The organism is Prosthecobacter fusiformis (assembly GCF_004364345.1).
Taxonomy (GTDB): Bacteria; Verrucomicrobiota; Verrucomicrobiia; order Verrucomicrobiales; family Verrucomicrobiaceae; genus Prosthecobacter; species Prosthecobacter fusiformis.
Genome location: NZ_SOCA01000005.1, coordinates 57,672 through 173,014 on the forward strand (window position 1 = coordinate 57,672; position 115,343 = coordinate 173,014).

Consider the following 115,343-nt stretch of genomic DNA (forward strand, 5'->3'; position numbering starts at 1 on the left):
ATCTGCGGGATCAGGACCCGGTGACGGAGCATAAGTTCCTGATCTTTCTGCCCTACAGCAAGCTCCACTTCAGGGACGGTCATGAGATCAAGATCATGGCTCCGAAAAGCCAGCTAACCAATCAACTGCATCTGGGCCGCAATATTCAATCCACATTAAAAGCGGGGGCCACGGATACACCGGACCGTCAGACCGATTATGACATCGCAGGCGGTGAATACATCAAGGAAGGGCAGCTTCTGGCCAGTGGCATTGTCAACAATGGAGACCATGTGCTGGTGGATAAATTTTCCTATCACTTCCGCACTCCTACGCGGGGGGAGGTTTTTGTATTCACGACCAAACACATCAATTCCATCGCCGTGCCTGCTGAACAAGGCTCACAGCATTACATCAAGCGCCTGGCCGGGGTGCCTGGAGATTACCTCGAAACCCGGCTGCCAGCGGGAGAAGAACTCTGGGAAGAACGCCCAGAATTTTGGAAACGGGAGAAATACCAATATCCGCAAAGGCTGTACGGTGAGCTCTGGCACAACGGAGTGAAGGCTCAGGAGCCTGGGTTTCAGAAGGTCATGTCGGGCAAGGATGGCTACAACGGATACACCCTGATCAATGGCCGGACGATGAAAGTGAAGTTGGAAGACCGAAACGGTGAGGGCACCTATTACGCGATGGGCGATAACAGCGCCAACAGCTCAGATTCCCGCTATTGGGGGCCAGTGCCAGAGCGCAATCTTGTGGGACCTGCACTCTTTTGTTATTGGCCGCTGACGAAGCATTGGGGACGGATTAAGTAAGAGAGTCAGCCTCTATCACTCCTCCAGTTTCACGTCGCCCTTTGTTGGCTCCACAAGTTGGGTGCGAATGAGGTCGTAGGAACCGCCTTGCGTGTATGCATGCATGTATAGGCGCTGTTTTCTGCGTTCCAAATTTTCGCGGACGATGACAAGCTGTTTGAAATCCACACGATCCTGGAAGTCGGAGAACCAGTAAAGGCCATCGGCGTTGCGGACTTTGTCGTTCAGCAGGGCCAGCCAGGTATAACCAAGGCCGGTGTTGTGGATGAAGTAGGTCTGAGGCCGTTTCGAGAGCAGCCGGAAGATGGATTCGCTCTGGATACTTTGGCTGGGATCAATACGATACTTGCGCGTTTCCGATAGGGTGGCCCCGCCAAGACGCCAGAATTTTTCAAACTCCACGCTGGAGGTTGAATAGACCTCATCTCCATCCAGGCCACCGGGCGGAGGGGACTCAATGCCACAGCCGAAGTAGAGGATGACGATGCTGCCTTTAGACATGCGGTCCACCTCCGCGATGACGCGTGGCAGATGAGGGGCCATGGAGGTGGAAACATCCAGGATGAGAGCCAGGCGCTTGGCCTTGATCTCCATGCCAAACATGGAAAAGGGCTGAAAAACCATGCCGCTCTGGCTGCCGAGTCCCATGCTTTTTCCAAAGCCACCTCCTGCTCCCCCCAATCCCATGCCCGCAGTGAGCTTGCCTCCAGAGAGGTCACGAGACTGTGGTAAATCCATGAGGTCCGGCACTTCATCCGGTAGAACGATGTCCGAGATGGAACCCACCGCGGCGAGCTTTCGGGCTGGCATTGCCTTCTTGAGCCAGGGGCTTTTTTTCTGCTGGATCTTGTGCTCCAGCGCTTGTGAAGCGGCGGCACCTTGTTGGCTACCCCCTGGAATGAAATCCACCTGCGGCTCCCGAATTTGATTAACGACAAAGGTCGCACCTCCAATCAAGAGCAAAGCGTGGATGCCAACGCTAAGACTGAGGGCCTGCCCTCCCCAGCGCTGCCATTTTTCCATCCAGGGGCCAGGAGGCACGGAGGGAGGCGATGCCTCTTTCGCTGCTGAGGATGTAGTATCTGTGGGAGGGGTTTCCTTCTTTGAGGATTCTGGGGTGGGAGAGCTTGTTTCATCTGGGGATGATTTATCAGATGAAGAGGGTGTTGGCTCTGGCTTGGCAGCGGGTTCAGATGCTGCTTCGGCGGGTGGGTTTTCTTGCGCTATTTCCTCTGGTATGTCGGGTGGCGAAGGAGGCACCTCTTCGGGCTGGATTGATTCGCTGCCTTCCTCAGAGGTCGGTGGAGGCGTTTCCTCAGCCTGGGGCGCACGTCTGCCGACGACCGTTCGACGTGGGGCAGGGCGGGGGACTGGCGCGGGGGCTTCGGATTGGGGGGGCCAGTGTTTCCAGTCATTGGCCAAAGATTCTGCGATTTCTGGACTCTGGATCAGTTCATGCCAATCATCTGAAAGTGAAGGAGGCTCATCCGGTTGATGATGATCTTGTTCGTTCGTTCGGTTTTCTGCGGGAGCTTCAGAGGGCTGTTCCGCAGGAGCTGGCTGGGCTGTCGTGCGGGGGCCGATGCGTGTCTGTTGTCGGCGGGGAGGTGGCTGCCGGGAAAAATCATGCGGTGAATGGCCTTCTTCGATGACCCCATCGGCGGTCGGCAGCTGGCTGAAGTCATCGGATGAATCGTGAAGAGACATGGGGCACTATGAAAATTAAATAAACCAGCAGCTCAAGAAATGACGGATCGGCCCCCTGCCCGCAAGCTTTTCATCAATCACTTGGCGCGTTTGAGGATGGAACGGATGACGGTGTAATTTCTTGTCCGGTTTTGGACCTACGTGTGAGATACTCTGGAACCATGAATACGCATGAGACACGAGCCGCGCAGCTTTTCCTCACCCATCACGACTTTGTGAAGGGGGTGGCGCTGAAGTATGCTCCGTGGCCAGGGTTGATGGAGGACATAGCCCAGCAGGTATTTTTAGAATTCATGGCCAAGGAAGAGCGTTGGGATCTGGAAAATGACCTCTGCCCCCTGTTGGCCACCATGACCCGCCATGTGGCGATGCGTTTGTGGCGCGACCGCACCAAGTCGCGTCCAGAAGTTGTGCAGAAGCTGGCAGACCACATCCGCCTCCTGGCCGAGGAAAGTGAATTGCCGCCCAGGTATGAGGAGGAGGTGGCACTGCTGCGAGGCTGCCTGCAAAAGCTTCCGGAAAAAAGCCGGGAACTCATCCAACTCTATTATTACAGCGATATTGGCACACCACAGATCGCCGAACAGATGGAAATGAAAGCAGATACGGTCTGCCGTGCCCTGTCCCGCGTAAGGGATAAACTTCGCGAATGCATCCAGCGTCAGATTCAGCAAGGAGGTGTGGCCCATGTCTGAGTTATCTCATGATCCTGAGGTGCTGATTCAGCACTACCTTGAAGACCGGCTGACGGAGGATGAAGCGGCCCTTCTGCTGGAGCTTTTACAAAAGCCAGCTCTAGGAGAAGCCGATCCGCTGCATGAAAAGCTGCTGCATCAGCTCTCAATGGATGCCATGCTGCGGGAGGTAAAAGCCGCTGCATCCACTTCCACTGGACCGGTGATTTTACCGGCGGCACCGAGTGCAAAAACGAAAGCCCGCTTTAGCTTCACCACACTCACCTCAGTGGCAGCAGTGGCTGCGTGCATCACTCTGGCGTTAACGTGGCTCTTTGTTTTTACCCGCCAGCTTCCTTCCATGGCGGATGCGGAGGATACGACAGCAGCCGTGGCCGTACTATCACGAGGGGTAAATCTGGAGTGGCAAGGGGAGTCGCATACGCCGGGCAGTCCACTAAGTCCAGGCTGGCTCAGGCTCGAGTCAGGCCTGGCACAGATTGAATTTTATCAGGGAGCACGTGTCACCCTGGAGGGCCCGGCGGCATTTCGACTGGTCTCTTCCAGCCAGGCGTATTGTACCGCAGGCAAACTGAGCGTGCATGTGCCACCGCAGGCCAAAGGCTTTCGCATTGATACTCCGAAGGGAACCATCGTCGATCTGGGCACAGACTTTGGTCTGGACCTCAACGTGCCGACTGCCGAACTGCATGTCTTTAAGGGGGAAGTGGAACTGCATGCCACAGGCGCAGCCATGAAACCGCTGTATGAAGGGCAGGGGATGACCTTGGGAGATGAAAACCAAGCCTTCACGGCCAATCAGGCTGCTTTTGCATCCCTCAATACCGTCGATGAACGTACTGCGGAATCCCAACGACTGGCCTTTGAAAGCTGGCTGTCCAGCAGACCTGAGTGGAATAATGAGGCCTCATTGCAAATGCGGTTAGACTTTCAAGATCCCGTCGGCACCCGCTCCCTGCGGAATCACGCAGTAAAGGCGCCGCAGGTGCCTGCTGGAAGCATCGTCGGCTGTGACTGGACAGAGGGGCGCTGGCCTGGCAAACGAGCTCTGGAGTTCCGCAATGTGAGTGACCGGGTGCGGCTCAGCATTCCAGGGGAACACGAGGCCATAACCCTCTGCGCATGGGTGCGGGTGCATGGTCTGGACCGTCCTTTCAATTCACTGTTCATGGCCGAAGGTTATGCGGATGGGGCTATCCACTGGCAGATTACGCGGGATGGGAAGCTGCGGCTAGGCATTGCAGGCAGGGATGGGCATCCTTCGCGTGACCATGATACGCCCGCCCTTTTTAAACCGGAGCGGTTTGGCCAATGGATGCACTTGGCCACAGTCATAGATCCCGTAGCCAAGGAAATCCGTCATTATCTAAACGGCGAAGAGGTCGCACGTGTACCCTGGCTTCATGTCTTTCCAGTACGGCCTGGCTTAGCGGACCTGGGCAACTGGAATGACGGGGGCCGCAGTGACCGTGTGGCCATCCGGAATTTCAGCGGAACGATGGATGAATTCATGCTCTTTTCCCGTGTGTTGACAGAGCAGGAAATTGCAAAGCTGGCCCGGTGATTAGACACAAGCCGGGGCACTGATTTATCAATCCTTTGTTAGGTTAATCTGCCAGCATCTCACGAATGTCTTCGGCTCTCAATCCTTCCTCCCTTAACGTGCGCAGTGATCGGGCATCGTCACGCTTGGCCAGGCGTCTGCCGTTTCCATCCAGGATTAGACGATGATGATGCCAGCGGGGGACAGGCAGATGCAAGAGTTCCTGGAGCAATCGATGCAGGTGAGAGGCGGCAAAAAGATCCTCCCCGCGTGTCACCAGTGTGATGCCTTGCAGCGCATCATCCACAACCACGGCCAGATGATAGCTGGCAGGTGTGTCTTTGCGTGCCAGTACCACATCTCCAAAGATGGACGGAGTCGCCAGTTGCACCCCACAGGCTGCATCCTCCCAAAACAGCTCCTTATGAACGAAGGAGGCTGCTTTTTCAACATTCAGACGCATTGCGTAGGGGATACCTTTCGCGATCATGTCCTGCTGCTGGCTCATTGGGCGGCTACGGCAGGTGCCAGGATAAAGCGCACCATCAGGCCCATGCGGAGCCTGCCCAGCGCGGGCGATTTCCTCCTGAATTTCCTTCCTGGTGCAAAAGCAGGGATACAGCAGCCCGAGCGCTTTCAACTGCTGTAGTGCAGCCTGATAATCTTCGGCATGGTCAGACTGCCGTCGCACAGGTTGCTCCCAGTGCAGGCCAAGCCAGGATAGATCTTCAAATAAGGCCTTTTCGTATTCAGGCCGTGAGCGGGTGGCATCAATGTCCTCCAGGCGGATCAAAAAGCGGCCATCCTGTTGACTGGCCTGCTCGGCAGCAAACAGGGCTGCGTAGGCATGTCCGAGGTGTAGCCATCCGGTGGGGCTGGGGGCAAAACGCGTGACTACAGGCATGGCTGGAGAGGCATCATGCAGGAAAGTATTGCGGCTTCAATCGCTATCCCTTCCAGCCGGTTCGTTTGAACCGTGTGCTACACCGATGCCAGGTCAAGAAACCTCGGCGGGTACCGGTGGCAGCAGTTCCTCACGCTTCATGAGATCGCGCACACGCAGCAGCAGAAGTTCACCTTTAGGCGTGTTGCAAATCTCACCCAGGAAAGGCGTCACACGGTCCATTTCAGCAATGGTGCTGTGCACGAGGCTGGCCAGGATGCGTTCATCGTAACGATGAGGCGGAAAGATGTTGGAGATGCGGAACATGACCTCTCCACTATCCCAATCGAGCTCAAAATTGCCGAGGTTCAGCTCCTTGTTCGTTCGCATCAGCAGCTCGGCCACTTGCAGTCGATGCGAAGGTGGGACCTTCATTGAAGCCGTGGCGACCACGCTGGCGATATGGGCTGTGCCATAGACCTGCACGTGCAGAGGAACCTTGGTATGATGAGCCTCGAAATCAGACTCGATGACCTCCATGCCAGGAACTTCGCGATAATGCCAACCTTGCGATTTGAAGGTGGTGAGTGTGGCTGCGTAAAGGGCGGACATCCGTGTACCTGAAACTTCAAATTCAGAACCATTCACTTGGAATGGTCGGGGCGGCCAGATTCGAACTGACGACTTCTTGCTCCCAAAGCAAGCGCTCTACCAGGCTGAGCTACGCCCCGTGATGCTCGCGGGGCCTTGATGGCTGCGAGCGGGTCGAGATAATGGTCCACGTTCTGATAAGCGCAACTTAAATTCATGTTCTTTTGATGAATTTGCGCGTGAAGCGAATTCGGTGCTTCGTTTGCTCCTTCCCAACTATGAAAAGGCTGTCTCTTGTCTCCTCTCTCCTGCTCAGCATCGCCGCACTTGCGCCTGCTGCGGAACCTGTCGTCATCAAGCTCTGGCCGAAAGGTGCTCCTGAGGCCGAGGGTTTTAAAATCGAACCCGAAGCCGAAATCAAACGCGAGAAAGATGATGGTGTGAAGCGTCTGGGAAATGTCTCAGATCCCACCATCACCATCTACCCAGCGGAAAATCCCAACGGAACAGCCGTTCTTGTTTGTCCCGGCGGTGGTTATGGCATCCTGGCCATTGAGCATGAGGGCACGCAGGTATGTGATTATCTGAAGACGATCGGTGTGACGCCCGTGCTGCTGAAATACCGTGTGCCGCGCCGCGACCCCACAGACCCTAGCCGCGTTCCCCTGCAGGATACCCAGCGTGCCATGGGCATCCTGCGCCATCGGGCGGCTGAGTTTGGCATCCAGCCTGACCGCATTGGCATCCTGGGGTTTTCCGCTGGTGGCCACCTCAGCATCATGACCGCCCTGCATGCCAATGAACGCACCTATGAGCAAGACCCAGCCCTGGACGTCGAGGATGCGACCCCGAATTTTGCGGTTCCTGTCTATCCTGCCTACCTCGTGGAGAAGGAGAATGCCTTTCAACTGGTGCCTGAAATTAAGATCAGTGCCAAAGCCCCGCCGATGTGTCTCATCCACGCTCATGATGATCCCCACAGTGCCGGAGGTAGTGCCCTTATTTACCTCGAATACAAGAAGAACAACATTCCCTGCGAAGTGCACATCTACAGCACCGGTGGCCACGGCTTTGGCATGAAGAAAAACGGGCTTCCCGTCAATGACTGGCTGCTCCGCGTGGCCGAATGGATGCCGACATTGACGAAGGCAAAGTAATTGGATTCAGCCATTATCCTCAAAGGACAATTCACAGGCCTGCTGCACGCCGCAGCAGGCCTGTTGTATTTTAGTGTCCACCTTTCAACAGGACAAAGCCAACGATGACCAGGATAGGCAGTAGAACTGGGATGGAAAACTGCCACATGTAGCGGAGGAAATCCGGTGTATAGACCTTGGATTTTTCGGCAATGGCTTTGACCATGAAATTGGGGCCGTTACCGATATAGCTCCCAGCTCCAAAGAAGACGGCACCCAGGGAGATGGCCATGAGGATGTGAGGATGGCTTCCGGCGAATGCCAGGACATCAGCAGGGGAATCGACGGAAAGATGTTCGCTACCCATGGCGGCAGCCAGAAAGCTAAGATACGTCGGCGCATTATCCAGGAAGGCGGACAGTGCTCCTGTCGCAAAGTAATACCCAATGGGAGTGCTGATTTGGACAGCTTCACCGCTCTGCAAAATCTGCAGGGCAGGGATCATGGTGAGGAAGATACCGATGAACAGGTAACCCACTTCTTTGACCGGGCCGAAATTGAAATCATTGGCTTCATGCACTGGTGCTTTGGTGGTGTAATAGGAAGCGACAGCAGCCAGGATCATGACGATGGCAGGCACGCTCAGCACTCCGCCGAATACGGTGTCCTGGAGGTTTTTTGGCAGGAAGACCGCCACCAGCACCAGCCCCAGGAAAACCAGATTGGGCAGACCACGGATATAAAAGTGCTCTTCGGCGGTTTCTTTTTCCCGCACTTCCTTGGGAGCACGGCGAAAGTTCAGCGTATCCACCACAAAAAAGGTGGCGAGCAGCATCGCAATCGCTAAGAGCCAGCCGTTCCAGCAATGTTCCAGCACCCATCCGAATGGCACCCCACGCAAAAAACCAAGGAACAGGGGAGGATCACCGATAGGAGTCAGGCATCCGCCGACATTACTGACGATGAAGATAAAAAAGACAACGTGGAAACCGGTGATGCGGTACTTGTTCATCTTGATCCATGGTCTGACCATCAGCATGGAGGCACCGGTGGTACCAATGAAATTGGCCAGCACGGCTCCGATTGCCAAAAAGACCGTGTTGCGCAAAGGCGTGGCCTCTCCTTTGACCCGAATGTTAATGCCGCCAGAGATGACGAAAAGAGAACCCACCAGAGCCATGAAACTGACATATTCATGGGCTGCATGCTGAAGCGGATGCCAGTCCCCCTGCACAGCTACATAATACATAGCTGTTATGAGCCCCAGGCCGACGGCTACCTTCGGATAATGATGCTCCCAAAAATGGGCGGCTAATAGGGGCATTAACGCGATGCACAGCAACAGGAGGATGAAGGGGGCTACGGTCCAATAAGGCGGCAGTGAGGCCTGAACATCAGCGGTGGCGGCGAGGAGTGGAAGCATCGATAGTGGATAAAGAGTGGTGAGGCTGGATTCCGCAAGCGTTCTGTGCACAGACTGTGCCTGCAACAAAGAATCAGAATGACAAATGCCCCTGGGGATGCCCCTATTGGCAAGCATGAATGCCCCTGCCAGCGCCGTTCCCCTGGTCGCCACCGATGTCCACCGCACCTATACCCTGGGAGGTCATCAACTGCCTGTGCTCCAGGGAGTAAATCTGGAGGTCGCTGCCGGAGAAAAAGTCTTCCTTTGTGGTCAGTCTGGTGCGGGCAAGACGACTTTGCTTTATGTCCTGGGTGGCTTGGAACGCCCCACGGTCGGCGATGTACTGGTCCATGGCAAATCTCTTTACCATGGTGCGGCCAAGGCTCGCGCCCAGATGCGCAACCAGACCATGGGTTTCGTTTTCCAGCACTACTTCCTGCTACCAGAGCTGACAGCACTGGAAAACGTTTTGCTCCCTGCCATGATCGGTGGTCGCAAGCTGGAGTCGCGCGCACGTGAACTCCTGGACAAAGTCGGACTGACACCACGCATTGACCACCTGCCCACGGAGCTTTCCGGTGGCGAACAGCAGCGTGTGGCCATTGCTCGTGCCTTGATCAATGACCCAGGCATCCTCTACGCCGATGAGCCGACAGGAAACCTGGATGCCAGCACCGGTATGGGCGTCATGGATATGCTCATTCAAGTGGTGGAGGAATCCAAAAAAACACTGGTGGTGGTCACCCACGATCAGCAGATGGCCAAACGCGGAGACCGGCGACTTTTGCTGAAGCAAGGCAAATTGGAGGAGGGCTGAGCCTGATCTGTCAGGTAGAACTTAAGTCCTTTCCATGTTCCAGCTTGTGTCATTTTGAGACACCGCTGTAACATGAGGCATGAGCTTGCACCGCCGCGCCTTTCTCCGCAATCTTAGCCTTAGTGCACTCGGTTTCTACCTTCCTCAGGGTATCGCCGCAAAGGCAGGGCCAGTGCATGAAAGACTGCCACGGGGCACACCTGAAAGCCAGGGTGTCTCTTCCGAAGCCATCTTGGCTTTTCTTGATGCCGTCGAAAAAAACGACTTCGAACTCCACAGTTTCATGATGCTGCGCCATGGCAACGTCATTGCTGAAGGCTGGTGGGATCCCTATGGGCCGGAGTTTGTGCACGCCATGTACTCCATGAGCAAAAGCTTCACCTCCACTGCTGTCGGCTTTGCAGTTGCTGAAGGCAAGATCAGTGTGGAAGACAAAGTGGTCTCCTTTTTCCCAGATGACCTGCCTGAAAGAGTGAGTGAGAACCTGGCCGCGCTACGCATCAAGGACCTTCTGACCATGTCCGTTGGCAATGAAAAGGAGCCCACCCAACCTGTGGTCAAATCTGAAAACTGGGTGCGAACTTTTTTGGCGCAAAACCTTATTCATCAACCAGGGACCGTTTTCATGTATAACAGCGCGGCCACTTACATGTGCTCCGCCATCGTCCAAAAAGTGACGGGCGAGAAGATGATCGATTACCTCACCCCGCGTTTGTTTGCGCCCCTGGGCATTATTGGCATGAAGTGGGAAACTTGCCCGCTGGGGATTAATACGGGAGGCTGGGGACTGAGTATCCAAAGCGAAGGGATGGCAAAATTCGGCCAGCTTTACCTGCAAAAAGGCCAGTGGAATGGCAAACAGATCCTGCCTGCCTCATGGATTGAAGATGCGACTACACTCCATATTCAGCAGAGTGGCGAGGACAAGCCTGACCGTCCTAAAGCTAAGAATGACTGGCTACAAGGATATGGCTACCAATTTTGGCGCTGCCAGCATGGGCACTATCGTGGGGACGGTGCCTTTGGTCAGTTCACCATCGTTTTGCCTGAGTATGAGGCAGTTATCGTGATGACCAGTGAAAACAAAAATATGCAGGGCCAGCTCGATCTCGTCTGGGAACATCTGCTGCCAGCCATGAAGGGTAAAAGCACAGAACAGGATACAGGGCTGGCTGCCCGGCTGAAAGAACTCAAACTGATTCCTGTTGAAGGCAGCGCCGAGTCCCCGCATAGCCTGCGCATCTCAGGAAAGACCATTGCTCTTGAGCCGAACGTAAACGGATTCACCACAGCCGGGTTCACGTTTGGAAAAACGGATTGTACATTGACCCTGAGCGGTGGTGAAGGTGCCCCTATTGTTATCACATCAGGGATGACGAACTGGCATCACAGCACGGTCATCATTCCGGATGGCATTCCCCGACTCATTTCTGGTGGAAGGCCAAAGGAACCCTTGCCCTCAAAGCTGGCTGCTAGCGCTGCCTGGAATGGAGACACACTCAACATGATGTGGCGTTATTACGAAACCCCTCATCACGATCACGTCACCTGTGAGTTTCAAGACAACGTGGTCACCATTCGATTCCTCAGCAGCATTGCCGCGATGAAACCAAACTCCAAAGACTATCGCCTTCAGCTAGTAGGCAGGATGGACTGAGAGTTATCTCACCCTCGCCGGACTGTTGGACCCTATGCTTTATACCGCGAAGGCTACCTTTTAGCCCTGCACCTTGTTAAAAGTCAGCAGACGCGTGAAAGCACCAGCAGCTGATGAAATCTTCTCTGCCGGGTCTCTTTTGCCTTTGCTTTTGGCGATAGATTCAGGGACGGCGGGTCCGATTTTCAACTCCTCAGCGCGGCTAGGTTTGCGCTTGTTGTTAGACTGGGAAACCTTTGCGGGAGCTTCTACCGGGGTGGGGGCCACTTGGACCGTTTTGGACTTGCCACGTGACCAGGGAAGAAAGGAGAACAGGGAATATTTACCCACTTGTTCATCCATGACTGGGATCGGACCACTTGGAACAGGAGCAGCTTTAGCCGCAGCCATCGCAGCTGCCTTTTCAGGCGTTTGTGTCCTTGGATCCACCTGGGCGGAAGCAAGCACCGGAGTTTCCATCGGTAGTGTCACTGGAGTTGGGACTACCTGAGGAACTGTGACAGGAGCTTTTTTGACGGTCTCTGTTTTCTTACCACCAGGCAGATGATCCTTGGTGATGACGACCTTGGCCCCAACACCCAGGTCATTGAAAACATCCACAACATCCTTCATGCCCATGCGGATGCAGCCATAGCTAGCGGGTTGTCCCAGGCGGTTTTCCTCAGTGGTACCATGGATGTAAATGTAGCGACGCATGGCATTGCGGTTGCTACTTTCCAGACCGCGAAGCCAAAGGATGCGCGAAACGATAGGATCACGACCTGGTGCATTTGGCTTGAGCACCTCTCCATTCCAGGACCGGCTTTTCAATACGGCTCCTGGAGGCAATCCCTGACCGATTTTGGCAATGATCTCATGTTTCCCAGTCGGTGTCCGGTAACTGTTCGGCTGGTCGCCCAAACCAAATTTGGAGGTGGAGACAACGTACTGCTTTTTCAGTACACCTTCATGGTACAGGCCCATCCGTTGATCGGCAACACTGACTACCACTTCAGACTTCGGTGAGGAAGTGCAATGGCTCAAAAAGGCTCCTGCCACGAGCGCCAGACCCAGCCTGACGATCCCTGGCCGGGCGCTGTTCATACGCGGGAGAGAGATAAAAGAGAGCATTGTTATAAACCTTAATAGATGTTAAAGAATCTGCAATCGCCATTTAAGGGAACTTCAGTGACGAAAAAATCTTTCAAAATTGGCATATCCACTTGGAGCCAGTGCAATGTGCCTGCCAAGTGGACATGGTTTTTCTAGCAAGTGGGGCATTTGTCTTTTGGATCTTTCTCGCCATGCTCCCCGGAATGACCCGAGAAGCAGCCGCCCAAATCCTCGAACGCATTGCTCTTTTGCTAGAACTCAAAGGAGAAAATCCGTTCAAAATCCGCGCCTATAAAACAGGTGCCGAAGTGGTGGAAAGCTATCCCGGCGATATCATGCAACTGGCGGCAGAACAAAAGCTCTCAGGAATCAAGGGCATCGGCGACGCACTTCGCGACAAGCTCTATGAAATGGCTACCACGGGAAAACTCGAATTCTTCGATAATCTCCGGGCTGAATTTCCTGAAACCCTGTTCGAACTTTTCGAAGTACAGGGTCTGGGGCCGAAGAAAATTGCGGCGTTGTATGCGGAACTGGGCGTTGGCTCAATCGCAGATTTGAAGCGCGCTTGTGAAAGTGGAGAAGCGGCAAAGCTTAGCGGTTTTGGTGGAAAAACCGTGGTCAAAATTCTGGAAAGCCTGGCCTTCCGTGATGAGCATGCTTCGGAGTTTCGCGTGGACCAAGTGTATGGGCTGGCTCTCGCTATTCTGGAGGCTTTGCGTGCGCATCCGGCCGTTTCCCGTGCAGAGGTTTGTGGCAGCTTCCGTCGGGGTAAAGAAACGGTCCATGACCTAGATTTCCTTTGCGCGACGAAAAAGCCGGAAGAGGTCATCGCCGATTTTGTCGGGCTGCCGATGTTCGAAAAGGTCATCGCCCAGGGTGGCACCAAGGCCAGTGTTTATGCCGCCAATGGCGTCCAATGTGACCTGCGGGCGGTAAGCAGCAAAGAGTTCCCGTTTGCTCTCAACTATTTCACCGGTAGCAAAGAGCACAATGTGGTGATGCGCCAGCGCGCCCTGGATCAAGGCTGGTCTCTCAATGAATACGCCTTCACCCCAGTGGAGGGAAAGGCTGGGCCTGTCATTCCTGCGGTGCACGATGAGGCGGATATTTACCGTGCGCTGGGCATGGATTACATCGAGCCTGAACTCCGGGAAAATGCGGGTGAATTTGATGCCGCCGAGCAGGGGCATCTGCCACATCTCATCCTGCTGGAAAATCTGCGCGGAGTCTTCCACAACCACACCACTGCCAGCGATGGCATGGCCAGCCTGCTGGAGATGGCCGATGCAGCCCAGGAACTGGGCATGCAATACCTGGGCATTGCGGACCATAGTAAAAGCAGCTTCCAGGCGAACGGTCTCAGCGAAGAACGCCTGCGTGCCCAGATCGCTGAAATCCGTGAACTGAATGAAAAATTCGAGGGGCATTTTCGCATCTTTGCCGGTACCGAGGTGGACATCCTCAAAGACGGCTCCCTGGACTTCAGTGATGAGCTTCTTTCGGAACTGGACTACTGCGTGGCCAGTGTACACAACGTCTTCAACCTGCCTGAGGCTGAAATGACCCGGCGCATCATCCGGGCGATGGAAAATCCGCACGTCACCATGCTCGGTCACGTTACGGGCCGCCTCCTGTTGCAGCGCCCTGCCTATGCTGTGAACATCCCCGCCATCATTGATGCTGCGGCGGAGACGGGCACCATCATTGAGCTCAATGCCAGTGCATGGCGCTTGGACATGGACTGGCGCTGGTGGCGGCTGGCGAAGGAAAAAGGCGTGAAGTGCAGCATCAACCCAGATGCCCACAGCACTCGCGGCCTGGAGGATGTCCTCTATGGAGTCCGTGCTGCCCGCAAAGGCTGGTTGACGAAAAAAGATGTCATCAATTGCCTGCCTCTGGGCGAGGTGGAGAAGGCACTGATGAAGGGAAAAATCCGGTAGCGTAATGTCTCTTTTGAGACAGCTCCGTCTTTTTACTCTGCAAAGCGAATTACATACTCGCCCTGCTTGTGCATGTTTTCATGATCACGAGCACGGATTTCGAGGTAATTAGGATCGTTTTTGATCCAGTCCACTTGGCGGAGCAGCTTATCCCGTTCCGCCTTCAGACTGTCACGCTGGGCCTGCATGGAGGCCAGTTTGCCGCGCATGGCATTTTGTTCCGCCAGCGGTTTTTTATAAACAGCGATGACGACTGGCACCGCCAGGAGCAGGAGGCAAAATTTACCCAGACGTACCAGCGCCCGCAGCCATCGGTCAAGATGCTGCGGCTTGGCGTGATCAGTGTTAAATTCGCGGTATTCCATGGCGGTGCCGTCGTGCGACGTTGTTGGTTAGACCTTCATACGGCCACCGAAGATCGCGTTTTCACCCAGTTCCTGCTCGATGCGGAGAAGCTGGTTGTACTTGGCGATACGGTCGCTGCGGGAAAGGGAACCGGTCTTGATCTGGCCGCAGTTCGTGGCGACGGCGAGGTCAGCGATGGTGTAGTCTTCGGTCTCACCGGAGCGGTGGCTCATGACGGCAGTGTAACCATGGCGGTGAGCCAGGTCCACAGCATCCAGAGTCTCAGTCAGGGAACCGATCTGGTTCACCTTCACGAGGATGGAGTTGGCGATACCCTGGTCAATGCCCTTCTGGAGGAACTTCGTGTTCGTCACGAAAAGATCGTCACCCACGAGCTGCGTCGTGCCGCCCAGTTCCTTGGAAAGAGTTGCCCATCCGTCCCAGTCGTTTTCAGCACAGCCGTCTTCGATGGAGATGATCGGGAAGTCCTTCTTCAGCTCAGCGTAGTAGGCCACCAGTTCAGCCGCAGTGCGCTCGGACTTGTCGCTCTTCTTGAAGACATACTTGTTCTTGGCCTTGTCGTAGAATTCGGAGGAAGCCACGTCCAGGGCGATGAAGATATCTTCACCCATTTTGTAACCAGCCTTTTCAATCGCCTGGGCGATCACTTCCAGCGCATGGTGGGCGCTCTTCAGCGTTGGAGCGAAGCCACCTTCGTCACCGACGGCAGTATTCAGGCCCAGGTCATGAAGAATCTTCTTCAGGGCGTGGAACACTTCAGCACCGTAGCGGAGAGCTTCGGAGAAAGTTGGAGCGCCTTTCGGCATGATCATGAATTCCTGGAAATCGATCGGTGCATCCGAGTGAGCACCACCGTTGATGATGTTCATCATCGGCACGGGGAGTACCTTGGCGTTAGGGCCGCCGATGTACTTGTAAAGAGGCTGGCCCATGGCGGTTGCAGCGGCCTTGGCCACAGCGAGGGAGGCACCCAGGATCGCGTTGGCACCCAGCTTGGATTTCGTCGGAGTGCCGTCCACTTCCAGCATGGCCTTGTCGATGGAGACCTGGTCAGCAGCGTTGCTGCCGATGATCGCATCGGCGATCTCGTTGTTCACGGCGTCCACGGCCTTCAGTACGCCTTTGCCAAGGTAGCGCTTCTTGTCGCCATCGCGCAGTTCCAGGGCTTCGTGTTCGCCAGTGCTGGCACCGCTTGGCACCGCAGCGCGGCCGATGGCACCACCGTCCAGATGGACATCCACTTCAACGGTTGGGTTGCCACGGGAGTCCAGGACTTCACGTGCGATGACTTCTACAATGGTAAGGTCGTCCATGTTTTGATTTAATTAAGTATGCTTAAGCTTCGGGATTTTTACAAGCGTGCTTCTGAGAATCCACGTTTGAAGCGTTCTGATAGCAGGAAACGCACCCGTCTCAACCGGAGATGTGGGGGCAAATCAAAGCTTTTGCCCGCCAGTCGCGTTGTAAAGCGGGAGGAAATCCAGCCTTTTCTCCTCCGTTAGCCCTCCGCATTCATCCTCCGCATGCAAGGTTTTCATAGCACGGGACCTCACATGAGAGTTGCACGCTGGCAGGGGCCATGCTCCTTAGGCCCGCCATGAGCACAACAAGCAGCCACTGGGACCGTTTTCAAAAATTCTTCGTCCGCTATCCGCAGATGGGGTTCTCCATTGATATCAGCCGCATGTCTTTTGAAGACGGGCTTTTTGAATCACAGGCAGCCTCAGTCGAAAAGGCTTTCTCTGCCATGAAAGAGCTGGAAGCTGGCTCCATCGCTAATCCGGATGAAGGTCGCATGGTCGGTCATTACTGGCTTCGCGATTCTTCCCTGGCTCCCACGGCTGAGCTGAAAACAGAAATCGATGCCACTCTGGCCGCCACCCTGTCTTTCGCCGCCGATGTCCACTCGGGCAAAGTCCTCGCCGCGAATGGCCAGAAGTTCACCCGTGTACTTATCGTCGGCATCGGCGGCTCGGCTCTCGGGCCACAGCTAGTCGCCCAGGCCATCACCCCGGCCAATCCACCGATGGCGATTGATTTCTTCGACAATACGGACCCCGATGGAATGGACCGCATCGTCGCCCAGATCGGAGCGGAATTTGCCACCACCCTGACGCTGGTTATTTCCAAATCCGGCGGCACCAAGGAAACCCGCAACGGCATGCTTGAGGCTCAGGCTGCCTACACCGCCCAGGGCGTGGACTTCACCAAACACGTCGTTGCCATCACGGGTCTGGATAGCGAGCTGGATAAACTCGCAGTCGCCCAGGGTTGGCTGGCCCGTTTCCCGATGTGGGATTGGGTGGGCGGACGCACCAGTGTCATGAGTGCCGTGGGCACCCTGGCAGCCGCACTACAGGGCGTGGATGTCACTCAGTTCCTGGCGGGAGCCGCAGCCATGGATGCAGAAACCCGTCAGCGTCCTGTCCGGGAAAACGCTGCCATGCTGCTGGCCCTCATGTGGTACAGCGCCGGCAAAGGGAAGGGGGCCAAGGATATGGTCGTCCTCCCCTACAAGGACCGTCTTGTGCTTTTCAGCAAATACCTCCAGCAGCTCGTCATGGAGTCCCTCGGCAAGGAGCACGATTTGGATGGCAACATCGTCAACCAGGGCATCGCCGTTTATGGCAACAAAGGCTCCACCGACCAACATGCCTATGTGCAGCAGCTTCGTGACGGGGTGAATAATTTCTTCGCCGTCTTTATCCAGGTAGCGAAGGCCCGCGACACCGCAGGTTTCGAGGTGGAGCCCGGCTACACCAGCGGGGATTACCTTCAGGGCTTCCTGCGTGGCACACGCACCGCTCTGGCGGACAAGGGACGTGAATCCATCACCCTTAGCATCAGCGAAGTCAGCGCCTTCAGCCTGGGCATGCTCGTCGGCCTTTTTGAGCGGGCGGTTGGTTTCTACGCCACCCTGGTCAACATCAATGCCTACCATCAGCCAGGCGTGGAGGCCGGCAAAAAAGCCGCCACCGATTTCCTCAAGCAGATGGGCCAGGTTCTTGCCTCCCTGCCAGCTTCTGGCGGCGGTGCCACTGCGGATGAAATCGCTGCTCAGCTCGGCATTGATGCGGAAGATGCCTGGCACATGGCCAGCCATCTGGCTGCCAATGGGAAAGCCAGACTGGCGGAAGGGGCTTCCCCTGTTTCTGACCGCTTCAGTGCTCTGTAAAGTTTTCCGTTCTTGCCATCCCTTGATGGTCGTTATAACGGATGGGGGTCACACTCCCATCCGTTTTTTATGGACGAACGTTTTCCACTTATTTACCAGATCATCTGCATCGTTCTCACGGCGTTGTTTGTATGGTCATTTGTCGTGGCCCGGGAGCCTCGGCAGTGGCGGCGTTTGTATCAGTCGAAATTTTGCAAAGCTGAAGACTTCTCCGTCAATCGGAACAAGACCATCGATGAGAATCTAAAAAAATATGGCATCATCGTCTCCATGATCTTTCTCGTGGCGGATGTCGGTTTTTTCCTGTGGGGCGCTTCTTATCAAGACCGGCATAAGAGCGATTCCATGTCGGCCGAGGAACGTCTCCGGCTGGATGAACAGGAAAAAATCCGCAGCCAGGCTCAGTTTCTTCTTCGGCGGCCTAACTGATCGAAAAGCGGCTTGTCAGGCGCGCTTCCTGCGTGTGTGATCCGGCCAAATGCCTGTCGCTACCGCACTGTTCGGTCTCTTTCTGTTCATCGCCCTCGCCTGGGTGCTTTCGGAGCAGCGACGTCTCTTTCCCTGGCGCACCGTCATTGCCGGGATTTTACTGCAATTTTTGTTAGGCTGGGTCATCCTGGGCACAAAAGGCGGAGCCTGGTTCTTTTCACAGTTGGACGGCGCGTTTAAAAAGCTGCTTGGGTTCGCCAATGAAGGTGTCAGCCTCGTTTTCGGCCCCTTGGCGGATACAGGTCTGCTGGCCCGCTCGTGGGGGCCGGAAAATTCCTTCATCTTTGTCGTGACGGTGACGGGCACCATCATCCTGGTTTCCGCGCTCTCCTCCTTGCTTTATCATTATGGCATCCTCCAGTTCCTCGTTCGTTGCATGGCCTGGGTCATGCAGCGGCTCATGCTCACCAGCGGCAGCGAGAGCCTGGCCACTGCGGCCAATGTCTTCATGGGCCAGACTGAGGCTCCGCTTGTAGTGAAGCCCTATCTCTCCGGCATGACCCGCAGTGAACTCATGGCCATGATGACTGGAGGCATGGCCACCATCGCGGGCGGAGTCATGGCAGCTTACGTATCCTTTGGCATCTCTGCCGGGCACCTGCTCACCGCATCGTTCATGAGTGCTCCCGCAGCCTTGATGATGGCTAAAATCATACTTCCGGAAACCGGCACCAGTGAAACGGCTCACGGGGCTGACCAGTCACCTCCCAAGGAGTCCGTCAATGGCATTGATGCCATTTGCATCGGTGCCAGTGATGGCATGAAACTGGCCATCAATGTCATGGCCATGCTCATCGCCTTTGTGGCCATCGTCGCCCTGGCAAATTACCTGCTCGCATCCCTTCTTGCCTTGGGCGGGGTTGAAAATGCCCGACCTCTTCAAACCGTGCTCGGCTGGGCCAATGCTCCCTTTGCCTGGCTCATGGGCATCCCGTGGAAAGACTGCCAGCAAGTCGGCGCCATCCTTGGGGAGCGCATCGTCCTCAATGAATTTGTCAGTTACCTCAATCTCAGCCAGATGATGAAAACCGGCGGTGTATTGGAGGCTCGCAGCGCCACCATCACTACTTATGCCCTGTGCGGCTTTGCCAATCTGGCCAGCATCGCCATCCAGATCGGCGGCATCGGTGCTTTGGTGCCTGAGCGCCGGGCAGAACTCGCACGCCTGGGAGGCAAGGCTATGCTTGCCGGATTGCTTGCCTGCTACTCCACCGCCTGCATTGCCGGGATCATTCTACAGCCGCTTTCTGCCCCCTGATCTACTTCATTGGCATCCTTTAGGCAATATTCCACCCGTTGGCGAGGGGAGTTCGTGCACACTGTTATGTGAAAAGACTGTTGCCATACAAAGGGCAACCGCTAGACTCGCGCGCTTCATTCCCGGTCCCAACCAGCCGGTTTCAGACAACTCTCATGAACTCGTTCCTTCTCAACCAAGGCATCCTTGTATCCATCGCCCTCGCTGTGGTGGGTTTGGCTTTTGCCATCCTATTGATCCGTCAAATCCTGGCCTGCTCACCAGGGAATGACAAAATGGCGGTCATCGGAGACGCGATTCAGCAAGGGGCCAAGGCTTATCTCAACCGGCAGATTCGTGCTGTCAGCCTCATCGCCATCGTTGTGTTTTTCATTGTCTGGTACACTCGTGACGGGCTGGCCAGCGCCGGTTTTGTCGTGGGGGCTGTCTGCTCCATGGTAGCCGGGTACATAGGCATGATGATCGCCGTTCGCGCCAACGTCCGTACCGCTTGGGCCGCCAGCACCGGTTCTCATCCTGCTCTGAAGGTGGCCTTCAACGGCGGTGCCGTCACTGGATTGCTGGTTGTCGCTCTCGGTCTCCTTTCTGTCGGCGTCTTCTTCCTCATTGTCGAAAAAATGGCCGGTGCCAGAGCTGCCATTGATGCCCTCATCGGTCTGGCCTTGGGCAGTTCTCTGATTTCCGTTTTCGCCCGTCTCGGTGGCGGTATCTACACTAAGGCAGCCGACGTCGGCGCTGACCTAGTGGGTAAGATTGAGCAGAACCTCAATGAAGATGATCCTCGCAACCCGGCCACCATTGCTGACAACGTCGGTGATAACGTGGGTGACTGCGCAGGCATGGCAGCAGACGTTTTTGAAACCTATGCAGTCAGCCTTATTGGCGGCATCCTCGTCGGCCACCTGACCGGTCCAGAAGGCAACCACGCCGTCCTGGTTTATCCCTTCGTGCTTTGCGGCCTTTCCATCATCTCCTCCCTCCTCGGCATTGCCTGGGTGAATTTCGTGAAGCAGAAGGCCACGGCTTCTCTCGTCAGCGGCGTGGCTGTTGCCGGCATCATTTCCGCAGGTCTGTTCAAATGGGCCACGGATGCCATGTTCCCTGAATCCATCGTCATGGCGGGCAAGACGCTCACTGCGAATGATCTCTTCTACTGTGCACTCATCGGCATCGTACTGACCTTCGTCGTCGTCTGGATCACCAACTACTTCACCAGCACCGCCCACGCCCCCGTTCGTCGGATTGCCAAAGCCTCTGAGACTGGCCACGCCACCAATATCATCGCTGGTATCAGCGTCGGCCACCATGCCACCCTGCTGCCCGTTCTGGCCATCGCCGGTTCCATCTGGGGTTGCTGGGACTTGGGCGGTCTGTATGGCATCGCTATCGCCGTCGTCTCCATGCTTAGCCTGAGTGGCATCATCATCTCCTTGGATGCATTTGGCCCCATCACCGACAATGCCGGTGGTATCGCCGTCATGTCCGGTCTGCCTGAAGAAGTCCGTAAAATCACTGACGACCTTGATGCCGTGGGTAATACGATGAAGGCCGTCACTAAAGGATATGCCATCGCTTCCGCCGGCCTCGCTGCCATGGTGCTTTTCGGCTCTTATGTGGAAGAGCTGAAGGCTTATCTTGATCTCGACACCATTGCCTTTGACTTGATGAATCCGCAGGTCATCATCGGCATGTTCATCGGTGGTCTGCTGCCCTATCTCTTCACCGCTTTCGGCATGGATGCCGTGGGAAATGCGGCCGGTGCTGTGGTGCGTGAAGTGCGCCGCCAGATCCAGCTCAAGCCAGGGATCCTCACCGGTCAGGACATCCCTGAATATGGTCAGTGTGTGGACATCGTTACCAAGGCCGCTCTTCGTCAGATGATTGTCCCCGCCCTGCTGCCTATCGTCTTTGTCGTCGGCGTCGCCTTCCTGGGTAAAGAAGCCCTCGGTGGTCTCCTCATCGGCACCATTGTAACAGGCCTCTTCGTTGGCATCGCCATGACCAGTTCCGGTGGAGCCTGGGACAATGCCAAGAAATACGTCGAAGAAGGCAACCATGGTGGCAAGGGCAGCTTTGCCCACGCCGCTGCCGTCACTGGCGATACCGTTGGTGATCCCTACAAAGACACTTCGGGTCCTGCCGTGAACCCAATGATCAAGGTGGTCAACGTCCTCGCCATTTTGGTGATCCCGCTCTTTTTCAAGAAAGTAACCGGCGCTTAATATTCTAAAACTTTAGGGCTGTCCGAAAGGGCAGCCCTTTTTTGTACATCGTCGGAGTCTAGGTTTTCAGTTTCCCCCAAGCCTTAATAAACAGGCGCGAAGGTCAGCGGGATTGATCTCCGCTTTCAACAGGATCCAATTCTGCCAGGGGGGCTGAGGAGATGTCGCCCCCTCCTTTTTCCTCACTTTACACCCTGCCTATCCGCCGCCATCCGTAGTATCTCGTTATGAACCGCCAAGAAAATCTCGAAATCTTTTTCCGCGACGGCAAAACCGTCATTCTCCCGATTGACCACGGTGTCGCCATCCCGGTCCCTGGCATGGAAAATCCTTTCGCTCTGATTGATGCTGTCAGCCCCTTTGTTGACGGTTACGTGATGAACCTTGGCGTGGCCATGCGCGCTGCCGATTCTATGGCCGGGAAGGGGATTTGCCTCCGCACGGATGTTTATAACACCCGCATGACCGGTGATGGCGCAGGCAGCATTAACGTTTACGGCGTGGAAGAGGCCGAAGCTGTCGGGGCCAATGCCGTGATGAACATGCTCTATCCAAACTCCATCAGCGAGCGGGTGAATTTTCAGGAGTGTGCGGACATCATTCGCAGCAGCATGGACCTGGACATTCCCGTCATCATCGAAGCCCTGCCATACGGTCTCGGCCAGACAGATAAATACACGCTCGAAAACGTCGCCTTCGCCGCCCGGCTCGCTGCTGAGCTGGGTGCAGATGTCGTGAAAGTTCCTTATCCGATTGATTGTAAACCTGGCGATTTCCGCAAGGTCGTGGACCAAGTCTGGGTTCCCGTCATCATCCTGGGTGGTGCCTCCCTCAATGATGACGCGGCCCTTCTGAAAATGACGGAAGATGCCATGGAAGCCGGTGCTTCCGGCATTGCCATCGGTCGCAATGTCTGGCAGCACCAGAACCCTGCCGCCATTGCCCGTAGCCTCTCGGCCATCGTTCACGATGACGTTTCTGCATTGGAAGCTCTCGCCCTTCTGAAAGAACCTGTTCGCTGAGCGAGTTTCGATCAGCCTGCCATGATGAAAACGCCAGCCCTCTTAGCCTCATCGTTGCTCCTGCTTTCCCAAGCCTGCGGTGCCGACCTGAAGACCTTCACCTTCACCGCCGAAGGGTGGCCTGAGGGTGATCCGCCGAAGGAAGTCTTCGTCGTGGATGGCACCATCAAAGTGGCCGCCAAAGACGGCAACAGTGCGATCATGGTCTCCCCCGAAAATCTCGTGGATGCCAGCGCCCAGTTCGCCGTTTCCGCAGCAGGGGAATCCATCATCAAAGCCCGTGTCTTTGCCAGCAAGCAAGGGCGCAGCAATCCACGCTTCGGCATCGCAGTGCATGGCATGAGCGGCTACCGCCTCATTGTCAATGCACCGAAAAAGACCCTGGAACTGGTGAAGGGTGATGAAACACTCGCCACCGTTCCTTTCACCTGGACCAGCGATGCCTGGCTGTGGATGAAGCTGGAAGCGCGCAAAAACGGGGATGACTGGACCATCACCGGAAAGACTTGGGCAGCCGATGTCCAGGAGCCTGCTGAAGCCCAAATCACGCACACCGACAAAGGTCTCAAAGGGCAGGGGAAAGTCAGCGTCTGGGCCACCCCTTATTCGCAGACCCCGATCTGGTTTGATGACATTGAGGTGGCCATTGAAGTGCCTGCCGAAACAAAGTGAAATTATCTTCAAAAGATAATCACTTTTCAGTTGCCAGCACGCTGCCTTCATCTAACGTCGCCATCCACTCACGAAGCATGGAGCGGTAGCTCAATTGGTTAGAGCGCCAGCCTGTCACGTTGGAGGTTGCGGGTTCAAGTCCCGTCCGTTCCGCCAGTGAGTTTGTTAAAAAACCCGTTCAGAAATGAACGGGTTTTTTGTGTCTGTGAAACGCTCTCAGGGGAAGGCCAATCTTATCGATATCAGCTTTTCAAAAACTGCAAAAAAGGCTGCACAACAATGCCATTTTTAGTTGCCAAAACATAGACCTGATTTAACATCACTGCCCACTCACGAGGCTCTGGAGCGGTAGCTCAATTGGTTAGAGCGCCAGCCTGTCACGTTGGAGGTTGCGGGTTCAAGTCCCGTCCGTTCCGCCAGTGAGTTTGTTAAAAGAACCCGTTCAGAAATGAACGGGTTTTTTGTGCCAGGATAGCCGACCTGCAGTCTTCCATAGGGCTGTTTTGTTCAACCAAAAGGACACCCAACTCCGTCACTGGATCATCATTTTTTTCGAATACTTTGTAGGGTCGGGCGGTTCGATCAGTTTGTTCTTCAAGGGCATCTTTTCACATCCTTTCAGAATTTGAATCACGCCTCACTAAAACCCGATTCCTGCCCGTGACCACTTCCACGATCCAGTCCCTCAAGCTCACTCTTGTTTCCGCAGTCGGCCTCTCAAAGGATGCTCTGCATGTTCACATCGGCCTGGCTGTTTTTGTTCTGGTGATGGTCATTTTCAAAAGACCTCTCCGGTCGCTCATTCCTTGGCTGGCTGCCTTCGGCATTGCCTGTTTGGGGGAAGCCGTGGACATGCGTGATGATCTCTCCAGCCTGGGACATTGGCGCTGGCAGGCCAGTTTGCATGACGTCATGAACACTGCTTTCTGGCCCACTGCCTTTTTCCTTCTGGCTAGATTCTCCAGCCTGACGGCTTCCCGCAAGACCTCCTCAGGATCGTGATGTTTCGGTGCGGGCTGCAACAACCGCAGCTAAGTTTCCTTATGAACCTGAGCCTCCAGCGGACTGTATTTTTACTCCTCTACTGCCTGCGCCCGAGGTGCTGAGCGGAAACTGGTCCCAATGATCAGCGATGAAATCCCTGGCTTCCACTGGTAGCCGACGCCGAAAGGCAGATCACCAGACACCGCCGTCTTGAAGGCCATGTCTAGATCCGTCTGAAAGTGCTGTTGAAATAGCTCAATGGGGCCAGGGTAGTTGCCATACAGGCTGATCATCCATTGATCGGCAGAAAAGTACTTCAGCGGGATGCCGCTGTCGTCCTGGATAAGGTTGCGAGTATTGGACAGCAGGAAATTGCGCACACTGCTGAATTCCTCCATGTGCATCAGGTAGGAAGCGGCTTTGACGAAAGCATTGCCCTGGCCTTGTTTCTTGCAGAATTCGACGAACCCTGCATTGCTCTTGATTCCCCAATTGGAAAGATCTGTCGTGAAGTAATAGAGAGTCTGAGTGCGACCGGTATTCCCAATGAAGGTAATCTTCACCCCCGGTGTTTTCGATTTGCCCGCAGTCAGTTCTCCTGAATCACTGACCTTCACCAGTTCGGCATCCACGATTCGGCACCCAGCCCGGGCCAGGAATACATAAAGCACGGGTATTGTTCCGCTTAGCTGTGTCTGGCTCAGGTCATTCTTCATATCGGCAGTGATGAAGAAGCTGAAGCTCAGGATCGCATTCAATGCGGTGCGTAGATTACCCAGCGCACTGTGTAACGCACCCGGGCTTAGCGAAGCCACATCGGGCAGCGTACCCACAGGTTCGCGTCCGCATAGGATATAGGTACTGGCATTGGGAAAGAAGGCATTCGCATACAGAAAGTCCGGACCGCTGAAGGTATAAAAAAGCGGGCTAGGATCTTCATAAATGTAGTTTAGCGTCGTCGGCATCCAGGTCCGGATGCGTGAAAGCTGGCGCTCCTCAAGGTCCAGCCAGGCCCGATGAAATGAAGATGCATGATTCTGCCAGGAGGGCTCTCTGGCGAGAGGCTCAAGCTCAGTGGCATCCACGGAAAGTCCGGCCAGAAAACGCGCCTGATGGTCTGGCGGTGCCGCAGCATGGACGGTGGTCGAAAGGCACAGCAAACACAGGAGAAGATTTTTCATGCGGCAGGTGAGGTGTGGGCGATGCCTATACAGCAGCAGCCCAGCCAGACTTGCGAGAATTACCAAATGTTCAAGTCTCCATCTCAGGCTTTGCCTCGCACTATGGTATAGGCCCGGCTCACAAAATCCCAGTTTACCACCTTCCACCACGCATCAATATACTGCTCCCGGTCATCCTGATACTGCTCATAGTAGCTGTGTTCCCACAGATCCAGGGCCAGGATAGGTCGGCCAGATTCATGCCAGGGAATGTGGCTCTTCATCATCGGATTGTCTTCATTCGACGTAGTGGTCACTACCAGGCAGCCATCCTGTCGATGCACCAGCCATGCCCATCCTGGCTCCGTATGCTGCATCGCCGCCTCTTTAAACACGTGGCGAAATGATTTCACACTGCCAAAATCCTCCTGAATAGCTCGCGCTACCGCAGATTGCGGCCCCGTCGGCCCAGCACCTGCCGGACATAAAAAACGCCAGAAAGCCGTATGATTGATGTGTCCGCCCCCGGCACTGCGGATCATCTGCACTGAACTTTGAGACAACGTCTGCGGTGGCTGAAAAGACCGCCCCTGACTGACGAGTTGCCCTAACGGCATCCGCGAATCAGACCGCTGCGGTTGCACCACCTGGTCCATTCCGGGCATCAGGGAAACAACGTTACCCACGGTCATCCCTTCGGCATCCAGGGTGTTGCGCAGGTCACTCACATACCGGGCATGATGTTCCTCAAAATGCTGGCGCAGCATGCTCGCTTTCATGAATGGCTCCAGGGCCTCAAAAGGGAAGTTCAGTGGCTCCTGGCGCATCGGCACGCCCAGTGGGGCGTCACTGACCTCAGAATCCGCCCAGAGCGGCCCGACAAGCGCTGCCGCCGCCGAACTGAGAAATCCTCGCCTACTAATGCGCAAATATTGCATGGTTGTGACAATACCCGAAAGCTAAAAAACCTGGCAATCAGAAACATCCTTACCATTTGGCAATGTTCAGAATCTGTCCGTGGAATAGTCAGACGGCTTCTTTATTCGCCTTGGGTGACGCCCAATAGATAAGCAGACCCACCAGCATGGTGCCCAGACCCGCTAATGATTCGACCGGCCTTTGCTGCCAGACGAATACCAGCATCCAGAGGCTGATGCCGAGAAAGATCAGCGGGGTGAGCGGATACCCCCAGCAGCGTATAGGACGCGGGAGATTCGGTTGCCGCCAGCGCAGGATCATCATGCCTAGGACAGTGGCAAAGGAGCATAGCTGAATGCTGAACTGAACATAGTTCAGCACGGATTCAAAGCTGGCTGTCAGCAGCAGCGCCAAGACGATGAGCAATTGAAACAGCAGCGCCACGACAGGCACTCCGCGTCCCGACTTCATGGCAAAAGGCTTCAGCAGCACCAGATCCTGCCCCATGGCCATGGTCACTCGTGGACCGACCCAGGTCATCGCACTGATGCTGGAGACCAGCCCCAGGCAGATGAGCCCGGACATCAGATTCCCACCCAGTTTACCAAAGATGAAATCCGCCGCCACATGCCCCACCTCGTTCTTGCCCTCAAGCTCGCTTATCGGGGCGGCGTATAGGAAGACGGCGTTCAATGCCACATAGAGAACAGTCACGAGTCCGGTGCCCAAGGCAATGGCCCGGGGCACATTCCGCGCAGGATCGCGGATCTCCCCAATGATATACGTGGCTGCATTCCAGCCCGCATAGGAATACATGACGTAAACGAGGCTGATGGCAAAGGCTTGGCTGCTGATCAATGCACCGTCTCCCTCGACAGGGGCAAAGGATACCGGCTGACCATCCGCCAGCACTGCTCCGGCGATGATGAATACCAGGATGAGCGCCACCTTACCCCAGGTGGCCAAGTTTTGGAACCGGGCCGCTACCTGTATACCAAACATGTGCACGATGGTTACTGCGACCGATACCCCCAGAGACAGATGCATGGCCGAGACTCCTGGAAAGATACCCGTATAATACTTCCCGAAGGCCATGGCGGCCAAGGCGATCGGCGCGGCGAACCCTACGGTGGCGGAAAGCCAGCCTGCCACAAAGCCTGCAGCTGGATGATAGATGCGGGATAGGAAATGGTATTCCCCGCCGGACCTCGGCAGGGCTGCGGCCAGCTCGCCATAAGCCAGTGCACCGCAGAAGGCACAGAGCCCGCCGACCGCCCATAGCACCACAATGGTAAAGCCTGAGGGTAAACCTCCGACCTGGTAGCCAAGGCTGGTGAATACCCCGGTTCCGATCATGTTCGCCACCACAACGGCGGTCGCGGTCAGCAGGGATACGCCAGTGCGTGAGGAGGGAGCTTCATTCATGGGAGTCTTGGATAGAAGGGATCGCCACAGCCGCAGCTTATACGATGCTAGCTTGATGAGGGTTATGTCATGAGATGCCTATACGCAAGCGGTCCAAACATACGTTCAAGTTACTCACGCAGGAGCCATACCGATCTGACAAAAACCTTGCCCGATGAGCCGGGAGAAGTAGAACGATCTTGAAACCGTAACTCTTTGATTTTCAAAGAGTGGTGCTCGGGAAGGGACTCGAACCCTTAAGCCTTTCGGCACAAGATCCTTAGTCTTGCGCGTATACCAATTCCGCCACCCGAGCAGGGCCGCTGATTTGCAGGGCGTGAAGTATATCCGGGTGAGGATAGATGCAAGGAATGTTTTACTTTTTCAGCAAAAAAAACGCTGCTTTCGAAGTCATTCCTTATTCTTCCCAAGGCAGATGCCAGGCTTTGATCCATTGCACCTTTTGCTTCTTGAAGCCGAGTTTTAACAGCCGCTCCTCCATGTCGGGGAGGTGGGCAGCACCGTAAAAGATGGCCAGTCGCTTTTTACCAGCCTGGATCTCGCTCTGCATGACGCCAAGGGCGTGGCGGTTGCGCTCGCCAATGATGGTGGTGCCGCCGTTGGTCTCCATGCCGGCGATGAGGGATTCCATGCTGTCGAACTCCTGGCCGACGAGACGCTTGAGGTCCATGGAGGGATCCTCCTGGCGCATGATCATGAGAAGCTCCAGCATATTCGGCTGGGGGCGGTCGCGGACCTGGGCGTTCTGCGCCTGGATGGCTTTCATCCAGAGGGTGATGAAGGTTTCCTGTTTGGTTTCTTGGGCTTCGAAAAAACCTTCCACGCTCATATCGGCATGGACAAAATTAGCGGCTTTATAATCGATGCCGCGAAGCTGGCTTTCCAGTTTCAGGGTCTTGCGCATTGTCTCCTGGACTTGGCCCAGCCATTGCAGCTTTTCATTGCCGTCGCCGGGTTTGAGTTCTTCGCGCTGCTCCATGGGACGGCCGACGAGTTCGTAGAGCACGGCGTCATAGGTTTTGAAACGAGCGTTGAGCTCATCAAAATAGGCTTTATCCGCGATGTGGACGGCTCCTACTAGGTCCACGATGACACCTGTGGGGGAGGTATAGGTGACGATGGATGTCTGGAGCGAATCACTCTCGTCATCTTCGACGTATCGCAGGAAATCTGTGGCCTCCGGTGCAGGTGGCACCGGGGGCACAGGAGGTGGGGATGGCTCTGCGCTGAAGGCCAGCGCAGTGGCCGTCACTGCGAACATGAAGGGGAGGGAACGCAGTGGATTCATGAGAGTTTATTCGGTGAAGATGCGGCCAAAGAAGGCTTTCATTTCCTCCCAGGAGGCTTTGTCGGCGGCCTCATTGTAGGCGGCTCCTTTGGAATTGTCATTGCCAGCACCTTTCTGGGTGAAGGCATGCACAGCACCTGGGTATTCGACGAGTTTATAGTCCACGCCGGAGTCCTTCATTTCTTCCTGGAAGGCCGCCATGTCCTTGGGGGCGACAAAGGGATCATCAGCACCATGGAGGACGAGCACCTTGGCCTTTATCTTCTTGCCATCGGCCGGGGTAGGGGAATCCAGGCTACCGTGGAAGCTGACGATGCCTTTGATCGGAGCACCGCTGCGGCCAAGCTCGATGGCGGCCAGTCCGCCGAAGCAATAACCGATGCAGGCGACTTTCGTCGGGTTGGTGCGGCTGTCTTTGTTCAGTACTTTGAGTCCGGCTTTCACGCGTTCACGCAGCAGGGCGCGGTCGGTTTTATACTTGCCAGCCTCTTTACCGGATTCGGGCGGCATGGGGCGGATACCTTTGCCATAAACGTCTGCGACGAATACGTTGTAACCGAGTTCGGCCAGCATCCGTGCGCTATTCTTTTCATGGTCACTGATGCCCGTCCACTGGTGGACGATGAGCACCGAGGGGCGCTTGCCTTCGATCTCGTCATCATACGCATGCCAGCCTTCGCAGAGGACGTCACCCACTTTGTATTCGACAGATTTTTCAACAATGGAGGCTCCAGCGAAACTGGTGACCAGGGAGAAGAGGGCAAACAAAGCGCGTTTCATAAAGGGGGGGCTTAATGGGTATATTAGGCGGAAGGTTGGATGGTGACCAGTACACTCTTTGAGGTGGGCGTCAGGCTGACGTCCGCAAAGCTGCCGATCGGTACTAAAACGTTAGCCTCAGGAAAATAGGCCGCACAATTCCCTGGAGGCTGATCATAAGGCACGGCGAGGAAACGAGGGGCATGGCGGGTTTCGCCTTGGAAGTGGCTGGTGATGTCCACCGGCTCCAGAGGGCCGATGTTGCGATCCTTCATATCCTGGGGGTTCATGAAGATGATGCGACGCTCATTGCCAATGCCTCGATAGCGGTCATCCAGTCCGTAAATGGTGGTATTGAACTGATCGTGGCTGCGGAAGGTCTGGAGGATGAGCTGTCCAGGGCCGGGCACAAGGACCTGCAAAGGGTGGGTATGGATCTCGGCCTTGCCAGTGCTGGTTTTCCAGATGCGCTGACGGGCGGTATTGGGCAGGTAAAAACCACCGGGTTCACGGACGCGACCATTGAAGTCTTCGAAGCCAGGGACGACGCGCTCGATGAGATCTCGAATGCTGTCGTAGTTTTCGACCAAGGCAGCCCAGTCTACTTTCGAGCGTGCGCCCAGCGTGGCTTCAGCGGTGCGGGCGACAATCATGGGCTCGCTCAGCAGGTGTGGGGAGGCGGGTTCCAGGTGACCGTGGGAGGCATGGACGACGCTCATGCTGTTTTCCACCGTGCAGAACTGGGTGAGGTCGCCACGCTGCTCCCATTCACTGCGGCCCAGGCAGGGGAGGATCAAGCCGATGCGACCCGTAACGACGTGGCTGCGGTTGAGCTTGGTGCAAATATGGACCGTGAGATTGCAGCGGCGCAGGGCTTCGCCAGTGTATTCGGTATCCGGGGTGGCCTGGAGGAAATTGCCGCCGAGGGCATAGAATACTTTGCCCCGGCCTTCATGCATGGCGCGGATGGCGGCGACGGTATCCCAGCCATGATGGCGGGGGACTTTGAACTGGAACTCGCGCTCCAGATTGTCCATGAACCATTCAGGCATCTTTTCAAAAATGCCCATGGTGCGATCTCCTTGGACGTTGCTATGGCCGCGCACGGGGCAGAGGCCTGCACTCTCACGGCCAATAGCTCCGAGCATTAGATGAATGTTAGTGATCTCCTGGATGGTGGCCACGGCATTTTTGTGCTGGGTCAGGCCCATGGCCCAGCAGGTGATCAGCTTGCGCTGGCCGCTGGCACATTGACGGGCGACCATCTGCATGACGTCCCGCTGGATGCCGGAGAGCTTTTCCAGCTCGCTCCAATCCTGGGCTTTGAGGTGATCCCGATAAGTGTCAAAACCGACGACGTGCTCTTGGATGAATGTTGTGTCCAGTGTGTCATCTTCGACCAGGGTTTTGGCGATGCCTTTGAGCAGGGCCTGGTCGCCATTCAGATTCACCTGGAGGAAGTGCTTCGCCAGCGGTGTGGACATGCCGAGCACGCCCTTTACCTGCTGAGGGTGCATGAATCCGGTAAGGCCGGCTTCCTTCATGGGATTGACGGCGATGATGGTGGATCCATTTTCGACGGCGCGCTGCAGGCTGCTGAGCATGCGCGGGTGATTGGTCCCAGGATTCTGGCCGATGATGAGGATGGTCTCCGCCGTCTCCAGGTCCTTGAGGGTGACGGTGCCTTTGCCCACGCCGACGCTCTGGTTCAATGCAGCCCCGCTGGATTCGTGGCACATGTTGGAGCAGTCCGGCAGGTTGTTGGTGCCGAAGTGGCGGACAAAAAGCTGGTATAAAAAGGCAGCTTCGTTGGTGGCACGGCCCGAGGTATAAAACACCGCCTCATCCGGGGAGGCGAGGGCGTTCAGCTCTTTGGCGATGAGATCGAAAGCATCGTCCCAGGCGATCTCCTCATAATGAGTGGCTCCTTCTTTTAGCACCATCGGCTGGGTGATGCGCCCGGCCCGGTCCATCTCATAATCGCTCCATTCAGAAAGCTCGGCCACGCTGTTGTCAGCGAAGAATTGCGGCGTGACGCGGCTCTTGGTCGTTTCGGAGGCGATAGCCTTGGCCCCGTTCTCGCAAAATTCAAATGCGCTGCGGTGGTCCTCCGGGTCCGGCCAGGCGCAGCTCGGGCAATCGAATCCGCCATTCTGGTTCAGCTTCAGCATGGCGGAGGTGCCGCGCAGCAGACCGCTGCTGCCATAAACATGCTTCAGGGAATTGGCCACGGCGGGCACGCCTGCGGCGGAATGCTTGGACTTGCCGACTTGAATGCCGGTGAGTTTCTCCGGCGGCTGGGCGGAAATGGTGGAGGCTGACATGGTTGGAAAAAAGTTGATGGGGAACCGCCGCTTCCGGCTATTCAGATACAGGTGGGACGCCCGTGCTCCATGCTAGAGTTTATGACTGATGATCGCGGATTTGTCCATCAAACTGGATCATGGGGAAATGGGGAACGTTTTTCATTTTTTCCCCATTTGGGGATTTTGTTCGCTAAGGTATTGATGGCGAACGCTTTCTGATGGGGATGATGTTCCCCATGCGATCCCCACCATTCCCAATGGCCTCCCCATTGGGGAAAAGGCCTGGCTGGAAGGGGGACGAATGTGGACGCGGACATGGCAAGAACCGGCGGGGAAGAGGTTGGCTGGCCCGGCAGGTTCTTGGTATTATCGCGGAAAGCCCAGAGCGATGCAAGACGGCAGATGGGGAGTTGGTCGAGGCGCTGGCGTTTTGGAGCATTTCGAACTCTTGTGAGCCCCGGGGCAGAACCTAGGTCGGAGAATGCCATGCCCACCTCGCACGTATCCCAATTCAAGAGTTTGCTAGAGCGTGTTATGAACTTTTGAGAAGAAAGAGCTGAGCATCAAGTCGTGAAGGTAAGCTGCGTTCGCCTGCCTGTCCGACTCAGAGATGCGGCACTTCAAAGGGGGCGAGGATCCGGTGCTTGTCGCTTCTTCCTCCTTGGCTTGCCTTCAGGCGAGGGAGATTTCGCAGGGTAGGGTATCCCGAACTCTCCAAAGGGCTGCTGCAGAGGTTCCATCAACTGTTTGAGCTTGGACTTCATGTCGGCTAGCACCGTGGCGTTCTCGGGACTGGAGGCCACGTTCTTCGTGTCCTGCGGCGCATTGCTCTGGGAGATGAGAAACAACTGATCCGCATCGAACTGAAACGGGAAGTCATCAATCGATTTCATGTAGTTGTTTCCCTGCGTATGCCAGCGCCACGAATTACGCGCAAAGTTCCATTGCTCCGGAGTGAGCGTCTTTTTGAACCGCAGAAAGAAGGTTGTCGCCTTCTGGTTGATGCGTGGAAAGTCGCCAGTGCGCTCCACTTCATCAATTTTGGCCTGCACGTCGGGTGGATATCGCAGGGCCACATACTTCCACTGATCCGAGACGACTCCACGCGTATGGCCATTCTCCAAAAGAAGCGCTTCCCGCCACGGTGCAGACGAATCTTTGAGCACCGGAAGCACGCTGCGGCCGTCCAGCAGCATGTCCGTGGGCGGTTGGATGCCGCACGCATCCAGAATCGTGGGAACGAAGTCGGTGTTCGCTACGATGCGATCACACACCAGTCCCGGCTTGATTCCCTGGGGCCACATCATGAGCAAGGGGACCCGGGCGCCACCTTCATACAGCGTTTCTTTGCCGCGCTGGTTGTTGTCCGAGTAGACGATGATCAGGGTGTTATCCAGAATCTTGAGCTCCTCCAGGCGGTTGACGACAGCGCCGATGCCGCTGTCGAGCCAGTGCATGCCAAACTGCTGGGCTGTGGTGGCGCCGGCGGCCTTCGCTTCCGCATGTAGGGCGGCGCGTGAAGGCATGGGAACCTGGGGTGCCTCTGGCAGCAATCCCCCCTCTGTCACGCGGCCCATTTTCGCATAGTCCTCCAGGAGAAGGTTCGGGTTGATCGGAAGATGCAGCAACCTGGGGGCCATGTAGAGGAAGAACGGCTTGTCCTTATGCTCGCCTATGAAGTTCAGGGCACCAAGCACGTCAGCCTCCATGTTGTGATTGGCACCCTCGAAGTCGATGCCGCGAAACTGGGAGCTGCGAAAGTCCGCCGCATTGAAGACGTAGTCAAATTTGAGATTCTGAATGCGGCCTACGAGCCAATCCTGCCGTGTCTTCAGCCAGGCACCGGCCTCATCGCTGAACACGCTGGCTTCCTTGCCTGAATAGCGCGGATATTTTTCGTGCTCCAGGTGAAACTTGCCGACAAATCCCGTGGCATAGCCAGCGCCATGCATGACGTTGGGCAGATTCGGAAGGTTCTTTTCCACTTCAATGTTCCATCCGCCCTCGCCATCCTCCGTCTCGCCGCCGGCTACATTTCGGGACCGGGAGGCATAGCGTCCGGTGAGGCAGGTGTATCGGCTCGGCACGCACAGCGGCGTTGTGGCATAGGCACGCTTGAAAAGGACGCCGCGCTCGGCCATGCGGTCCATATTTGGGGTGAGCCCATTTCCGCCATAGCATTTTCCCATGTATGCGAAATCCACGTTGTCGATCACGATGAAGACGACGTTCGGACTGGGGGCGACACCGAATACCTGCACCGCAATGAACAGAAAAAGGCAAAGGAGCTTACATGTCATAGGTCGGACCCCAAGAACGTGAGGAACTTTCAGATCATGCAGGAGTCTACGACAAAATGATTTGGTGCCTTTACGGCCAGTGATGGTGGACGTTCGGGACAGCCGGCACGTGCTTTGCTATGCGCAAGGGAAGTCGCCGTGGTGCAAGTTATGCGTTCCACCTTCTCTCCGGTGAGATGATCGTGCTTTTACACGAACGAGGATTTGTCGCGGCTGCGCCGCCTGATTTTTTAGATGCGGACAGGAGTGTCCGCGCTCCTCTCGTTGATGTTGATTCGGCGGTGCTGAGAGAAATCGAGGTGCTGGTCGGTCAATAGATGGCCAGCTGTGAGATGGACGTTTGGCGAGGTTCCGGTGTGGTTGAAGTGGGCTGTGGATGTTTGCGAGGTGGCAGATGGATTTTCCGCGGGACGCGCGCGCTCCATGGGGGAGGCGGGCGGGAGTGGCCACCGTACTTTTCGGACCATCTTGCAGGGAGACGTTCCATTTTGGATCCTTCCTTTCTATCAACGCTGTGCCTGATCCACGATCCAAACCTGACCTGATGGCGAAGCTGCGCGACGTGCCCCACACGCAGGGGGTGTATGTGAGGCGCGACCGGCTATACTGGCCATCCCAGGCTCACAGCCCTTCCCAGAGCCTGATGTCGTCTATCTGGCAGGTGCCGAGGTCGAGGCCTTTGAAGTCGATCTGGTGTTGGCTGGTCATGTCAATGGAGGGGCTTTGGAAGAGGTGTTTCTTGCCGTCGATCTTGAGGAGGAGGCTGCCTTTTTTTAGTTCGATAGCGATGTCCACCCATTGGTTAAGGGGCAGGTGAGGGGCGGTGACCTCCTGTTTTTCGACGTCTTTTTTGAGGGTGAGAGTGGTCTTTTTATCGCCGAAGAGGAGGGTGTGGATATGATGGCCGACATCGACCAGGGGATAACGTGGATGGTAGGCATCGCCGTTGTAGCGCAGGCGCAGGGTGCAGATGAGGTTTTCGGGCACTTGCTTGAGCCAAATGACGGGCTTGAACCCGGCGTGGGCTTTGTCGCCTTTGGCGATCATCTGGTCCTGGAATTCCTTGGTGGATGGGCTGCCAGTAAGGATGCCGTCCTTGACCTCCCAGGTGCTGTGTTGGCGTATTTCCCAGAAGTCGGTGTTGAGGGGGCCGTCAAAGCTGTCCTGATAGATGAGTTTGGCGGATTTGAAGAGTTCGGGCTTGTAGTCGGCGAGGGGTTTTTCGGCTGCTGGAAGGCGGGGATTGGACAGCAGGGTGAGCAGGACGAAGGGGAGGATGAGCGGGCGTGAGGCGGGATTTTTCATGGGAGGAATGGGTGGGAACGTGGGGTTTGGACAGGTCTTGCGGAGTACAGTATTCATCACTCTCCGAGTGATGCGGGGGAAAGTCGGACGCGGCGCAGCGCGTCCCTACCAGGAGGGGAAGGCGGATGTGGTGTAGCGCGTGCCTACCTAGCAGGGGGAAAGTCGGACACGGCGCAGCGCGTCCCTACCAGGGAGGGGAAATCAGATGTGGTGTAGCGCGTGCCTACCTAGCGGGGGAAAAGTCGGACGCGCGTCCCTACCAGTCCTTACCAGTGCATGCATCTTGCGGGGGGGAGGGAAACGTTCCATTTTGAAGACGTTTCCACCCAACCTCCCTGTGCCTGATCCACGATCCAAACCTGACCTGATGGCGAAGCTGCGTGATGTGCCGCATACGCCGGGGGTGTATGTGATGAGGGACCGGCTGAACAGTGTAATCTATGTGGGGAAGGCGCGGGATCTGCGGAAGCGGCTATCGAATTATTTTACTCCGGCGAGGTCGAAACTGGTGGACCGGAAGACGCGGGCGCTGATTGCGAGCATTTGGGATTTTGACATCCATGAGGTGCGCAATGAGCCGGAATCGCTGCTGCTGGAGGGGAAGCTGATCAAGGAATTTCGGCCGAAGTACAACATCAGCTTTCGCGATGATAAACGCTTCCTGATGGTGCGGGTGAACCTGCAGGATGAGTTTCCGAAGTTTACGCTGACGCGGATGAAAAGGGAGGATGGGGCGCGGTACTTTGGGCCGTTTGCGCATTCCGGTGCGCTGCGGACGACGCTGAACTGGCTGAACAAGAAATTTGGCCTGCGGGTGTGCAAGCCGATCCGCCCGGATGAGCTGACGTATAAACATTGCTCCAATGACATCATCAAGAATTGCTCGGCACCGTGCATCGGGCGGGTGAGCATCGAGGAATACCGGCAGCGGATGGAGCAGGCGTGCTCATTCCTGGACGGGAAGGGGACGAAGGATCTGGTGGCGCTGCTGGAGGAGGAGATGCAGAAGGCGGCGATGAAGCTGGACTTTGAGAAGGCGGCGGAACTGCGGGACATGGTGGAGGATCTGCGGAAGACGCTGAGCCCGACGCGGAGCTTCCAGCGGGGCAGCCGGATCCGGGTGATGTCCACGCTGGACCCGATGGCGGATGTGAAGGAACTGCAGGAGGCGCTGGGGCTGGGGAAACCGCCGCTGGTGATGGAGTGCTTTGACATTGCGAACATCGGCACGGCGCACTGTGTGGCGAGCATGGTGCGGTTTAAGGACGGGGTGCCGGATAATTCGAACTACCGGCGGTATCGCATCCGGGCGGTGACGGGGCAGAATGATTTCATCAGCATGGCGGAGGTGATCCGGCGGCGGTTTTCTCGCATCCTGCTGGAGGGGCGCGAGGTGATGGGGGCGGAGGAGGCGGACTATTCCCAGGAGAACCCGCTGGAGATGATGCGGCGACTGGAACAGGTGGTGGAGGTGGAGCCGCTGCCGGAAAAGCTGGAGGGAAAGAAGACGAAGTTTATCCGGCTGCCGGATCTGGTCATCGTGGACGGTGGCAAGGGGCAGCTGGGCATGGCGATGAAGGAACTGCAACGGCTGGGGCTATCCGATCTGCCGATCATCGGGCTGGCAAAGGAGCGAGAGGAGATCTACCGGCCGAATGAGCCGGACCCGCTGGTGCTGCCGCATGAGATGGGGGCGCTGAAGCTGCTGCAGCGGATCCGCGATGAGGCGCACCGCTGGGCGAACGGGTATCACCAACTTTTGTTAGGCAAGCGGGTGGAGGAAAGCCTGCTGGATGACTGCCCCGGGGTGAGCCAGGCGCGCAAGGCGACGCTGCTGAAGAAATTTGGGTCGGTCTCGCGCCTGCGGAAGGCGTCGGCTGAGGAGATCGCGAAGGTGCCGGGGATCAGTGTGACGCTGGCGGAGACGATTGTGGACTTTTTGAAGTCGAGGGAGGGGTGAGGGGAGTCAGGGAGGAGGGTGAAAAGATTCCGGGTAAAAATATTTCAGACTGATTTTTTGATGGGCCAGAGAGGGATGGCAAAAAGATGGTCGGTAAAAGATGGGAAACATTTTTTCACCCTGAATCTTTTTACCAGAGTTCTGGCAGGTGGACCTTATGTGGGGACGGTTTCCCGCGCTCCAGGGCTAAGAGCCGTCTTTGGCGATTTTTTCGCAGCTTTGGACGTCGAGTTTGCCGGAGGAGAGGATGGGGATATCGGCGACGCGGATCATCTTTTTGGGGATCCAGAGGGGGGGGAGGCCTTTTTCGAGGAGGCGGTAGCGGAGGTCGAGGATTTCCTGGTGCTCGGGGCCGCCGGGGATGGCGGTGAGGAGGATGAGGGCCTCGCCACGCTCAACATCGGGGACGCCGATGACGGCGATTTTGCGGACGGTTTCGTTTTCCAAGCCCATGGCTTTGACGAGGGCTTCCTCGACGGTTTCGTGGGGGACCATTTCGCCGCCGATTTTGGAGAAGCGGCTGAGGCGGCCTTCGATGTAAAGGAAGCCATCCATGTCCACGCGGCCGATATCGCCGGTGCGGAACCAGCCGTTTTCATCGATGACTTCGGCGGTGCGTTTGGGGTCTTTGAGGTAGCCTTCGAAAACGTTGGTGCCTTTGAACCAGATCATGCCGCTGGTGTGGAGGGACTGGGGCTCGTTGGTCTCTGGATGGGTGATGCGGATGGCGAGGCCGGGAATAAGCTGGCCGACGCTGCCGGGGCGGTGGCTGGGGAGCCAGACGTGGCCGCTGCCTTCATTGCCAAGGGGGACGGGGTCTGGAAGGTTGACGTTAGAGACGGGGGAGGTCTCGGTGAGTCCGTATCCTTCGAACACTTTTTTATCGAAGCGTTGCTCAAAGGCGGAGGAGACGGTGGTGGGCAGTTTTTCTGCACCGGTGACGACCATTTTAAGGGAGGTCAGGGATTCGCGATTCACGCCGCGCAGATACCCACGGAGGAAGGTGGGCGTGGCGATCATGAGGGTGACGCGATGTTTTTCGATGAGTTCACCGAGCTTTTTGGTTTCCAGGGGGCTGGGGTAGGTGACGAGGTTCAGGCCGCTGATGAGGGGATACCAGAGGGTGACGGTGCTGCCGAAACTGTGGAAAAGGGGGAGGCTGCCGAGGATGCTGTCGGTGGAGTTCATGGCCAGGCGGCTGCTGAACTGCATGACATTGGCCATGACATTGCGGTGGGTGAGGGCGACGCCTTTGGGATTGCCGGCGCTGCCGCTGGTAAAAAGGAGGACGGCTTCTTCCTGCCCGCCTTTTTTAGGCACGCCAAGAACGCTGGCGAGGATGGATGCAGGGAGGATCTTGCTAAGGCCGAGCCAGAGGGCGATCTTGCTTTTGAGGCGAGGGAGAATGCGCTCGATGAGGATGAGCTGCTTCATGGCGGGCCAGGGGAAGGCCTGCATCTTGCGCACGAAGATATCTGCCGTGATGAAGCGGTCCAGTTCGGCCGTTTTCATGGCAAATTCGATGGCGGTGCGACCTGCGGTGAAGTTCAGGTTCACCGGAATTTTGCCCGCTAAGAGGACGGCGACGTTAGCGATGAGGCCACCCAGACCCGGAGGCAGGATGATGCCGACGCGCTTTTTAGTGGTTTCCTCTTTGATGATCTTGGAGAGAGCGATGGCGACGGCGAGGACCTTGTCGTAACCGAGGACTTTGTCGTCTTTTCCATCCACGACCTGGTGCTTGCTGCCGTGACGCTTGAGGCCCTGGAGCACGGCATAGGCCAAATGCATGCTGAGTGCGGGATGCTGGGAGAAGGCTTTTTCCGCCAGGACGAAGAGGGATTCCTGATAGGCGGGCAGGGTGGCATCATCCCCGTGAATGAGGGGGCCCAAGGCCATGACGACGGCGGAATCGCTATAGCGGCCTTCGATGGCCAGGGCGATGTCTCCACTGCGCTGGACGTAGAGGGGGATGAGGGGGCAGGCGGCCTTGAGGATGAACTCCAACTTGGAACCGGGGACGGTGGTGAGCGGTGAAGAGGCTGCGGCGGCGAGGGCGGGAAGGTAGATGATGACCGCGTTTTTTTCGATCTCTGCGATGAGCGTTTTGCGGAATTCAACAGCATCGCCGAGGTCGGTGGTGATGATGTGTTTAGGGACGGGGGGCGGTGGCGGTGGGCCGTCTTTTTGGGTAGGCTCCGGGACGGGGGGCTCCTGCTCAAGGTAGGCTTTGATCTGCGGAGGCAGAGCCGCGCCTTTCTCCATGAGGTAAACGATGGACTGGCCAGAAAGCAAAGTTTCCAACCGGGCCAGATCCAGGAAGCTGAGCTGGCTGGGAAGGATGAGGTAACCGCCTTTGGAAGGCAGGTTTTCCTGGCCCAAGAGAGTCAGGTTTTTGAGGGAGACTGGCTTATCCGTGGGCATGGCGGGAGTGAGGGAAGAAATGTAAGGAGAGAGTAAGCAATGATCCAAGCGCTTTTCCAGCGGGAAAAGGATCATCCTTGATGCCAAATGGAACGATGATCCGTCTGAAAGCAGATTTTCGCATGCAAGGGAGACTGCGAAACGCCCTCTGAGCAAACCTTTAATCCATCCTTGCCATGCCAGCAAATCCTACTCCATCTTTATCCATGACTACGCATACCTTTCCCTCCCACGATGGGGCCGAGTTGTTTTACCGGGCGTGGTTACCCTATTATCAGGCGAAGCAGGCAATCGTGATCATGCATCGCGGGCATGAACATTCCGGGCGGATGCTGGAGCTGGCAAAGGCGCTGGAGATGCCTGAGACGGCCATGTTTGCCTGGGACCAGCGGGGGCATGGGGAATCACCAGGGCCGCGTGGTGGGGCCGAAAACCTGGGGGTGGTGATCCGGGATGTGGAGGAATTTTTTCAACACATCGAGAAGACGTATGCCATCGCCAGGGAAAACATCGTGTTGGTGGCTCACAGTGTGGGCGCGGTGGTGGCTGCGGCCTGGGTGCATGATTATGCGCCACGGCTACGCGGACTGGTATTGGCCACGCCTGCTTTTCGTGTAAAACTGTATGTGCCCATGGCGGTGCCGATGCTGAGAGCCAAGGAGAAGCTGATGCCGGGAGGCGTGGTGAAAAGTTACGTGAAATCGCGGGTGCTGACTCATGATCCTGCCCAGCAGCGGGCCTATGATGAGGATAAGGCGATCTTCAAGGAGATCTCCGTGAACATCCTGCTGGATCTCTTCGATACGGCGGAGCGCGTGGTGAAAGATGCGGCGGCGATCCGGGTACCGACGCTGGTTTTTAGTGCCAGCCAGGACTGGGTGGTACATAGCGGACCGCAGCGTGAGTTTTTTGAGCGGCTGGGGGCGTCGGATAAAGAATTCCATACCTTGTATGGCTTTTACCATGCCATTTTTCACGAGGCGCAGAGGGAGGTGGTCTTTAACCGGGTGCGGGCTTTTGCCCAGCGGCTTTTTACAACACCTCCGGTCAAACCTGGACTGCTGCTGGATGCTGACCAGCGGGGGCATACACGCACCGAGCGGGATGAACTGGCGGCCTCGCGGGATTGCATGTCATCGCGTGTGACGCGGCTTGTGTTTGGAACGCTTGGACGGCTGAGCAAGGGCATCGCACTGGGCTGGGATGCGGGTTTTGATTCAGGCCGTACACTGGACTATGTGTATAAAAACAAACCTTCCGGGAAGCTCGGGGTGGGTTGGCTGATGGATAAATCTTACCTGGACAGTCCGGGATGGACGGGTATCCGCTGGCGGGGACAAATGCTGCAACGGGTGCTGGCGGATGTGCTGGCGCAGGCCGGGGAAAAGCCGCATCTGGTGGACATCGCCTGTGGCGGCGGACGCTATATTTTACAGACGCTGCATGATCATCCAGAACTGGAGGTGACGGCAACGCTTCGCGACTATCAGCAGCCGAATCTGGATACGGCGAAGACCACGGCGGAGCAGCTCGGCCTAACGGATAGTGTAAATTTTATGCAGGCGGATGCATTTGACCGCTCCTCCCTGGCGACGCTGAACCCGCCACCGACGGTGGCGGTGGTCTCCGGGCTATATGAACTCTTTAATGCGAATGCTCCCGTGCTGGAATCGCTGAAGGGACTGGCGGATGCGATGGCACCGGGGACACGGCTGGTCTATACCAACCAGCCTTGGCATCCTCAATTAAAGTTTATTGCGCATGTGCTGACGAACCGGGAAGGGCAGCCCTGGATCATGCGCCGACGTACGCAAGAGGAAATGGACGACCTGGTCAGAGCAGCCGGTTTTGTCAAGGAGCGGCAGGAGACGGATCCCGCTGGTATCTTTACCATCAGTGTGGCCCGGAAACTGTAACCCTGAACTCCACAAACGGGTACCGTAGCCTTCCATGCCACTGAAGACAACCAACCGGGCAGTTTCCCAGCGACCTTCCTTTTTCCAGGCCGCACTGGTCAGTGCCTGGACGAGTTTGGTTTTCCTGGTGATTTACAATGGCAGCAATTGGATCACCGGTCTGCGCCCGGATGTGCAGACGGCTGCGTTTGCCTGGGAGCGGATGTTTCCTGTGGTGGAATGGATGATCATTCCCTACTGGTCACTGGATGCGTTCTTCGTCGTCGCTCCATTTTTATGCTCGGATAAAAATGAACTCACGGTCCTACGGAAGAGGCTGGTATGGACAAATTTGATCGCGGCTGCGTGCTTTCTCATTATCCCGCTGGAGTTGGCTTGGGCGCGGCCCAAGATCACGGAGGGAATGTTTGCTTCCTGGTTTGGGGCGATCCAGGCGATGGATGCGCCGCACAATCTCTTCCCCAGCCTTCACATTGTGCTGCGGACAATCATGGCGGTGCATTACGCGCGGCATTCGAGCGGTGTATGGAGGACAGTCTTGCACCTCTGGTTCAGCTTGATTGGGGTGTCCACATTGCTAACTTGGCAGCATCATCTGGTGGATGTATTGGGTGGATTTTTGTTAGCCGCTGTGATTTTCCATGTCATCCCGGATGTGCAGGGTGGCAAAGCGGGAGGAAACAAACGTATCGGATTTTATTATCTGGCCTGCACCGTGTTGCTGCTGTTTGCATGCAGATTGAACATGCCTTGGACACTGGTGCTTTCGTGGCCTGCGGCGGCGCTGGGAACTGTTTCTGCGGCGTATTTCGGTGCAGGGGCCGCAGTCTTGGGTAAAAAGGGTGGGCGGCTGCCTGCGATGACACGTTGGTTGCTGGCTCCATGGCTGCTAGGACAGGAAATTTCTTGGTGGTGGTATCGGCGGCAGTCAGCGGAGTGGGACGCATTGACTCCGCGAGTCTGGATGGGGTCCATCCCGGACCATGAATCCGCGTATGCCTTGCTCAAAGCGGGGGTGACGGATGTGCTGGACATGACGGCAGAATTTGAGGCGCCCATGGCTTTTCGGAGGCTGGAAGGTTATAAGAATCTGGCGGTGGCCGACCTGACTGCGCCGACACAAGAACAATTGCAGATGGCCGCGGCATTTATTGATCGTGGGCGGATGAACGGGATTGTTTTTGTGCATTGCAAAGCTGGATATTCCCGCACCGCAGCGGCTGTGGGAGCCTGGCTTTTGCAAAGCGGCGGAACCACGGAGGCCGCACTGCGTCAGATGAAAGAGGTGCGTCCGGGAATGATCATTCGACCGGAGGTGGTGAAGGCTCTGAGAGAGCTGGAATCTTCAATGATGGCCCCTGGGCGTGCTTCCTGATTGAAGTTGAATTCAGGCCCTGTTAGAGCATGGGGACTGCGTGCATGTACGGCCCTATTGAAATTATCCCTCTTCTGCTCCTGCTAATGGTGGCAGGCCGTCCTGCCATCCTCCCGCAAAAAGCGGAAAGATATGATGTGGGAGGAGCATTGATGCTGGCGGGTTTTGGACTGGGGAAGATCATGCTTCTGGCGTTTCCCGTGTATGAAGTACACCGCCTGTGTGTACAGGCATCTCTGGAAGCGCAAACTGGCTGGTCCGCTTTTATCGCGATGTTATCGTTCACGCTGCTGCCTTTTCTTGGACTCGCAGGGTTGTCGGACTTGATCGGATGTTTGATGAAGCTTTTCAAAAGAGAGATCCCTCCGCTGGTGCGTGATCCGTTTTGGACAGTTGGCCCTACGGACTTCTGGTGTCGATGGAGCGGAGTGGACTCATTGGCTGAACGTAGCTGGAAATTTGCGTTCAAGGGATGTGCTACAGTGGCCCTGGTCATGTGGCAGGGGCTGACTGAGGGGATGGTTTGCTGGGTGGTAATTCATGGGTTGATGATCTTGATGAATTGTTTGTTAGGTGAGCGCTTGCGGTGGGTGAAGAGCGTGCCGCGTTGGATGAAGGGTATTTTGACGGTTTTGGTGTTTATGCTTAGCATGCCATTGATTTACACAGGCAGTTTTGCTGGTGCCCTTCATGAGTGGAGTCAGATTTTCAATCCGCCGAAGGAAGATGTTTACTCTTTGTTCCTGGACCGGCGTCTGACCACGTCCCGAACGTGCTGGCTGCTGTGGGCTGCTGTGCTGACGGTAGCCGCACTGCCAGGCTACTCATGGTGGTTGGCGCAGGGCAGAAGGCTGCGCTTGCTGACCAGAGGAAGTGGATCACTGTTGCTCATCATGATCGTGACTTATGTCATCGCGTCCAGGCTGCCAGGTCTCGGGCAGCGCATGAGCCAGGAAGTGAGCTTGTGGCTGAACGCTGATGGCTACCATGGAGTGAGCATTGGCGATGATGGCTGGCTTTTTCGGACCCAGGAGCTGGACCGCCTGACGCAGCGGCGTGATGTCCCAGGCCTAACCGATGAAGTGATTCGGCTTAAAAATTCGCTGAAAGAGGGCGATGTGCATTTGATGCTGCTCACAGTGCCGGACAAGCTGATGCTGTATCCCGAACCGATCCTGCCTGCCAAGTATTGGGCGCCGGTTCTTCCGCCTGGTTATCACTCAGCGCTGGAAAGACTTCGTTCAGCGGGAGTGGATGTGCTGGATTTTACTGACAAACTTTGGGATGAGCGTCGCCGTCAGCCGCTCTATTTTAAACAGGATTCTCATTGGAGAGCTGAGGCCATGAAGGAACTGGCCGTGCAGGTTTCCCGGCATATTCGGAAGACTTATCCAAAAGCAGTGAATGACCAGACGCCGCTGGTGGATGCGGAGTTTATTGAGCGTCAGGATCTGGGGGACTTGGCTTCGGCCCTGACCTCATCGGAGCCTGAGAATCATTGGTCAGCGGAGTCCACACAAATGGTCGGCCTGCGGGGATTGCATGGAAGTATAAAATCATCGGTGCTGGTTATTGGGGGCGATTTGGTGAATGTGTTTGATGATCCAAATTTGAGTTTTGGACCAGGGGCACCCACGGATGCTCCAGCCTCGTTTCCGATCCAATTAGGTTCCCTTTTAGGGCATGGTCTGGATGTGATTGATGAATCACAGACATCAGAATTGACCAGCCGCAGTGTTGGGAAAAAGCTGGTGGTCTGGGTAGTGCGGGCAGGGGACCTGTAAATAATTTTCCAGGCACCAAGCCCTGGCCAGCCGCATACTTTCACGGTGTGCCGCTTGCCAGCCGTCCATTTTGAAACGAAAGGCTGAATGTCCGCATGACTGACCAACTCGCCTATTACCTGCACGACCTGAGCCCCCACGTCATCCGTTTTACGGACAGCTTTGCCATCCATTGGTACGGGCTGGCGTATGTACTGGGCTTTTATCTGACCTACCGCGTGATGCTTTACCTGGCACGTAAAGGCCTGTCCGAGATCAAACCTGAACAGGTGGCAGATTTCATCACGATGGTCGCCCTCTTTGGGGTGGTGCTAGGGGGGCGGCTCGGATACATGCTGCTGTATGATTGGGATCACTTTGTGGAAGCTCCCTGGAGTCTGTTCCTGTTAAATCAGGGGGGAATGGCCAGTCACGGAGGCATTGCGGGGGTAGCCTTGTTTCTTTTGTGGTATGCACGCAAACACAAGATCTCGTGGACGGGGCTTGGGGATACCATTGTCTGCGGAGCGCCGCTGGGGGTCTTTTGCGGACGCATTGCCAACTTCATCAATGGCGAGCTTTTCGGTCGAGTCACGACGGTGCCCTGGGCGATGAAATTCCCCACAGAGCTGCTGCATGAAGACTTTGTTAAACAGGGAGGGGTTCTGCCTTCTCTGCCACCGGGCATGCAGCACAGTCCAGACATTATCGCTTTTTTTCAAACACAGCCAGAAGGCGTGGCGGGACTGGAGGCGATGCTGCATCCGCGTCATCCGTCTCAGCTCTATGAGGCACTGGGTGAAGGGCTTTTCCTTTCCGCCATTCTGCTAGCAGTTCGCCTGCGTTACCCGCGTCTGCCTCATGGCATCCTGACGGGGCTGTTTTTCATTCTCTATGCGGTGGCACGCATCAGCCTGGAGTTTGTCCGCCAGCCGGATTCTGGCTCTGAAATGATCATGGGGTTGACGCGGGGACAGTTCTTTTCCGTCTTCATGATTGTGATTGGTGCGGCCTTCATCGCCTTTGGCTGTGTGTGGGGACGGGTAAAAAGAACTCCGGTTTAAACTGCATTTTCATGCCCGGCCTGGACTGAGGCCTGCGTCATCTATCCTGCATCCTTTATGTCTTCCGACGTCCAGATCACCAAGCGCAAAGAGTTCCTTCCTGTCACCGATGAACTGGAGACGTATCTGGATGAGTTTGGCAGGCATTACTCGCTTCCTGCTTCTTATAACGATCTACTGGGCTTCACTGAAAGCTATCCCCTGGATGATAAAAACGGTAATCCCACCCACTGGGCCACCGTGCTTTATCCGCGTGAGGTCCAAGATGAGCTGTATCCACGCCTGACGAGCATCTATTCGCTGCTGCGCACCGGTGACCTTCACGCCGTGCCGCATCTATTTGTTGAGCGTGTGGACTATTGCGCCTTCGGGAATTCGAGGCCTTTTCGCGTCCGGGTGGTCAACCAGTATAACGACAACTACGATCACTTTTACGTCAAGACCGCCGATGCCTCGCGCGTATATGGGCTGGAGCTGGAGCACCTGCTTTCACCGAACCGCATCAATTATTTGGCGCAACGAAACACCCTGGTGGAGGAGCACATTGCCGGAGTGCCAGGGGATGTGTTTATCCGCGATCATCTGGACCGCCCGGATGTGAACAAGGTGCGTATCGCCAAAGAGTTTGTGAAGTTCAGCGAGCGTTGTTTCCTGCGCTTGCTGGGAGATATGCGCAGCTACAACTACGTCATTGATATCACGCCAGACTTTGAGGACGTGCAGTACCGTGTGCGTGCGATCGACTTTGACCAGCAGAGCTATGAGGGACGGCGGAGCATCTACCTGCCGCAGTTTTTTAAAGAGAACAATCCCGTGGTCTGGTTGTGTGGCAAGCTGCTGAACCTGCCGACGATGAACCAGTATCAGGATGAGGAACGCAGCCTCATTGCCCGCCGCTACATCAGTGAACATCAGCGAATCACAGCCCTGATACAGATCATGAAAAACAATCCGCGGGAGCCTGCGGACAAGGTGGCGCAACTGGCCCGTGAACTAGGTGAATACCACAACACAGATGCCTTCGATCTGTGCGACAGCATGGGTGCTGTGGTGGAAAAGAATCTCGAAGTCACCCTCGGACGGCATTTGGTCTAACTATACCTCTGCACCCCAGGGAATGTCCCAGCCGGGACCTTCTTTACGGGGCTTTTGCTGTGCGGGCTGTTTGTCATCGGCTTCCTGGAGGATGGTATCCGCAGGCAGTGGACGGGCTTCAGGATCTGAGACTGGCTGACGCGGTGGCACCGGGACGGCTTGCATGAGCAAAGCCTGCCTCCGCATGCTGGCCTCGCGTAAGGGAATGAAGTCTGGTGCCAGGTTCAGGGGTGGACGTGAAATGCTCGTGAGATAGGAGCGCTCCTGGTCCAGCGCATAAGCCCATTTTTCAAGTCCTGCATAGACCTGGGCGGTGACTTTGGTAAATTCAATCTGGCTTGTGCGGTCGAGTTCCGCTTCACCAGCCAATGCTTCATCGAGGAGTTTACCCGCCTCCTCAGGTTGCTTGGTGCTGCCTTCCATACCGATGATGAGAAACTCTGCAAGCCGTGCTTTATCCAAAGCATTGCCCAGGTGAGCTGCGCGGCGCAGCCAGGCCTCGGCCCTTCTTGAGTCAGCAGGCACAGGGCTGCCTGTCTGATAAAGATCTGCCAGCCTGCGGATAGCGGGCAGGTAGGGGGCCTGGGCGGAGCTGAGCAGGTATTCCGCTGCGGCATGCGGATCCTTTTCACATCCCTGGCCCTGGAGCAACTGCACGGCCAAAATGAACTGTGCCTTTTCGTGTCCCTGGCGGCTGGCGCGGGTGGCCCAGAAGAAGCTGTCCCGAGCATCTGCTTGCACATGCTTGCCCAGGGCATGCAGGCTGGCCAGGCGGAACTGCGACTCAGGATATCCATGGCCAGCAGCTTGGAGCAGGAGCTTTACCGCTGTCGTCGTATCGGAGGCTGTTCCTCGGGATTCGAGCAATTTCACTGCGAGCAGGTCCTGTGCCCCCAGATGATCATGAATGACGGCGCGACGCAGGAGCATGGTGGCAGTCCAAGGGTTCTGTGCCACGCCGATGCCATACTCCAGACAGCGTGCCGCTTGGAAAAGTCCCTCGGCATCACCGGCCATGCCAGCTTCATGAAAGCAGGCAAAGGCCTTGGCATCATCTTTTTCCACAATGTGTCCATAAGAGTGCAGCCAACCGAGCGACCTGATGGAGGGTGGGTAGCCGTTGGAAGCCAGACGCCGCAGGATATTGAGGCCTGCTTCATGGGCTTCTTTATCGGTGAGGATGTAAATCATACGAATGGCCATTTCTTGCGCGGCTTGGGAGTCTCCCTTATTGGCACGTTCGATGAGGTCGTTGCTCTCCTGCCGGTAACCGTAAAGCTGCATTGCCTCGGCAGGAATGAGAGTGGGAAGAGTGACCGTTGCCTCACCATCTTCATCATAGATGAGGGGCTCTTGCCCTGTCCAGGTGGGCTGCTCTAATGGGGGCGGAATGGAGATGCCTTGCATGGGCAGGGGATCTTCCAGCAAGGTGGGCACGGGCTGGAGCCAACGGCGCAAATAGGGACTGCCCTCATGAATGATTTCACCTGCAAGGGGCTTTCCTCCCGGCTTGGCAGCTAAATGGGCTGGGGACCAGGACTGTTTGTTTAGCCATGCTTTTTCACAGTTGGTTAGGCTGGGCAAATCGATCAGGTCACCTGGTGGCTGGGCGGCATCCAGGGCGTGACGAGCACGCCTGATATACAGCTGGGCATTTTCCGCCTCACCGCTGGCTTGCCACGCCAATGCCAGGGCAAACAAAATGTCTGGATGCGATTGAGCCTCCATAAAGGCTTCCGCCTCCCGGGCCAGGATCAAGGCCTCCTCGGGCTGGCGTTTCTTCTTGTTGGGATGATGGGCCAGCAGCATGGAGAGAGCTGCCATGTATTTGGGTTCTCCACTGTAGCAGGCATGGCGAAGCCATAGCTCAGCTTTGTCCGCATCCGCTTTCAAGCGACCCCCTTTTAAATAAAGATGGCCCAGATGATAAGCCGCTTCAAAGCTGCCTGTCAGCACGGCCTGGAGGTAAGCCTCAGCGGCCTGCATGTCATCCTGCTCATATCCCAGCCCTGACTGAAGCCAGTTTCCACGCAAGTTCATGGCTGGAGCATATTTGGCCTTTACGGCTTTTTCGAGCCATTGGATGGCCTGATCCCTGGCACTGGGTACGTCAGGATTCATGAGCAAAATTGCCAGGGTAGTCTGACAAGTCGCATCACCGAGCTCAGCGGCCTTGCTGAGGCAGCCAGTGACGAAAAAACGCCTTGCTCCTGCGGGTGTATTATAATAAATGCGGGCCAGGGTCCGGCAGGCAGGCAAATACGTCTGAGCGGCAGCAAGGTCCATCCAGGGCATGGCTTCAGCATCGTTGGCCTGGCCCCAGGTACCGAGAGATATATTCATGGCCAGCCAGTATTGCGCTTCGGCATCTCCGCGTTGAGCACGGCTGCGCAGGTCCTTTTCATCGCTGAAAGCGGGAGGTGGTACGGGTGTTGAGGGAGACTGTGGGAATGCAGCACTGATGGCGATCAGGAGAAAAAATCCCGTCGTGCAAAAAAGCCGGATGAAGCGAGATGGCATCAAAGGTTTCCTTTCTTGATCTTTTGGCTTTCCGTCGTGCGGGCAATTTGAGTAAAGTTTCCCCATGAACGATTCAACATGGCATCTCATTAAAGCTTCGGACAAGCAAGAATATGGCCCCATCAATGGAGAAACCTTACTGGGATGGGCCAGTGAAGCAAAAATTTCGCCCATGGACAAGTTGTCCAACGATGGACGCCAGACCTGGCAGCGCGCGCCCATGATCCGTGAATTGCAGATGGACTGGCTGATCCAGATGCCTGACCAGTATCTATACGGTCCAACGAATGTGGCCACCATTCAAGAATTCCTGGCCACGGGTCAGGTGGATGGGAATGTGGTGTTGATTAATTGCGTGGATGCCACGGAGTCCCGCCTTTCGGACCAACCGTTCTTTGGTTTCAGTCCACAGCATACGCGCAGTGCCGAGACCACTCTCATCGGTTCCCAGTGGCCAGATCTTCAGCGTGGGGCCAGTGATCCCCATGTTCAGCAACGCATCATACAGCTTGAGAAAAACATCATCGAGTATCAGCACTCCATGGATGAATGGGAACAGCGGTACAACAGCCTGCGCCAGCAGTTTATCGAGGCGACTGGACGCGAGCCGAAGTAATGGTAAAGCAAGCGATGGAGTGGCCGAAGGTCACTCCGCCCGCTTAGAGATGAAGACGGCCAATGAGCGCGCAGGCATGGCGAAATGAAGCGTTTTGCGTGTGCGTTTAGGCATCTTCAGCGATCCAGTGGCAAGGCGCAGGTGCCAGGGCTCTGCATCAGCAGCGGGCATCTTGAACTCCACATCTTCATAGTGTGAATTGGAGAGAACGAAGACCGTATCGCTCATGCGCGGCTGACCCGTTCGCCCCATTTCTTTCAGCGCACTGCCCGGCAGCCACATGCCGAAGCAGCGTGTGAAGCCAGCATCCCAATCATGGTCTTCCATTTCACGGCCTTCGGGATTCCACCAAATGACGTCTTTCGGTATGTCCTCGCCTGCCTCAAGGCCGGTGAGGAAGTTTTTGCGTGAAAGAACGGGCTGCTCCTGGCGCAGAGCGATGAGCTCGCGGGTAAATTCCAGCATGTGCTGGGGTGTCCCTGCAAAGTCCCAGGAGAGCCAGCTAATGTCATTATCCTGGCAGTAGGCATTGTTGTTACCCTGCTGGGTATGCCAGCGTTCATCCCCAGCCAGCAGCATGGGCACTCCCTGGGAGAGGAGCAGGGTGGCGAGCATGTTTTTGGCCTGGCGCTCGCGGAGGGAGATGATGCCAGCATCATCGGTCTCGCCTTCATGGCCACAGTTCCAGCTTTCGTTATCATTGGCACCGTCCCGGCTTTCTTCCTGATTGGCCTCGTTGTGCTTCTCATTGTAGCTGACGAGATCCCGCAGTCCGAAGCCGTCGTGGGCGGTGATGAAATTGACACTGGCATGGGGGCCACGGCCGCTGTGATTATAGAGATCGGCGCTACCGCTGAGGCGCTTGGACAGCTCATTGGCGCGGTCATTGCCTTTCCAGCAACGGCGCACTTCGTCCCGGTAACGTCCATTCCATTCCGCCCAGCCTGTGGGGAAGTTCCCCACCTGATATCCGCCCATGCCGATGTCCCAAGGTTCAGCGATGAGCTTGACCGTGGAGAGGACTGGGTCCTGGCCGATGGCATCGAAAAATGAGCTCAGTTTGTTCCATCCATAAAGCTCACGCGCCAGGGCACTGGCCAAGTCAAAACGGAAGCCGTCCACATGCATTTCCGTGACCCAATAACGCAGGCTGTCCATCAGGAGTCGCAGCCCTGCGGGATGCTGCATACTCAGCGTATTGCCGCAGCCGGTGAAGTCTTCGTAGTACCTTGGATGCTCCTGGGAGAGGCGATAGTAAGAAGCATTGTCCACACCACGGAAGGACAGGGTAGGGCCTCGCTCGCTGCTTTCAGCAGTGTGGTTATAAACAACGTCCAGGATGACTTCGATGCCTTCCTGATGCAGCCGCTTCACCATGCCTTTAAATTCCCGCATGGCATCATGAGGATCCGTCACGGAGGCATAGGAGGGTTCAAAGGCGAAGAAGGACAGTGTGTTGTAGCCCCAGTAATTGGTTAGGCCGCGCTCCAGCAAAAATGAATCGTCCAGATGATGATGGACGGGAAGCAACTCCACGGCAGTCACACCCAGATTTTTGAGGTAGTCCATAGCCTCGTTTGAGGCCAGCCCGGCATAGGTTCCACGAAGGTGTTCCGGCAGGCTGTTCAGCTTTTTAGTGAAGCCCTTGGTGTGTACCTCATAGATGACTGTGCGGTGCCAGGGGGTTTGAGGATGTGTATCTCCATCCCAGTTGAAGTCGGGGTCCATCACCATGCCTAGCGGCGCGATGGCTGAGGAATCCCGGTCGTCGAAACTGAGGTCCAAAGATTCACTGTCCAATTCATAGCCGAACAGTTCCGGCTTCCATTCCTTTAAAGGGCGGCCGATAGCCCTCGCATAGGGATCCAGGAGGAGTTTGTTAGGATTAAAACGATGGCCATTTTCTGGCTCATAAGGGCCATGCACGCGGTAGCCGTAGAGCTGACCGGGGCCGATCCCTGAAATGAAGCCATGCCAGACGTGGTTCGTGCGCTCAGTAAGTTCAATGCGGGTTTCATTGCCACCTTCGGCAGCGTCAAAAAGACAAACCTCGACTTTGTCTGCGTTTTGGGAAAAGATAGAAAAATTCACCCCGTCCTTTTCGACAGTGGCACCGAGGGGATATGGCACGCCGTGCCCCGTGAGCTGTATATTAATCATCGCCCAACTTCGAATTTGGCAGGGCAGTTGGATGGGTGAAATGGATAATTAATTTTCAGCAGCCAAGCTTGCGCAAGCTCGTGGCGGGCAATAATAGCATGCTATTCCTGGCTGGCCTTTAAGAGCTACTTCAATGTTTTGCCGAGATTCTAACCTGATTTATAATTTTCTTCTCATGGCCAAATCTAAAGTCAAACCTCTTCCTCTGCTCGAAAAAGCACCCACTGGTATCACTGGGTTTGATCAGATCACCGGCGGCGGGGTTCCGAAGGGCCGACCAACGCTGATTTGCGGTTCCGCTGGCTGCGGTAAATCTTTGATGGCGACAGAATTTCTGATTCGTGGTGCGACTGAGTTTGGAGAACCTGGAGTGCTAATGACCTTTGAGGAGACAGCGGATGACATCCGCAAAAACGTGGCCTCTCTTGGTTTTGATATTGATGACCTGGTGGCCAGCAAGAAGCTGATCATCGATCATGTGCATGTGGAGCGCAGCGAGATCGAAGAGAATGGAGAATACGATCTTGAGGGACTCTTTATCCGCCTGGGTTATGCGATTGATAGCATCGGTGCCAAACGGGTGATGCTGGACACCATTGAAACGCTTTTTTCTGGGCTGAGCAACCAGGGTATCTTGCGGGCAGAACTGCGGCGGCTTTTTGGCTGGCTAAAGGAACGCGGTATGACCACCCTGATTACCGGAGAACGTGGCGACGGCTCATTGACCCGCCAGGGGCTGGAGGAATATGTATCCGACTGTGTGGTGCTTTTGGATCACCGTGTCTATGGACAGATTTCGACCCGCCGTCTGCGTGTGGTGAAGTATCGTGGGTCCACTCACGGCACGAATGAATACCCGTTCCTGATTGATGAACAGGGCATTTCGGTGCTGCCGATCACCTCTAGCGGCATGGATTATGAAGTGTCCAATGAACGCGTGGGCACAGGCGTCAGCGAACTGGATGAGATGCTGGACGGGCAGGGCTATTATCGCGGCAGCACCATTCTGCTCAGTGGCACGGCGGGCACCGGAAAGAGCAGCATGTGCGCACACTTGGCCTATGAAACATGTCGGCGCGGTGAACGCTGCATGTATTTTTCCTTTGAAGAATCTCCCTCGCAGATTCAGCGGAACATGAAGACCATTGGCATTGATCTGGCTCCTTATGTGCGCAAAGGCTTGCTGCAGTTTCATTCATCCCGACCGACCTTGCAGGGACTGGAGATGCATCTGGTGAGCATGCACAAAATGATCGAGAATTTTGGTCCTGCGACAGTGATCGTGGATCCCGTTTCCAATCTAAGCACAGCAGGCACCCTGGACGATTCAACCGCGATGCTGGCAAGGTTGATCGAGTATCTGAGAAAGAAGGAAATCACCGCTTTCTTATCATCGCTGACCAGCGGCGGAAGGTCACTGGAACAGACGGATGAGGGACTCAGTTCCATCGTGGACACATGGCTGCTGCTAAGGGATGTGGAACTGGGCGGTGAGCGCAACCGACTGATGTATGTGCTGAAATCACGCGGCATGGCCCATTCTAACCAAGTGCGTGAATTTGTGATCACCTCTAAAGGTATCAAGCTGGTGCCGGTTTATCTGGGGACTGAAGGTGTGCTGACAGGCTCAGCACGCGTGGCCCAGGAAACCAAGAACATGAAAGAGCAAATGGCCGCTGAAGAAGAGCTGGACCGTAAACGTCTGGCGCTGGATCATCGACGCAAGGCTCTGGAAGCACAAATCGTCTCACTCCAGGCAGAAATTGCCTCTGAAGAGGAAGAATATAGCCGGGAGGCATCCAACAAGAAACAGAGAGACGAAAAAATTAGGGAGGACCGCAACCTGATGCTAACGAGCCGCCGTTCTGACTACAAGAAGACCCCGAAGCAAACGAGCAAGGCCTAACCCCAAGCACCCAGAAGCCATGAAAGCACCTGCCCCTGGTAAAGCCTCCTCTAAACCCGCAGCAAAGACGGTTAAAAAGACTGTGGCAGCGAAAAAAAAGCCAGCAGTCAAAGCTGCCAAAAAAACCACCGCAAAAAAAGGGGTCTCCAAGAGCGGTAAATCAGCAGCTCCCGAAACCCCTGATGTGTGGAATCTGCGTCTGTATGTGGCGGGTCAGACTCCCCGCTCCTTGACTGCCTTCTCCAACTTGAAAAGGTTGTGTGAGGAACATTTGGCGGGCCGTTACGACATTGAAGTGGTGGACCTGATGAAAAACCCACACCTTGCGCAGAGTGATCAAATCGTCGCTCTGCCCACCCTGGTGCGCAAATTACCTGAGCCAATCAAAAGAGTCATTGGAGATTTGTCGAATGTGGAAAAGGTAATGGTGGGCATTGATCTGGAACTCATTGCTAAAAAATAAGATCAGATTTTTCACTCCTTCCGAACTGATCGTTGTCCGCTCTAACCCAGGCTCCCCCCAACCGGCATTACCCCCATGGCAAAAAAGACTTCCCAGGTACGTGGAGGAACCAAGGCTTCACCCGCCAAGGCCGCTAAGAAAAAGGCAGAGGGTATCCCAGTGGAACCGCTTTCTAGCACAGCAGATTTTGAAGCTTTGCTGAAGGGCAATTTGGACAGCTCGCAACGGTATGTGCTTAAATTATACGTCACAGGGACAACCACACGAGCTGCGCAGGCAGTGGCTAACATTCATGCTATGTGTGATGAACATCTCGCAGGCCGGTATGACCTGGAGGTGATCGACATCTATCAGCAGCCAGACGCGGCGGCAGACGAACAAATTATTGCTGCTCCGACACTGGTAAAACAGGAACCTGCCCCCTCGCGCAGGGTAGTGGGTAACTTTTCGGATAAGGAGAAGATTCTAATCAGCCTTAACATCGATCTTGCTGACAAAGCCTCATGACAAGAGGACGAATTCGTTAAATTATGAGCAAAAAAGCCTCCAGTGCGCATTCACCTGCCTCCAGAAAATCCTCCGGGACCAAATCTGGTGGTAATGGCGCGCGCACCGGAACCCAAGTAAGCAAGAAGGCGGAAGCAAAGCCGCGCGTTTGGATTGATAAAAGCGACTTTGAGAGGATTCACGATCATTTGCGTGAAGCGCAAGAAACGCTGGATGCTATCCGCAATGGCGATGTGGATGCCGTCGTGGTCAGTGGCAGTCATGGCAGCCAGGTTTACAGTTTGAGCGGTGCCGAGCAGCCTTACCGCATTTATGTCGAGCAGATGCAGGAAGGCGCGGTCACCGTGGATCAGAGCGGTCTCATTTTGTATTGCAACCAACGGTTTGCGGATATGACTGGTCTGCCGCTAGAGCGGGTGATCAGTTCACAGATCCTCCAGTATGTTCCAAAATCGACGTGGAAGAATTTAGATCATGTCTTTAAAGGTGAAGAAGCAGCCAAACATGAGTGCCTGCTACAGCATTTGGATGGTGGCTCCCGTCCGGTCCTCCTCACTGGCAGTCCACTGCCAATGGAAGATCAGCATGTGATGTGTCTGGTGGTAACTGATTTGACCGAACAAAAAGAGCGTGAGGAACTGCGCCAGGGCAAAGAAGGAGCAGAGAAGGCCAACCTGGCCAAAGATGCATTTTTGGCCGCACTGAGTCACGAGTTACGTACTCCGCTGACGCCAGCCCTGATGGCCACCATGGCTCTGGAGAATGATGAGAGCCTGCCCGAATCCGTCCGCGCCAGCCTCGGAATGATTCGCCGTAACGTGGAACTTGAGGCCCGTCTTATTGATGATCTTCTGGATCTGACCCGCATCGCACGCGGCAAGTTGGAACTGCATTTAAGGGCGGTGGATGTGCATGTGATCATCCAGCGTGCGCATGAAATTTGCGAGACGGATATCCATACAAAAAAGCAAACTTTTGAGCTTCAACTTAACGCGGCAAAACATTTGGCCATGGCGGATCCTGTGCGCCTTCAACAGGCTCTTTGGAATGTGATCCGCAATGCGGTCAAGTTCACGCCCGAAGGTGGCATCATCACGGTTAAGACAGGCAATCGAGGTAAAAAAATTTGGATTGAAGTCACCGACAGCGGAATCGGCTTCGCTCAAAAGATTTTACCTGGCATGTTCAAGCCGTTTGAGCAGGGAGGGCGTGACATCACACGTCGCTTTGGAGGTTTAGGACTGGGGCTCGCTATCAGTAGTTCCATCATGGAATCGCATGATGGGACGATTATTGGCGACAGTCCCGGGGCAGACAAAGGTGCGACATTTACTTTAGAACTGCCCCTGGGATCATTGTCCAGTCCAGTTAATGCGGGGCCAGTGGAGTTTGAGAAAGATCTGAGTCATTCGGGGCTGCGCATTCTGTTAGTTGAGGATCACAAGGACACTCGTGCGAGCATGGAGTTGCTGCTGCGCCGTGCAGGGCATGTTGTAACGGCAGCCGACTGTGCGGCAATGGCTTTGGAAATAGCCGAGGCGCATACCTTTGACCTTGTGATCAGCGATTTGGGACTGCCGGACCTCAGCGGTATGGAGTTGATGTCTCAACTGCGGGACCAGCATGGTCTGCGTGGCATTGCCGTTAGCGGTTATGGCATGGAGGAAGATATCCTGCGAAGCAAAGATGCAGGCTTTGTCTATCATCTCACGAAACCTATCCAGATGGAGACTCTCCGGCGTCTCATCCGCCAGTTTGCGGCCAGTGGAGGATAAATGTTTTCTGGAGGTGGAATGCGGTGGCACCTTCACATTTCTTTTCAACGGCCGCCCAATCATGTATAGTTAGATGCCTCTCCTCACATCACTCAAAAACCACACTGCTACAGCCCATGCAGCGTTGGAGGAGCAGTTGGATATCCAGCGACATTTTCAGTCAGAAGAGTTGTATAGACGCTTGCTGGAGAGTTTCTATAGCCTGTATGCACCGCTGGAAGAACGGCTGGCGGAGCTGATCGATTGGAACCAAAAAAACTGGGATTTTGAGATACGGCGGAAAACTCCGTGGTTGGAGAATGATCTGTCAAATTTGGGCATGACAGGAAACGATGTGGCAGCGCTATCGCTGAGCAATGGACTTCCAGAAATCAAGAATTTAGGAGCTGCCGTTGGATGCTTGTATGTCCTTGAAGGCTCAACACTTGGGGGCCAGATGATCACCAAGCTATTGCAACGAAGCCTCCCGCTGACCGCAGAAAAGGCAGGTGCCTTTTTCGCTGGTTATCGGGAACAGACTGGCCTGCGCTGGCGCGAATTTGGAATGTGGGCAGAAGCCCTGGCCCGGGATGATCCTGGGATGGAGGCAAGTGCTGTGAATGCGGCGAAAGATACCTTCGACAGTTTTGCCCTCCGGTTTAAAAACTTAAATTTTACGAATGTCTGAGCAAACTGACCTAACCAATTGTGATCGTGAGCCTATCCATATTCCGGGCTCAGTTCAGCCTCATGCCACGCTTCTTGTTTTGCAGGAACCGTCACTGTCCATCATGCAAGCCAGCGCCAATGCACCTGAGCGCCTGGGAATGTCCATGGAGGAACTGTTGAAAATGAGTCTGGCAGATCTGCTCCCGGCAGCAGATCTGGAGCACCTGGAAAAGCAGATTCTTTCAAAACAGCTAGAGGCCTCCCCGCACTACCTGCCGCCGTTGGCGATTGGAAAATTAGGGCAGTCGTTTGAGGTGCTGGTTCACCGTCACCAAGGCGTATTGATAATGGAGATGGAACTTTGGGAAGATCAAAACTCCATGGTCCAAGAGGAAGTCTATACTTCTCTGAAGCACACGCTCAACCAGCTCCAGGGAACAACCTCGGTGGTGGAATTCTGCCAGCGCGCGGCGGAGCATGTAAGCAAGTTCACCGGCTTTGACCGAATCATGGTTTATCGCTTTGCCGATGATGCCTCAGGTCATGTCATTGCGGAAGCCCGGCGGGCCGATCTGGAGTCTTACCTGGGCCTGCACTATCCAGCTTCAGACATTCCGAAGCAGGCCCGAAAGCTTTTTGTTAGGTCGCAGCTCAGGTTGAATCCGGATGTGAGATACAAGCCTGTACCACTGGTGCCAGAGATGCGTCCGGATACCGCCGGACCACTGGACATGAGTTACTGCGTCAGCCGATCCATGTCACCGATCCATGCGGAATACCTGCAAAACATGGGGGTGACGGCATCCATGTCCATTTCCATTGTGATTGGTGATGAGCTTTGGGGCTTGTTTGCATGTCATCATTATTCTCCACGCTATGTCTCACACACAACGCGGATGGCCTGTGAATTCCTCGCTCACATGCTTTCTCTCCAGGTGAGCAGCAAGGAGAGCGATGAGCAGCATGAATATAAAACAAAATTGCTGCATGAACATCGCTTGTTGGCGGATGCAATGTCCATGCATTCTGATTTCAGCCAGGTGTTGATTCAGAGTCCAGGCAAAACCTTCGCGGGTATAGAGGCAGGCGGTTCGGCTCTCATTTACAACGACGAAGTCCATCTCCGTGGAAACACTCCCGAAGCAGCGGCGGTTCACCAACTGGCGGCTAAATTAGCGCAAGAGACGGAACCTTCTGTTTGGTCCACTGATCATCTGGGCAGTGTAGTTAAAGGGCTGAAGATTGATTCTTCAATGGCCAGCGGATTGCTGGCGGCCCGTCTTTCCAAGCAGCATCCTGCTTATCTCATGTGGTTCCGCCCCGAAGAGACCCAGACCATGAAGTGGGCTGGAGATCCGACCAAGCCAGTGGAAACGGGACCCCACGGCGACCGCCTGACGCCGCGCAAATCCTTTGAACTATGGCAGCAGGAAGTGCGTGGCAAATCGGTTCCCTGGTTGGCTTGTGAAATCGAGGCGGCGCGCCTGTTGCGCCAGACAATCCTCGAATCTGAAGTTCGTCGGGCAGAGCAATTGACCCGGCTGAACATCGAGCTGGATGAACGAAACCGGCAGTTGGATTCCTTTGCCTATGTGGCCTCTCATGATCTCAAGGAGCCACTCCGGGGCATCAATAACTATTCCAATTTCCTGATGGAAGACTATGCCGGACAGCTCGACGACCAGGGGATGGCTTATCTGCGCACCATGATGCGCCTGACAGAGCGGATGGAAACATTGCTGGATTCACTGCTTTATTATTCACGGCTGTCCCGTGCGGAAATCCGGGCACAAAAAGTGAATCTCATGTTAGTCGTGGAAGATGCATTGGAAATGCTTATTGCCAGGAGGGAGGAAACCGGCGCAAAAATTGTCCTCGCGGAAAACTTTCCTCCAGTGGACGGGGATGCGGATCGGCTCAGTGAGGTGTTTTCCAATCTGATCAGTAATGCCATCAAGTACAACGACAAAAAGCCGCCGGAAATCACGCTGGGCTGGCTGCCTTCAGAGGATAGCTCGGCGCCAGTTTTTTATGTGCGAGACAACGGTATCGGCATCGCCAAAGAACACCAGCAACTGGTTTTCCAAATCTTTAAAAGACTCCATGCCCGCGAGCAGTATGGTGGCGGTGTTGGGGCCGGTCTGACCATTGTGCGTAAAATCATCGAACGTCACGGTGGACGGATCTGGCTCGAATCCCGGCCGGGACAAGGCACGACCTTTTATTTCACCCTCCAACCGGACTCTCCAAACCATGACTGAAATCATCAATCCTTCCTTCCTGGTGGTCGAGGACAGTGATGAAGATTATGCAGCCCTGGAGCGCATATTAAAGCGTGCCAAAGCCGATGTACCTATCCGGTTGCAACGCTGCACCAGCGCAGAGCAGGTTTTGGACATGCTGAAAGCGCCCGTGTTGCCGAACAGGCCACTGCCGCCTTTGCCGGCGGTCATCGTGCTGGACCTGAATCTTCCTGGAGTGAATGGAAAATCTGTGCTGCTGGCAGTGCGTCAGCATCCGCGTTTGAAACGTACCCCGGTTGTGATTTTCTCCACTTCCAGCAGTCCTCAGGACATCGCATGGTGCTATGAACATGGAGCCAATTCCTACCATGTGAAGCAGACTGATTATTCGGCCTTCAAACGGGCTGTTGAGCTGTTGGTGGATTACTGGGTGGAGGCGGTACGCCTGCCGCTGCCGCCAGCCCCGGAATGCCTGTTGGAAAAACCGGACGAAGCCGATCCAAGACTCTGAAACAGACCTAACAAAACCTGAGTTCTCATGGCACCGGCATCGCCCCTCCAAGTCTTGATCGTGGATGATTCCATGACGGATTGCGTCATCTTCCGGCGTCATTTGTCGAAGGGAGTGCAGAGGCCTTATGAAATCAGTGAGGTGGCCACAGCGGCGGAGGCGATGAAACGTCTGGAGCAGTTGCAGCCAGATTGTGTTTTGATGGATTTCAATCTGCCTGATAGCGATGGCGTGAGTCTGGTGAAAAAGCTGGTGGCGACTTACGGTCAGAATGCTTTCGGCATCGTCATGCTGACCTCCAGCCAGGATGTGGAATTGGCGGTCGAGGCGATGCAAAGTGGAGCTCATGATTTCCTGCCTAAAAATTCAGCCAGTGCCATTGTGCTGCGGCGTGCAGTGGAGAATGCGGCTGAAAAAGCGGCCATCCAGCGCCAGCTTGAATCTCAGCGCCAGGCCATGGCTCTTCAAAATGAGGAGCTGGAGCGACATATCCACCGTCTGGAAAGGGAGGCTGCGGAGCGCCAACTGGCGGAATCCAGATTACGCCAGAGTGAGCAGCAACTCCGCGTCGTCACAGACCATGCGGCTGTCCTGCTGGCGCTCTGTGACCAAGAATGCACGTATAAGTTTGTGAACCGCCCTTATGCCCAGCGGTTTGGCATGGAGCCGGAGCAGGTAATCGGTAAGAAACTTGTCGAAGTCTTGGGCACAGACGCCTATGAAGCTATCCTTCCTCATCTGCAAAATGTCCTGGCTGGCGACCGTGTGGAGTTTGAGATCGAGATCCCTTATGAGACACTGGGTCGCCGCTGGATGAATGTGGTCTATGTGCCGGAAAGAGCGCTGGATGGAACGGTGCAGGGCTTAATCGGGGTGATGTCAGATACCACCGCCCGCAAGCTGGCGGAATTTGAGCTTGAGCATGCACGGGATGAGGCCCTGGCAGCCTCCCGTGCCAAAGACGACTTTTTGGCCGCGCTTTCGCATGAGCTGCGCACGCCTTTAAATCCCATCCTGCTTTTATCTAGCGATGCGGCCAGTGATCCCAGCATCCCCGTACCGATCCGGGCCATTTTTGAAACGATCCGCAAAAATGTGGATCTAGAGGCACGCCTCATTGATGACCTGCTGAACATCACCCGCATCAGTCGTGGCAAGATGGCCTTGGATAAACTGCCTGTGGACGTACATGTGGTTTTACGGGATGCTTTTGATAATGTGGCGGCAGAGATCGTGGCCAAGCACCTGTCTTTGAGAGTGAATTTAAACGCCCATGCCCATACGGTGATGGGCGATGATGTCAGGCTGCAGCAGGTGTTTTGGAACGTCCTTAAAAATGCAGTTAAATTCACTCCTGAAGGTGGGGCTATCATCGTCACCACACAGACGCTGCTCACGGAGGATGTTGTAGAGATCAGAATTGAAGACACGGGTATAGGAATGTCTGCGCCGGAACTGGAGCGCATCTTTGATGCCTTTGCCCAGGGAGATCACGCGGGGGTGGGTGGTTCTCACCGCTTTGGGGGGCTGGGACTCGGCCTCGCCATCAGCCAGATGCTGGTGAAAAGCCATGCGGGGAGCATTTTAGCAGAGAGTACCGGACCTGGGGAAGGCGCAGCTTTTGTCATCAAACTGCCGCTGGTGCCAGATATTTGCCTGCAATTGCAGCCGGCGACTCCGGCTGAAAGCATCCGTGCGAAAAATGACAAGCCTGTGGAAATCCTGCTCGTAGAGGATCACGAGGCTACGCGGACTGCATTGGCACAGTTGCTCCAACGCCGCCGTTATCTTGTCAGCACAGCATCATGTGTGGATGAAGCAAGGCTATTGGCCCGCGAGAAGCACTTTGACCTTTTGATTTCAGACATCGGCCTTCCAGATGGCAATGGCTATGACCTCATGGTGGAACTGGCCCAGCAGTATGGCCTCAAGGGTATAGCACTGACCGGATACGGTATGGAAAAGGACCTGGATCGCAGTTCAGCGGCTGGTTTTGTGACCCATCTCACCAAGCCTATTCACATGAATTCTTTAGAAGGAGCCATCCAAATGGCCCTAGCGCATCTTGCAAAATGACTGCACGCAGAAACGCGTTGAGATTCGATTTGAATTGAACCTTCTCGATCATTTCGAATAATTGATTTTTTTTGCCTACTGCCATGCTTACTGTGCACCTGTTGTTTGCCTCCCGAAGTCCCCAGGCTTATGAAGCGGTTTTGGAAGCTGTGAGCCTTGCATTTCCAGGAGCCCAAATCGGGCAGCCGGCCAACGTGGATGAGCTTTTGCTCAACCCGGTCTCTTCCAGCAAAGAATTCCTGGTGCTGATCAAGCCTGAAATGGGGGAGATCGAACTGGCCCTCAAATCAACTTATGGGGACGGTAGCGCACGTTGGCCAGTGGTCAGCTTGAGTGATGCCGTCCACAGCACCGGGCTGGATGTGATTGCGCCGGAGGACTGGCATGGCCGGCTTCTAGCCCAGGTCTTCCGCGCAGCCTTGCAAAAGCATGAACTGGTCCGTGAAAACAGCCGCTTGCGCGGTGATCTCTTAACCGTCGCACGACGCATCAGCCATGATCTACGCACGCCTCTGAGCGGCATTTTTACCACGGGGGAACTTTTGAAAGAAATCCTGGCAGAGCAGTCTGAAGAAGACGCCGCACTGACTCTCCCTCTTTTTGATTCCACGCAGGCGGTCCTGCGATTGATTGAGCGGGTCAGCCATCTGATCCGGGCCACCGTGGATCACAAGGCTAAGGAGCCTGTCGAGATGGGGCAGATAGCCTGGGCCGCACGCCAGGGGGCAGAAAAGACCGCCATGCAGCGTGGCATCCGGATGGAGGAAGTATCCGATTGGCCAGAAGTAGCCGGAGTGCCCTCTTGGCTGGAAACCATCTGGGCCAGCTTGCTGATGAATGCCGTCACGCACACAGGAAGAGACCGTAACGTCAAGATGGAGTGGAAGGAACTGCCTGACGAATATGAATTCAGCGTGGTGGACGACGGACCCGGTGTGGCCGAAAGCAAGGTAGGATCCCTGTTCCAGCCGTTTGAGAGCCTGCATCAAACGCACAGTGCCAAAGGACTTGGCCTTTCGATCACTAGGCGTTTGGTGGAGCTTCAGGGCGGTCGGTATGGATATGCCCCAGCCTCTGGCGGTGGTGCCCGCTTTTACTTCACACTCCCCAAATCGGATTCTTCCAGCTCCCCGTCTGCATGACGCCCCAGGCACCCATTTCAAATGAGAATACGAACCAGGTTTCCTGGCTAAAGGGTGGCGGCGAAGTGGGACGTCGGGTCAGAGAATTCGACTGGTCCGACCACCCGTTGGGTACTCCTGAAAACTGGCCGCAGAGTTTGAAGACAAGCGTCAGCCTGATGCTCAACTCGCGGTATGCGATGTGGATGGGCTGGGGCTCTGAATTGTTCTTTTTCTGCAATGATGCTTATCTGCCCACGCTAGGGTTGAAAACAAACTGGCTGGGAACTCCGGCTAGAATCGTGTGGAAAGAAATCTGGCCAGATGTGGGGCCACGCACTGAGTCTGTGGTGAAGGATGGTGTCGCCACCTGGGATGAGGGACTGCTGCTTTTTCTCGAACGCAGTGGCTTTGCGGAGGAGACTTATCACACGTTTTCATACAGTCCTATTTCTGGGGAGGACGGTTTGGTTGGTGGCATGCTCTGTGTCGTCACCGAAGAGACGGAACGCGTCATCAACGAACGTCGGCTGAGGATGTTGAGGGAACTTGCGGCAGGTTTGACGGGCGTAAAAAATGAGAAGGATCTGTGCAGTGCCTTCCAAGAATGCGTCCAGCAACATCCCAAGGACCTGCCTTTTGCACTCATCTATCTGCTGAGACCTGGCGGGCATGAAACTCGTCTCGGTTGCAGTCATGGCATAAACATGGGTCATCCGATGGCCCCTGACTTGTTAGACCTGGATTCAGAGGATCTCGTCTGGCCTCTAAATGCCGGGGAAGGGGTTCAGTTCGTGGGGGATCTGCAGGAACGTTTCACGGAGATACCCTTCGGCACCTGGGATATCCCCTCCCAGTGCGCAGCGGTCATCCCAGTGACCCAGCAGGGGAAGGAAGGCATTGCCGGACACCTGGTGGTGGGCATCAATCCCTACCGCTCCTTTGATGCTGCCTATCAGGGTTTTCTCGAGCTTCTCGCAGGACAGGTCTCAGGAGCACTATCCAATGTGCGAATGTATGAGCAGGAGAAGCAGCGGGTGGAGGAAATGGCAGCCATGGACCGCGCCAAAACCGCCTTTTTCAGCAATGTCAGTCATGAATTCCGCACGCCGCTGACGCTGATGCTTAGCCCGCTGGAGGATCTGCTGAATAAACAGCATTCTCTTTCAGATGCCGATCTTCAACTGGCCGGTGTCGCCCATCGCAATGGCTTGCGATTATTGAAGTTGGTAAACACACTCTTGGATTTTTCCCGCATTGAGGCGGGTCGTATTGAGGCAGCCTTTGAACCCGTGGATCTGGCCAGACTGACCATGGATTTGGCCAGCGGATTTCGCTCCGCCTTGGAGAAGGCCGGACTGAAATTGACAGTGGAATGCCCACCCCTGCGTGAAGAAATTTATGTGGACCGGGAATTGTGGGAAAAGATCGTGCTCAATCTCTTGTCGAATGCCTTCAAGTTTACGCTAGAGGGGGAGATCCATGTCTCAGTCCGTGATGTGGAGGACGGTGTGAAAGTGTCCGTCAGGGACACAGGCGCGGGTATCCCTCTGGAGGCGCAAGCGCGTTTGTTCGAGCGGTTTTACCGCGTGCAGGGGACCCAAGGACGCAGTTTTGAGGGCACTGGCATCGGGCTGGCTTTGGTGAATGAACTTGTCAAACTCCACGGTGGCGATGTCACCGTAGAAAGCCAGCCGGGGCAGGGCAGCACGTTTACGGTCCACCTTCTGCGAGGCAAGGAGCATCTTCCAGCGGAGCATGTCCGCCAGGGTTTCCACCCGAATGTGCGTAAAGCTGAAACCCTTTTTACCACAGAGGCGGAGCAGTGGGTGCCGGATGCATCAGCGCCAGGTACTGCATCACCCGTCATCGGGTCCAGTCCCCGCATGCGGATTCTCGTCGCCGATGATAATGCGGACATGCGTGGCTATGTCGCCAGTCTGTTATCTGCGGATTACGAAGTGGAAGCAGTGGCGGATGGCAATGCTGCCTGGACTGCCATCCAGAGACAGAGGCCAGATCTGGTGCTTTCGGATGCGATGATGCCTGGCATGGACGGATTCGGCCTGCTGCAGGCGGTCCGCGGGGATGCGATGCTGCGCACACTTCCAGTTATACTGCTCTCAGCACGTGCAGGGGAGGAGGCCAAGGTCGAAGGACTGGACGCCGGGGCGGACGACTATTTGATCAAGCCCTTCAATGCACGTGAATTGCTGGCGCGGGTAAAGGTGCATCTTTCTCTTTTACGCCTGCGGCTGGATTCATTGAATGAAGTCACGCAGGTGCAAAACCGCCTGCAGCACATGCTCTCGTTGCTGCCGGCTGGAGTCTATGCCTGCGACGAGAAAGGGCGGATCACCTTTTTTAATCCACTGGCGGCCAAGTTGTGGGGGCGTGCCCCGGATCCTGATGATCCTGAAATACGCTACTGTGGATTCCACCAAGTGCTGCTTCCAGATGGCCGCCTGCTTACTCAAGAGGAAACTCCGGTGGCGCAGGCCGTGAAGAATGGAAAATCTTTTCGCAACGTCGAAGCTGAAGTGGTCCGGGCTGACGGGACGAAATTCAACATTAGCATCAGCATTGATCCGCTGAGGGATGACCAGGGCCACATCACGGGTGCCATCAACATTTTCCAGGACATTACAGAATCCAAAGCCAATGCCCTGGCTCTGAAGAAGGAGTTAGAGGAGCGCCGCCGCACGGAGGAACACGCCACTTTCTTGAGCATGCTCAGCCAGAAACTGAGCCTGATGCACGAGCCCGCGGAAATTCTGGAAGCTGCCTCCGCCATGGTGGGCATGCATCTAAAAACCGACCGCTGCGGATTCATTGAAGTGGATGATGCCGCCAGGATGCTCACGGTGCGTCATGACTGGGCACGGGACGATATCCCCCGTCAGGACAGCCAGCATCACTTTGAGGATTTTGGCCCTATCGAATTTTGGAAAGGCATCGCGCAAAAGGGGTTTTCGATAGCCGATACCTCTCTTCATGCACCGTCCCAGAACTTCATTCAGAACTTTGACAAGCAATGGGTGCGCGCCTTTGCCGTTGCTCCATTTACCCAAGGGGGTCGGCTGCGGACATTGCTTGCCGTGACGACTGCACAGCCGCGCTGCTGGCGGGAGGATGAACAAAACCTCTTGGAAAATGTGGTGAGCCGTGTCCAGCCCCTGGTGGTGCAAGCGCGTGCGGCTCAGGATTTGCAAATTCGCGGCGAGCGCATGCAGCTCCTCACGGAGACGCTGGCCCAGCTACTCAGTGCGCGCAATCCTGAGACGGTGGTGCGCAATCTTTTCGCCAAAGTCGCCTGGCATTTGCGTGCGGATACCTATTTTAATTTCATGGTCACTCCAGCTGGAGATGCGCTGGAAATGCATTCATGTGCAGGCATCACGGAAGAGCAGGCATCCAACATTCGGCGTCTGGAGTTTGGGCAGTCCATTTGCGGAACCGTCGCAGAGACATGCCAGGGCATCGTCGCCAACGACATTCAACACAGTGGCTACGACAAAGCGGATTTGGTGCGCAGCTTTGGCATTCAGACTTATGCTTGTCATCCGCTCATCGCTGGCGGTCATCTGTTAGGCACTCTTTCATTCGCCAGCCGCACACGTCCACAGTTTGACGAAGATGAATTGAAGTTCATCCGCATCGTCACTCATTCGGCCGCACTGGTTCTGGAGCAGCTTAATGCCGCAGCGGCAAGGCTTCACCTGGCCACCATTGTCACTTCTTCCGATGATGCGATTCTGAGCAAAGATCTGGATGGAAAGATCGCTAGTTGGAATCTCGGAGCTGAAAGAATGTTCGGTTACAAAGCCGCTGAAATTATCGGTAAACCAGTGACCATCTTGATTCCGGAGGACCGCCAGGAGGAAGAACCTCTCATCATGGATCGCATCCGCGCAGGAGAGTCGATCGAGCACTATGAGACCGTAAGACAGCGCAAAGATGGCAGCTTACTGGACATCTCCCTCACCATTTCCCCCATCCGCGATTCCGAAGGAAACGTCACCGGGATTTCTAAAATCGGTCGTGACATTACCGACCGGAAGAAGAATGAGCTGGAATTGCTGCGCCGTGAACAGCTTTACCGCAGCATCGGAGAATCCATCAATTACGGCATCTGGGTCTGCGATGCTCAAGGACGCAACATTTACTCCAGTGATTCCTTCCTTAAACTAGTAGGGCTGACCCAGGAGGAATGTTCCGGGATGGGATGGGCCAGTGTTTTGCATCCTGACGCAGCGGCAGCTACCATTGAAGAGTGGAACCAGTTGTCCAATGACTCTGTTCTCTGGGAGAAAGAATACCTTTTCAAAGGAGCGGACGGACGTTGGCATCCCACCCTGGCACGCGGTATTCCCATACGGGATGAAAAGGGAGAGATCATCCGATGGGCAGGCATCAACCTGGACATCTCCACCTTTAAAAAGACGGAAGAAGCGCTGCGCCAGCAGTCCGAAATCCTGGCGGTTCTCAACCAAGTGAGCAGCACGCTGGTCGCCGAGAGGAATCTGGAGAAAATCGTCCAGAGCGTCACGGATGCCAGCCGTGATATTGCAGGGGCGGAGTTTGCTGCCTTCTTTTACAGTGCCCCCAATGACAACGGAGAATCCTTTACCTTGTGTACTCTTTCCGGGGTTTCTCAAGACTCATATGCCGAGTTTTCGGTCTCTGAAGATCTTAGTTTATTGGGGCCCGCCTTCCTGGGGGAAGGGGTGGTGCGGCTTGATGATGTGACGAATGAGATCAGCCAAAATTCGTCAGGGATTCCCAAGCTATTGCCTGAAGGATTCAAGGACGTGAGGAGCTATCTGGCTGTGCCTGTGGTATCCAATTCTGGAAAGGTGATTGGTGGCCTGTTTCTCGGTCACACCCAGCCGGGAGTGTTCAAAGAGGCTGTAGAAGGTATCCTCATGGGCATGGTGGCCCAGGCAGCCATCGGTATGGACAATGCCAGCCTCTACAGCAGCTTACAGCGAGAGTTGGACCAGGTGAAAAGGGTGCAGGCCGCATTGCGCGCCAGCGAAAGCCGTTGGCGTGATCTGGCGGAGGCCATGCCCCACCTAGTCTGGACCTGCGGCCCGGATGGCGCTTGGGACTTTGTCAGCCCACAATGGTGTGAATATACAGGTCTTCAGGAGGCGGATCAGCGTGGTTTTGGCTGGTCCAATGCGATTCATCCCGAAGATCTGCCGGTGTTTGAAAGTGCCTGGAATGCGGCGGCCCATAACCACAGTGCGCTGGATCTGGAGGTACGCATCCGGCGTGCGGATGGTCTTTACCGGTGGTTTAAGACACGCGCCGTACCTGTAAAGGACAGTGCAGGGAATATCCTCAAATGGTATGGCTCCAATACTGACATTGAGGACATCAAACTGACGGACAGCATCCTCAGGGAGCGAGAGGCCCACCTCTCCGCTATCTTTACACAGGCAGGCTCTGGCATCGCCCAGACAGATCTGGCGGGGCGCATTGTCATGGTCAATGACGCGTATTGTGAGATCGTCGGCCGCAGCCGTGCTGAGCTGCTGGAAATGAACATTCACGTCATCACACATCCAGATGACCAGGCCCAAAACATCGCCGTGTTCGATGCCATGATGAACGGTGGATCATCCTTCATTATTGAAAAACGGGATGTGAGGCCGAATGGAGAAATTGTCTGGGTCCGCAATAGTGTGGTGGGCATCCGTAATGACGCGGGGGAGGTCATAGCAGGACTCATCATCACACAAGACATCACGGACAGCCGTGAAGCCGAAGACGCCTTGCGTGCTAGCGAAGAACAACTACGCCTGGTCACGGACCATGCGCCGGTATTGCTCGCCCAACTCGATCAGCGGCACATTTATAAATTTGTAAACAAACCCTATGCTGAGCGCTACGGTTTTGAGCCGCAGGAGGTGCTGGGAAAACATGTCAGCGATGTGGCTGGCTCCAGTGCCTACCTCAGTGCCCTGCCCATGCTTGAAAAAGCCTTCGCTGGTCAACAGGTGGAATTTGAAATGGCCATTCCATACGACAATATCGGCCAACGTTGGGGACATGTGATTTTTGTTCCCGAGCATAATGCTGAAGGCGATGTCGTTGGTGTGGTCACCATGCTGACGGACATCACCATACGCAAACAGGCGGAGCTGGATCTGGAGCAGGCGCGTGACAGTGCGCTGGAAGCCGTACGTGCCAAGGATGATTTCCTGGCCCGGCTTTCCCATGAACTGAGAACCCCGCTCAGCCCGGTCCTGCTCCTCGCTAGTGAAGGTAGCACCAACCAGGACATCCCTGAAAACGTGCGGGCTGAGTTTGAAATCATCCGCAAAAATGTGGACCTCGAAGCGCGCCTCATTGATGACCTCCTGGACATTACCCGCATCACCCGTGGCAAGTTGATCCTGGATCTGCAGCCAGTGGACATGCATGCCATCATCCAGGATGCCATCGCCACGATTCGAGGCGAAGCCGATGCCCGGCGTGTCTCCGTTACCCTCAGTCATACTCCAGGCAACCACCTAGTGATGGGAGATGCTGTCCGCTTGCAGCAAGTTTTGTGGAATCTTTTGAACAATGCCGTCAAGTTCACATCCTCAGGCGGCACCATCACCGTGGAAACCCACCCCGTCGCTGATGGAAAGTCCCTGTCCATCCAAGTGGTCGATAATGGCATCGGCATGAGTGAGGACGAACTGGGCCGCATCTTTGATGCCTTTTCACAGGGGGATCATGCGGGCAAGGGCAGTGCGCAGCACTTTGGTGGCCTTGGCCTCGGCCTAGCCATCACACGCATGCTGGTGGAGCTTCACCAAGGCCAGATCTGTGCACACAGTGATGGGCGCGGTCATGGCTCGACCTTTGTGGTGCACCTGCCATTGCTGAAGCTCTCCTCTGCCACCACTCCTGTGCCGGTTCGCAAACTGCCTGCCGCAGGTACATCCGTTCGGGCCGCCCAGGTCAGTCTTCGCATTTTGTTGGTGGAGGATCATGAGCCTACCCGAGGAGTGGTTGCTGCACTTCTCAGGCGTCGGCGGCATGAAGTGAGCCTGGCTGGCTCTCTGGAAGAAGCTCGGCAACAGGTCGTCAATGGAACCTTCGATCTTCTGATTTCAGACCTGGGTTTGCCAGATGGAACGGGATATGAACTGATGGAAGAAATCGGGCATCACTTCAGGCTCAAGGGCATCGCCGTCAGCGGCTTCGGCATGGAGCAAGACATTCATCGAAGCCGCGCCGCAGGATTTTTGGTGCATCTCATCAAGCCCGTTAGAATCGAAGCTCTGGAGAATGCCATCAATACAATCCAGTCACCTGGCGACCTTGCACACGGCAAGGTACCCGCCTTGCAAAATACCGTAGATTCCCCACCACCCACAAATATTTAGCCCCGTTTCCCTGGTGAAACGGAGGCATTCATTCGTGGCACGCTTCACGCATAAGAATAGGGGAGGGCAATGACGCCCTCATCAACCACCATCTTATTATGACAAAACTCGGCATGAAAGGCAGTTGGAACGAAACCAAGGGCAAGCTTAAACAGAAGTATGCCCAACTCACCGACGATGACCTTCTCTTCGAAGAGGGAAAAGAAGATGAGCTTTTGGGTCGCATCCAGAAACGCACCGGTGAGACAAAGGAAAAAATCCGCAGCTACATCGAAGAGGTGTAAGTGCCGGAGGTTTCCCCTCTCACTCCGCACGGGATTAAATCCCGTTTAACCAACTTTACTCTGTCCCCGGCATTTGTTTCAAATGTCGGGGACATTTTTTTTAGCGGCCTTCCTTGGCGGTCGAATGCAGAGATTCATTGCAATCGATCTGACGGATCGTGATCGCCACATCCAGCCCCTGATACGAACCGGGCGGGCCATCATAAATACCGCTGACCGGCATCACACCACGTGGGTGAGCGCTGACTCCCAAAGGAACATGCTTGCGGGAAACCACATCTCCCACAGTCGGGTCAAATCCACGCCAGCCGCTGTCCGGGAGATAGACTTCCACCCAGGCATGAGTGGAACCTCGCCCAGCCGCAGCCGCCATCGCATCCAAATATCCGCTGACAAAACGTGCTGCTATTCCCAATGCCCGGCAAGCCTCCATGAGCAGGGTGGCCATATCCCGGCAGGAGCCAGTGCCAAGGGTAAGAGTACGCGCAGGGGACTGCACTCCGCGTTCCTCCCTCCGCATGTATTTGATTTGAGCGTTAATACAACGGTTAAGGTGGGTCACCATGGACAGTGCCGTTGGTTCTGGCACCGTTTGTCTCTGTGCGTCCGCCCAGCTCGCCACGGCGGCAGCATCATCTTCATAGACTGGTGCAATGTAGCCGGATACCACGCCCAACTCCATCTGTGGATAGGTCACTGGCATCGTCACCTCAGATGCTCGGGAGCGCAATTGAGGCGCCTCATCTTCAGGCCCCTCCACACGGTCAATGATCACCACATTCACAATCTCCAGTTTGTCTGCCGGTTCAGCGATTTCCGCCAGGGCAATGCTATTGCCGAACAGATCCGTCAGCCAAAATAACTTGGCCTCAGGCTGCACGGTCAATTCGTGTTTGACCACCGTGATGTCATGTCCTTCACGTGGCCGCAGCACCAAGCGATGCAGCCCGAAATTCACGGGTTCCGCGTAGCGGTACACCGTGCGGTGTTCGATGTAATAACGTCTCATGGTGAAACGGAAGGCGGGCGTTTACCCTGTATCCAGGTTAGATTACGAATGGGAGATGCAGACCTGCTGAAGCTCCTCTTCAGAAAGCTTGCGATAGTCCGGATCCAGCGCCTGGCAAATCACCGTCTGACGGTCCAGCTGCAAATATCCAAACGAGGTACAAACGGACACATCAGCCGCATCACGCCCGGTGCCAATGTGCACGACCGCATCTGGGGAAGAGAGCCCTGTGGCGTCCCACAGGAGCCAACGCCCCCCCACCCAGGTTTCAAAACAAGCATGAAAATCCGGAGGATTGAGCTCATGCGCGTACCCGGTAAAATATCGCGCTGGGATATTCAATGCCCGGCAGAGCGCGATGCCCAGATGGGCAAAATCACGGCAGACACCTTGCCTTTCCACTAGGGTATCCTCCGATGATGTGGTAGAAGTGGTGGAGCCGCTCACATAGTCAATGTGGGAGGATATCCATTTCACAATGGCCTGCACCTGTTTCAGCGGAGTTTCGAATTCCCCAAAAAGCTTTGCAGCCAGATTCCCCAAACGGTCAGATTGGCAATAGCGGCTTGGGTAAAGTAGCGCCAGCACATCCAGCTCAAATTCGCCCAATGGCATATCGGGAATTTCACTCATGCTCAGCTTCAGAGCGGACGTTTCTACGATGACTTGATACCGGATGTGATATACCCCAGGCAACTGGGCCGTGATCTGATCAAACCGGTTGCCCGTGACAGGATCCGTATGCTGCACATGCGGCATTTGCGGCACGAGCGTGAATTTCTCATCCGTCAGCATCTGGTGAGAATTGATTTTTGGACGGATGTTCAGCAGGAATATGACAGGAGCGGTTGCCGTGTAATCCAGCTCACAGGTGATTTGAAATCTCATGGGAAGGGCAGGGGGGAGGAGTGGGAGCGTTGAGGTTTTAAGAATGCGGAGAGTGGTGCATTGCATGGTCTGTGCCACGCGAGTGTGCGAGAGCTTTATCTAGAAAAAACCACAGGCTGATTGCGTATTGCAATGACGGAGCCTTGCAAGTTGCCGGGTTACTTTTGAATAGTTGCATACTTTCCCGCACTGATAGCCATTTGCGGCGTGGCACGGGTCTTGCAATGTGGAGTTTCTAATAATGGTTGTTTGCCTGATCTCCCAATTTTATTCTAAATAGCCGTGATACAGCCCGCTTTAGTCCAAGCACCCGAACTAAGCCAGCACTTGTCGCAGGAACTGCGAATCAAATTGACCGTGCTGCAAACCCCCACGCATGAACTGGACCTGCTCGTGAGACAGGAATTGCAGCAAAATCCAGTTCTGGAACTGGAAAATGGGCTTGAATCCACTTTTGAAACCAGCCTCGAAGATCCCGTGGAGGACTCCTGGGATACGGAATTGAGCAATATGGCTCGTATGGATGATGAATGGCGTCCGACCCCGCTCAAGCCCGCCGTTTCAGCAGAAACTGAGGAGCGACGCCAGTTCATGATGGAGTCTCTGACCAAGCCGGTCACCCTGGCAGAGCATGTCGAAAGTCAGTTGTTAGGCATGCGCTTCGATGAAGAGGAACGGGGTGATATTATCTTGTTGTTAGGCCACCTCAATGACAACGGCTGGCTGAAGAAGTCTCTGACCGAAATAGCTGAAGAGGAAAGCCGTCCGGTGGAAGACCTGGCCTTCGCCCAGGAAATGTTACTCACCTTGGACCCTCCTGGGCTAGGTGCTTCTGATCTTCGGCATTGCCTGATGACTCAGCTATCCAGACTGGGACGGAGCAAATCCCTCGAATACCACATTCTCGACGAATGTTTTGGCTTGCTGTCCCGACGTAAACTCGAAGACATCGCCTCCCATTTCGAAGTTGAAATCGAGGACGTGCAAGCCGCTGCAGAGCGCATCACCACCCTCAATCCTCGCCCCGCCAAAGAGCTTGAAGAAGCCCCCGTGAGTGGATTTCACGTGCAGCCCGAGATGACCATCGAAAAGCAGGATGGTAGATGGGTCGTCGTGCTGCACAAAGATGTCACCCCCTCCCTGAAGATAAGCCATTTTTACAAAAACATGATGGCCGAGGCAGAAGGGAAAAAGGATGTCCGCGAATTCATCCGCGATCACATCAAACGCGGCCGGTTTTTCATTGATATGCTGCGTCAGCGCCACCAGACCATTCAAAAAGTGGCTGAGCACATCGTGGCCAGGCAGGAGGATTTTTTTGAAACAGGTCCCGCCCATCTTAAGCCCATGACCATGGCTGAAATCGCCACAGAAGTTGGCGTGCACGAAAGCACCGTTAGCCGCACGGTGGCAGGTAAATACGCCATCACCCCTCATGGCATGTTTGAACTCCGCTCCTTCTTCACCTCTGGCATGGCCACCTACGCTGGAGAGGCTGTCAGCGCACGCGCGGTAGAAGCAGCATTAAAGGACATCGTTGCGGATGAAGACCGGCACCATCCGCTCAATGATAAAGAGATTGCAGAGCATCTGGCCCAGCGCGGTATTCGCATCTCACGCCGCACCGTGGTGAAGTACAGGGACAGGTTAGGCATCCTGCCCAGCGCATTGCGCCGGGGTCTCTGAGCCAGGGGGGGTATGCCGTAAACTTGCCCTGCATTCAGTCCTTATTCAGCCCCAGTTTCTTGCGCTTGCGATACAGCGTCGCCTGATCAATGCCCAGCATCTGAGCCGCTTCAGCTAGGCTGGGTGCATGCTCCAGTGTATGCCGGATTTGCAATTCCTCGACTTGCTCCAAGGTCATCCCCGCGAGGGCCTGGACCGAGAAAGAACCTACTGCATTCCCCGTCACATTGGAGGCAGTGTTCAGTAAAGCCGGAGAAGAGTCCACCTGATCATGTACCTCCGATGGCAGATCCGTGGCCTCGAGTTGTTCAGCAGAAGACAAGATCACGGCCCGTTCGATGGCATTGCGCAGTTCCCTCAAATTTCCCGGCCAGGGATAGCTCATGATGCGCTGCCGCGCCGTCGCCGAAATTCCTCGCAGCTTCCGCCCCACTTGGTGGGCAAAATGGTCCGTATAATATTCGGCAAACCGCAGCAGGTCATCCTGCCGCTGACGCAGCGGTGGCATCTCCACAGAGATCACATTCAGGCGGAAGTAAAGATCTTCACGGAATGTTCGGTTACGCACACACTCCTTGAGGTCGCGATTCGTTGCAGCGATCACGCGCACATCAGCTTTACGAGTGACGGTTTCACCCACCCGCTCGTATTCACGCTCCTGGAGCAGGCGCAATAACTGCGGCTGGATCTCCAGTGGCAACTCGCCGATTTCATCCAGGAAAAGGGTTCCTCCCTCCGCCTGTTTGATCTTGCCCCAGGTATCCCTGACCGCACCGGTAAAAGAGCCCTTCACGTGACCGAAAAGATCACTCTGCAGCAACTCCTTGGAAAGTGAAGGACAGCTTACGGTAACAAAAGGTTTGTCATGGAGATGGCTCTGCTCATGGATCGCCCTGGCCACCACACTTTTGCCCGTACCACTCTCTCCCAGGATCAGGATGGCCGCAGGTGCCTTGGCAGCCCGCATCAGCACATCCATCACAGATTTCATGGCAGGTGTTTCAAAGTCAAAACGCGGCTCAGGCCCGTTTTGCTGGCGCACTTCCTGCACCTCTTTTTCCAAAGTTTCGATCCGCTGGCTCATCTGCCGAAAGCGGTTTAAGCGGGCCAAAACCGCGCGGAATTCTTCGCGCGTAAAGGGCTTTTCCAGGAAGTCCAGCGCACCACGCCTCACAGCTTCCACTGCCGTTTTCACTGTGCCCTGCGCAGTAAACATCACCACGGGGATCTGTGGGTACTGCTTCACCAGGATTTCCAGCACATCCAAGCCATTTTCCGCACCCAGTTTCAGGTCCAGCAAAATGGCGTCATACTTCTCTTCTTTCAGCCGTGTTAAAGCACTGGCGCTATTGACCACCGGCTCCGCGTAATGCCCCTCATCATCGATCAGCATGCAGGTCGCATCCCGGATGCTTCTCTCGTCATCAATTACTAAAAAGTCCATGTGATATCAGTTAGAATTCCCCATTTCATTATCGATTGAGGCTCGGCGGATTTTGGGCAGACGGACGATAAAAGTGGATCCTTTTCCAGGAGATGATTCCAGCAAAAGACGCCCATGCATGGCCTCCACCAATCTTTTGACAATGCTTAGCCCCAGTCCCGTGCTCGGCTCGCCAGCAGTCGGCCGTGCCGATAGCCGGGCATATCTGCGGAACATGTGAGCTTTGTCTTCATCGGTGAAACCAGGCCCTTCATCCGTGATCTTACACTCCACAAAATCGCCCGTCATTGCCTTCACCGTCAGGCGGATGTTCTTCCCCACTGCAGAGAATTTGATAGCATTCGAGATGAGGTTATCGAGGATCTGTTTCACGGCGATGGGATCCACAGAAACCAAGCTGCTGGCACTGCTGTCCATATCGCAAGTAAAGCTGATATCTTTCCGCTCCGCAGTAATCTGATACTGCCGCAGAGTCTGCGAGGCTGCCTGGGCCAGGTTCACTTGCTCGATCGAAAACTGCAGCGTTCTTTCCGCTGTGCTATTGGCAAGGAACTCCTTCACAAAAGCCAGCATCTGAGCCGTATCCAAAAGGATATTGTCCACCAGTTGGGCGAACTTGGCGTCAGCAGGCTGGCGGCTCAGCCGGTCGTGGATCAACTGAGCGCTCATCTGCATGCCCCCCAGATGGTTTTTTAAATCATGCGTGAGGATGCCCAGCAGTTCATCCTTATCTTCGGCCAGTGTTTTTAACGAATCTCTGGCCGATTTGAGCGCCAGATGAGTGCGCACCCGTGTCAGCAGTTCCGCCCGGCTAAAAGGTTTGGTCACATAGTCCACCCCTCCGCTTTCCAGGGCTTGAACGATGAGATTTTTATCATCAGCGGCCGATAAAAAAATGATTGGAATATCCGCCAGCACAGGGTTTTCCTTGATCCGTTTGCATGTCTCCACGCCATCCAGCTCTGGCATCATCACATCCAAAAGTACCAAGTCAGGAATCGTCTTGGCCAGCAGCGCCAGCGCCTGTTCTCCGCTGTGGGCTTCGATGACTTTATATCGCATGGCGATTGTCAGCAGCTCTCGGACAAGCTTCACATTTTGAGGCTGATCATCCACTACCATGATGGTAGGCTGATGATCGGAGAGGTCATCTTTTTCGACGGGAGGCATGGTGGGAGAGGAAACTCAGGAGAGGGAATGGACAATGATTGATCATCCGTGGGCGCACGACGTATGCCAGTGACAACGGCATACCCTTGAATCAACGCTCCCAGGCGGGTTGCCAGTCGCACCGTTCTTCACAGTTCAATCCAAGACCGCCCTCAATCAATGCATTTCGCATTGTTGTAGATTGCATATTGCAAATAGAAGCACAGCCGCTTCACGCATCTACAGGGGGCCAGGAAGCCGCTGAACTGCGAAGTTTTAAAGAACCTCTCTTGGACCTTTCCCCTTTAAAATTTCCCACCATGTCCTTTCGAAATCCAGCGTTTTTAAAGCTCACCCCATTCGTTCTTTTACGGGCCACTTTAGAATCGTGGGTGGAGGACAAGGCGCTGCGGCTCAGCGCTGCCGTCGCCTACTACTCCATCTTTTCCATCGCCCCCCTCTTGATCCTTAGCATCAGCCTTGCTGGAGTGGTCTTCGGAGAAGAGGCCGTCAAAGGTCATTTGCAAAGCCAACTCATCAATTATGTCGGCGAACCCGCAGCGACAGCCGTGCAATCCATGGTGAAAAGCGCCGCCAGGGCCGAGCAAGGATTCATTGCCACTGTGCTCGGTTTTGTGACACTTCTGCTCGGGGCAACCGGTGTCTTTGGCCAGTTAAAAGACGCGCTTAATACCATCTGGGAAGTTCGCGTCAAACCAGGTAAAGCCTGGCTACAATGGCTGAGGGAGCGGGTCGTCAGTTTCGGAATGGTACTGGTGATTGGCTTTTTACTTCTCACCTCGCTGCTGCTGACCACAGCCATGGCGGGTTTGCATGAATACCTGGAGACCGTGTATCCCGTGCCAGGCTTCTTTTGGACGGGTGTCTCACTCCTCACGTCCTTCGGGTTTGTCACAGTGCTCTTTGCTTTTATTTTCAAAGTCTTGCCGGATGCCATCATCGCCTGGAGAGATGTCTGGGCCGGTGCCATCTTTACCTCAGCGTTATTTGAGATTGGAAAACTCGGGCTCAGCCTCTACCTGGGCCGCGAAAGCACCGTGTCCAGCTATGGTGCCGCAGGGGCTGTGGTACTACTTCTGCTCTGGGTTTACTACAATGCCTGCATCCTGTTTCTGGGAGCCGAGTTCACACAGATTTACACACTGCACACCGGTCGTCGCATCCGTCCCGCCCCCGGCGCTGAATTGATTGAGACCCAAGACCGCCTCCAGCAAGGCCTCGCCCCCGCCACCCACCGTATTCTGGTGGAAGAAGATGGACTCCCCAAGCCACCTTCAAACTAAAATATATCATTTATATGCAAGTTAAAGCTATCGATATCTAATGCGCCATTTATGACTCAACCTGTAATAGAATTACATTGTCAGAAGCATTTATGCCGATCTAGGCTATGACTTTTAAAGGCTGACATTGTCTGCCTTGTTCTCTTGGTGCGCTGTTAGTGGGGATCAGATCCCTATATCCCTGGAAGTGGCCCGGATATAACCCGACAAATCTGGGTTTCAACAAACCAAAGAAATCCCTTTTGAAATTCTTTAACACAGCCTCTTGATGGTTCCGCCAAACGGCCCATTACCTAGAGTTCAGAGGATTGGCATAGACAGCTTTAATCAAACCACCTCATCGTCTGTCACTGGCATAGTTTAATTGCCCATTTTAACTAGCCGAAAGATTGGGTTCAGTAAATTGCATACTATAAGGGTGCCAACACGTGACAATTAGATTCATGGAATTAAACCAACACGTCCAAAAAATGTTTGATAGCTAATATAAATACCATATTATTAGCCTTGATTGCTTTCCCCCCACTTTAACACGCAAGCTACCCTGTGCAGCCACGCTACACCATCAGGTGAGCTAAGCCCATGCCAGAAACCGGGCATGGGCGGCAACCGCGAAGGAATGGATCTGGCCAAGCTTGGCAGATTGAGTTTTTTCGCGCTTTGGGCGGTCGCTGTAGTGAGTGGCACTTTGATAATGATGCGGCATTCCGAAGTCAATGGAGTGCCCGCCCAAGCACCATTGCGATGGCCACAAGAGAGCGTTGTCCCTGGTCCGGCGGGTCAGCCTGTCATGCTGATGTTTGTACATCCCAAATGCCCTTGTTCTAGCGCTAGCCTGGGTGAACTGGAGAGGTTGCTGGCGCAGGCTCCTGGCCGTTTTGACACGTGTTTACTTTTTGTTAGACCCAAAGGGACAGGTGTGGAATGGGCGAAAGACGAACTCTGGCAGAAGGCGGCGCTGATTCCAGGAATCACTGTAAAACTGGATGATGATGGCAGGGAGGCAGAACTCTTTCACGCCGCCACTTCGGGACAAACACTGCTTTATGATGGCGGCGCAAAACTTGTTTTCGAGGGCGGGATCACGGCGGCGCGGGGCCATGCCGGTGACAGTGCGGGCCAGCAGGCTGTGCTGACTCTGCTGGAAAAGAAACTCGCGGGTGTCATTGAGACGCCCGTGTTTGGTTGCGCCCTGTGTGAGCCTGAAAGTGCACCATGAATTCAATTTCAACTTTGTTTCCCACGTTTTCTAGCTACGCCAACCTGGGCCGGCTTTCTGACCGCGCTCAGGAGCTTTATACGAACTCCCGGGAACTGGTGTACCGGCGCACGGACCGGATGTTTGCCGTGCTGATGGCCATTCAATGGCTGGCAGGCATCGTTGCCGCCTTATGGATTTCTCCGATGACTTGGTCCGGCTCTTCCAGCCAGGTCCACATTCACGTCTGGGCCGCCGTCCTGCTTGGGGGTGTCATCAGCTCACTGCCCATTTTCCTGGCCTGGAAGCAGCCAGGAAAGCTGAGCACCCGGCTGACCATCGCTGTGGGTCAGCCGCTGACCTCGGCGCTGTTAATCCACCTGATGGGCGGACGAATCGAAACCCATTTTCATATTTTTGGCTCCCTGGCTTTTCTGGCCTTTTATCTGGACTGGCGGGTGTTGTTGACTGCCACCCTGGTCGTGGCTAGCGACCACCTGCTGCGGGGGCTGTTGTGGCCGCAGTCCGTTTTTGGTGTTTTGACCGCGAGTTCCTGGCGCTGGTTGGAGCATGCCGCCTGGGTGCTATTCGAGGACACTTTTCTTCTCATTTCCATTCGCAACAGTCTGCGGGACCGCATGGATGTGGCCACCCGCCAGGCTGCCCTGGAGAGTCAAAAATCCGTGATCGAACATGAGGTCCAGGAGCGGACAGCGGAACTAAGGACGGTGCACAGCCAGTTGCTGGACGCATCGCGCCATGCGGGCATGGCGGAGGTGGCCACCAATGTTCTGCACAACGTGGGCAACGTGCTCAACAGTGTCAATGTCTCCGCCGAAACCGTGGCGGAAAAGGTGCAGAATTTTCGTCTTAACCGCCTCGTCGCCGTTGCAGAAATGCTGCGCGAGCACGGAGACGACCTGCCCAACTTCCTCACCCATGACCCGCGCGGTCGCGAGCTGCCAGCCTACATCATCAAAGTGTCAGAATCCCTGGCCGGGCCACAGAATGCTATCCTTGAAGAAGTCCGGTTGCTACGCAAAAACATTGACCACGTGAAGGAAGTGGTGGCGATGCAGCAGAGCAACGCGCGTGGCTCCACCGTGCTGGAGTCGGTGCCCCCTGTGGAGCTTGTGGAAGAGGCTATCCGCATCAACAGCGCGGCGCTCCAGCGTCATGAGATCAGCCTAGTGAGGGACTACGCGGACGTACCAGTGATCACCACTGACCGGCACCAAGTCCTGCAAATTTTGGTGAATCTGCTAAGCAATGCCAAACAGGCGGTCGATGGTGATCACGACGACAAACACGTCCATGTGCGTATTTCGCAGGATGGCATGGACACGGTAAACATAGCCATCGCCGACAGCGGTGTAGGAATCCCGCCGGAGAACCTCACCCGCGTCTTTCAGCATGGCTTCACCACCCGAGTAGATGGCCATGGCTTTGGCCTGCACAGCGGTGCCCTGGCCGCACGCGCCCTCGGCGGCACTCTCAAAGTCCACAGTGACGGCCTCGGGCGCGGCGCCACTTTTACCCTGGCGCTACCCCTGTAAGCCCGCCTGCTCCATACTCATGACAGCTTTCTTCCCCGAACTCCATCAGCGCATTTTGGTCGTAGACGACAACCGCGCCATCCATGATGACTTTCGGAAAATTCTAGGGCCGCCGTCGGCGGAAGAATCCGACCTTGAGGATATTGAAGCTCGCATTTTCGGGAAGCCGCAAAAGCTTTGGTATGAAATAGACTGCGCCTCGCAAGGAGCTGAAGCACTGCAAAAGGTGGAACAGGCGCTGGCGGAGGGGCGACCGTATTCGATGGCTTTCATTGATGTGCGCATGCCGCCTGGCTGGGACGGCATTGAAACCACCGGCCGTTTGTGGGAGGTTAGCCCCGGCCTTCAGGTGGTCATCTGCACCGCTTACTCCGACTGTTCATGGGAGGAGATGCAGGCCAGAATTCAGCCTCAAGACAGGTTGGTCATCCTGAAAAAACCTTTCGACCGCATTGAAGTCCAGCAACTGGCTAATGCCCTGACTGCGAAGTGGCGTCTGGCAGAAAGTGCCACCCTCAAGATGGACGACCTTGACCGTCTGGTCCGGCAGCGAACCGCTGAGCTAGAAGAGTCACGCCAGGCCGCGTTGAGGATGATGGAGGAGGCGGTGAGCAGCCGGGAGAAAGAACAGCGCGCCCATGAGGAACTGAAGCGCGAGGTCGCCCAGCGCAGTCGGCTTGAAGAGCAGTTTCGCGAGCAGGCATCGCTCCTCGACAAAGCACGTGATGCCATCCTGGTGCGGGGCCTGGATAACCGTCTAACCTATTGGAACAGGAGCGCCGAAAGCCTATACGGCTGGACATCAGAGGAGGCGCTGGGTCGCAACGTCGCAGAATTGTTGAAAGCAGACGCCGTCGTTGATGAAGAAGCCCTCCAGGCCGTGCTGGCCAGAGGTGAATGGGTGGGCGAGCTAAACCAGGCAAGCCAACACGGCACCAAGATCATTGTTGAAAGCCGCTGGACTCTTGTGAGGGATGGTGAGGGAGGTCCCAAAGCCATCCTTGTGATCAATTCAGACATCACCGAGAAGAAGAAAGTGGAGGACCACCTTCTCCGCGCGCAGCGGATGGACAGCATCGGCACCCTGGCTGGAGGCATCGCGCATGACCTGAATAATGTACTGCTGCCCATCATGATGTCCATTGACCTCTTGAAGCTTTCGATTCAGGAACCCGGCTTGGTGAGCATTCTCACGACGATTGAGGGCAGTGCCAAACGCGGTGCCGATATGGTGCAGCAGGTGCTCCTTTTCGCCCGGGGCGCTGACGGCCAGCGGCTGCCCGTGGACCCGCGTGTGGTCATCGGGGAGATCCAAAAAATAGTGCAGGACACCTTCCCCAGGGACATCCTGCTGCGCACGGACCTGCCTCCTGTCCTTCCCTCATTCATGGGAGACGCAACGCAGGTCCACCAGGTGCTTTTGAATCTTTGTGTCAATGCGCGGGATGCCATGCCCTCCGGCGGCTGTCTGGACATCACAGCCGCAGTGGTCAACGTTGACGAGACCTATGGTGCGATGACTCCGGACATAAAGTGCGGCCCTTATGTGATGATCCGTGTGGCCGACGAGGGAACCGGCATTCCTGATAACGTCCGGGCCAAGATTTTTGATCCGTTCTTTACGACTAAGGAAGTAGGCAAAGGCACTGGCTTGGGATTGTCTTCAGTGGCTGCCATCGTCAAAAGCCACGGCGGCTTCATCAATGTTTACAGCGAATTGGGCGGCGGCACTTCTTTCAAAGTTCACTTCCCCATGGCGGCTTCGTCCGGGTTTTCCAGACCGCCGATGGATCAAACGCATCCGCGGGGCCGGGGTGAACTGATTCTGGTGGTGGATGACGAGGAAGCGGTCCGTTCCATCACCAGCCAGACATTGGAGGCCTACGGTTATCGTGTGCTCACCGCCAAGGACGGCACCGAGGCGGTTGCCCTTTACGCACAGCACCGCAAGGCCGTCGAGGCGGTCTTGACGGACATGATGATGCCCGTCATGGACGGACCTTCCACCATTGAAGTATTGAAACGAATGAACCCGGACGTGCGCATTGTCGCCGCCAGCGGTCTCAACGCCCGCGGAGGCTCCGCCAAGGCTGCGGCCATGGGCATCCACCACTTTCTTGCCAAGCCTTATACAGCTGAAACAATATTGACCACCCTGAGGCAGGTGACCGATGGCAGCTCGGCTAGAGACTCGATGTGAGGTCAAATCAGAGCTAGCGGCATGCCACGCCAGCTTGGCATACATTCATTTGGTTAGGCCCACAGGTGAAGGGCCGGATGCAAACGTACCGGAGAACTTGCTGAGCAGGTATCGAGACGTAGAAAATGCCTAACACGAATGCTGCTTTAATTGAGACCATTCATGCTTGGTGTGACCGGTGCCGCCCCGCCAGACACCGCATCCTAATAGAAGAGAACGGAATCTCCAAGCCATCTAAAAAATGAAAAGAATAAGGTTTTAGTTGACCGATCAGTCACTCTTTAATATTTTAAATCATGGCCCGCCCCAAGAGTAACGATAAGCGTAACGCGATTTTGGACGCGGCGATTCGTGTGATCGTCGCGCAAGGCTTGAGCGCGCCGACGGCCACCATCGCAAAGGAGGCTGGCATCTCTAATGGTTCTTTATTCACCTATTTCCCCACCAAAGCCGATTTATACAACCAGCTTTATCTTGAGTTGAAAACAGGGATGGTGGAGACAGCGATGAAAAAATTCCCGGCAAAGGCTGAGCTTCAAGAGCAGGCTTCCTACTTCTGGGCAGCTTGGATGAATTGGGCCACATCCTATCCGGGAAAGCGCCGTGCGATGGCACAGCTTGCCGTTTCCGATCTCATCACATCGGAAAGCCGCGCCGCTGGTAGCAAGATCATGGCTGACATAATCGATTTGATGGAGCGAATTAGAATTGGCGGCTCGCTACGCAACGTGCCCATGAGTTTTGTCGGAGCACTGATGAACTCCCTCGCTGAAGCGACAATGGATTTCATGATCAGTGATCCCGCCAACGCAAAAAAGCACTGCAAAGTCGGATTTGAAACCTTTTGGCGGGCGGTAAATTAATTTTTTATTAGCAATAATAGAGCGTCTAGACGCTCATTAATATCAAGAATTGTAACCGAAATTATGGCAAACACATCTAATCAAAACAGTAGCGAGGCGGTTGCCTTGTGGACTGCCGCCCAAATGCCTTCTCAAAAAGGACGGTCGGTCGTCATCACCGGCACAGGGGGGTTGGGATTTGAAAACGCATTGCAAATCGTACGCGGTGGAGGTGAGGTTATCATCGCGGGACGCAATCCACAAAAAGGCGCGGATGCGGTGGCAAAAATTCGTGCTGAAGTTTCTTCGGCAAACGTCGTTTTTGAGCAAGTAGATCTGGCCAGTCTCCAGTCTGTGACGGATTTCGGTGCACGACTGCGCCGTCAGCGGGAAAGCCTTGATTTGCTTATCAATAACGCAGCGGTAATGACGCCTCCCAAACGACTGAAAACTTCGGATGGCTTCGAGTTGCAGTTCGGGGCCAACTATCTCGGTCATTTCGCACTTACTGCTGCGCTTCTGCCGTTGCTACGCAAAGGCTCGGAGGCGCGTGTGATTTCGCTATCGAGCATTGCTGCGCGGAACGGTGCAATCAACTTCGGCGATTTGCAGTCAGAACAGAGCTATGCGCCGATGCGCGCTTACAGCCAGTCAAAGCTCGCCTGTCTGATGTTCGCCTTCGAACTGCAACGGCGCAGTGATGCGGGTGGATGGGGACTCACCAGCATTGCCGCGCATCCTGGCATATCTCGCACAAATCTTCTGCACAATGCGCCAGGTCGCTGGAGCCTTGCGGGTATGGCACGAACATTTCTGTGGTTTCTGTTTCAACCTGCGTCGCAAGGAGCTCTCCCCACGCTATTTGCAGCGACATCGCCCGAAGCAAAACCAGGCGCTTATTACGGGCCTAATCAAATGGGCGAAATACGCGGCTATCCCGCATTATCTAAAATCCCTTCTCAGGCGAAGGATTCGATTGCCTGCGATCATCTCTGGCAGGTGTCCGAGCAACTGATAAAGGATGCGCCAAAACGCAAACATTGTTAGGCCTGATGCGAGGCAGCAAACAGTTCCCGGAAAGCGTCATTACTGAGAACAGCTGCAAGGTGCCTTTGAATAAGGCAATCAGAGGATGCTGCCATCTAAGTCAAGCCCGTCTAAGCAATTGAAGGCGCTTGGGGGACAGTGGCGGTGAGAGAGGGATTCGAACCCTCGGTAGCGGTAAGGCTACGCATCTTTAGCAAAGATGTGCTTTCGACCACTCAGCCATCTCACCAAAACTGTCTGCCGCAGTGCGGGCAGGGGTGACTATTAGCGCGACAGTGGGCACTCCGTCAACGCAAAAGATGATCTTATGAAACAGAATCTCTACTTCCCCCCAGGCTTCTCCCGCGTACCCTCTTCTGTCTATGAACGGGATCCCCCATGACCGCCCTGGAACGCTGGAAAAAGCGTTGAAGCTGAATCTCGCCCATCGTGTTTACGGCACCTTTGCCGAAATCGGCGCGGGGCAAGAGATCGCCAATTGGTTTTTCCGTGCGGGCGGGGCTTCCGGCACTGTGGCCAAGACCATGTCCGCCTATGACATGACCTTCAGTGATGAGATCTATGGCAAGAGCGCCCGTTACGTCTCCCGGCAGCGCATGCAGGCCATGCTGGACCATGAATACCAGATTGTTCATGAACGCCTCGCAGATAAGAGAGGGCAGGGGACCACCTTCTTTGCCCTGGCCAATACCGTCCGCGCCAAGGGTTTCCGTGATACCAAGGAAGAATGTCATGGCTGGATGGGGCTGCGGTTTCAAACGGATCCGCAAGGTCCCAGCAGCGATATTCAACTGCATGTGCGCCTGCTTGATGCCACCAATGCCCGCCAGGCGGAGGCTCTAGGCATCCTGGGCGTCAATCTCCTCTACGCGGCTTACCATTTGCGGGACCACTTGCCTACTTTTCTTCACAGCCTCATGGATGAGCTCTCCCGCTGGCGGGTGGAGATTGACATGGTGGACTTCACCGGGCCAGCCTTTGATGCCCCTGTATATCAGGACCGTCTTGTCGCCCTGGAACTCGTCCGCAGTGACCTTGCCGATGCCGCCCTCTTTGGTGCCAATGGTGAGATCTGGCAGGCATCAGACATCCTTTATAAACGCCCTGTTTTGCTCAACCGAGGCAGTTTTGATCCCATCACCCGCGTCAATCTGGACATGCTCCAGCAGGGCGAGCGGGCTTTCACGGAGGACTTTGGACCTCTGGCACAAAACCATATCGAGATTCTCGAAATCACCATGCATAACCTCCTCTGCATGGAGGACTGCTCGGTTGAATATGACAACTTCCTGGCTCGTGCGGACGTGTTGCAATCACTGGGTAAAAACGTGCTCATCTCCAAGTATGCGGAGTTTCACCGCCTCAGCGGCTTCCTCTCCCGGCACACCCACGAACCCATTGGCATCATCCTAGGATTACCGTTGTTTGAAGAGCTCTTCAATGAGCGTTGGTATACAGATCTGGAAGGCGGGTTGATGGAGGCCTTTGGCCGCCTGTTCCGTAACCAAGTGCGTTTATACGTCTATCCAGCAGGGGATCCCATGACAGGAAAGGTGCGTGATGCACGCCATGCCAGGGTGACCCGGGACCAGCAGCATCTGCTCAATTATCTCCTTGATACAGGTTCCATCCACCCCATCCGCAATGGGCTTGAAGATAACATTTTCCAAACCAGCGCTGATGTCCGGCAGATGATCCTGCAGCGTGATGACCGCTGGCGCAGCCTCGTGCCGCCAATCGTCCTGGAAAGCGGTCCTTGGATGGCGATGTAGCTCTGACGCATAGCTCTTGGCTGGTAACGAAAAACCGCCGCAGGATTTCTCCGGCGGCGGTTAAGATTCAAATCAGATTTGTCGGCTTACTTGCCAGGAACGCCATAAACGGCGACTTCGCAATAATGGTTCATCTCGTTGGAGGTGTTGCCATTGCTGTAAAGGCGGACGTACTGGGCCTTGGTGTTTTTGCCATCGATCACGCGACCGTGGTTGGTTTCAATGTAAGCAGGATCAGCACCGGCACCCATTTTCAGAGTGTCGTCATGATCGGAATTGAAGAGGGTGGTGACACCGGTCTTGAACTCTTTGTCGTCGGAGACCTGAATGATCACGTCCACATAAGCCTGTGCCTGCTTGTGGTAGTGCCAGGTAGCGATTTTGTTGATCGTGGTAGAAGCACCCAGGTCGATCTGCACCCACTGAGGACCAGGAGCCAGTTCGACAAAGCAGCCATCGGAACCGTCGGCGTCGCCATCGGTCACCAGGGTCAGTTCGCCGATGATTGGAGCTGGGTCACTGGAGGTGACTTCCTTTTCCAGGGCCAGATTCACCGTGCCTTTAGGGGCTTGGAAGGACTTGATGATTTTGGAAGGATCAGGCTGCTCCAGGTTTGGAAGCTTCGCTGGCACCGGAGTACCGATGAACATAGGCTTCGGGAACTCGATTTTGATTTCTTCCATTTCCTGAGCGGAAACCGAAGTGCTGAGAGCTGCGATGGCAGCGAGGGCAAGGGTCGTGTGTTTCATTTGGGGGAATCGTTGGTTGGTGAAGTGCCTGGAGCCAAGCGTGAGGCCTGGCTCCAGGATCAGACGGATTAGACCGTAAAGTCTTCAGGGGTAAACATGTATTTCTGACCGGTCTTCAGGCATTCATAAGCCTTGAGAACAGTGACGCAGGACTTGAAGGCATCCATGACGTTGCAGGTCAGGTGAGCCGGATCTTTGCGCTGCACGGACTCAATGAAATTGGCCACGTGCGGTGTATGCGGATACACTTCAAGAATGACCGGGATTTCCCAAGGATCGAGAGCTTTCGATTCACGGGCATCAGCCACAGCCTTGGCCACGCCGCTAACGGCATAGGACTTCGGTGCGGGCTTGGCCCAGGAGCGGTTATGCTCCCAGAACTTGTTTTTCACCGCATCCGGAGACTTCACCAGCAGCGGGTTATCACCCGTGGTCCACTGAGTCCAGTCCTGGCCGGGTTCGGCATACACTTGGTTATACGTTGGGCTTTCAGAGATAATGGCAGAGCCATTCACACCCATGTGCTTCTCATAATAGCCCTGGCTGCCGGTGGTGGTGAGCACCTGATAATAGGCGCGCATCGTGCCGGTAGGCAGTTTGTATTCATAGAGGCACATCACGTTGTCCGGCAGCTCAAACTTGGCCTTCGGTGCACCATCAGGTCCGGCGGTGCCGTCATAATAGTCCACACCACCGGCTGCATAGAGAGAAACGGGAGTCGTTTCATACATCCAGTTGAACATGTCGATCTGGTGGGCACCAAGGTCCGAAATAGGGCCGCCACCGTATTTGGCGAACCAGCGCCAGTTACGGAATTCTTCCATGCTACCGAAGCCATACTTCGCCAGCATTTCGGTAGGGATAGTCTGGTTTTTTGGAATACCTAAAGGCTGGGAAGCAGCGACACCGCGGTTCCACTGACCATAACAATGAGTGACGCGGCCCAGGAGATCGTTTTTAACGATCTTGTCCCGAAGGTGCATGTAACGCGGATTGGAATGGCGCTGGTGGCCGATCTGGAAAATGCCGTTGTTATCGCGGCCGGCTTTCACCATGTCCCGTGCACCTTCAATGGTGTTGGACATCATCTTCTCGCAATACACGGACTTGCCCTTTTCCAGGCACATGCGTGAAAACGGAGCATGAAGGTGGTCGGGAGTGGCGATGAAGACAGCCTCAATGTCAGGCTGCTTTTCCAGCATCTCTTCGATGGTCTCATACTGGGTCACGGGACCTTCCACCTGATGCTTGTTTTCGTACTCCATCCGGCGGGCGACCGGATTGCGGTTGTATTTCCAGATGTCACAGACGGCCACCCACTGGATGCCAGTCATGATCTTGGAGGCGGCCACACGCAGGCGGTCACCCTGGGCACCGCAGCCGACGAGGGCGCACTTCACGGTGCGGCCAGCTTCGCTGCCTTGGGCGATGGCGCCTTTGCTGGTGGCTAGGTAGAGACCTGCCCCGCTGACCGCGCTGGTGCGCAGGAACGAGCGGCGGTCCATGAACTTGGTAAGCCCGCTGGGCTTGGGGGATGAGGAAGGAGTCGTGCTCATAGCTTCTCGTGTTTACGATGCGCAGCGGCGATCAGCCTTCAGTGATGATAACCTTTTTCTTCGAGCGCATGCGGCCCAGCAGACCGTCCACGGACAGGTAGCCGCTGCGGTTGGTGTAAAGGGCGAAGGCGGTGAGAAGGATGCCGACGCCGATGTTGGCGGTCAGTTCCAGGTCATCTGGCAGGGCGGCAAGACCGAAACCCAGGGAAAGGAAGGATAGGCCAGCAGCCAGCAGGGCGAATTCGCTGAGAAGACCAACGGCGACCCAAAGGCCAACGGCGAGGAGGATATAACCGATGCTATGTGCATACGCATCAATGGCGGAAGCTGGAAGGAAGGCAGGCAGCATGCTGTTTTCCGTCATGAGCTTGGCGATCAGGCCCGTCTTGGTTTCGTAGTTGACGGAGTTGAACGTAGCGGCAGCACCGTCACCTGAGCGGAACTTGTCCACACCGGCCATACCGAGGCGCAAGGCCACCCAGAGACGTGTGATCAGGTTGGCGAAAGCGAGGTCGAGGCGGCTGCAGCAGGATGAATTTGTATCGGACATGTTGGTTGGTCTTTGTTTGGCAGATGGTGTGGAGGGGCGATTTTGAACAGGTCACCTGGGAAATCCAGCAAAATTTAGAAGCTGGAGGCCAGAGAATAGCAGTCGCCACACCCATCATAAGTCAACGCCCGTCATTTCACATCCCTATCGGAGTTTGAGTGGCTGATTTCGTGCTTTCTTGTTCCATAGGCTTGCCATTCTTCTCAACTGCCCCTAAAAAATGAAATTCTCCTGAAAAATGAGCGCTGATTTCTCCACACCCCAACTTCCTCCTATCGGCATTCTCCTTCCACTGGGGGATGATGATCGTGACATCCTCAGCGGCTACGGTGAATTCCGGCCTGTGCAGCCTGGCCAGCATCTGATCGAAGAAGGCATGGTTCAGACCGGGCTGTATTATATCATCTCAGGCAAGCTCCACGCCACTGCTATGCGCAGCGGGCACAAGGTATTGCTGGGCAGTGTGCAGTCCGGTGAGACGGTGGGTGAGATCAACCTGCTGGATCCTTCGGCCGCCAGTGCGACGGTCACGGCGGTGGACTTCAGCCAGGTGTGGTACATTGATTCGAAGAGCCTGGAGTCCTACATCAATGAGTATCCACGGGCTGCGGCCTGGCTTCTCATCGGGGTGGGCAAGACCATCGCACGACGCTTGCGCTCGGTGAATGAGAAGATCGCCAGCTTCTACGGAGGTTGAACCGAGCTGGAAGGCGGACCCGGGGTTACTCCTGGGTCATCGGGCGGTCTAACAAAGAATATAACAAGGCAGGGCCGAGTGGTCCTGCCTTTATTTTAGGGCAAGGGGAAGGCCTTGGCCTAACCAACATTCTTGCTGGCGACCTTCTTAACTGCGGGGGCGCCGAGATTGACCTGCAACTCGGAGGTGCTGATGCCGAGGAGCTTGGAGGCTTTGGCGGAATCTTCTTCGTAGTGGCGGAAGGCCATGCGGGAAAGCTCGCGTTCCACCCAAGGGAGCAGCTCGATGTCGGGGCTGCTTTGGGCGGTATTGAGCAACATGGTCAGGGCATCGCGCATGCGGGTCACGGTGCTGGCGGAATTGCCATGGCGGCTGCCGGTGCTGCCGAGGGGAATGTCTGAGGCGAGGAGGACGTCCGAATTGGACAGGGCGCAGGCGCGCTGGATGGTGTTTTCCAGCTCGCGGACGTTGCCGGGCCAGTCATAGGCCTCAAGCAGGGCCAGGGCATCTTCGGTGAAGCGCATGGTCAGGCCGCGACGGCGGGCGGACTGGCGGTGGAGGAAGAATTCGGCCAGCAGGCGCACATCCTCACGGCGTTCACGAAGCGGCGGGATGTGGATGCGGACGACGTTAAGGCGGTAAAAAAGGTCTTCGCGGAAGGTGCCCTTGGCCACTTCAGCTTCGAGGTCCTTGTTAGTGGCGGCGAGGACGCGAACATCACACTTGAGGACCTGATTGCTACCGACGCGGCAGAACTCGCCTTCTTGGAGCACGCGGAGCAGTTTGCTCTGCACAGCCAAGGGCATGTCGCCGATTTCATCCAGGAAAAGGGTGCCGCCATCGCACTGTTCAAAGCGGCCCACGCGCTGGGTCACGGCACCGGTGAAGCTGCCTTTTTCATGACCGAAGATCTCGCTCTCCATCAGGTTGTCCGGAATGGAGGTGATGTTGATGCCGACAAATTCCTTGGTGGTGCGCGGGCTGAACTTATGGATGGCACGGGCCACCAATTCCTTACCGCAACCGCTTTCACCGGTGACCATGACAGGTGCGTCACTGCGGGAGACGCGTCCGATCATCTTGAAGACGTCCTGCATCGGGCCGGAGCGGCCGATGATGGTCTCCTGGATGGTTTCGGCAGGGACTTCTAAAGCATTGGCGCGGGTGACGCGGCGGGATTCATTGGCGCGCAGGGCGCTTTCCACCACGGTGCGCAGTTCATAGGGCAGCTTTTCCTTGCCCAGCACATCGTAGGCACCGAGACGCATGGCCTCAATGACGTTGCTGGTGCTGGCGATGCCGCTGAACAGAATCACCATCGCATTCGGATCGGTCTGGCGCAGTCTTTTGAGGAGTTCGATGCCAGAGGTGCCGGGCAGGCGCACTTCCGCCAGGACAAGATCGGCACGGCTTTTTTGATAATTGGCCAATGCTTCCTCCGCTCTTTCTGCGGTACTGACATCCACCCCGGGTGCTTTCAAATGACCAGCAGCCCAGACGAGGAAGTCGGGATCGGTGTCCACGATGAGAATTCTAGAGTCCGGGAGATCTTCCATGTTTTGCGCTGAGATATCGTTCCTATCTTGATTCCGTGTTGGCGTCAACACGGGAATCCTGCATCCGAGGGGGACGGACCCTTCTAGCCCCTTAGTTTTGAGAAACTTGAGGCTAATTGGCTAGGATTTGGGGTTAAAGGGATGGAGACCTTGATCTTCAAGCGGCTACGACGACATTCGGGACGAGATGCTCGGCGGCCTTGGCGGCGGCTTCACGGGCATCAGGATTGGCGTTCCGTTGCTCGAATTCGCGGCACCAGCCTTTGATTTCGAGTTCATTAAAAATCTTGCCAATGACGCGGCGGAGCAGACCTTTGAGGTTGGGCAGCTCGACTTCCTGAAGACTGCGGATGGCGGCCTCCTTGTAGGTTTCCAGCATGAGGGTGGTTTTGTCGTAGGCTCCGGATTCCTCGGCCCATTGGCGGATGGTCGGTTTATCCGGCAGGGTGGTGGCTTGGCCGCTCCAGAGGGCTTCCATGATCTCCTTCACCTCGCCTTTACCACGCTCGCGCAGGAGGGCCAGGATGATGCTGGGGCGGATGCTCACATCATTGTCTGCAGCGGAGTCGTCGCCGAGGTCATCCAGGTCATCGCGGATCTGGTAGGCGATGCCGAGGTTTTCACTGTAGGAGTGGAGGGCATCGGCGGTTTCATCAAGCTGGCCGGCCATAGCGGCGCCGATTTTGAGGGCGACCTCAAAGGCGGGGGCGGTTTTGCTGCGGAAGATTTCCAGGACCTGGGTGTTGGAAAGGGCGACGGGGTGGTTGTTCCACAGGAGTTCGGCACCCTGGCCACGGCAGAGTTCGCGCTGGCCTTCGGCGGCGACTTTGAGAGTGGCGCTGCGGATGTGGCTGGCGCACTGCATTTCAGCCAGGAGGCGGTAACCTTCTCCAATGAGGAGATCGCCGACATTCAGGGCGACAGGGATGCCGTATTCAGAATGGAGGGTCGGCTCGCCATAACGTTCAGCGTCGTTGTCCTCGATGTCGTCATGGATGAGGGAGGCTTTATGGAAGGCCTCCACGGAGATGGCGGCCAGTTTGAGGTCATCGGAGATGGGGGCTTCGGGATCTTCACGCAGGGCCTGGTAAGCGGCGATGGTGAGGAAGGGACGCCAGCGCTTGCCGGCACGGCCGAGCCAGTCCCGTGCGATCTGCTCCGTCTGGCAGGTGGGTTTGCCGAGGAGGGCGTCCAGGGATTCCGGGGTGAACCAGGTTTTGACCTCGTCATGCAGGTCATTGAGGTTGAGGCGGCGGGTCTTGTCCTCGCTGGTGAGGTGGATGTAGTCCCACACCCAGTCCACATCCACGGTGGTATCAATGCAGTCATCCTGAAGGAGAGGCACGGCCACGGCGGGGATGGCGGCGGCTTCCACATAAGGGAAGGTGCGCTCAAGAACGGCTAGGCAGGAAATGCCGACGATGGCCTCGATCTTGCCCGTTTGAATGAGGGACATGACGATGGCGCTGCCTTCGGCGACGAGGACAGCATAGCCGAGCTTTTCGGCTTCGTTCTGGAAGTCCTGGATGCTGCACAGGCCGCACTGTTTGCAAAGGAGGCCGAATTCATCAAAGGGGGCCGGGCATTTGCTTTCGATGCGCAGGCACTTGGGCATCAGCAGGAGGCGCTTTTCAAAAGGGACGGTGGCCAGGGATTCGCGCCAGGTTTCATTGGCCAGGAGCACACCGGTATAGTCCCGGTAGATCTTCTCAATGCCATTGAGGGCCATGATCTTATCCGTATGGACCTGGAGCTCATCAATCGGCACGGGGGGGACGAGCTTGGTCTGCTCGGCGTATTCGCGCACGGCCTGGAGGACGAAGTCGCGGTCCTGCTTGGTCTGCGGGATATTTTTCTTCGGCTGCCGGAATCGCCTCACAAGTCCAGGGATGGCGGGGGGCAGGGCGGCAGAGCGGACGGCGACAGTGGACATGGGGAGGAAACAGATTTCTAAAAGCGTATGCCGAGAGTGACATACGCATGGGGGAAAAGGAAAGACGAAAGCGTCAGCCATGTAACCGTGCCGCTTGCTGGCAGTCTTGCAAGGATTGCGCTGAAGTGTGCCGATTTTGCGATGAGCAGGGAAGGGGATGCCGACTGAAACGCTGGTAATGGTACCCAACGGTTTAGCGAGTTGTGGTTGTTAATTGGTCTTTTATGGTTTTTATGAAATTAGGTTCGGATTATCGGGTTGTTGGAGGCATCAATGGGGATGGGGAACATTTGCATTTTATCCCCATTTGGGGATTTTCAGGGTTAGCGGGTTGATTTTGAAGGGTTTGTGCATGGGGATTTCATGGGGAAACGCATCCCCATGGGGAATTCGATGGGGAACGGGGAAGGGGAGGGATGGCATGGAGCGGGACAGGGCAGGACTAATTTCGATAGGGGGCCTGGTTTTGGCAAGGGGGTCCACCCCGGACTTGGGCTAAGTGGGGAATTTTGGAGGGGTGGTGAGGGGACTGAGAGGCTGTGGAGTTGGTAGGCCGTCAGGAGGGAGTTTTGGTTTGGGGGTTTGGAAAAAGGTGGGGGAAAGGAGGGGTCGAAGGTTTGGATTTGGTTGGTTATGAGATGGTTATGTTTACTTTTAACATTTCTTAAATAATAATGTTTTGAGGGGCTTTTTTGGGGGTGCCTGGGCTTTTGATTGGGGTTAAGGAGGTGGTTTGGTATTTATACTCGCCGTTGGATTAAATGGTTATCGCGATAACAATCGTTTATTTATGTGTAGATGATGAGTGATTTAAGGATTTATTGTCTGTGGTGATGTTGAGCTTGAAATTTAGAGCCGATGCTGAATGGGGGTGGGTGGTGATGGCTATGTAGATGATTGCAGAATGGGCGTTGGAAAGGGTTTGCTTGAATATTAATATATCTTTATTATTAATGTGTTATGAGGGGTTATTACGTTTTGAATGGGTTTCGTTGGATTTTGTATTTATATTGATCAACGTAGCTTTATTCATAGTCGGATTGACTTGTGTCACGGGTTTATCGATTTTTGCTTAGGATTTTAGGCGTGGACTGCCCGGTGGAGGCGCTGCGGCTCGGTGCATTCCTGAAACCTTCCACGTCCTGGCGGACGCAGCTACATGGGGGCTTCCTGGGGGCGTTGGTTAGGACAGGAAGCTGAAGAAATTTGGGGGGTATTCTTGGGCTTGGCTGAGCTGGCGGCTGGTGGCGTTGACTTTTTGGACGGAGTCGCGGGCGGGGAAGAGGCTGGTGCGGACGCGGGCGATGTGGGCCGTCACTTCTTTGGCCGGATTGGGGATCAGGTCGGGGTAGGTGGCGTATTCGGCCAGGTAGTGGTACACACGGTCCTCGAAGGTCTGGACCTCTTTTTCGAGGGTGAGGAGGTGGGTTTCGGCCTGGATCAGTTCGGGCAGGAGTGCGGTCTCTGGCTGGAGGGATACGAGCTCGAATTTGATGCGGGTAAGAGCTTCGCGATGGGAAACGACGGTGGGGATGGTGATTTCAGCACCGTCTTTTTTGAATTCGTCTTCCAGTTTGTTGAGGGCGGTGAGCAGGGTTTCCAAGGCGGAAATCTGGGTCCGGCTTTCCAGTCCGGACAGAGCCAGGAGTCCTTTGAGGCGGTGATGGCGATCCACTCTCTGGGCATGACGCTGGGCGAGAAAGGCCAGCCAGGCTCCGAAAAAGGCGGCTCCTGCTGCGACGGCGAGGCCGAATGAAACAGTCAACAACTGGGCGAGTTCCACGTCAGTATTCATAACTAAAAGGCCCTGGAGGGAGTGATGGCCGAAGCGACGCTATCGGGGCCAGCGAGGCCGGGTGAGGGGAGAATATTCTAAAAGACGGCGTGCAGATAGCAATCCTGGGCGCTCCGATCAAGCGACAATGCGGGGTATTTATGCCCCTGAGCCGACAAAGGGTAGGGCGGCTCCGTCTTTGCGCTGGGGCTGTCTCCCGAAGGAAATTCAGCGCTGGGAGAGGATGGAGGCGATTTTTTGGCGCAGTTCGGCCGGGCTGTAGGCTTTGCGGGCGGGCATTCTCAGCAGAGGTAGGCCCGCAGAGGCCAGGGCGGAATCCACCATCTGGTCCCGCTGGATGCGCTTTTCTCCTTGATGGCTGGCATCGTCCAGCTCGATGGCGAGGACGGGGGAGAGGTCATCGGCGCGGCAGATGAGGAAATCGATGTGCTTGGCGCTGATCCGGTTGAAAGCCTTTTGCCACTGGGAACCCGACAGGCCTTTCTGCGGGGTGATGACATCGGCGATGCGGACTTTAAAAGTGATGAGATGCGCGGGGGAAAGGGCGGACTGAAGAACCCCGAAAAAGGAACGTTCCGCTGCGGTTAGAAGGGCATCGTGCAGCCGGTATTTGAAGGACTCGCCTCTGCCGCCCCGTTTGCGGGTGATCCATGGCAGCACCGCGCTCAGCACCATCAAGATGGCAGCGGCAGCCAGTAAGATGGGCAGCCACGGGGCGAGAAGGTCGAGGATTTTGGACATGGGGGACTGAGGCACCGATTCAGTGGGCTGGCGAATGGGTTTGGGGTGAATGATGGCTGCGAATGCGTGGCCTGTCTGGCTGGGGATTATCTGCGGCAAAGAGTCTGTCCTAGCTCTCAGCCTGAGGCCGGGCAACCGGGCGGGAAAGGAGGATTTCAGACGTGCTTATGCGTCTTTCCATTTTGAACCTTCGGTTGTGAAGGGGTCAGAAACGGTAGCAAGAGTTGGATTTCCTCTTTAAGCGGCCTAAGGGTCGAATCATGCCGACCAGGGCAGGGCACCCACTCAAAAGAGGGGCTGAATACGCGAAATCCCATTGGGCACGCGTCGCTGTGTTTCTGAACCCTTCATTGTTTTGCTGATAGCCGACTGGTAATCGGGGCGCTGGAAACGCCGAGCTAAATTGTGCAGAGTTCCAAAAAGTGTCAATCAAAATTATAGATGTCTAGGTATGGAGTAAATTTTTTTCGCAGAGTGCCGATTTCACCTACCATGCTTTCAAAGATTTGATTCTCAAGTCCAATGGCCTCCAGCTTCCTAGGATCGCCTGCAGGTAAATCCGAGCCTTTGCCTGAATCAAAGGCAGTTTTTAGTGCATGCCCTCTTTTATCCAGGTCTTGCAGGTAGTCTTTAATTTCGGGACCGAAGAGAAATTCTGCATGAGAAACGGCTAAGTAAAATTGAAACAACGCTGATCCATCTATTTTGCCGCTCCCCAAAATCGAATTCAAATATTCTCGAGTTGCAAAAAAAACTTGAAGGCGCTTGTCGAAAAGGTCCGCCTTCAATTTATGCCGAGCCAAACGAAATTGATGATAGGCGATTATGCCTGTAGCAACACCAATTGATGTCGTCGCTAGCACTTGGATGAATTTCAGAAGCAAATCAGCACAGTTCATAAAAAAAGCGTCGGAGCCTAACGACTCCGACGCTTAATGCCATCCTGTTACCAGCAGAATGACGAACTGAAAGGTTCAAAGAATCAGCAAGAGGAGTGTAATACTCCGTAATACACGCGCAAGCACAATTCTCCCGGCTGTCAACCTTTTACATTTCACATTACATACATTGTATGTAGTTATTGAATGAGGGGTTGAAGGTCGGATTTGGGGGCCTGGGTGGGGTTATGAGGAGGTTGGCCTTTGGTGGGAGGGTTGCGCCTGGTCTGGTGGTTTCAAGGTGGCACGCGGGAGGATGGCCGTCGAAAGCAGAGCGGTTTTTTATGGGAGGCGGGATGCTGGGGGCTTCGGGGACGCTCTTGGTGAGGACGTGCGAAATTGGCGATTCGTGGGGCGATGTCTCGCCCTTGCAGGGCTTTGGGAGAGGACTTGTGGGCGTGTATTCTCACCCAGGGCTGCGCTCGCTAAGGCTCGTTGGCCCTGGGCTTTGGTGTCGCGCCCCTTTGGGGCTGGGGGCGATGGGGATTTTTTGGTACAGCGTGGCGGGTGGGAATGGTGGAAGCACTTTGAATAGTGGCGGCTGCGCCGCTGGGGTTTTGGATGCGGACAGGAGTGTCCGCGCTCCGCTGTGAGGGCGAGACGCCCTCACTCCTTGTTTTCCGGCATGCCGCATGAATGCGGGACTACACAACGGATTGCGGACAGGGTGTGTGTGTGCTCTGCTGTGGGGGCGAGACGCCCTCACTCCTTGTTTTCCGGCATGCCGCATGGATGCGGGACTACACAACGAATTGTGGACGGGAATGTGTGTGCTCTGCTCGGCACGGAGATTGTTGCCTCACCTTCTGTGATATGAGGGCGAGACGCCCTCACTCCTTGGGATGCTTGCGGGGGCCTTTTGTGAGGTGAGGCCGTTTAGACGCGGGCGGGAGTGGTGGTAGTACTTTGAAGTGGCGGCTGTGCCGCGTATGGTTTGAATGCGGACGGGAGTGTGTGTGCTCCGCTATGAGGGCGAGACGCCCTCACTCCTTGGTGACTCTGCTCGGGCGGGTTAGCAAAGTGGGTTGGATCTTGATCGAGGTTTTGGCGAGCTAAAGCTCGGGAGTACTTTGGCGGGGCTGGGCGGGGCTTCGAAATCTGAGGGATTTACTAGATTTGATGTCTGGTACGGGGGAAGCGCAGGCGGATGGCTATGCCCAATGGCTGGGGGGAACGAAGGAGGGCAGGAGGTGGCCCCCCTGCCCTGCTATTTTGAGTTTTTTGGACCGTGCTGGAGGGCGGTTTAGGGGCGCTTGAAGAGGTAGTATTCGAGGCTGTCCACGAGGGCCTGCCAGCTGGCATCAATGACGTTGGTGGAGACGCCGACGGTGCCCCAGGTGCGGGTGCCATCGCTGCTGACGACGAGGACGCGGGTCTTGGCGGCGGTGCCGCTGCCGCTATCGATGATGCGCACTTTGTAGTCTTCCAGGCGGACCTGGGCGATGTGGGGGAAATGCGGGAGGAGGGCTTTGCGGAGGGCTTTATCCAGGGCATTTACGGGGCCGTCGCCTTCGTCCACGGTGTATTCGGCGTTGCCATTGACCTGGATTTTGACGGTGGCCTCGGTGGTTTCACCTGTGCGACCGGGGTGGTGGCGGTGGGTGGTGTGGTATTCGATGAGGTCGAAAAGCTGGGTCTGCTGGCCGAGCTGCTTGCGGATGAGGAGCTCGAAGCTGGCCTCGGCGGCTTCGAATTCGAAGCCTTCGCTTTCGAGGTGCTTGACGGTGGCGAGGATTTTTTGGACTTCGGGGCTGCCTTTGGTGAGGGGGACGCCCATGCCTTCGGCCTTCATGAGGACGTTCGACTGGCCGGACATGTCTGAGATGGTGATGATGCGCTCATTGCCGACGAGGGAGGGATCCACGTGCTCGTAGGTGCGGGCGAGCTTTTGGACGGCGTGGACGTGGAGGCCGCCCTTATGAGTGAAGGCGGCGAGGCCGACGTATGGGGCGCGGATATCGTGAGGGACATTGGCAAGCTCATCCACGAAGAAGGCGAGCTCGCGGAGGCGGGTGAGGTCGATGCCGAGATCGTAGCCCATTTTGAGCTGAAGATTGGGCATGACGGTGATGAGGTTGCAATTGCCGACGCGCTCGCCGTAGCCATTGATGGTGCCCTGGACCTGGCAGGCACCGGCGCGGACGGCGGCGAGTGCATTGGCGACGCCGACGCCACCGTCATTGTGGGTGTGGATGCCGACGGGGCAGCCGAGGTGGGCGATGACCTGGCGGGTGACTTCCTCTACCCATTCCGGGAGGGCACCGCCATTGGTCTCGCAAAGGACGACGAGGTCTGCGCCGGCGTCTTTGGCGGCTTTGACGGTCTTGAGGGAGTATTCGGGGTCTTCGCGGAAACTATCGAAGAAGTGTTCGGCATCGTAGAGGACTTCGCGGCCGTGCTTTTTAAGATAGGCGACGGTATCGGCGATCATGGCGAGGTTTTCATCCAGGCTGACCTGGAAGACTTCGGTGACGTGAAGGGGCCAGGTCTTGCCGACGATGGTGACGGCGGGGGTCTGGGCATCCAGGAGCATCTGGACCTGGGCGTCGTCCTCGACTTTGATTTTGCCACGGCGGGTCATGCCGAAGGCGGTGATTTTGGCGTTTTTCCAGGTGCGCTTGGCGGCCTCCTGAAAGAAGGCGGCGTCTTTGGGATTGGAGCCGGGCCAGCCGCCCTCGATGTAATGGACGCCGAATTCATCCAGGCGCTCGGCGACGCGGATTTTATCGAGGGTGCTGAAGGAGATGCCGGTGCCCTGGGTGCCGTCACGCAGGGTGGTGTCATAGATGGTAACTGGAACTGACATGGATGGGATTAAAAAGAGGTCAAGGGGGTCAAACAAATGTCAACGAGCGGAAGCAAAGGGACGAGGTTGACGGATCATCCCGGATGAACGCGGGAGCGATGATGTGCCACAAAGAGCGCACTTTGGCGCGGGCGACAACAGGCCATGACGGACTCCTAGGGCTGCGTTAGGCGCAGAGGAGCCCGATGATAATTCGAATACCGAAGATGGCTGGTTGGCTGGCCATGGGAGCGTGCAAAATAACGCAAGGCCCAAGGCAGGCAAGAAGAGGTTTGGGGATTTTTTAAGGATCCCCTTTTGCCTGACGTGAAGGATGAGGCGTGGGGATCAATCCCGGCGTGCGAGCTTGGAGAGCAGGCGGAGGATTTCGATGTACAGCCAGACGAGGGTGACGAGGAGGCCGAAGGCGGCGTACCACTCCATGTACTTAGGGGCACCGTTGGCGCAGCCGTTTTCGATGAAGTCGAAATCCAGGACGAGATTCAGGGCGGCGATGACGACGACGAAGGCGCTGAAGCCGATGCCGATGAGGCCGCTTTCATGGATGTATGGGATCTGGATGCCGAAGAAGCCGAGGACGATGGTGGTGAGGTAAACGAGGGCGATGCCACCGGTGGCGGCGAAGATGCCGAGTTTGAAGTTTTCCGTGGCGCGGATGAGGCGCATGGAATAGGCGGCGAGCAGGGCGAGGCAGGTGCCGCCGGTGAGAAGGACGGCCTGGAGGGCGATGCCCTGGAACTGCTTTTCATACATGGCGGAGATGCCGCCGAGGAAGAGGCCTTCTGCCAGGGCATACATGCTGCCGGTGACGGGTGACCAGGCGGGCTTGAAGCTGGTGATGATGGCGAGGACGAATCCTGCGATGGCACCGCCGACGATCCACGTCATGGCGGAGCCGGGGTTTTCCATGGCCATATTCCAGGTATAGACGGCCGTGAAGAAGGTCATCAACAGGAAGAGACCGGTCTTATTCACGGTGCCCTGCAGGGTCATCTGCTTTTCCCCAGGGACGACGACGGGTGCGAAGGTGGACTGGTTGAGCAGTGGATTTGAGGTGCGCATGGTGGCGAGATATTACGCGTAAGATTTCCCCTGCCTAGCGATTTTTTAAATGGGCAGGTCGGGCGGCAGTGAAGGCGGATTTATGGAACCGGCGGTGGTTGGTATCGGATAGGTGGAGGTGGGAGGAAGCGAGGCTGGGAGATTGATCTGGGAATGGGGGCTGGCTAGGATGATGGTATGCCTGACTCCCCTGCCCGCTTTATCCAGACTGACGATGCTGCCCGCGAGACGAATGCGTGGACGAGCAATGAATGGCTGTGCCGGCCGGATCTGGTGGAAGCGGATAAGCTGCTGATGGTGCGGGCCAACATGGCACCGATGCACTGCCACCCTTTTCACTGCCATCCGCACCGGGAGGAGATCATCTATGTGATCTATGGGCGGGCGGAGCAATGGGTGGGCGAGGAGTGCCGGATCCTGAAGGCGGGCGAGATGGCACACATCCCGCCGGGAGTGGTGCATGCGACGTATAATCCACATGCGGAGCCGCTGGTGTTTTTGGCTATCCTTTCCCCGGCGAAGCTGCCGGATGATCTGGCTGCAGTGCCTGATCCGCAGGATGTGTCCGGTGAGGAGCGGTGGGCGAAGCTGCGTGAGGGGCGGGTGGCGTGCCGGACGATGGAGGGCTGAGCGGGTCCTTTTTTACCTGGCCAGGAGCTGGGCCTTTTCGGCGATGGAGACGGATTGAGGCTCTGAAAAGGTCATGGTGAGCGTGGCTCCATCTCCCTGGAGGACGCGCAACTGGAGCAGGCGGAAGGTTTTGGGGGAGATCTGGAGATCTAGCTGGCGGAGATGACGGCGGATGAAGGGGGCCTTTGGACGGAGGGAGATGGCAGTGACGTCCGGTGTCTGCTCGACGGCATCGACGAGGAAGTGCTGCTGGAGTTCTTCGGGGGAAGCTTCCTGGCCGCTGAGGAAACGGGACCACATGCGGTAGCGGGCATCTTTTTCATCCAGGGGCTGCCAAGCGCCGTCTGCACCTTCCCGGACACGGAACTCTGACTGATCCCGAACGAGGATGGTGGCGGCGGGCTGGCCGAGCTCCCAGCGGAAGGCTCCGTCTTTGAAGCGCCAGAATTTACCGGAGGTGGTGAGTGGGGCCTTCAGCGCGGGGGTGGTGCGGGTCTGGCGGAAGGCGACGACCATGTCTGGCATGTCCTTTTGTGCCTCGGCCCACTGCATGAGCATGGGGGGAAGTGGCTTTTGAGCCTGGGCGTTTGCAGCCAAGGGAGAAACGGCCAGCAGCAGAAGCAGGCGAAAGGTGGATGAAAAGGACATGGTCAGTGCAGTGAGGCTTTGATCTGACGTACATACGACTGCACATCCGGTGCCAGCAGGAAAGCTGAGACAACGACGACACGCCGGGCCCCTGCGGAGAGGATTTCAGGGAGGCGGGCTTCATTGACACCGCCGATGCAAAAGATGGGCAACTGCACCTGCTGATGAACGGTGGTGATGTCCTGAAGGCCGATGGGGACATAGTCTGGCTTTGTGCCGGTGGCATAAAGCGGCCCGAAGCCGATGTAATCCGCCTGCTCCTCCTGCGCGGCGATGGCCTGGGCGAGGCTGTGGGTGGATTTGCCCACAAAAACGCCGGGGCCGACGATGGACCGGGCCTTGGCCACGGCGTCATCATCCTGGCCGACGTGGACGCCCTCGCTGCCGATGCTAGCGGCGATTTCTAAATGGTCATTGATGATCAAAGGCACCCGATACTGCCGGGTGATGGGATGCATCAGCCGGGCGAGTTTTTCGATCTCCTGAAGAGGGAGCTTTTTGGCTCGCAACTGCAGCAGATCCACGCCCCCTTCACACAAGGAGGCAGTCATCGCCTCCACCTGCGCGGGGGCGCAGTAACCGAGATCCACGATGCCATAAAGGCGTGAGGATTGGAGGTCAGGGAAAGCGGATGACATGCCAAGGGAACTCAGATGACGGGCGGTGATCAGGACTCGGGGGTATCGGATTCAGAGGCTTCGGAAGGGGCGCTGTCTTCAGAAGGAGTCTCGGTGATTTCTGACGTTTCACCTTCAACTGCGATGACTTCACCCTCTTCATTAGGGGCGGTCTCGTCCTCTTCATCGGCGATCACGGTGGCCACGTCCTGGATGGTTTCATCCTTCTTGAGGTCCATGAGTTTGACGCCTTGAGCGACACGTCCGGTTTCGCGGATGCCTTTGTCACCACCAACGCGGATGCGGACGTTCTGCCCTTTGCTGGTGATGAGCATCAGCTCGTCATCATTATGCACGGCGATGGCGGCGACGACCTTGCCGGTCTTCTCGGTGATGTTGATGGTCTTGACACCTTTGCCACCGCGATTGATGAGGCGGTAGTCTTCAAACGGGGTGCGTTTGCCGAGGCCTTTTTCCGAGACAATGAGGAGCTGGGTATCGGGTTCGACGGCGGTGAGCGCGACGAGGTAGTCTCCTTCATCCAGACGAATACCGCGAACGCCGGCGGCTCCACGGCCCATGGCGCGGATGTCGGTTTCCACACAACGCAGGCACATGCCTTCACGGGTGGCGAAACAGATCTCGCTATTGCCGTTGGTGAGCACCACATCCACGAGGTCGTTCCCTTCCTCGATGTTGATGGCGATGATGCCGTCCTTGCGATAGTTCTTGAAAGCTTCGAGGGCGGTTTTTTTGACGGTGCCGTCCTTGGTCGCGAAGAGGACAAACTTGTCCGGGCTCCACATGGCATCATCTTCCACGCCTTGGGCTTCCAGGCGGAGAACGCTGTTGATCTTTTCTTCAGGGCGCAGGTTCAGCACGTTTTTGATGCTGCGGCCACGTCCGGTGCGAGGGGCCTCCGGGAGCTGGTAAACACGCTCTACATAGACGCGCCCGGTATTCGTGAAGAATAACAAAAAGTCATGCATGTTGGCGCTGAAGAGCGTCTCCACGAAGTCGTTCTTGTCCTCTTTGGTGGCGGCTTCGCGGGCCTCCATGCCTTTCAATCCCTTGCCACCGCGTGCCTGCAGGCGGTATTCGTTGGTGAGCGTGCGCTTCACATAACCAAAGTGGGTGAGCGTGACGATGTTGGCGTCGTTCGGGATAAGATCAATGGTTTCGATCCCTCCGCCCATGGCATCAATGCGGGTGTAACGCGGGGTACCGTGCTTGGCTTTAATGGCCTGTAGTTCGTCCTTGATGATGGTCAGCACGCGATGCTCCTTGGCCAGGATGTCCATCAAGTCGGTGATGGTGGAGAGAAGCTCGTCGTAGTCGGCCTTGATCTTGTCCCGCTCCATGCCGGTGAGCTGGTAGAGGCGCAATTCCAGGATTTGATCCACCTGAGTATCGGTGAATACATAGCGATCACCCTGGATGCTGGGCTGGTTGCGGATGAGAATGCCGAGGCGCTCTGCCGTGGCGACACTGAACTGGTAAGCCTTCAGGCCGGCACGGGCTTCATCACGATTGCGGCTGTCGCGGATGATTTTGATGAAGTCATCCAGGTGGCCGAGAGCCAGCAAGTAGGCTTCGAGTTTTTCAGCCTGCTGTTCCGCCTTGCGCAGGAGGAAGCGGGTGCGGCGGATGATGACCTCGCGGCGATGCTCGATGTAACAGGCGATCGCGTCCTTGATGCTGAGCACGCGCGGGCGGCCACCATCAATGGCCAGCATGTGAATGCTGAAGCTGCTTTCAAGAGCGGTGAATTTATACAGGTTGTTCAGGACGACCTGAGGGCGGGCATCGCGCTTGAGGTCAACCACCACGCGGGTGTTTTCATCGGACTCATCACGGACGGAAGTGATGTCCGCGATGATCTTTTCATTGGCCAGTTCAGCAATGCGCTTCACCAGTTCCGCACGGTTCACGTTGTACGGAATTTCCGTGATGATGATCTGCTCGCGGTTATTGTTTTCAACGATTTCAGCCTGACCGCGCACACGCACGCTGCCGTGGCCGGTTTCCATGTATTCGCGAATGCCGTCGAGGCCGTGAATCACACATCCAGTGGGGAAATCGGGGCCTTTGATGAACTGGGCGAGGCCGCTGTTGGTGATGCCCGGATTGTCAATCTGAGCACAGACTCCATCCACAATTTCCCCGAGGTTATGGGGAGGCATGTTCGTGGCCATACCGACGGCGATGCCGGTGCCGCCGTTAACCAAAAGGTTAGGAAAGGCCGCCGGGAAGACGGTTGGTTCCGTCAGACGTTCATCATAGTTTGGAACGAAATCCACGGTGTCCTTCTCCATGTCGGACATCAGCGTGCCGCCCAGGGGCGTCATGCGGGCTTCCGTATAACGCATGGCTGCCGGAGGGTCACCTTCCACCGAGCCGAAGTTCCCCTGAGGATCGATCAGCGTCTCACGCATTGCCCACGGCTGGCCCATGTGGACGAGTGTGGGGTAAATGACCGCTTCACCGTGAGGGTGATAGTTACCCGAAGTATCGCCGCAGATCTTCGCGCACTTCATCTGCTTCTTCGGCGGATACAGACCCAGCTCATGCATCGCATACAAAATGCGGCGCTGGGAAGGCTTCAACCCATCCCGCACATCCGGCAGCGCACGGGAGATGATGACTGACATCGAGTAATCAAGAAAGGAGTTCTTGACCTCGTCAGCGACTGAGATGGGACGGGTGTTGGATTCTTGCATGGGAAAGGGGAAAGCGGGAGTGGAAACAGTGTTCAGTAATCAGTATTCAGACATCGGCGAAGTCAGGCGCGATGCAGGGCGTTGGCAGAAACGAAGAGATTGCGGACGCGAAATTCAGGAGGGCTTTCTTGCAACAGAATCATGCGCAAGCCGTGGGTTTTGGCGGCAAAAAAGGGATGGTCGAGAACACGCTTGGATTCTTGGGCCCAAAGAGGGGCAGCGAAGCCGTATTGATGAGACATCCAGGATGCAGCCGCGGCCAGGTACGCATCGGCGACGCCTTCGTCTTGAAGTTTTGATTCAAGCAAAGCAGGTTCATCAGCGAGCAGATCAGGCGAAGGAGCCTCGCGAAAGCGGTCCAGATAGTCACGCAGTGCATATCCAAATTCCTGTTTGGAGGAGACTTCGGAAAACTGGGCAGACAAAGTGGTCATGGACTGGCCTGTCATTGGACACCTCCTTCTTCCAGCATGATTTCTTCAACGAAATAGCGGGTTTTGGGGGACAGCCTGGATTCGTCGTAATAGCGTGAAACGATTTCTAGCACCTGATTTGCGTCCTTGAGTCCAAGATGCCGGATCAAGGTTTGAACATCCGCCATGTCACCGGAGGTATCGTAATCACCAGTTCGTGCCGCCAGGCATTTCATTGCCAGCAGATAATGGGCAGAGGGCCGAAGAACTCGAAGATGAGTGAATTGCGGCATACCATCAGCAACGAGATCTCCCGCACTGGATACCCAGCCTTTCACTCCATCATTCAACCATGCCTGGGGCAGATCCAACTCCTGAGCCACCTCTTCAACTGCGCCCGATACTACGGCTTTGGGAACAAAAATTCCATCCACATCACGTGTGCTCTGGCGGGCATCAAAGGCCAGGATCATGGCCGCGCCTCCAAAAATGCACAGCTCTCCCGTCACCTCTTTGGCGGCAAGCTTCCCATTTAACGCCGTGAGGGCATCAATGATCTGCTCTTTGGAAAGCTGGAAATTGGAAATCATGAACAGTTCCTTGCCCTGGACAGGAGTGAAAGCCGGCCAGAAGGATCAAACATCCAAGTTCCGCACGTTCAGCGCGTTCTCTTCGATGAAGTGTTTGCGAGGTTCGACGACGTCGCCCATGAGAATGGTGAAGATGCGTTCGGCTTCCTGGGCGTTGGATTCATCCAGCTTGATCTGCAGGAGGGTGCGCTTGTTCGGGTCCATGGTGGTCTCGAAAAGCTGCTTGGCGTTCATTTCACCGAGACCTTTGAAGCGCTTGATTTCCATGCCGCGTTTGCCGATCTCCATCACCTTATCGAGGATGCCTGGGATGCTGAAGACTGGGTGCACTTTGGCATGGTCGCCCTCGCCTTCGATGACTTCGAAGAGGGGTTTGTCCTGGCTGCTGAAGTGGTCCACATGCAGGCCCAATTCATCCAGATGTTGGAAGCGTTTTTTCATGCCGTGAGCCTCATGAATCTCGATGAGACGGGCGCGGCGATGAGCCTTGGGTGTGGGGGAACCGTTGGCCTCAGGATCCACCTCGGGCTTGCCGAAGAGATGAAGATCATTGTTTTCACGGGCAAAGGCGGCGAGCTGCTCATTGCCAAGGAAGTAAAGGATTCTGGCTTCATTGCCCTCGCGGATGGAGACGAGGTAATGAGGAAGGTTGCCGGATGTCTCATCGCGCGCCTGGAGGTAGGTCTCAAAGTCACCGCCATGACGCCGGATGATGTCGGCAAATTTGGCCACCGGAACGAGTTGCTCAAGAATAGACTGGAGGCGCTCATCGGCTACGGTGCTGCCATCGGCGATGTTGCGGAGGCTGATCTCGCCAGATCCCATTTCCAGGAGCATGGCGTCCATTTCAGCATCGTCCTGCACGTATTCCTCGCGCTTCTTGCGAGTGACCTGATAAAGGGGCGGCTGGGCGACGTAAATGTGGCCGCCTTTGACTAGTTCCGGCATCTGGCGGAAGAAGAAGGTAAGCAAAAGCGTGCGAATGTGGGAGCCGTCCACGTCGGCATCGGTCATGATGACGATTTTGTGGTAGCGCAGCTTGTCAATGTTGAAGGAGCCTTCGACCTCGCTGTCGCCACCAATGCCAGTACCGATGGCGGTGATCATGGTCTGGACTTCCTTGTTTTGGAGGACCTTTTCCAAGCGGGCTTTCTCGGTGTTGATGAGCTTGCCTCGCAGGGGCAGGATGGCTTGATTGTGACGATTGCGGCCCATTTTGGCAGAACCACCGGCGGAGTCACCCTCGACAATAAACAGCTCAGTTTTGGAAGGATCGCGCTCGGAGCAGTCGGCTAATTTGCCAGGAAGACCACCGCTGCTCATGGCGTCCTTGCGGATGGCCTCGCGGGCCTTGCGGGCAGCTTCGCGGGACTTGGCCGCGATGATGATGTTATTGATGACGGTGACCGCAATGTCCGGGGTCTCGTCAAAGAAGCGCATTAAGCCTTCATAAACGATGGAACTGACCACGCCCTCCACCTCACCATTGACCAGCTTCACCTTCGTCTGGGAGTTGAAACGCGGGTTTGGCAGCTTCACACTGAGCACGCAGATCAGGCCTTCCCGGCAGTCATCACTCTCGATATCTGGCAGCTTGTCTTTGAAGCTCTTCGGATTGCTGTTGATGTAGGCTTTAACCGCACGTGTCAGGGCTGCTTTAAGGCCGCTGTAATGGGTACCCCCGTCCGGGTTGGGAATGGCATTGGCAAAACACAGTGTCTGCTCATTAAGGCCCTTGTTCCACTGGAGCACGCAGTCCACGAGGATGAACTTGTTCTTGTCATCAATGACGATTTCACGGCGTCCGGCCAGAGCGATGGCATCGGGGTGGATCTTATCTTTATCGGCCCCGAGTTCGCGGACGAATTGCTTGACGCCTTCTTTGTAAAACAGGACTTCCTGACGTGGCGTCTCTGCGCGCTCATCGGTCAGGGTGATGCGGATTCCAGGGTTCAGGAAAGCCAACTCACGCAAACGGACCAGCAGACGCTCAAAGACGAAAACCGTCGTAATCGTGAAGATGGTGGCATCCGGGAAAAATGAAATCTTGGTGCCTGTGGTGGTTGGCTCGTCGAGGTCACCCAGCACCGTAAGGGGTTCCGTTGTTTTACCACGCTCGAAGCCGATGGCGTAGATTTTGCCATCGCGGAAAACCTCGCACTTGAACCAATCGGAGAGGGCGTTGACGCACTTTGCGCCCACCCCGTGAAGACCACCGGAGAACTCGTAAGCGCCATCGCCAAATTTACCGCCTGCGTGGAGGCTGGTCAGCACGAGTTCCACCGTCGGGATGCCTGCCTTGGGATGCATTTCCACAGGGATGCCGCGTCCATCGTCCTGGAGGCTGATGGAGCCGTCGGTGTGGATGTTGATCCAGATGTTTTTGCAGTAACCGGCGAGGTGTTCATCGATCGAGTTATCCACCACTTCAAACACGCAGTGGTGAAGGCCGCGCTCATCGGGGTCGCCGATGTACATGCCGGGACGAAGGCGGACGGCTTCCAGACCTTCGAGTTTTTGAATTTGATCGGCCCCGTAAGCTTGGTCGAGAGCTACGGCGGTGGAATTTGAATCGATGGATTCAATGATTTCGTCTGGCATAAAAGTTGTCGTTTTTCCATCGCCTGAGTCTGTCCAAAAACCCGCTTCAGAAACGTGCTCGATGGGGAGGATTTCAGGGTAGCAAGATGCCTCATCCTGCCAAGGATTTTTGATGAAAAAAACACGATTTTTGCATGGCTTGATTCTGGTCATTCGAAATCGCGCTCAAAGCCTGTGATTTCGGGCGTTCCACACGCATCCCCCTCCCCACGTTCCACAAGCTGAAATGCACGCATTCAAGACCGAATCAGGCCACCCAGAAAAGGTCTTCTTTTTGCCTCTTTTGTACTTTCAAAAGGTAGATCTGTGATTTTCTGATGCGAGGGCATTCCTGGTCCGTTTGGAAATGCGCCTCTGGCTGGGAATCCGGGGTGTGAAGAACACGCGAGAACGGCATCCTGCGGGACACAGGATGCGGCAGGCGAGACGCCCGCGCTCCAGGGAGAGCTACTGGGCCGCCTTCACCTGCCAGAACTCATCAAAGAAATCTGCTGCCACCACTTTTCCGGCGCTCTCGGCATTTGGAGGTTGGGTGATGTCCAGGATGGCCCAATCTGGCAGCTTCGGATTCTGCAGGGAATTGGTACGATCGTGTGCCTCGCGGAAAGTCAGACCTGAATTGAGGATGACGGTGCCACGAGGTTCCAGCGGATTGGGGCGGATCATCACGGGGACGTGCGTGCTGCCATCCATGGAGTGCGGACCCAGAACGAGTTTCTCCTTTGTCCACGTGAGCAGCAGCTTGGCAGTGCTGCCAGCCAGCAGCACCTTGGCTACCAGGGGATTGGAAACAGCATCCCCCCAGAGGACGAGTGTGTAGCGCAGCATGTCATCGGAGGTGACGTCAGCGGCTTTTTTCACCTTCACATCTCCACGCATTAGGCTGCGCCAGCGGGTGAGGAAATGTCTGGATTCGGAATTGACCCAAGCGGTCACTTGTGGAGAGGCGCTGTCGCCTTCAGGCAGCACGACGAGGAAGGGGCGCTTTAGAGGTTCCTCAATGGGGCCGCTCTGACCGGGCTGCTTTAGCCAGACCGAGTTTTCTTTGCTGTCTTTATTGGATTGCGTTCTCCACCCTCCCTGGGCATCCCGGCGAAAAGTCTGTCCACCTGTCAGCTTTTGCCCGTCAATTTCATAGCCCGCGACCTTCGAATTCGGATTGAGTGAAAAAGAAGCCACATTTTTTGTGGTGGCGCGCAGAATCCCGTCGTCGGCCATTTCTGCTTCAATGCGTGTATCCTCCCACTGCTTTTCCTGCGCCAGAAGTCTCACCCAGAACATCTTGTTATACCCCAGCGTCTTTGTCTGCAAAATAACCTTCTTCGGCATCGAGTCCCTGCCCTTCTCAACAGCGGCTTCGATCTTGGCCTGCACATCCTTGATCACCTCAGGGTGATATTTGTGCCCCATGCCTGGGCCGATGAGATGAGGAATGGTGAGGCCTTCGTTTTTGAGGATGCCTTCCATGTAAGCCGCCGCATCGCGCTGGGTGTCATTTTCACCGCTATAGACGATGAGGGGGACATTGAAAAAATTGCGCGCATAGTCCGGCACGTCATAAACACCCCATAATGTTTGTTCATACAAAGAGGGGTATTTATCGGGAGTGAGCTTCTGATAGCGCTTCACATCCGCAAAGCCAGCCCCGGGATGTACACAGGCCCATTGGTCCGCGAAGTGGGCCCCGATATGCCAGGCCCCTGCCCCGCCCATGCTGAAGCCGGCGAGGGCGATGCGATTTTCATCCACATTGAAGCGCGCTGTGGCATCGTCGCGAGCTTCGAACACATCCGTTTCCCCTGCGCTTTTCCAGCCGTTGCAGTAGCGGCCAAAGGGGTGAATCACAATGGTGCCCTTCGGCTGAAACTGGCCCGGTTTCTTCGCATTCAGCCGATTGTAAACGAAGTGAAGATCCGTGGCCGTATCGCCACGCCCATGCAGCCACACCCACATCGGGATGGGCTTCTTGCCGGGGCTAAATTCCAGCCCCTCGGGCACTTCGACGCCATAGGGTTGGGGGCTGCCATCAATCTGGGAATAGAAACCCAGCACCTTTTGCCCGCTGCCGTCCATCCATGGAGTTTTGTTTTCCTTGAGCGAAGTGATGCGGCGCTTCGCCTCGTCCAGCAATGCGGTGGCTTTTTTGATACCGTCTTCGGGCTTCTTGTCATACCACTCATCAAAATCGAGCGCATAGCGAACGGCCTTTAAAAAGATGTCCGCATCCGCTGCACGGGGATGTTTTTTGACCGCCTGAAAGGACTGCGCGACGCTTGCCAGTTTTTTTTCCAAACTGGCCTCCTGCTCAACCGAAAGCGCCGCTACGGGCTTGGGTGGCAGGCTGCCCCGGAACGAAGCGGTGGCTCCATCAGGACGAAGTTGAGCAGAAGCCAGAGTGGCGAGGGAGAAGGCGAGGAGCAACGAGCGATGCATGAACCTTGCATAACGAAGTGTGCGCTCTCGAACAATCAGGAAAATGCCCCCACTCAACAGCAGAATTCCCACTCACACTAGATCACGCCCCTCAAGGCTTGCGTTTGATTTGCCGCCCTCCTGAGGACGCATTCCAATAAGTCAGTCCTTGTTCAAAACAGGTACCGGTCAATTCTTCGACTTTCGAAGCCAGATATCCTTTCGCATCCTCGACTCCCTGATTGTAAGCGAACGGACCGATCTCTTTCAAGATATACTCCAAAAGATGTCCTGCCTGGATGTCGCCCAAGTCACAGTCGAGTTCTTTAGAAGTGTAGCGCTGGAGGGATGAAATGACTTCGGCTTTTTGTTCTTTGGTGAGATTGGCGATCATAAGGACTCAGGTTGTGCCTTGAACACAAGGTGCCACGCCGACTCTTCATTTTCAGTCCGCGCTTTTAGAAAATGCCACGACCAGATGTGAGTCGCGTTTGCGGCCTATTTCTAAACTTACACATTCTTTGTTAAGATTCGAGTAGGCCAGTGTGCTATGGCAAATATAACCCCAAGGAATGCAGGAACACTGACAACTCCATGGAGTCGGCTGTGGACGGTTTCAGTCTCACTATCAACGTAGGTTTCTGTCAGCCCGATGGTGCTCCCACAGATTAACAAGAGTAGTCCTCCCACAATGATGATGACTGGCAGAGGGTGACTTTTTCGCCATGCCCTGCCAATTTGTGGAATCCTCAAAAGCAATCCCAAGAGAGCTATTGTGGCGACGGTAACGCCCGAAAAAACCGCACCCATGATTGGCTGTCCTATCCAGGTCAGAATACCATCGTAGTATTCAGCCAAAGACATGCACATGTAGAACAGCCAGGAGAAAGCAAATGCTCTCCAATAATGATGATCCCCGGGCAACGCGGATGAATTGTTGCTCATAGGAAAAGCAGCGGACTACTCTATCCTCATCCCACATCCAGCTCCGGCTTGAAGTCGGCGGCGTGGTAGGAACTGCGGACAAGGGGGGCGCTGGCGACGTGGCGGAAGCCTTTTTTACGGGCGATCTCTTTGTAGTTTTCGAAGGTATCCGGATGGACGTATTCGATGACGGGGAGATGCTGGGCGGATGGGCGCAGGTATTGGCCCAGGGTGAGGACGGTGACGTCGTGTTCCAGAAGGTCATCCATGGCCTGGAAGAGTTCGACCTCGGTTTCGCCGAGGCCGAGCATGAGGCCGCTCTTGGTGGCGCATTTGGTGCCGAGGTCCAGAGAGATCTGTTTGGCGCGTTTCAGCACCTTCAGGCTGCGATGATATTGGGCACGGCTGCGGACGAGGGGGGTGAGGCGCTCGACGGTTTCCAGGTTGTGATTAAAAATATGCGGGCGGGCCTTCATGACCACATCCAGAGAATCTTCCTTCTCGTTGAAGTCAGGAACCAGAATCTCGATGGTGATGTGAGGAACCGCCTCACGCACGGCTTCGATGGTGCGGGCAAAGTGCTCGGCACCGCCGTCTTTGACGTCATCGCGGGCGACGGCGGTAATGACAACGTGGTTCAAACCGAGGCGCTTGGTGGCCTGGGCGACACGTTGGGGTTCATCGGCCTCCAGGGCGAACGGTTTGGCGGTTTTGACCGCGCAGAATCCGCAGGCACGGGTACAGCGATCGCCAGCAATCATGAAGGTGGCTGTACCCTGGCTCCAGCATTCCCAGCGGTTCGGGCACTGGGCCTCTTCGCACACGGTGTGGAGTTTCAGGTCGGAAATCAGGGACTTTGTGCTCCAGAAAACAGGATCACGAGGCAGCTTCACACGAATCCAATCGGGCTTCTTTTCTGTGTGCAGAGCGGGGTCAATTTTACAGGCCATGTCTGTGATACGAATGGCCCGGATCGGGCGAATGGCAAATACTGAATGTAGGAGGCTGAGAGGAGCGTGGCATGGAACGACCGTTTTACAGGGGGCAACCCCAGGCAGGGACATCCGTCTCAAAAGAGACGCGCGTTTGAGTCAGAGGGTGGATGAAGGCCAGCTTCCAGGCATGCAAACACAAGGGGGCGGCGCTTAGATCCAGCGTCTGGGTATCCCCCACAGAACCGCCAGGCAGGTAAACGGGGTCACCGACAATGGGAAAACCGAGCTGCCAAAGGTGAATGCGAATCTGATTAGTACGTCCTGTAAGGGGACGTGCCTCGACGAGGGCTGTGCCGTCAGCATCCCGGCGGATGACACGGAATTCGGTGCGGGCCTCGCGACCGTTGTCTTCATCCACTTCACGGCTGCCCAGGGCACCGGGAACATCGCTGATGGGGGCGTCGGAGAAAAAGGAGTCTGTTGGGGGATGGCCTTGAACTTTGGCCAAATAGATTTTTTCCACCGCCCCACTGGCGAATTGTTTCTGGACCAGCCCCGCGAAATGGCGGGTGCGGGCCACCACGACGAGGCCGGTGGTATTGGCATCCAACCGATGGCAGGCACGCGGTTTTTGCGGCTCATACA

Annotated in this window: 84 protein-coding genes and 5 tRNA genes (2 of these 89 cut by a window edge); 44 read left to right on the forward strand and 45 right to left on the reverse strand. The window is 55.7% G+C overall.

Annotated elements, in window-relative coordinates:
* Positions 1-797: the 3' portion of a signal peptidase I gene (lepB, locus tag EI77_RS14205; RefSeq protein WP_133795956.1), read on the forward strand. Its footprint begins 463 nt before the window's first position; only the last 797 of its 1,260 coding nucleotides appear in the window; its start codon lies beyond the left edge, outside the window; it ends in the stop codon at positions 795-797.
* 15 nt (positions 798-812) lie between these two features.
* Here the strand turns inward: lepB and EI77_RS14210 are convergent, their stop codons facing one another.
* Positions 813-2,504 (reverse strand): hypothetical protein, encoded by a 1,692-nt coding sequence (locus EI77_RS14210; protein WP_133795957.1) that lies wholly within the window; start codon positions 2,502-2,504, stop codon positions 813-815.
* 161 nt (positions 2,505-2,665) lie between these two features.
* Here EI77_RS14210 and EI77_RS14215 point away from each other — a divergent pair, with 161 nt between their 5' ends.
* The gene (locus tag EI77_RS14215; protein ID WP_133795958.1) at positions 2,666-3,199 is read left to right on the forward strand and encodes a sigma-70 family RNA polymerase sigma factor; all 534 of its coding nucleotides are present in this window, start codon (positions 2,666-2,668) and stop codon (positions 3,197-3,199) included.
* A complete protein-coding gene (locus tag EI77_RS14220; protein WP_133795959.1) occupies positions 3,192-4,763 on the forward strand; it encodes a LamG-like jellyroll fold domain-containing protein in 1,572 nt (523 codons plus the stop codon). Before EI77_RS14215 ends, EI77_RS14220 begins: the two co-directional genes overlap by 8 nt.
* Before the next feature lie 43 nt (positions 4,764-4,806).
* On the opposite strand, the gene gluQRS is transcribed toward EI77_RS14220, so the two are convergent.
* From gluQRS to EI77_RS14235, 3 genes are all read right to left on the reverse strand, one after another.
* On the reverse strand, positions 4,807-5,646 hold the full coding sequence (gluQRS, locus tag EI77_RS14225; protein WP_133795960.1) for a tRNA glutamyl-Q(34) synthetase GluQRS: 840 nt from the start codon (positions 5,644-5,646) through the stop codon (positions 4,807-4,809).
* Between the two features lie 93 nt (positions 5,647-5,739).
* Complete coding sequence (locus tag EI77_RS14230) at positions 5,740-6,237, reverse strand: type III secretion system chaperone family protein (RefSeq protein ID WP_133795961.1); 498 nt, start codon at positions 6,235-6,237, stop codon at positions 5,740-5,742.
* Between the two features lie 42 nt (positions 6,238-6,279).
* Positions 6,280-6,356, reverse strand: a tRNA-Pro gene (locus EI77_RS14235).
* Between the two features lie 138 nt (positions 6,357-6,494).
* Here EI77_RS14235 and EI77_RS14240 point away from each other — a divergent pair.
* Positions 6,495-7,373, forward strand: coding sequence for an alpha/beta hydrolase (locus tag EI77_RS14240; RefSeq protein ID WP_166647265.1), 879 nt, complete (start codon positions 6,495-6,497; stop codon positions 7,371-7,373).
* Positions 7,374-7,443: 70 nt separating this feature from the next.
* Here EI77_RS14240 and EI77_RS14245 read toward each other — a convergent pair whose 3' ends face one another.
* Complete coding sequence (locus EI77_RS14245) at positions 7,444-8,775, reverse strand: sodium:proton antiporter (protein WP_133795963.1); 1,332 nt, start codon at positions 8,773-8,775, stop codon at positions 7,444-7,446.
* 115 nt (positions 8,776-8,890) lie between these two features.
* On the opposite strand from EI77_RS14245, the gene EI77_RS14250 reads away from it, so the two are divergent.
* Entirely contained in the window at positions 8,891-9,574 is a 684-nt protein-coding gene (locus EI77_RS14250) for an ABC transporter ATP-binding protein (protein WP_133795964.1), read from the forward strand.
* Between the two features lie 79 nt (positions 9,575-9,653).
* Positions 9,654-11,231, forward strand: coding sequence for a serine hydrolase domain-containing protein (locus tag EI77_RS14255; protein ID WP_133795965.1), 1,578 nt, complete (start codon positions 9,654-9,656; stop codon positions 11,229-11,231).
* 60 nt (positions 11,232-11,291) lie between these two features.
* On the opposite strand, the gene EI77_RS14260 is transcribed toward EI77_RS14255, so the two are convergent.
* Positions 11,292-12,341, reverse strand: a complete 1,050-nt coding sequence (locus tag EI77_RS14260) for a L,D-transpeptidase (protein WP_133795966.1) — start codon at positions 12,339-12,341, stop codon at positions 11,292-11,294.
* Positions 12,342-12,526: 185 nt separating this feature from the next.
* Here EI77_RS14260 and polX point away from each other — a divergent pair, with 185 nt between their 5' ends.
* Positions 12,527-14,266, forward strand: a complete 1,740-nt coding sequence (polX, locus tag EI77_RS14265) for a DNA polymerase/3'-5' exonuclease PolX (protein ID WP_133795967.1) — start codon at positions 12,527-12,529, stop codon at positions 14,264-14,266.
* Positions 14,267-14,298: 32 nt separating this feature from the next.
* Here polX and EI77_RS14270 read toward each other — a convergent pair whose 3' ends face one another.
* A complete protein-coding gene (locus EI77_RS14270) occupies positions 14,299-14,631 on the reverse strand; it encodes an FtsB family cell division protein (protein WP_133795968.1) in 333 nt (110 codons plus the stop codon).
* A 27-nt stretch (positions 14,632-14,658) separates the two neighbouring features.
* Complete coding sequence (gene eno, locus EI77_RS14275; RefSeq protein ID WP_133795969.1) at positions 14,659-15,945, reverse strand: phosphopyruvate hydratase; 1,287 nt, start codon at positions 15,943-15,945, stop codon at positions 14,659-14,661.
* Positions 15,946-16,229: 284 nt separating this feature from the next.
* On the opposite strand from eno, the gene EI77_RS14280 reads away from it, so the two are divergent.
* The 9 genes from EI77_RS14280 to EI77_RS14320 all read left to right on the forward strand — a co-directional run bounded on the left by EI77_RS14280 (position 16,230) and on the right by EI77_RS14320 (position 24,472).
* On the forward strand, positions 16,230-17,807 hold the full coding sequence (locus EI77_RS14280) for a glucose-6-phosphate isomerase (protein WP_133795970.1): 1,578 nt from the start codon (positions 16,230-16,232) through the stop codon (positions 17,805-17,807).
* Positions 17,808-17,876: 69 nt separating this feature from the next.
* On the forward strand, positions 17,877-18,236 hold the full coding sequence (locus tag EI77_RS14285) for a hypothetical protein (protein WP_133795971.1): 360 nt from the start codon (positions 17,877-17,879) through the stop codon (positions 18,234-18,236).
* Between the two features lie 49 nt (positions 18,237-18,285).
* Positions 18,286-19,554, forward strand: a complete 1,269-nt coding sequence (locus EI77_RS14290; RefSeq protein ID WP_133795972.1) for a NupC/NupG family nucleoside CNT transporter — start codon at positions 18,286-18,288, stop codon at positions 19,552-19,554.
* A gap of 155 nt (positions 19,555-19,709) precedes the next feature.
* Positions 19,710-21,776, forward strand: coding sequence for a sodium-translocating pyrophosphatase (locus tag EI77_RS14295; RefSeq protein ID WP_133795973.1), 2,067 nt, complete (start codon positions 19,710-19,712; stop codon positions 21,774-21,776).
* A gap of 227 nt (positions 21,777-22,003) precedes the next feature.
* Positions 22,004-22,798 carry a class I fructose-bisphosphate aldolase gene (locus EI77_RS14300; protein ID WP_133795974.1) on the forward strand — a complete coding sequence of 265 codons (795 nt, stop codon included), beginning with the start codon at positions 22,004-22,006 and terminating at the stop codon, positions 22,796-22,798.
* Positions 22,799-22,819: 21 nt separating this feature from the next.
* Positions 22,820-23,470 carry a hypothetical protein gene (locus EI77_RS14305; RefSeq protein WP_133795975.1) on the forward strand — a complete coding sequence of 217 codons (651 nt, stop codon included), beginning with the start codon at positions 22,820-22,822 and terminating at the stop codon, positions 23,468-23,470.
* 79 nt (positions 23,471-23,549) lie between these two features.
* Positions 23,550-23,626 (forward strand) — tRNA-Asp (locus tag EI77_RS14310).
* Between the two features lie 186 nt (positions 23,627-23,812).
* Positions 23,813-23,889, forward strand: a tRNA-Asp gene (locus tag EI77_RS14315).
* Between the two features lie 241 nt (positions 23,890-24,130).
* Positions 24,131-24,472 carry a hypothetical protein gene (locus EI77_RS14320; RefSeq protein WP_133795976.1) on the forward strand — a complete coding sequence of 114 codons (342 nt, stop codon included), beginning with the start codon at positions 24,131-24,133 and terminating at the stop codon, positions 24,470-24,472.
* A 71-nt stretch (positions 24,473-24,543) separates the two neighbouring features.
* On the opposite strand, the gene EI77_RS14325 is transcribed toward EI77_RS14320, so the two are convergent.
* The 9 genes from EI77_RS14325 to EI77_RS14365 form a co-directional block, all read right to left on the reverse strand.
* The gene (locus tag EI77_RS14325) at positions 24,544-25,635 is read right to left on the reverse strand and encodes a hypothetical protein (protein ID WP_133795977.1); all 1,092 of its coding nucleotides are present in this window, start codon (positions 25,633-25,635) and stop codon (positions 24,544-24,546) included.
* 83 nt (positions 25,636-25,718) lie between these two features.
* A complete protein-coding gene (locus tag EI77_RS14330) occupies positions 25,719-26,552 on the reverse strand; it encodes a superoxide dismutase (protein WP_133795978.1) in 834 nt (277 codons plus the stop codon).
* Positions 26,553-26,640: 88 nt separating this feature from the next.
* Positions 26,641-27,957 (reverse strand): APC family permease, encoded by a 1,317-nt coding sequence (locus EI77_RS14335; RefSeq protein WP_133795979.1) that lies wholly within the window; start codon positions 27,955-27,957, stop codon positions 26,641-26,643.
* Between the two features lie 210 nt (positions 27,958-28,167).
* A tRNA-Leu gene (locus EI77_RS14340) sits at positions 28,168-28,252 on the reverse strand.
* A gap of 102 nt (positions 28,253-28,354) precedes the next feature.
* Complete coding sequence (locus EI77_RS14345; RefSeq protein ID WP_133795980.1) at positions 28,355-29,245, reverse strand: hypothetical protein; 891 nt, start codon at positions 29,243-29,245, stop codon at positions 28,355-28,357.
* Positions 29,246-29,251: 6 nt separating this feature from the next.
* Positions 29,252-30,025, reverse strand: a complete 774-nt coding sequence (locus EI77_RS14350; RefSeq protein WP_133795981.1) for a dienelactone hydrolase family protein — start codon at positions 30,023-30,025, stop codon at positions 29,252-29,254.
* A 23-nt stretch (positions 30,026-30,048) separates the two neighbouring features.
* Positions 30,049-32,328, reverse strand: coding sequence for an FdhF/YdeP family oxidoreductase (locus EI77_RS14355; RefSeq protein ID WP_133795982.1), 2,280 nt, complete (start codon positions 32,326-32,328; stop codon positions 30,049-30,051).
* 602 nt (positions 32,329-32,930) lie between these two features.
* Positions 32,931-34,610 (reverse strand): sulfatase family protein, encoded by a 1,680-nt coding sequence (locus EI77_RS14360; RefSeq protein WP_133795983.1) that lies wholly within the window; start codon positions 34,608-34,610, stop codon positions 32,931-32,933.
* A gap of 621 nt (positions 34,611-35,231) precedes the next feature.
* Positions 35,232-35,915, reverse strand: coding sequence for a hypothetical protein (locus tag EI77_RS14365; protein WP_133795984.1), 684 nt, complete (start codon positions 35,913-35,915; stop codon positions 35,232-35,234).
* Positions 35,916-36,252: 337 nt separating this feature from the next.
* Here EI77_RS14365 and EI77_RS14370 point away from each other — a divergent pair, with 337 nt between their 5' ends.
* Entirely contained in the window at positions 36,253-37,875 is a 1,623-nt protein-coding gene (locus tag EI77_RS14370; RefSeq protein WP_243838862.1) for an excinuclease ABC subunit UvrC, read from the forward strand.
* Positions 37,876-38,061: 186 nt separating this feature from the next.
* Here EI77_RS14370 and EI77_RS14375 read toward each other — a convergent pair whose 3' ends face one another.
* Positions 38,062-40,299, reverse strand: coding sequence for an AMP-binding protein (locus tag EI77_RS14375; protein WP_133795985.1), 2,238 nt, complete (start codon positions 40,297-40,299; stop codon positions 38,062-38,064).
* A 206-nt stretch (positions 40,300-40,505) separates the two neighbouring features.
* On the opposite strand from EI77_RS14375, the gene EI77_RS14380 reads away from it, so the two are divergent.
* The 5 genes from EI77_RS14380 to EI77_RS14400 all read left to right on the forward strand — a co-directional run bounded on the left by EI77_RS14380 (position 40,506) and on the right by EI77_RS14400 (position 47,512).
* Positions 40,506-42,215: a bifunctional alpha/beta hydrolase/class I SAM-dependent methyltransferase gene (locus EI77_RS14380; protein WP_133795986.1), complete on the forward strand. Its 1,710-nt coding sequence runs from the start codon at positions 40,506-40,508 to the stop codon at positions 42,213-42,215.
* Between the two features lie 34 nt (positions 42,216-42,249).
* A complete protein-coding gene (locus EI77_RS14385) occupies positions 42,250-43,590 on the forward strand; it encodes a phosphatase PAP2/dual specificity phosphatase family protein (RefSeq protein ID WP_133795987.1) in 1,341 nt (446 codons plus the stop codon).
* Positions 43,591-44,240: 650 nt separating this feature from the next.
* Positions 44,241-45,374 (forward strand): alginate O-acetyltransferase AlgX-related protein, encoded by a 1,134-nt coding sequence (locus tag EI77_RS23385; RefSeq protein WP_166647266.1) that lies wholly within the window; start codon positions 44,241-44,243, stop codon positions 45,372-45,374.
* Positions 45,375-45,469: 95 nt separating this feature from the next.
* Positions 45,470-46,417, forward strand: a complete 948-nt coding sequence (gene lgt / locus EI77_RS14395; RefSeq protein ID WP_133795989.1) for a prolipoprotein diacylglyceryl transferase — start codon at positions 45,470-45,472, stop codon at positions 46,415-46,417.
* Positions 46,418-46,474: 57 nt separating this feature from the next.
* Positions 46,475-47,512 carry a hypothetical protein gene (locus EI77_RS14400; protein ID WP_133795990.1) on the forward strand — a complete coding sequence of 346 codons (1,038 nt, stop codon included), beginning with the start codon at positions 46,475-46,477 and terminating at the stop codon, positions 47,510-47,512.
* On the opposite strand, the gene EI77_RS14405 is transcribed toward EI77_RS14400, so the two are convergent.
* Positions 47,513-50,032, reverse strand: coding sequence for a tetratricopeptide repeat protein (locus tag EI77_RS14405; RefSeq protein WP_166647267.1), 2,520 nt, complete (start codon positions 50,030-50,032; stop codon positions 47,513-47,515).
* 64 nt (positions 50,033-50,096) lie between these two features.
* Here EI77_RS14405 and EI77_RS23390 point away from each other — a divergent pair, with 64 nt between their 5' ends.
* The gene (locus tag EI77_RS23390; RefSeq protein WP_166647268.1) at positions 50,097-50,648 is read left to right on the forward strand and encodes a hypothetical protein; all 552 of its coding nucleotides are present in this window, start codon (positions 50,097-50,099) and stop codon (positions 50,646-50,648) included.
* A 30-nt stretch (positions 50,649-50,678) separates the two neighbouring features.
* On the opposite strand, the gene glgX is transcribed toward EI77_RS23390, so the two are convergent.
* Entirely contained in the window at positions 50,679-52,778 is a 2,100-nt protein-coding gene (gene glgX, locus EI77_RS14415) for a glycogen debranching protein GlgX (protein WP_243838863.1), read from the reverse strand.
* A gap of 205 nt (positions 52,779-52,983) precedes the next feature.
* Here glgX and kaiC point away from each other — a divergent pair, with 205 nt between their 5' ends.
* The 11 genes from kaiC to EI77_RS14470 all read left to right on the forward strand — a co-directional run bounded on the left by kaiC (position 52,984) and on the right by EI77_RS14470 (position 71,730).
* Complete coding sequence (gene kaiC, locus EI77_RS14420; RefSeq protein WP_133795994.1) at positions 52,984-54,714, forward strand: circadian clock protein KaiC; 1,731 nt, start codon at positions 52,984-52,986, stop codon at positions 54,712-54,714.
* 184 nt (positions 54,715-54,898) lie between these two features.
* Positions 54,899-55,177 (forward strand): circadian clock KaiB family protein, encoded by a 279-nt coding sequence (locus EI77_RS24100; RefSeq protein WP_345778278.1) that lies wholly within the window; start codon positions 54,899-54,901, stop codon positions 55,175-55,177.
* A gap of 75 nt (positions 55,178-55,252) precedes the next feature.
* On the forward strand, positions 55,253-55,684 hold the full coding sequence (locus EI77_RS14430; protein WP_133795996.1) for a circadian clock KaiB family protein: 432 nt from the start codon (positions 55,253-55,255) through the stop codon (positions 55,682-55,684).
* Between the two features lie 23 nt (positions 55,685-55,707).
* Positions 55,708-57,459: an ATP-binding protein gene (locus EI77_RS14435; protein WP_133795997.1), complete on the forward strand. Its 1,752-nt coding sequence runs from the start codon at positions 55,708-55,710 to the stop codon at positions 57,457-57,459.
* A 73-nt stretch (positions 57,460-57,532) separates the two neighbouring features.
* Positions 57,533-58,126: a biliverdin-producing heme oxygenase gene (locus EI77_RS14440; protein WP_133795998.1), complete on the forward strand. Its 594-nt coding sequence runs from the start codon at positions 57,533-57,535 to the stop codon at positions 58,124-58,126.
* Positions 58,119-60,368 carry an ATP-binding protein gene (locus tag EI77_RS14445; RefSeq protein WP_133795999.1) on the forward strand — a complete coding sequence of 750 codons (2,250 nt, stop codon included), beginning with the start codon at positions 58,119-58,121 and terminating at the stop codon, positions 60,366-60,368. The genes EI77_RS14440 and EI77_RS14445 overlap by 8 nt, the downstream gene beginning before the upstream one ends.
* A complete protein-coding gene (locus EI77_RS14450; RefSeq protein WP_133796000.1) occupies positions 60,361-60,861 on the forward strand; it encodes a response regulator in 501 nt (166 codons plus the stop codon). The genes EI77_RS14445 and EI77_RS14450 overlap by 8 nt, the downstream gene beginning before the upstream one ends.
* 27 nt (positions 60,862-60,888) lie before the next feature.
* Positions 60,889-62,937, forward strand: a complete 2,049-nt coding sequence (locus EI77_RS14455) for a hybrid sensor histidine kinase/response regulator (RefSeq protein WP_133796001.1) — start codon at positions 60,889-60,891, stop codon at positions 62,935-62,937.
* 83 nt (positions 62,938-63,020) lie between these two features.
* The gene (locus EI77_RS14460; protein WP_133796002.1) at positions 63,021-64,079 is read left to right on the forward strand and encodes a sensor histidine kinase; all 1,059 of its coding nucleotides are present in this window, start codon (positions 63,021-63,023) and stop codon (positions 64,077-64,079) included.
* Complete coding sequence (locus EI77_RS14465; RefSeq protein WP_133796003.1) at positions 64,076-71,446, forward strand: PAS domain S-box protein; 7,371 nt, start codon at positions 64,076-64,078, stop codon at positions 71,444-71,446. Before EI77_RS14460 ends, EI77_RS14465 begins: the two co-directional genes overlap by 4 nt.
* A gap of 98 nt (positions 71,447-71,544) precedes the next feature.
* Positions 71,545-71,730 (forward strand): CsbD family protein, encoded by a 186-nt coding sequence (locus tag EI77_RS14470; RefSeq protein ID WP_133796004.1) that lies wholly within the window; start codon positions 71,545-71,547, stop codon positions 71,728-71,730.
* A gap of 100 nt (positions 71,731-71,830) precedes the next feature.
* Here EI77_RS14470 and EI77_RS14475 read toward each other — a convergent pair whose 3' ends face one another.
* Complete coding sequence (locus EI77_RS14475; protein ID WP_133796005.1) at positions 71,831-72,739, reverse strand: transglutaminase family protein; 909 nt, start codon at positions 72,737-72,739, stop codon at positions 71,831-71,833.
* A gap of 42 nt (positions 72,740-72,781) precedes the next feature.
* The gene (locus EI77_RS14480; RefSeq protein ID WP_133796006.1) at positions 72,782-73,627 is read right to left on the reverse strand and encodes a transglutaminase-like domain-containing protein; all 846 of its coding nucleotides are present in this window, start codon (positions 73,625-73,627) and stop codon (positions 72,782-72,784) included.
* 282 nt (positions 73,628-73,909) lie between these two features.
* On the opposite strand from EI77_RS14480, the gene rpoN reads away from it, so the two are divergent.
* Entirely contained in the window at positions 73,910-75,313 is a 1,404-nt protein-coding gene (gene rpoN, locus EI77_RS14485; RefSeq protein WP_279586910.1) for an RNA polymerase factor sigma-54, read from the forward strand.
* 34 nt (positions 75,314-75,347) lie between these two features.
* On the opposite strand, the gene EI77_RS14490 is transcribed toward rpoN, so the two are convergent.
* A complete protein-coding gene (locus tag EI77_RS14490) occupies positions 75,348-76,757 on the reverse strand; it encodes a sigma-54-dependent transcriptional regulator (RefSeq protein WP_133796008.1) in 1,410 nt (469 codons plus the stop codon).
* 6 nt (positions 76,758-76,763) lie between these two features.
* Complete coding sequence (locus tag EI77_RS14495) at positions 76,764-77,927, reverse strand: hybrid sensor histidine kinase/response regulator (RefSeq protein ID WP_133796009.1); 1,164 nt, start codon at positions 77,925-77,927, stop codon at positions 76,764-76,766.
* Between the two features lie 299 nt (positions 77,928-78,226).
* On the opposite strand from EI77_RS14495, the gene EI77_RS14500 reads away from it, so the two are divergent.
* From EI77_RS14500 to EI77_RS14525, 6 genes are all read left to right on the forward strand, one after another.
* Positions 78,227-79,210, forward strand: a complete 984-nt coding sequence (locus EI77_RS14500; protein ID WP_133796010.1) for a YihY/virulence factor BrkB family protein — start codon at positions 78,227-78,229, stop codon at positions 79,208-79,210.
* Positions 79,211-80,006: 796 nt separating this feature from the next.
* Positions 80,007-80,429, forward strand: coding sequence for an MBL fold metallo-hydrolase (locus EI77_RS14505; RefSeq protein ID WP_133796011.1), 423 nt, complete (start codon positions 80,007-80,009; stop codon positions 80,427-80,429).
* Positions 80,426-81,964, forward strand: coding sequence for a sensor histidine kinase (locus EI77_RS14510; protein ID WP_133796012.1), 1,539 nt, complete (start codon positions 80,426-80,428; stop codon positions 81,962-81,964). Before EI77_RS14505 ends, EI77_RS14510 begins: the two co-directional genes overlap by 4 nt.
* Before the next feature lie 19 nt (positions 81,965-81,983).
* Complete coding sequence (locus EI77_RS14515; RefSeq protein ID WP_166647270.1) at positions 81,984-84,164, forward strand: ATP-binding response regulator; 2,181 nt, start codon at positions 81,984-81,986, stop codon at positions 84,162-84,164.
* Between the two features lie 296 nt (positions 84,165-84,460).
* Positions 84,461-85,027, forward strand: a complete 567-nt coding sequence (locus EI77_RS14520; protein WP_133796014.1) for a TetR/AcrR family transcriptional regulator — start codon at positions 84,461-84,463, stop codon at positions 85,025-85,027.
* Between the two features lie 63 nt (positions 85,028-85,090).
* Positions 85,091-86,053 (forward strand): SDR family oxidoreductase, encoded by a 963-nt coding sequence (locus EI77_RS14525; RefSeq protein WP_133796015.1) that lies wholly within the window; start codon positions 85,091-85,093, stop codon positions 86,051-86,053.
* A gap of 139 nt (positions 86,054-86,192) precedes the next feature.
* Here EI77_RS14525 and EI77_RS14530 read toward each other — a convergent pair.
* Positions 86,193-86,282: transfer RNA gene (locus EI77_RS14530), tRNA-Ser, on the reverse strand.
* 133 nt (positions 86,283-86,415) lie between these two features.
* On the opposite strand from EI77_RS14530, the gene EI77_RS14535 reads away from it, so the two are divergent.
* Positions 86,416-87,825 carry a TonB-dependent receptor gene (locus tag EI77_RS14535; protein ID WP_133796016.1) on the forward strand — a complete coding sequence of 470 codons (1,410 nt, stop codon included), beginning with the start codon at positions 86,416-86,418 and terminating at the stop codon, positions 87,823-87,825.
* Positions 87,826-87,911: 86 nt separating this feature from the next.
* Here the strand turns inward: EI77_RS14535 and EI77_RS14540 are convergent, their stop codons facing one another.
* From EI77_RS14540 to EI77_RS14550, 3 genes are all read right to left on the reverse strand, one after another.
* Positions 87,912-88,574, reverse strand: a complete 663-nt coding sequence (locus tag EI77_RS14540) for a discoidin domain-containing protein (protein ID WP_133796017.1) — start codon at positions 88,572-88,574, stop codon at positions 87,912-87,914.
* 68 nt (positions 88,575-88,642) lie between these two features.
* On the reverse strand, positions 88,643-90,130 hold the full coding sequence (locus EI77_RS14545; RefSeq protein WP_133796018.1) for a Gfo/Idh/MocA family protein: 1,488 nt from the start codon (positions 90,128-90,130) through the stop codon (positions 88,643-88,645).
* A gap of 31 nt (positions 90,131-90,161) precedes the next feature.
* Positions 90,162-90,680 (reverse strand): hypothetical protein, encoded by a 519-nt coding sequence (locus EI77_RS14550; protein ID WP_133796019.1) that lies wholly within the window; start codon positions 90,678-90,680, stop codon positions 90,162-90,164.
* A gap of 238 nt (positions 90,681-90,918) precedes the next feature.
* Here EI77_RS14550 and EI77_RS14555 point away from each other — a divergent pair, with 238 nt between their 5' ends.
* Positions 90,919-91,377 (forward strand): Crp/Fnr family transcriptional regulator, encoded by a 459-nt coding sequence (locus tag EI77_RS14555; RefSeq protein WP_133796020.1) that lies wholly within the window; start codon positions 90,919-90,921, stop codon positions 91,375-91,377.
* A 119-nt stretch (positions 91,378-91,496) separates the two neighbouring features.
* Here the strand turns inward: EI77_RS14555 and EI77_RS14560 are convergent, their stop codons facing one another.
* The 7 genes from EI77_RS14560 to EI77_RS14590 all read right to left on the reverse strand — a co-directional run bounded on the left by EI77_RS14560 (position 91,497) and on the right by EI77_RS14590 (position 102,208).
* The gene (locus EI77_RS14560) at positions 91,497-92,933 is read right to left on the reverse strand and encodes a sigma-54-dependent transcriptional regulator (RefSeq protein WP_133796021.1); all 1,437 of its coding nucleotides are present in this window, start codon (positions 92,931-92,933) and stop codon (positions 91,497-91,499) included.
* 157 nt (positions 92,934-93,090) lie between these two features.
* Positions 93,091-94,866, reverse strand: a complete 1,776-nt coding sequence (locus EI77_RS14565; RefSeq protein WP_133796022.1) for a polyprenyl synthetase family protein — start codon at positions 94,864-94,866, stop codon at positions 93,091-93,093.
* A gap of 1,183 nt (positions 94,867-96,049) precedes the next feature.
* A complete protein-coding gene (locus tag EI77_RS14570; protein WP_133796023.1) occupies positions 96,050-96,661 on the reverse strand; it encodes a hypothetical protein in 612 nt (203 codons plus the stop codon).
* Positions 96,662-96,868: 207 nt separating this feature from the next.
* Positions 96,869-97,402 (reverse strand): DUF2726 domain-containing protein, encoded by a 534-nt coding sequence (locus EI77_RS14575; protein WP_133796024.1) that lies wholly within the window; start codon positions 97,400-97,402, stop codon positions 96,869-96,871.
* Between the two features lie 425 nt (positions 97,403-97,827).
* Entirely contained in the window at positions 97,828-98,301 is a 474-nt protein-coding gene (locus tag EI77_RS14580; RefSeq protein ID WP_133796025.1) for a hypothetical protein, read from the reverse strand.
* Positions 98,302-99,583: 1,282 nt separating this feature from the next.
* On the reverse strand, positions 99,584-101,146 hold the full coding sequence (gene cimA / locus EI77_RS14585; RefSeq protein WP_133796026.1) for a citramalate synthase: 1,563 nt from the start codon (positions 101,144-101,146) through the stop codon (positions 99,584-99,586).
* 327 nt (positions 101,147-101,473) lie between these two features.
* Positions 101,474-102,208 (reverse strand): Bax inhibitor-1/YccA family protein, encoded by a 735-nt coding sequence (locus tag EI77_RS14590; RefSeq protein ID WP_133796027.1) that lies wholly within the window; start codon positions 102,206-102,208, stop codon positions 101,474-101,476.
* 177 nt (positions 102,209-102,385) lie between these two features.
* On the opposite strand from EI77_RS14590, the gene EI77_RS14595 reads away from it, so the two are divergent.
* Positions 102,386-102,838 (forward strand): cupin domain-containing protein, encoded by a 453-nt coding sequence (locus EI77_RS14595; protein WP_133796028.1) that lies wholly within the window; start codon positions 102,386-102,388, stop codon positions 102,836-102,838.
* Between the two features lie 12 nt (positions 102,839-102,850).
* On the opposite strand, the gene EI77_RS14600 is transcribed toward EI77_RS14595, so the two are convergent.
* The 10 genes from EI77_RS14600 to EI77_RS14645 all read right to left on the reverse strand — a co-directional run.
* Positions 102,851-103,486: a LolA family protein gene (locus EI77_RS14600; RefSeq protein ID WP_133796029.1), complete on the reverse strand. Its 636-nt coding sequence runs from the start codon at positions 103,484-103,486 to the stop codon at positions 102,851-102,853.
* Between the two features lie 2 nt (positions 103,487-103,488).
* A complete protein-coding gene (gene thiE / locus EI77_RS14605; RefSeq protein WP_133796030.1) occupies positions 103,489-104,124 on the reverse strand; it encodes a thiamine phosphate synthase in 636 nt (211 codons plus the stop codon).
* Positions 104,125-104,153: 29 nt separating this feature from the next.
* Positions 104,154-106,823 (reverse strand): DNA gyrase subunit A, encoded by a 2,670-nt coding sequence (gene gyrA / locus EI77_RS14610; RefSeq protein WP_133796031.1) that lies wholly within the window; start codon positions 106,821-106,823, stop codon positions 104,154-104,156.
* 62 nt (positions 106,824-106,885) lie between these two features.
* On the reverse strand, positions 106,886-107,257 hold the full coding sequence (locus tag EI77_RS14615) for a hypothetical protein (RefSeq protein WP_133796032.1): 372 nt from the start codon (positions 107,255-107,257) through the stop codon (positions 106,886-106,888).
* Between the two features lie 11 nt (positions 107,258-107,268).
* Positions 107,269-107,826 (reverse strand): hypothetical protein, encoded by a 558-nt coding sequence (locus tag EI77_RS14620; protein WP_133796033.1) that lies wholly within the window; start codon positions 107,824-107,826, stop codon positions 107,269-107,271.
* Positions 107,827-107,871: 45 nt separating this feature from the next.
* A complete protein-coding gene (locus tag EI77_RS14625; RefSeq protein ID WP_133796034.1) occupies positions 107,872-110,427 on the reverse strand; it encodes a DNA gyrase subunit B in 2,556 nt (851 codons plus the stop codon).
* A 447-nt stretch (positions 110,428-110,874) separates the two neighbouring features.
* Complete coding sequence (locus EI77_RS14630; RefSeq protein WP_133796035.1) at positions 110,875-112,860, reverse strand: prolyl oligopeptidase family serine peptidase; 1,986 nt, start codon at positions 112,858-112,860, stop codon at positions 110,875-110,877.
* Between the two features lie 91 nt (positions 112,861-112,951).
* Positions 112,952-113,233, reverse strand: coding sequence for a DUF2164 domain-containing protein (locus EI77_RS14635; RefSeq protein ID WP_133796036.1), 282 nt, complete (start codon positions 113,231-113,233; stop codon positions 112,952-112,954).
* A gap of 577 nt (positions 113,234-113,810) precedes the next feature.
* Positions 113,811-114,713 (reverse strand): lipoyl synthase, encoded by a 903-nt coding sequence (lipA, locus tag EI77_RS14640; protein WP_133796037.1) that lies wholly within the window; start codon positions 114,711-114,713, stop codon positions 113,811-113,813.
* An 85-nt stretch (positions 114,714-114,798) separates the two neighbouring features.
* Positions 114,799-115,343: the final stretch of a sulfurtransferase gene (locus EI77_RS14645; protein ID WP_133796038.1), read on the reverse strand. It continues 1,270 nt past the right edge of the window; 545 of the gene's 1,815 nt are visible here — the last part of the coding sequence; its start codon lies off the right edge, out of view; it ends in the stop codon at positions 114,799-114,801.

Excerpts from the sequence above, each read along its gene's own strand:
- EI77_RS14210 (WP_133795957.1), bottom strand. The coding sequence starts at position 2,504 with ATGTCTCTTCACGATTCATCCGATGACTTCAGCCAGCTGCCGACCGCC.
- EI77_RS14215 (WP_133795958.1), top strand. The coding sequence starts at position 2,666 with ATGAATACGCATGAGACACGAGCCGCGCAGCTTTTCCTCACCCATCAC.
- EI77_RS14220 (WP_133795959.1), top strand. The coding sequence starts at position 3,192 with ATGTCTGAGTTATCTCATGATCCTGAGGTGCTGATTCAGCACTACCTT.
- gluQRS (WP_133795960.1), bottom strand. The coding sequence starts at position 5,646 with ATGCCTGTAGTCACGCGTTTTGCCCCCAGCCCCACCGGATGGCTACAC.
- EI77_RS14230 (WP_133795961.1), bottom strand. The coding sequence starts at position 6,237 with ATGTCCGCCCTTTACGCAGCCACACTCACCACCTTCAAATCGCAAGGT.
- EI77_RS14240 (WP_166647265.1), top strand. The coding sequence starts at position 6,495 with ATGAAAAGGCTGTCTCTTGTCTCCTCTCTCCTGCTCAGCATCGCCGCA.
- EI77_RS14245 (WP_133795963.1), bottom strand. The coding sequence starts at position 8,775 with ATGCTTCCACTCCTCGCCGCCACCGCTGATGTTCAGGCCTCACTGCCG.
- EI77_RS14250 (WP_133795964.1), top strand. The coding sequence starts at position 8,891 with ATGAATGCCCCTGCCAGCGCCGTTCCCCTGGTCGCCACCGATGTCCAC.
- EI77_RS14255 (WP_133795965.1), top strand. The coding sequence starts at position 9,654 with ATGAGCTTGCACCGCCGCGCCTTTCTCCGCAATCTTAGCCTTAGTGCA.
- EI77_RS14260 (WP_133795966.1), bottom strand. The coding sequence starts at position 12,341 with ATGCTCTCTTTTATCTCTCTCCCGCGTATGAACAGCGCCCGGCCAGGG.
- polX (WP_133795967.1), top strand. The coding sequence starts at position 12,527 with ATGACCCGAGAAGCAGCCGCCCAAATCCTCGAACGCATTGCTCTTTTG.
- EI77_RS14270 (WP_133795968.1), bottom strand. The coding sequence starts at position 14,631 with ATGGAATACCGCGAATTTAACACTGATCACGCCAAGCCGCAGCATCTT.
- eno (WP_133795969.1), bottom strand. The coding sequence starts at position 15,945 with ATGGACGACCTTACCATTGTAGAAGTCATCGCACGTGAAGTCCTGGAC.
- EI77_RS14280 (WP_133795970.1), top strand. The coding sequence starts at position 16,230 with ATGAGCACAACAAGCAGCCACTGGGACCGTTTTCAAAAATTCTTCGTC.
- EI77_RS14285 (WP_133795971.1), top strand. The coding sequence starts at position 17,877 with ATGGACGAACGTTTTCCACTTATTTACCAGATCATCTGCATCGTTCTC.
- EI77_RS14290 (WP_133795972.1), top strand. The coding sequence starts at position 18,286 with ATGCCTGTCGCTACCGCACTGTTCGGTCTCTTTCTGTTCATCGCCCTC.
- EI77_RS14295 (WP_133795973.1), top strand. The coding sequence starts at position 19,710 with ATGAACTCGTTCCTTCTCAACCAAGGCATCCTTGTATCCATCGCCCTC.
- EI77_RS14300 (WP_133795974.1), top strand. The coding sequence starts at position 22,004 with ATGAACCGCCAAGAAAATCTCGAAATCTTTTTCCGCGACGGCAAAACC.
- EI77_RS14305 (WP_133795975.1), top strand. The coding sequence starts at position 22,820 with ATGATGAAAACGCCAGCCCTCTTAGCCTCATCGTTGCTCCTGCTTTCC.
- EI77_RS14325 (WP_133795977.1), bottom strand. The coding sequence starts at position 25,635 with ATGAAAAATCTTCTCCTGTGTTTGCTGTGCCTTTCGACCACCGTCCAT.
- EI77_RS14330 (WP_133795978.1), bottom strand. The coding sequence starts at position 26,552 with ATGCAATATTTGCGCATTAGTAGGCGAGGATTTCTCAGTTCGGCGGCG.
- EI77_RS14335 (WP_133795979.1), bottom strand. The coding sequence starts at position 27,957 with ATGAATGAAGCTCCCTCCTCACGCACTGGCGTATCCCTGCTGACCGCG.
- EI77_RS14345 (WP_133795980.1), bottom strand. The coding sequence starts at position 29,245 with ATGAATCCACTGCGTTCCCTCCCCTTCATGTTCGCAGTGACGGCCACT.
- EI77_RS14350 (WP_133795981.1), bottom strand. The coding sequence starts at position 30,025 with ATGAAACGCGCTTTGTTTGCCCTCTTCTCCCTGGTCACCAGTTTCGCT.
- EI77_RS14355 (WP_133795982.1), bottom strand. The coding sequence starts at position 32,328 with ATGTCAGCCTCCACCATTTCCGCCCAGCCGCCGGAGAAACTCACCGGC.
- EI77_RS14360 (WP_133795983.1), bottom strand. The coding sequence starts at position 34,610 with ATGACATGTAAGCTCCTTTGCCTTTTTCTGTTCATTGCGGTGCAGGTA.
- EI77_RS14365 (WP_133795984.1), bottom strand. The coding sequence starts at position 35,915 with ATGAAAAATCCCGCCTCACGCCCGCTCATCCTCCCCTTCGTCCTGCTC.
- EI77_RS14375 (WP_133795985.1), bottom strand. The coding sequence starts at position 40,299 with ATGCCCACGGATAAGCCAGTCTCCCTCAAAAACCTGACTCTCTTGGGC.
- EI77_RS14380 (WP_133795986.1), top strand. The coding sequence starts at position 40,506 with ATGACTACGCATACCTTTCCCTCCCACGATGGGGCCGAGTTGTTTTAC.
- EI77_RS14385 (WP_133795987.1), top strand. The coding sequence starts at position 42,250 with ATGCCACTGAAGACAACCAACCGGGCAGTTTCCCAGCGACCTTCCTTT.
- EI77_RS23385 (WP_166647266.1), top strand. The coding sequence starts at position 44,241 with ATGCCATTGATTTACACAGGCAGTTTTGCTGGTGCCCTTCATGAGTGG.
- lgt (WP_133795989.1), top strand. The coding sequence starts at position 45,470 with ATGACTGACCAACTCGCCTATTACCTGCACGACCTGAGCCCCCACGTC.
- EI77_RS14400 (WP_133795990.1), top strand. The coding sequence starts at position 46,475 with ATGTCTTCCGACGTCCAGATCACCAAGCGCAAAGAGTTCCTTCCTGTC.
- EI77_RS14405 (WP_166647267.1), bottom strand. The coding sequence starts at position 50,032 with ATGCCATCTCGCTTCATCCGGCTTTTTTGCACGACGGGATTTTTTCTC.
- EI77_RS23390 (WP_166647268.1), top strand. The coding sequence starts at position 50,097 with ATGAACGATTCAACATGGCATCTCATTAAAGCTTCGGACAAGCAAGAA.
- kaiC (WP_133795994.1), top strand. The coding sequence starts at position 52,984 with ATGGCCAAATCTAAAGTCAAACCTCTTCCTCTGCTCGAAAAAGCACCC.
- EI77_RS14430 (WP_133795996.1), top strand. The coding sequence starts at position 55,253 with ATGGCAAAAAAGACTTCCCAGGTACGTGGAGGAACCAAGGCTTCACCC.
- EI77_RS14435 (WP_133795997.1), top strand. The coding sequence starts at position 55,708 with ATGAGCAAAAAAGCCTCCAGTGCGCATTCACCTGCCTCCAGAAAATCC.
- EI77_RS14440 (WP_133795998.1), top strand. The coding sequence starts at position 57,533 with ATGCCTCTCCTCACATCACTCAAAAACCACACTGCTACAGCCCATGCA.
- EI77_RS14445 (WP_133795999.1), top strand. The coding sequence starts at position 58,119 with ATGTCTGAGCAAACTGACCTAACCAATTGTGATCGTGAGCCTATCCAT.
- EI77_RS14450 (WP_133796000.1), top strand. The coding sequence starts at position 60,361 with ATGACTGAAATCATCAATCCTTCCTTCCTGGTGGTCGAGGACAGTGAT.
- EI77_RS14455 (WP_133796001.1), top strand. The coding sequence starts at position 60,889 with ATGGCACCGGCATCGCCCCTCCAAGTCTTGATCGTGGATGATTCCATG.
- EI77_RS14460 (WP_133796002.1), top strand. The coding sequence starts at position 63,021 with ATGCTTACTGTGCACCTGTTGTTTGCCTCCCGAAGTCCCCAGGCTTAT.
- EI77_RS14465 (WP_133796003.1), top strand. The coding sequence starts at position 64,076 with ATGACGCCCCAGGCACCCATTTCAAATGAGAATACGAACCAGGTTTCC.
- EI77_RS14470 (WP_133796004.1), top strand. The coding sequence starts at position 71,545 with ATGACAAAACTCGGCATGAAAGGCAGTTGGAACGAAACCAAGGGCAAG.
- EI77_RS14475 (WP_133796005.1), bottom strand. The coding sequence starts at position 72,739 with ATGAGACGTTATTACATCGAACACCGCACGGTGTACCGCTACGCGGAA.
- EI77_RS14480 (WP_133796006.1), bottom strand. The coding sequence starts at position 73,627 with ATGAGATTTCAAATCACCTGTGAGCTGGATTACACGGCAACCGCTCCT.
- EI77_RS14490 (WP_133796008.1), bottom strand. The coding sequence starts at position 76,757 with ATGGACTTTTTAGTAATTGATGACGAGAGAAGCATCCGGGATGCGACC.
- EI77_RS14495 (WP_133796009.1), bottom strand. The coding sequence starts at position 77,927 with ATGCCTCCCGTCGAAAAAGATGACCTCTCCGATCATCAGCCTACCATC.
- EI77_RS14500 (WP_133796010.1), top strand. The coding sequence starts at position 78,227 with ATGTCCTTTCGAAATCCAGCGTTTTTAAAGCTCACCCCATTCGTTCTT.
- EI77_RS14505 (WP_133796011.1), top strand. The coding sequence starts at position 80,007 with ATGTTTGTACATCCCAAATGCCCTTGTTCTAGCGCTAGCCTGGGTGAA.
- EI77_RS14510 (WP_133796012.1), top strand. The coding sequence starts at position 80,426 with ATGAATTCAATTTCAACTTTGTTTCCCACGTTTTCTAGCTACGCCAAC.
- EI77_RS14515 (WP_166647270.1), top strand. The coding sequence starts at position 81,984 with ATGACAGCTTTCTTCCCCGAACTCCATCAGCGCATTTTGGTCGTAGAC.
- EI77_RS14520 (WP_133796014.1), top strand. The coding sequence starts at position 84,461 with ATGGCCCGCCCCAAGAGTAACGATAAGCGTAACGCGATTTTGGACGCG.
- EI77_RS14525 (WP_133796015.1), top strand. The coding sequence starts at position 85,091 with ATGGCAAACACATCTAATCAAAACAGTAGCGAGGCGGTTGCCTTGTGG.
- EI77_RS14535 (WP_133796016.1), top strand. The coding sequence starts at position 86,416 with ATGAACGGGATCCCCCATGACCGCCCTGGAACGCTGGAAAAAGCGTTG.
- EI77_RS14540 (WP_133796017.1), bottom strand. The coding sequence starts at position 88,574 with ATGAAACACACGACCCTTGCCCTCGCTGCCATCGCAGCTCTCAGCACT.
- EI77_RS14545 (WP_133796018.1), bottom strand. The coding sequence starts at position 90,130 with ATGAGCACGACTCCTTCCTCATCCCCCAAGCCCAGCGGGCTTACCAAG.
- EI77_RS14550 (WP_133796019.1), bottom strand. The coding sequence starts at position 90,680 with ATGTCCGATACAAATTCATCCTGCTGCAGCCGCCTCGACCTCGCTTTC.
- EI77_RS14555 (WP_133796020.1), top strand. The coding sequence starts at position 90,919 with ATGAGCGCTGATTTCTCCACACCCCAACTTCCTCCTATCGGCATTCTC.
- EI77_RS14560 (WP_133796021.1), bottom strand. The coding sequence starts at position 92,933 with ATGGAAGATCTCCCGGACTCTAGAATTCTCATCGTGGACACCGATCCC.
- EI77_RS14565 (WP_133796022.1), bottom strand. The coding sequence starts at position 94,866 with ATGTCCACTGTCGCCGTCCGCTCTGCCGCCCTGCCCCCCGCCATCCCT.
- EI77_RS14570 (WP_133796023.1), bottom strand. The coding sequence starts at position 96,661 with ATGAATACTGACGTGGAACTCGCCCAGTTGTTGACTGTTTCATTCGGC.
- EI77_RS14575 (WP_133796024.1), bottom strand. The coding sequence starts at position 97,402 with ATGTCCAAAATCCTCGACCTTCTCGCCCCGTGGCTGCCCATCTTACTG.
- EI77_RS14580 (WP_133796025.1), bottom strand. The coding sequence starts at position 98,301 with ATGAACTGTGCTGATTTGCTTCTGAAATTCATCCAAGTGCTAGCGACG.
- cimA (WP_133796026.1), bottom strand. The coding sequence starts at position 101,146 with ATGTCAGTTCCAGTTACCATCTATGACACCACCCTGCGTGACGGCACC.
- EI77_RS14590 (WP_133796027.1), bottom strand. The coding sequence starts at position 102,208 with ATGCGCACCTCAAATCCACTGCTCAACCAGTCCACCTTCGCACCCGTC.
- EI77_RS14595 (WP_133796028.1), top strand. The coding sequence starts at position 102,386 with ATGCCTGACTCCCCTGCCCGCTTTATCCAGACTGACGATGCTGCCCGC.
- EI77_RS14600 (WP_133796029.1), bottom strand. The coding sequence starts at position 103,486 with ATGTCCTTTTCATCCACCTTTCGCCTGCTTCTGCTGCTGGCCGTTTCT.
- thiE (WP_133796030.1), bottom strand. The coding sequence starts at position 104,124 with ATGTCATCCGCTTTCCCTGACCTCCAATCCTCACGCCTTTATGGCATC.
- gyrA (WP_133796031.1), bottom strand. The coding sequence starts at position 106,823 with ATGCAAGAATCCAACACCCGTCCCATCTCAGTCGCTGACGAGGTCAAG.
- EI77_RS14615 (WP_133796032.1), bottom strand. The coding sequence starts at position 107,257 with ATGACCACTTTGTCTGCCCAGTTTTCCGAAGTCTCCTCCAAACAGGAA.
- EI77_RS14620 (WP_133796033.1), bottom strand. The coding sequence starts at position 107,826 with ATGATTTCCAATTTCCAGCTTTCCAAAGAGCAGATCATTGATGCCCTC.
- EI77_RS14625 (WP_133796034.1), bottom strand. The coding sequence starts at position 110,427 with ATGCCAGACGAAATCATTGAATCCATCGATTCAAATTCCACCGCCGTA.
- EI77_RS14630 (WP_133796035.1), bottom strand. The coding sequence starts at position 112,860 with ATGCATCGCTCGTTGCTCCTCGCCTTCTCCCTCGCCACTCTGGCTTCT.
- EI77_RS14635 (WP_133796036.1), bottom strand. The coding sequence starts at position 113,233 with ATGATCGCCAATCTCACCAAAGAACAAAAAGCCGAAGTCATTTCATCC.
- lipA (WP_133796037.1), bottom strand. The coding sequence starts at position 114,713 with ATGGCCTGTAAAATTGACCCCGCTCTGCACACAGAAAAGAAGCCCGAT.